Below are 90,983 nucleotides of genomic sequence, written 5' to 3'. Positions count from 1 at the left end.
GGCCGGCAACCAGCCCGTCGATGCTCGACCGGCTTTCCGCCAGCTTGGCGAGGTCGTCTTCAAGCGCCTTGGACAGGATCGAGCGGTCCTGGATGAGCTTCTCGGCATGGCTGTTTACAAGACCGTTGACGCTGCCGAGATCGGCTTCCAGCGCCTGCGCAAACTGCGCGCGATTGTCGGTCAGCTGCTGGGACTGGTCGGCGACGACACTCTTGATGGTGTTGAGGTCTGCTTCCAGCGCACGTCTGAGGATGTCGCGGCCTTCGGCCAGTTTCTCGACTTGGCCGGCAACCAGCCCGTCGATGCTCGACCGGCTTTCCGCCAGCTTGGCGAGGTCGTCTTCAAGCGCCTTGGACAGGGTCGAGCGGTCTTCCGCCAGTTTTTCGGACTGGCCTGCTATGACGTCATTGATCGTATTGAGATCGGATTCCAGCGCGCGCTTGAGGATGTCGCGGCCCTCTGCCAGCTTCTCGACCTGGCCGGTAACCAGACCATCGATGCTCGACCGGCTTTCGGCCAGTTTGGCGAGGTCGTCTTCGAGCGCCTTCGACAGGATTGAACGGTCCTCGGCGAGCCTGTTCATGTGATCGGAGATAAGGCCATTCACGCTCTGCAGGTCGGTTTCCAACGCCTTGGAGAGCTGACCACGGTCTTCCGCCAGCTTTTCGGACTGGCCTGATATGACGTCCTTGATCGTGTTGAGATCGGATTCCAGCGCGCGCTTGAGGATATCGCGGCCTTCGGCCAGTTTCTCGACCTGACCGGCGACCAGCCCGTCGATGCTCGATCGGCTTTCCGCCAATTTGGCGAGGTCTGCCTCGAGCGTCTGCGAAAGCAGGCTGCGATCGTCGGCGAGCCTGCCCGAATGGTTCTCGATCAAGCCTCGGATGTCGGACAGGTCGCCTTCAAGCGAGCGCGAAAGCAGGCTGCGGTCTTCCGCCAGTTTGGCGGAATGGCCCTCGATAAGATCCTTGATGCCGACAATGTCGGTTTCCAACGCCTTGGCGAGTATGGCGCGACCTTCGGCGATCTTCTCGACCTGACCGGCGACCAGTCCGTCGATGCTGGCGCGACTGTCGGCCAGCTTGCCGAGATCGGCCTCGAGGGCGCGTGAAAGAATGCTGCGGCCCTCGGCGAGCTTGCCAACATGGCCGGCAACCATTTCGTCAATGATCGTACGGGCTTGTACAAGTTTTCCGGAGTCTTCGTTCAATGCTTGTGAAAGCCTGTTGCGGCCCTCTTCGAGCCTTTCGAGATGGCTGCCGAGCGAAGCATCGATGGCGGCGCTTGACTCGTTGACCTTGCGCAGATCCTCTTCGAGGGCGCGCGAGATCAGGTTGCGGCCTTCGGCAAGCTTCTGCACCTGGTCGGTGACGGCCGCGTCGATGCCGGCGCGGCTTTCGGCGAATTTCGCAAGATCGGCCTGCATTGCCGCCGCCATGCGTTCGCGGCTTTCGGAAAGCTTGCGGCTGTGGTTCTCGACGGCTTCTTCGATGCCGACGCGGGCATCGGCAAGCCGCTGGATGTCGGCGTCGAAGGAGCGCGACACCACATGACGGGCCGCTTCCATGCGCCCGGCGAAATCGCCTGCGCGTGCTTCGAGCATGGACGAAGTCGACGAGACAATATCGGCCATGTCGGCGCCGATCTGGGTCTTGCCCTGATCGATCATCGCCGACAGCGTCTCCTTGCTCTCCTGGAAGGTATGGGCGATTTCGCGCGCGCGCTCGACCAGCGTCTCGTTGATCTGGCGTGCGCGGGCCTCGAGCGCGGCGTTGAGCTTCTGGGTGCCGGTGTCGAGCGCTTCGGCGCGGGTCTGGAATTCACTGATCAGCGCCTGGCCGCGTTCGGCCAGCGTCCGCTCGATGCCGTCAAGGCTGGCTTCAAATTCGGAGTTGAGCGTGCGCGCGGCGCCGCCGAGCAGCGATACCATGCCGGAGGTCCGATCGTCGAGCAGATCGGTCAGCGACCGGGTGAGGCCGTCGGTCGTGTCCGTCAGCTTGGCGATGCGTGTATCGAGAAGGCTGGCGAAGGCTTCGCCGGAGGTCGACAGCCGGTCCGTGATCGACTCGAGCCGGCCTTCCACCGAATCGAAGATCGACAACGAGCTTTGGTTGATCCTGTCGATCAGCGTGTCGCCGGAATTGGTGATGGTCATCGACAGGTTGGTCGAGGCGTTGAGAATGCTGTCGCGAATGATGTCGCTGGCAGCCCCGATTTCGTCCTTCAGCGTCTCATGCGCGCCGGTGATCGAGGCGCGCACGCGTTCGGCGTGAGTGACCACCGCTTCGCGCTCGCTGCCCAGCCCGTCGACAAGCGAGCGGATGCGCGATTCATTCTCCGAGTAGGAGCGTTCGATCTGGTTCACCTCGCTGTGGACCAGGGTTTCGAGCTCGACGGCACGCGCAAGCGTGCGCTCGATGCCTTCACCCATGGCCGCCACCTCGCGGCGGACGGCTTGCCCGATCATCATGACGCGATCCTGGGCAATATTTTCCGGCTCGGTCAAGCGGAAGGCCACTTCCGTCATCGACTGAGCCGCGATGCGCATTTCCTGCGCGCGGCGGATCATGGCTGCAAACGCCCAGAACAGGAGGACGGGCAGGATCGCAGCGATCGCCAGGCCGATCAGTTCGGGACGGGCGAAGAACTGGCCGGGCGTGCGGATTTGCCAGATGCCTGGTCCAAACAGCAGGTTGGCCAATGCACCGGCGCCCGCGATCCAGGCAAGCGAAACGAGCGCCACGATCCAGTAGATCGTGTTCGAGGCACGCCGATTGAGGGTGTGCAGCAGCGTTTTGTAGTCTTTTTGACGCGGGTCATTGGCTGGCGTGAAACCGGCCGGCTGGCCATTGCGCGTTTCCAAAGAGCGCAGTTCAGCCGGCTTGGCCATTGCCGCGGGCTTTGCTTTCTGGTCCTGGTTGGCAGGCTCCGTCTGTAGGCTCCAGTTGGCGGGCTCGGCATTCTGTCCCTGGTCGGCGATAGGCTCGGCATTCTGGCTCTGGTCGGCGACAGGTTCGGCATTCTGGTTACGGCCTTCGCGGGCCAACTCGTCGGCAGCCTGCGATATCTGCGCTTCCAGATCTTCCATCGACGCTGCGATGTCGAGGTCGCCGCCGGCATCGCCGCTCAGATCGATATCAAGTGCTTTTTCGAGTTCCCTGGCTACGTCGTTGTCGAGCGTTCTTGTCGTCGATGTTTTCTTCGCCATGCCTTCGCTACCCTGTACAAGCTGCCGCGGGACTTATTGATTCTGCTTGTCGTGTCCCACGCAAGAGGCTGAAAATGGACCTGTCGTATCGTAATGACACACCGGGGTAAAGAAAACATGCATTCGGCGCGATACGTAAAACTTTAAATATAAGGTTAACAGAACTGTGATTCCGGCGCCGTTATCGCAACATTTTTCCGGGCCAATCATTAACCCGTCGTCCACAGGATGGGCCTATTTTTTGCGGCTGGAAGAACGGAGTTGCAGATTCATGCGTGGCGAAAACGGCATTGCCTTCTCGATGCCCGGCGGCGACGTGTCGGGAACGGCCGGGTCGCGGCCGGTGGACCTGGCGCATCTGGCGCGCCAGACGATGGGCGACCGCAGCCTCGAGCAGGAGGTGCTGGCGCTGTTCGTACAGCAGGCGCTGTCGGTTCGCGACAGGATCGTCGACGCCGATGTGAGGCAAAGACTGCTTCTGGCGCACGGGCTGAAAGGTTCGGCGCGCGGCGTCGGCGCCTTCGCTATTGCCGATTGCGCCAGCGCGATCGAACTTCAACCTGAAGATATCAATACCCTCAAGCGGCTTGGCGCCCTGATCGAAGAAGTCCGCGATTTCGTCGCCGCCATCAGCCGTTAAACCGATTTCCGAAAAAAACGGCATAGAGCGCCGCTTTCGCGCGGCAGTTGACTTGTCTGCCGGAGTGATTATCTCGGCTGGGACTCCCTTCAGGTGACAAATGACCAAGCTGACCTTCATCGCCCATGACGGCACACATTTTGACGTGGATGCCGAAAACGGCTCGACCGTCATGGAGAACGCGATCCGCAACGCTGTGCCGGGGATCGAGGCCGAATGTGGTGGCGCCTGCGCCTGCGCGACCTGCCACGTCTATGTCGACGAGGCATGGACGGCGGAAGTCGGCGAGCCGGAAGCGATGGAGGAGGACATGCTGGACTTCGCCTACGACGTCCAGCCGAACTCACGGCTTTCCTGTCAGATCAAGGTGCGCGACGCTCTCGACGGGCTGGTTGTGCGCGTGCCCGCCCGCCAAGGCTGAAGCGTGAAGGCTGAAGCGCTAGATATAGCCGATTTTTCCGGCTCCGGCTTGGCAGCGGGCCAATGGTCATGCAGTGTCGCGCCGTTCTCTACAGCGCCGCGCGTTCTCTCGGACGCGCAAAGGACGCTGTAGCACCGTGATTTGGCGCATGATCCCCAGCAAAAATCGATTTCGATTTTTGCGGTCGTGCGCATCGAAGGCGCATTCATGACCGATATCACCAAGACGGACGTATTGATTGTCGGGACGGGGCCTGTCGGCCTGTTCGCCGTGTTCGAACTCGGCCTCTTCGACATGAAATGCCATCTGATCGACATACTCGATCGGCCCGGCGGGCAATGCGCCGAACTCTATCCGGAAAAGCCGATCTACGACATTCCCGGCTGGCAATCGATTTCGGCGCAGGGCCTGGTCGACAGACTGCTTGAGCAGATCGCGCCGTTCAAGCCCGACTTCACCTTCAACCGCATGGTCTCAAGCCTCGAAAAGCTCGAGGACGGCAGCTTTCGCGTGATCACCGACGAGAACGAGGTGTTTGAAGCCAAGGTTGTGGTTATCGCCGCCGGCGGCGGCTCGTTCCAGCCGAAGCGGCCGCCGATCCCGGGCATCGAGCTTTATGAGGGCAAGAGCGTCTTCTACTCGGTTCGCCGGATGGAGGAATTTCGCGGCCACGACCTCATCATCGTCGGTGGCGGCGATTCGGCGCTCGACTGGACGCTGAACCTGCAGCCTGTGGCCAAGAGCGTGACGCTGGTCCACCGCCGGCCGGAGTTTCGCGCGGCGCCCGACAGCGTCAACAAGATGTACGCCATGCAGGAGATGAAGGAACTGGATTTCCAGGTCGGGCAGGTGACGGGATTGTCCGGCGCCGACGGCCAGCTTTCCTCCGCGACCATCAAAGGCCCCAGCGGCGATATCGAGGTGCCGTGCACGCGGATGCTGCCGTTCTTTGGCCTGACCATGAAGCTCGGACCGATCGCCGAGTGGGGGCTCAATCTTCATGAGAACATGATCCCGGTCGACACCGAGAAATTCCAGACGTCGGTACCGGGCATCTTCGCCGTCGGCGACATCAACTGGTACCCCGGCAAGCTGAAGCTGATCCTGTCGGGCTTCCATGAGGTCGCCCTGATGGCGCAGGCAGCCAAGCGCATCGTCAGCCCCGGCGAGCGCATCGTATTCCAGTATACGACGTCGTCGACCAGCTTACAGAAGAAGCTCGGCGTCGCCGGCTGACGCCCACTCTTACTCCACGAGAATCGATCTTATCATCTGGCCTGAGCTAACCCGGCAGCCGGCCGTTCTCGATGCGCTCCATGCGATAGCGCAGCAGCCGCAGGATACGGCTTTCGAAATTGATTGTCTCGACGCGATCGAATTGCATCTGGGCCTGGTCGTGCTTGGCAAGAATAGCGGCGGCGACTTCCGCGGCCTTGGCCTTGGCCTCCTGGCAAGTCTTCTGCGGATAGGTCGCCTTCAGCGCATCCTCGAGGTCGCGGGCATGGTTCTTGGCGATCTCGACATGGCGGTCCTCATGGCGCTTGATGTCGGCGGACAATGTATCCCAAAACAGCCTTACGCCCGCATCAGCCTTGCGCGAGCGGCGCCACTCGGGAAGGATCACCTTGACCTTGAGGGTGACGTCGGCGTCAGCAATCGCGCAGGAATTCGATTTTTCCGCATAGCTGACGCGGGTGGTGAACGCCATCTGCGTGGCGCCTGGATGCCGCATCCCGGTGCTTTTCACCTGAGGTCCAAGTTTCGTAAGCTGGGATCCGATATCATCGAGCGTTCTGCCGCCGATGCTGAAGTAGCTATATGTCTTTACCAAACTCGCCGTGCCCGCCGGCAAGGCAGAAAAAGCGAGCATCAGGGCGCAAAGCAGTGATCGTTTCATCATGTTGCCTCTTTGCCTACCATGCGCTACGGCCGCTGCCGGCGCAACGGAATTGATCTTTGGCGGATCACACATGATTGATGGACAATGACGACACGGCGATGGCAACTGGCGCATGGGCGTCATCTCGACCTTGGCGGCAAGGCGGTGATCGTCGGTATCCTCAATGTCACGCCGGACAGTTTTTCCGACGGGGGACTGTTCGTTGCGCCCGAACAGGCGATGGCCCAGGCCCGCCGGATGGTGGAAGAGGGCGCCTCCGTCATTGACGTCGGTGGAGAATCGACACGTCCCGGCGCATCTCCGGTAGCCGTCGAGGAAGAGCAGGCCCGCGTGCTGCCTGTCATCGAGGCGCTCGCCAGGCTTGGCAAGGCGCTGATTTCGGTCGACACCTATCGCGAGGACACTGCCCGGCTTGCCGTCGCTGCCGGCGCCCATATCGTCAACGATGTCTGGGGCCTGCAGCGCGAACCGGGCGTCGCGCGGGTCGCTGCCGAGACCGGCGCCGGGCTGGTCATCATGCACACCGGACGTGACAGGCAAAAACTGCCCGACGTGATCGAGGATCAGTTTTCCTTCCTCAGCAAGTCACTGGAAATCGCCCGGCGAAGCGGCGTTGCCGACGACCAAATCGTGCTCGATCCGGGCTTTGGCTTCGCCAAGGAAACAGCGGAGGAAAATCTCGACCTGATGGCACGGTTTTCCGAACTCGATGCCTTGGGCTTTCCACTGATGGCGGGTACGTCGCGAAAGCGCTTCATCGGCGCCGTCACCGGCCGCGACGCCTCGGCCAGGGGTGCCGGAACGGCGGCGACGAGCGTCATACTGAGGCTCAAGGGCGCGCAGCTTTTTCGCGTCCACGATGTCGCAATCAATGTGGATGCGCTGGCGCTTGCCGATGCTATGCTGGCGCGTGAAACCACCGCATAGGCTCGAAAATCAAAATCGATTTCCGGCAGGATGCGTCGATTTAAGCGTTAGAGCGTAGTTTGTGCGTCCAACTGGACGCACCTCGCTCTAATCGAGCGGGACGCTGAGCGATGTATGTCATACGCATGAAGAACTGCGCTTTCTTCGCCCGGCACGGCGTGCTGGATGAGGAGGAGACGCTCGGCCAGCGCTTCTATGTCGACGCCGCGCTCACCGTCGAACCCGGCCGCGCGCTGGTCGACGATTCCATCGAGGATACCGTCCACTATGGTGTCGCCTTCGGGGTGATCGAAAAGATCATAACCGGGGAGAGGCGTTTTCTGATAGAAGCGCTGGCGCTGGAGGTGGCCCGGGCGCTGACGGCCCGGTTTCCCCAGATCAAAAAAGCCGAGATTACCGTGCGCAAGCCGAACGCTCCGGTGCCCGGTGTGCTCGATCATGTCGAGGTGACCGTTGTCTGGCCCGAATAATACTGTCTACCTCAGCCTTGGCGGCAATCTCGGCGACCCGGCAAGGTCGATGGGCGCGGCGCTGCGCATGCTGGACGCCGACGAGAACGCGCGCGTCGTTGTCGTCTCCTCGCTTTACCGCACGCCGCCCTGGGGCAAGCTCGACCAGCCGGATTTTCTCAATGCGGCTGCCGAAATTTCGACTGTGCTCGCACCACATGCTTTGCTCGATCTCTGCCTCGATGTAGAGCGCAGGCTGAAGCGGGTGCGCGAGGAGCGCTGGGGTCCACGCCTGATCGACATCGACATTCTGGTGTTCGGCGATCGGATTATCCACGAAACCGGGCTGGAAGTGCCACATCCGCGCATGCTGGAGCGCGCTTTCGTTCTGGCGCCGCTGGCCGAGATCGCGCCTGACCTCACCGTCGACGGCAGAAGCGTGGCGGAGCGGCTTGCCGCTCTCGACAGCGCCGGCATCGAGCAATTGCCGTCCGGCCGGGATTGGTGGCTGACCTAAACGGCGTGTTTTCAAATGGAACCGCTGCGCTGCTCTATCTCTTTGTTTACGCATTGGATTTAACCGAAAGCCGCTTCGCACCTTTCGCTCCGATGCACTGAGCTCAGCCGGAAAATCCGCCGCCGTCGAGGAACACCTGTTCCTCCGGCGTCGTCTCGCGGCCAAGCATCCTGTTTCGATGCGGAAAGCGGCCGAAGCGCTGAATGATCTCCAGGTGCTCGACCGCATATTTCAGATAAGATTGGGCTTTGGCGGTAGTGAGGTCCACTGATTTGAGCTGGTCGGCGAGATGCTCCGAATGCTCATAAGGCAGATAGAGGAAGACGCGCAGCTCTTCGTCGAGCGCCAGATCCTGGCCGGCGGCGATCGCCTTCTCGGCAAAATGCCTTGCCAGCGGGTCGGTCGCATACATATGGCCGGTGCCGCGAAAGCAGTTTCGCGGGAACTGGTCGAGCAGGATCATCAGCGCCAGTGAGCCTTCGGCATGCTTCGACCAGTCGTCGCATTCACGCCGCGCGGCAGCGTAGTGCAGGTCGAGAAACCGATTGCGGAACTCCGCGTCGAAGGCGTCATTCTTCTCGAACCATGCGTCTTCCCCAGCGTCACGCCAGAATTTGGTGACGGAGAGCGCGCGCTCGTCCAGTTCGATCATCTGTTTGCTCCAGGTGTTAAATCCGCAGGCTCGGATTTATGCAGAACGCCGGCGGTTTCTTCATTGAGCGCCTGACCGGCGTGGCGTGGCTGGCTGAGCGGTGTCGGAATCGGCGTGCCGATATTGCCCTTGAGGAAGCGCGCTCCGGCGCGAACGCCTTCGGCGAGCTGCAGCTCGAAGCGGGCGGCATCGCGGTAGCGGACGTCCTCGATCACCTCGGCGACTTCCTCCGGGTCGACGCCCAGCGCTTCCAGCGTGGAGCCGCCGAAGACAAGCGCTGATTCGAAGGTTTCGCGAATCTGGAAATCGACGTCGGCACGTATCAACTGGAGTGCGGTTCCGCGGTCGAAAGCGCGTGCCAGCACGGTCAGCAGGGGAAACTCCGCCTTGATGAGCTTTGCGATGCGGACCGCGACATCGGGTTTGTCGACGCAGATCAACACGGCGCGCGCGCGGCCAGCGCCTGCGGCACGCAGAATGTCCAGCCGCGTGCCGTCGCCATAATAGACCTTGAAACCGAAATCGGCCGCCGCCTGGATCATCTCGACCTCATTGTCGATGATCGACACATCGATCCCGCGCAACAGCAGCGGCTGGCTGGCGATCTGGCCGAAGCGGCCGAAGCCGATGATCAGCACGCTGCCGGTAAGGCCATCGGCGATGTCGACGCCTTCGAGCGACTGCTCGTCGCGCGGCGTCAGATACCGCAATGCCAGAATGGCCAGCGGTGTCAGCACCATGGAGATGATGACGATCGCCGTCAGGGTCGCGTTAGCCTGGCTGTCGATGATGCCGACCGCCGCGGCTGCGGAATAGAGAACGAAGGCGAATTCGCCGCCTTGCGCCATGAAGACGGCACGCTCGAGCGCTTCCCGGTGACCGGTCTTGAGGATGCGGGCGACGAGATAGATGCCGATCGCCTTTATCACCATGTAGGCGACGACGTAGATGACGACAATCCGCCAGTTCTCGATGACCACATGCAGGTCGAGCGACATGCCGACAGCGAGGAAGAACAGCCCGAGCAGCACACCGCGGAACGGTTCGACATCGGCCTCGAGCTGATGGCGGAAGGTGGATTCCGACAACAGCACGCCGGCCAGGAAAGCGCCCATCGCCATCGACAGGCCGCTGAGCTGCATGGCAAGCGCCGACCCCAGAACCACCAGAAGGGCGGCTGCGGTCATCACTTCGCGGGCGCGGGCGTCCGCCAGGATGCGAAAGAACGGGTTGAGCAGATAGCGCCCGGCCAGCACCAGCCCGACGATGGCGGCAAGGCCGATGCCCACCTCCATCAGCCGCTGCGTCAAGCTCATATCGGCGCCGCCCGGCGCTAGGAAGGCGATCAGGGCCAGCAGCGGCACAATCGCCAGGTCCTCGAGCAGCAGGATGGAGACAATGCGCTGGCCTTTGGGCGCGGCGATCTCACCGCGCTCCTCCAGAAGCTGCATGACGATCGCCGTCGAGGTCAGCACGAAGCCGGCGCCGGCGACGAAGGATTGCGAGACCGGAAAACCTCCCGCCAGTCCGACGCCGGTCAGCAACAGCGCGCACACGCCGACCTGCAATGCCCCAAGGCCAAAGATCTCTCGCCTGAGTCCCCACAGCCGCGACGGTTGCATCTCCAGCCCGATGATGAACAGGAACATGACGACGCCGAGCTCGGCGACGTGAAGAATCGCTTCCGATTCGGAAAAGATGCCGATGCCGAACGGGCCGATGACCACGCCGGCCGCCAGATAGCCGAGAATGGAGCCAAGCCCCACGCGCTTGAAGATCGGTACGGCGACAACACCTGCGGCGAGCAGCGCCACCACGTGGATCAGATCGCTGCCCGCTGCTTCTGCCGCCATGCCTGCCGTTCCGTTCTCTCTAGGGGCCGCCGCACGTGCTGCGGCATCGAGCGGCCAAGATAGGGGCTTCGGCTGAAATCGAACAGTCCGAATCCGGAAACTGGTGCAGCAGCGTTGCAGGCGCGCTCCACAGCTTTATGCACCCGCTGCGTTGAATGTTGCAGCAATCGGGCGCTAAGGACGCGCGGCTTTGGCCGTGAAGGGCGGACGACGATCAAGTCGGCCGCCTTTTTTGAGGGAGACGACTGACATGTAGATTTTTTTGCTTGTTGCCGTTGGCATCGCGGCACTCGCCGGATCGGCCTGCTCGAAGGCGCCGGACTGCACGACCGAAATGCTGTCCAAGAAAGCTCAGGACATGACTGCAGCCCTTCAGGAGGCCGTTACCAAGGATCCGGCCAAGGCAGCCGACCTCACCGCCAAGGTCCAGGCGGTCATAACCAAGTATCAGGGCACGACGACGGCGGACGAGGCCTGCAAGGCCTATGACGAGTTGATCACCGCCATCAAGGGCTGTGCATCGATCGGAGTTTTGGAGAAAGCGGTGGCGGTGGCTGCCGCTTTTTTGCAACTAGAGTAGAGCGCCGCCTATCGGACGTGCAAAAGGTCGCTCAGTTCGGGGCTATGGAGCCGACTTCGACCGTATCGACGCGCTTCAGCTTCATGCCAATGACCGGCACTAATTGCTGGTCGACGCGCACCGCAACCGTCACCGTCATCGAATTGTCGTTGGGGACAAGAGCCTGCATGACGCCGCGCAACTGGTTGCGGTTGATGGTGAAGACGACCTTGTTGGCGCTGACCACGTTGCCGCCGATAATGTCGAGGCCGGAACCGGCAGCACCGCCCATGAAGCTGCCCTTGTAGCCCTCGCGGCCTTTGTGCTGGATCGTCGCCGACATCTGCTGGGTGAACATGCCGACCCGGCAGCCGCCGTCGAGCGACATGCCGATCTTGCCGTCTGGTGTCGAACCGGTGAAATTGCAGGTGAATTTCGTGCCCTTGTATTTGCCGGCGACGATTTCCCCCGGGCCGACCCATTCGCCTTCCACCGATTGAAAGAACTTCTTGTCCCGTTCTGCTGCAAAGGTCTTTTCGGCCATGCCGGCAGTTGTTGAAACCGCGACCGCCATTGGCAGGACGCTAGACAAGATCACGCTTTTCATCGACGACACCCGGCAACAAAGAGACTGTTTGGAACCCGTCCGACCATGAACAAGATTGGTTAATGCTTCGTCACCGCTAGCGCATGGCTCCGAAAATCGGAAGCGATTTGCGCTGGGATCATGCGCGAATCAAAGTGCTTCAGCGTCCTTTTCGCGCCCACTAGACGTGCGGCGCTGGAGATAGTTGTCAATTGTCGGAAGCCGATGTTTCCTTGTGCTTTTTCGTTGCAAACGATGTCAGCGCGGACAGGAAATCACCCATGCCGGGGCGTCTCGTGGCGCTGAAGGGCAGGGGCCTTGCGGTCTCCATGGCAGCAATGCCGATGCGCGCCGTCATCATGCCGTTGACGACACCTTCGCCAAGCTTGGCCGAGAGCCGAGCAGCGAGGCCATGGCCGACGATCTGCTGAACGAAACTGTCGCCGACGGCAATCGAGCCGGTCACCGCCAGATGAGCGAGAACGCTGCGCGCCAGCCGGAAGAACCCCAGCGTGCCCGGCCGGCCGCCATAAAGTTCCGACAGCCGGCGAATCAGCCGGCCCGCTTCGAACACGACATAGGCGACGTCGACCAGAGCGCGAGGGCTGACCGCCGTCACCAGCGACACACGCTTTGCCGCTTCGAGGATCATCACCTTGGCGCGCGCATCGAGGGGGCCGAGGATTTCGGTCTCGGCCAGGCGCACCAGATTGCCACCGTCGATGATCTCGTCGCGCAAGTCTGCCAACGCACGTCTGCCGGCCGCGGTTTCGGGTTTGGCCGCGACAAAGGCCGAGAGTTCGTCGACCACGGCGCGAGCGGCCTTCGGATCGTCGCGGGCAATGGCGTCGAGTGCCCGCTTCTGTAGCTTTTCGACCTCGGCGAGGCGGGCGATCGCCAGGAATTCGCGGACGAGGATGACCAGAAGCGCCAGCACCGCGATCACGGCCATCCCGGCGGCAAGCCAGCCCAGCCATTCGGCACGTGCGAACAGATCGCGAATCAGCTGATCGGTCCAAAGGCCGAGGGCCAGCGAAACCAGAACGCCCAATGCGCCGAACAACAAGCCACCTGATATCGAACGCTTACGCGGCGCGGTCGCCGGCGGCGGTTCGGCGGCGATAATATCTGGCTCGTCGAAAACGTCGATTTCCGCCGGAGTGACGACGGCAAGATCAGCCTTCGCGGCGCGTGGCCTTCTGGCCGATGGAGCGTCGGGCTGCCGCAAGGCTGCCCGTTCTTTTGGCGCGGCTTCCGGCTCGATGCGAAAAGCCGCCGGCTTGCGGGGCGCGGTCATGCCAGACGATCTCCGATCAGGAACTGCAGGGCGCGGTCGAGCCTGATATGCGGCAGCGACAGCGTGACGCCTTCAGCCGTGCTTTCGAGCTTTGGCGGGCGAAAGCGCACGAAGCGGATTGCCGGGTCATCATTACTTTGTCGACGGTCTGGACTTTGCCGATGGTCTGGGCTCTGCCGATTGTCTGGCCCAGAGACTTCGAACACCGTGTCAATTTTCTCTGGTAAGTCACCGGGAAATATGGCTGTTTCGGTTCTTCCATCAAATGTTTCGCCGTTGATCTTTTCACCTTTCAACGGTGTGCCAATGATGACCGGCAACGTCTCACGGCCTTGCTTGACCGTGCCTTCCCGGGTCGCGCGCACCGCCGCCAGGGCAACTACGTCGACATCGGCGCCGGTGAAATTCGCCCGCGCCACGGCACGGTCGGCGAGCCGCCGCACGATCGCCTGCAGCCGGTCGTGGCTTTCGTGGTGCAGATGGTCCGCCTTCGTCGCCGCTACCAATATGCGGTCGATGCGTCTTGAAAAAAAGTCGGTCAGGAAATTGCCGCGGCCGGGGCGGAAACATGCGAGGATTTCGGTCACAGCACGTTCGAGATCGGCCATGGCGCCGGGGCCCGCGTTCAAGGCCTGCAGGGCGTCTATCACCACGATCTGACGGTCGAGGCGCGTGATGTGCTCCCGGAAGAACGGCTTTACGACATATGTCTTGTAGGCCTCGTAGCGCCGCTCCATCATCGCCTGAAGCGACCCGGAACGCGCCCGCCGCTCACTCAGGCCCGGCAAGGGCGCGAAGGTCAGTGCCGGCGAGCCCTCAAGATCGCCGGGCATCAGGAAACGGCCGGGTGGCAGGGTTGAAAGCGCCCGCTCGTCGAGCTTGCATGCCTTGAGATAAGCGGCGAAGCTGTCGGCGAGGCGGCGCGCCGTCATCTCGTCGGCGTCCGCATTCGGATCGACCGTTGCCGAGAGCGCGCGCCATTCCTGTGAAAGGTCGACGCGCACCGGCAGCACGGCCATCTCGAAGGCTTCGCGTGAGAAATCAGCGTAGGATTTGCCGAGCAGCGGCAGGTCGAGCAGCCATTCGCCGGGATAGTCGACGATATCGAGCGACAATCTGCCCGATGAAAACATGCGGCTCCAGCCGGAGGCCGATTCATATTCGATGGTGAGCCTCAGCTCGGAAATGGCACGTGTCGAATCCGGCCACAGGCGGTCGTTGACCAGGGCCGCTACGTGATCCTCGTACTGGAATCGCGGTACGGCGTCATCCGGTTGCTCTTCGAGGAAGGCACGGGCGATGCGTCCCGATTTCTGCGCCGCGAACAGCGGCAAGCGCCCGCCATGGATCAGATTGTGGACAAAGGCTGAGATGAACACTGTCTTGCCTGCGCGGGAAAGGCCAGTGACACCCAGCCGCAGCGATGGCGAAAAAAGCCCGGTAGCGCGCCCCGACAGCGTATCCAGGGCAATCTTCGCCTCGTCGGTGAAAGTGGTCAGCGATGATGCCAAAATGCGTCTCTCGGGGCTTCGGTACGACCCGATATAGACGCTGCCGCCTAGTGTGGCGAATCCGAAATTCGCAGTACCTTGGAGCAGCGCAGTGAGCGAATTTCGGATTCTAAGCCACACCAGCAAATCATTGAATTCGCGCATGAACCCGAACCATAGGTTCGGAAAAGATCATGCGCAAAATTGAGTTCTACAGCGTCCTTTGCGCGTCCAGGAGGACGCGCGGCGCTGTAGTATGCTTTTGGATTTGAAGTTCCTGAACGCTGATGCCATTGAAGTGGCAGGAACTTCAAATCCACCACGCTAGGTTGAAATGGCGTCAGAGATCGGCCGGCGTCACGAAGGCTTCGAGATAGCCGGTGCCTTGCGCGGCATTGGCAAGACTGCCTGGAAAACGGACGACCGCAAGGCCGGAGGCCGGGAAGCCGTGGTTCAGAATTCCCCTCGCAGCCTCGTCGCCATCGCCCGAAAGCGCGATAGTAAGATCTTCCGTCATCGGGTTGTGGCCGATGACGAGCAGCGAGCCTGGCCCGCCATTGCCGCGGATGATCGAGAGATAACTGGCGGCGTCCTCGCTATAGAGCGTGTCCAAGAACAGGACCCGGCCTGTATCGGTGTGGCCGGCCAGGCCTTCCAGCGTCTGGCGCGCTCGCTTTGCGTTGGAGCAAAGGGTGAGGTCCGGAATGTAGCTGCGGGCCCGCATGGCCGCACCCATGGTTTCGGCGTCGGCGAGGCCGGATGCGTCGAGCGGACGGTCGAAATCGCGCATGCCGGGCAGGGCCCATCCGGCCTTGGCATGCCTCAACAGGTAAAGCTTGCTCACCGGCCCTCGCTTGTGCCAAACACCGAAACTCGTCAAAAGGCGCTGCAGGATTAGCCATGAGAACGGCCTTATGCACAATGGCCGGCACCTTTCAAACCCAACAAATCATACGCGAATTCGGTCGTGCCCTTCATGCGAATGATGCGGCCAATACCGTTTTGCCCGACATTAACAATTGCGTGAAACTGTCGTCGATTACGCTTGTGCAGCATTCGGTCCGCGAATATATAGGCGCCAAAATTGGGGCTGTTTGGGTGAGTCGAATGAACGACATCGTTACTGCCGATTACGTACCCTCCGAAGACGAGCCGTTCATGAACGAACGGCAGAAATCCTACTTTCGCCTGAAGCTCGTCACCTGGAAGAACGACATACTGCGCGAAGCGCGCGAAACTCTCGAAATCCTGCAGCAGGAAAACGCCAACCATCCCGATCTCGCTGATCGCGCCTCTTCGGAAACTGACCGCGCCATCGAACTTCGCGCCCGCGATCGCCAGCGAAAACTCATTTCAAAAATTGATTCCGCGCTTCAGCGCATTGATGAAGGCACTTACGGCTATTGTGAGGAAACCGGCGAGCCCATCGCGCTGAAGCGGCTCGATGCGCGTCCGATCGCGACCTTGTCGATCGAGGCGCAGGAGCGCCACGAGCGCCGCGAGAAGGTCTACCGCGACGACTGAAGCACAGGCGGAGCGCCTAAAAAGCAGCCGATAGCGAATTTTGTCATGGCCGGTCTCCGGACATTTTTTGTTAGCTGTTCGCTGCCCCGGTTTCTGGCCGGTTATCTTTTCTGGCTGGAAAGCTCGCCGAGAAGCTTCGTCATCTCGTCATCGAGAGACGACGGTGCCTTTGCCGCCGGCTTGCTCTCCGGCTTGGTGGGGTGCGGGTCATCAAACGAGACCTCGAGCTCCCTCATCAGCGTATCGTCAATAGAATCCTGCTTTGGCGGGGAATCCTGTCTTGCCGGCGATGGCGCCTGTCGAAAGGCAGTGGCGTTCGTCGATCCGTAGGCGGGCAGCGGCGTGACGGTCGCCGATTGATGACTTTGCGCTGCTGGCTTCGGCGCTGGCGCCGTCTGATGGGGCCGGACAGGCGCCGGGGCCGCGCTTACCGGCTGCGGAGGCGGTGCTTGCGTCATTGGCGCAGGAGCCGGTTGAGGCGCGCGCGGCCGCGGTGCCGGCTGATGGCCGCCGCTATCTCCGGTCAGTGCAGGACGGCGCAGCGCCGACAGCCGGATGTCGCGTTCGACGACGACATCGGTTGGGCCTCCGATCAACAGCAGGTGCTCGATGTCGTCGCGGCGCACCAGCACCAACCGGCGGTGACTGTCGACAGCGGTGGCGTCCATGACGGCCAGGCGCGTCTTGCGGTTCCTGCCACCGGCAACGAATGTTCCAAAGGTCAGATTGCGGACCAGCTTGATGATGAGGAGAATAATGGCCAGAAGGACAAGCGCGACCAGCGTCCACAGGATTTCCGCGGCATAAGGACCCAAAACGCTATCCAGCCCTTGCATTAGTGCCCCCGTATCGGCTTTCGAAGAAAAGTGACACTAGACTGTTGCGGCACGCCCCTGCAAGTTGCCTTTCGCGCTTCTTGAACAGCTTGAAACGCCAATCTGGTGGATTTGAAGTTCCTGCGAATTGAGTGCGTCAGCGTTCCCACTTCAAATCCACCACACTGGATTTTCAGCAAGTTGCTGATGTGATGAATCCGAAATTCGCTCCGCGTTGCACCAAGGTGATGCGAATTTCGGTTTCACCACACCAGGCGCAGAACGGGCGTCATTTTTAGCGGACATTTGCCGCCAAGGCCTTTTCCGGACCCTGAGAATGTGATTCAACCGGGCAGGGGCAAGTACCGGATTTCATGAGCAGGGGGCATATGGCCAAGGAAGCGCGCGGCGATTTCTATCCGGTACCGATCGTCGACCAGAACACGCGACCGGGTGCGGTCACCCGGCTCATCGTCTTCATCGTCGTCCTGACCGGCGCTGCGATCGTCTTCGGCCTTTTCCGCGAACGTCTTGGCGATCCATTCCTGCTCGGAATGCTTGGTGTGCTGGCGATGATCGGCGTCGGCTTCCTGTTCGCCACCGCCATCGGCTTCGTGCAGATCACACCGCGCTCGACGAGTGACGAGCTATCGAAAGCGTTTGTCGATTCGATGTCGCAAGGTCTTCTGGTCACGGACACCAAGGGTCGTGTCGTCTACGCCAATCGGGCCTATGCCGACATGACGGGCGCCGCGTCCGCGGCGGATCTCAAGACGGTCGAAAGTTTGCTGTCCGACGTTCCCGAGGCCTCGGTGACCATATACCGGCTCGCCTCCGGCCTGCGCGACGGCCAGCCCGGCGACGGAGAGTTTCGGCTTGCGCAATCCATTCGACCCGGCGCCGAGCCGGGCGCGCGCTGGTACCGTGCCCGCGCCCGCGCCTTCAGCGTCCCGGGCCAGCGGCTGCCCTTGCTCGCCTGGCAACTCGCCGATATCTCGGAGGAACGGGCCGAGCAGGAGCGGTTCTTCCTCGATCTGCAGGAGGCCATCGACCATCTCGACCATGCGCCGGCCGGCTTCTTTTCGGCCGACCAGGAAGGCCGCGTCACCTATATCAACGCCACGCTGGCGGAGTGGCTGGGCATCGACCTGACGAGCTTCACGCCTGGTGCCGTTACGCTTCCGGAGATCGTCGCCGGCGACGGCATGGCGCTGGTCCGCTCAGTCAAGGCCGATCCCGGCACCACGCGCAATGCGGTCATCGATCTCGATCTGACGACGGTGAAAGGCGAGGCGCTGCCCGTGCGTTTCATGCATAGGGTCTCAGCCAGCCGCGAGGGTGTCAACGGTCCGACGCGCACCATCGTGCTCAACCGGACGCAAGGTGAGGACGCTTCCGCCGATCTTCGCGCCTCGGAGATCCGCTTCACCCGCTTCTTCAATTCGACGCCGATGGCAATAGCGGCGGTCGACAACAGCGGGCGCATCTTGCGCACCAACGCGCCTTTCCTGTCGCTGTTTTCCTCCGTCGTCGACGGGGACGCGGTCGATCGGCGCGTGCGGCTGGACACGGTGATCCATGAGCGCGACCGGCCCGCCTTTGCCGCGGCGTTCGAAAAAGCGCGACAAAGGCAGGCCGACATCGAACCGATCGATACGCTGCTGCCCGGCAATGAAGAACGGCACATGCGCTTTTACGTCAACGCGGTTGCCGACGGCACCGGCGAGGGCGCCGAAGAATCGGCTATCGTCTATGCCGTCGAGACCACCGAGCAGAAGGCGCTCGAGGGCCAGATGGCGCAAAGCCAGAAGATGCAGGCGGTCGGCCAGCTTGCCGGCGGCATCGCACACGACTTCAACAACGTCCTGACCGCCATCATCATGGCGTCGGACCTTTTGTTGACCAACCACCGCCCGTCGGACCCGTCCTTCCCCGACATCATGAACATCAAGCAGAACGCCAACCGGGCGGCTTCGCTGGTGAGGCAGCTTCTGGCCTTCTCGCGCAAGCAGACGCTGCGGCCGGAGGTGCTCAACCTGACCGACGTGCTTGCCGACCTGCGGATGCTGCTGGCCCGCCTGGTCGGAAGCGACATCAAGCTGAAGGTCGATCATGGCCGCGATCTGTGGCCGGTGAAGGTCGACATCGGGCAGTTCGAGCAGGTGGTGGTCAATCTGGCGGTCAATGCGCGCGATGCGATGCCGGCTGGCGGCGACCTCACCGTGCGCACCCGGAACGTGACGACAGAAGAGAGCAAAAGCCTACCCTACCGCGAACTTGCGCCGGCCGATTACGTGGTGGTCGAAGTCGAAGACACCGGCAGCGGCATCGCCCCCGAAGTCCTCAAGAAGATTTTCGAACCCTTCTTCACCACCAAGGAGGTCGGCAAGGGCACCGGCCTCGGCCTGTCCATGGTCTACGGCATCATCAAGCAGACAGGCGGCTTCATCTTCTGCGATTCCGAGGTCGGCAAGGGATCGGTGTTCCGCATTTTCCTGCCGCGCTACATTGCTGAGGCGAGAAAGGCAGGCGAGCCCGGCGAGGCACCGGTCGCACCGGCAAAGATCGCCGACGCAGCCAAGGATCTGTCGGGCTCGGCCACGGTGCTGCTCGTCGAGGACGAGGATGCCGTGCGCATGGGCGGCATGCGGGCGCTGACGTCGCGCGGCTACACCGTCCACGAAGCGTCCTCGGGCGTCGAGGCGCTGGAAGTCTTCGAGGCGCTCGGCGGCAAGGTCGACATTGTCGTTTCCGACGTGGTGATGCCTGAGATGGATGGGCCGACCCTGCTTGGCGAACTGCGCAAGCGGCAACCCGACATCAAATTCGTCTTCGTTTCCGGTTACGCCGAGGATGCGTTCGCCAAGAACCTGCCGGCAGACGCGCATTTCGGTTTCCTGCCGAAGCCGTTTTCGCTCAAGCAACTGGCCACAATCGTCAAGGATGTGCTGGAATCTTAGGGCATACTAATTCTCGCACTTGCGAAATGGCGTGAGACTGCCATGATTATGGCGAAACGGGCGGCGGGTTTTGGGGGAGCATACCGTGACGCCGCACAACGAGGCAGGCAAGGGTGATTATGCCGCAACAGTGCTGTTGCCGGGCGATCCGCAGCGTGCCGAATGGATGGCGGAAACCTTTCTGGAGGCGCCGCGCTGCGTCAACCGTCGAAGGGAGGCCCTCGGTTTTACCGGCCTGTTTCGCGGTAAGCCCGTCAGCATCCAGTCCACCGGCATCGGCGTCTCGTCATTCCTGATCTACGCGCATGAATTGCTGGACTTCCATGGCGTGAGGACACTGATCCGCACCGGCACCTGTGGCGCCCTGACGGCGGCGGTTAAACTGCGCAGCCTAGTGATCTCGCAGTCGGTGCGGGGTGAAAGTGCAGAGAGCGGCCAAGTCTTTGGGCTCTACGGTGCTGATGCCGGCCCCGATCCGGCGCTTTATGCCCAGGCATTGACGCGGGCTGCCGAAATCGGCATCGAACATCAGGCCGGGCTGACCATCTGCAGCGATATATTCTATCATCCCCAGGGGCGCGATCGCTTCGCCGAAGCACAGGCACAGGGCGCGCTGGCCGTGGATATGGAGACCAGTGCGCTCTATCGCATTGCCGCGCACTTCGGCGCCCGGGCCCTGTCGATGCTGACTGTCGTCGACAATGTGGTGACCGGCGAGCAAACCGACTATTCCGAACGCCAGGCGCTTTTCACCGATATGACTCGCCTGGCACTCGATGTTGCGATCGAAAGTTAAGCTGCTTGCCGCTTCGGGGCCGTGTGTTCCTCGATGCCCGGCCGATGGCCACGCAGATAGAGAGCACAGGTCGTGCGCAGCATCGAGGCGAAGTTCGGAATCTGGCCATTGATCTCGATAGCCTCGTCATAGAGCTTCGAGATGAATTTCGGGGTCGTCAGACCCTGGCTGTCGGCGATCTCGTCGAGCAATGCCCAGAACGTCGCCTCGAGTTGGATGCTCGTCGAGTGCCCGTCGATGCGGATCGATCGATTGATCTGCCGGTAGCCCTCCGGATCCTGCCCGGCAAAAACTCTGCACATCGTTACCTCCCGTTCTTATTGGTCTTGGCCATTCTTGTTGATTTTAGGCGCAATCTGCAGCGATTCGCGCCTTTGAGCAGTGCCTATCGTGGCAAATTATCTTCAGCTGGAAAGCGGAAAACAGCAATCGGACTTTCGTCCTTAAAAGCGCGTCGCGTTTGAATGGATTCATGCGACGCGCTTTTAGGCCTCGTTCTTATGCATGTCGTTATCGCAAAACCGCTGCGCACTTTTGCGCGACATGCATTAGCGGTTTGCCACCCCGTCGTTAGATTAGCGCGTGGTAATCGGCTGCCACCACCTCTGCCGCAACCCGCGCATAATCACGCCGACGCGCATAAGGCGCTGCTGCGACGGAGTGTCATTTGGCGAAGACGATCCACACCATGATCCGGGTTCTGGACGAGGCCCGGTCCATCGACTTCTACCGGAAAGCCTTTGGGCTGGACGTCGCTGAACGGCTCGATTTCGAAACCTTCACGCTCGTCTATCTGAGCAATGCCGAGGCGGAGTTCGAGGTCGAGCTCACCGTCAACAAGGGCCGCCAGGAGCCTTACGCGCTCGGCGACGGCTACGGCCATCTCGCGGTTTCGGTCGCCGATCTGGACAGCGAACATGACCGGCTCGGCGCGCTTGGCCTCGGCCCGAAGAAGATCGTCGAGTTCAACCGCGACGGAGCGCTCCTCGCGCGCTTCTTCTTCATCGAGGATCCCGACGGCTACAAGATCGAGGTCCTGCAGCGTCAGGGCCGGTTCAAATAGGAGACATTACGGCCGCGCCGGCCAGCGCGGCGCCAGCCAGGGCACCTTCGGGTGCAGATAGCAAGCAAGGGAGGAACAAATGGTCACGATTTATGAGAGCAAGCCGGCCCATGAAAAGAAGCCCGGCCTATCGCGCCGCGAGCTTCTGAAGCGCGGCGGTGTCGGCGCGTTGCTGGTCATTTCAGGCAGTGCCGTCATCAGCCCGGAACATGCCTGGGGTCTCGAAACATCCGCGCTCAAGCCCGAAACCATGGCGACCCTGATTCACATGGCGCGCGACATCTACCCGCACGATCAAGTGCCTGACAAATATTACGCAATCGCCGTCAAGGCCCATGATGAGCAGGCCGGGAAAGACCCCACCCACAAAGATCTGATCGAAAAGGGAATTGCCGATCTCGACGTGAAGTCGGGCAAGGGCGGCTACACCGGTCTCGGCTGGGAGGAGCAGCGCATTACGGTGCTGAGAGAGATCGAGGACACGCCGTTCTTCCAGGCAGTCCGCGGCGGGCTTGTCGTCGGCCTCTACAACCAGAAGGAGGTCTGGCCGATCTTCGGCTACGAGGGCGAGTCCTACTCCAAGGGCGGCTACATGGCGCGCGGGTTCGACGACATCGAGTGGCTCTGAGCCCCATCGTCCCAAACCGTACACAACAGACATCACGGGAGGAATCCATGGCAGCACCATTTGATCTCAAGAACGATGGCGTGGTCGTCATCATCGGCTCGGGCGCCGGCGGCGGCACGCTCGGCAACGAACTCGCCCAGAAGGGCATCGATGTCGTCATCCTGGAAGCGGGCGCCCGCCACGAATATGAGGATTTCATCAACGACGAGTGGGATTCATTCGCCCAGCTCGCCTGGACGGACAAGCGCACGACCTCGGGAGACTGGCGGGTGGCGAAGGATTTCCCCAATCTGCCGGCTTGGATCGTCAAGGCGGTCGGCGGCTCGACCACGCACTGGGCGGGCGCCTCGCTGCGCTTTCAGGAGCATGAATTCAGAACGCTTTCGACCTACGGAAAACTGGAAGGCGCGAACCTGCTCGATTGGCCGATCACGCTTGCCGAGCTGGAGCCCTACTACGCAAAGGCCGAAGACAGACTAGGCGTGACGCTCACCAACAACATCCCGGGCCTTCCTGGCAACAACAACTTCAAGGTGATGAAGGCCGGCGCCGACAAGCTCGGCTACAAGGAGTGCCACACCGGCCGGATGGCAATCAATTCCGAGCCACGCGACGACCGCAATGCCTGCCAGCAGACCGGCTTCTGCTTCCAAGGCTGCAAATGGGGCGCCAAATGGTCGACGCTCTACAGCGAAATTCCCAAGGGCGAGGCGACCGGCCATCTCGAGGTCAGGCCAAACGCCATGGCGATCAAGATCAACCACGATCCCAGCGGCAAGGTGACCGGCGTCGTTTATGCCGACAAGGACGGCAAACTTCAGGAACAGAAGGCCCGCATCGTCGCCGTCGCGGGAAATTCGATCGAGAGCCCGCGGCTGCTGCTCAATTCGGCATCGAGCCAGTTTCCCGACGGCCTTGCCAATTCGTCGGGGCAGGTCGGCAAGAACTACATGCGCCACACCACGGGCTCGGTCTACGGCATCTTCGACAAGCCGGTGCATATGTATCGCGGCACCACCATGGCCGGTATCATCCGCGACGAAGCCCGCAACGATTCCTCGCGCGGCTTCGTCGGCGGCTACGAGTTAGAGACGCTGTCGCTCGGCCTGCCGTTCATGGCCGCCTTCCTTAATCCCGGCGGCTGGGGGCGTTCCTTCACCACGGCGCTCGACCACTACGACCATATGGCCGGCATGTGGATCGTCGGCGAGGACATGCCGCGCGAGGAAAACCGCATCACGCTGCATGCCGATATCAAGGACGAGCACGGCATGCCGGTGGCGGACGTCCATTTCGACGACCATGCCAACGACACGGCGATGCGCAACCACGCCTACACGCAGGGCTCGGCGCTCTACGCGGCGGTCGGGGCGACGCGGACCTTCCCGACGCCACCCTATCCGTCGACCCATAATCTCGGCACCAACCGGATGAGCGAGAAGGCGACCGACGGCGTCGTCAACAAGCATGGCCAGGCGCACGACATCAAGAACCTGTTCGTGTCGGATGGCAGCCAGTTCACCACCGGCGGCGCTGAAAATCCGACATTGACGATCGTGTCGCTGGCGATCCGTCAGGCTGACTATATCGCCGAACAGATGTCGGCCAAGAGCATTTAGCCATACCCTCCCGACTTGCCTGCTGGCGCGGAACCTCGCAAGGTTTGGCGCCTCTTCCTGTCGGCTGTTCAACGCTTTGTGCAGGTCGAGGCGGTGAAGGCGCCGTCAGGCTGCTTCATGATGATGTCGAAGGACGGGCTGGTTTGACCGTCCAGGGTGGCTTGCGTGAGCGAGATCGAGTTGCCGCCGGTCGTATAGCCGCCCAACGGGCCCAACCAGGTGATCTCGCCGTTTGCATCCATCTGATAGTTGTAGCCCTGCCGGGCGGTTCCGAAGGTCACCGGGCCGCTATAGACATTCCCCTTGATGGTGATGTCGCCAAGGCTGAGGAACATGCCAAGCAGATAGACTTCGCAGTGATAGGTGCCGTCCGGCAATTTGCCGTCGGTGAAGTCGGCGCGTGCGCCGCCGGTGGCCGCAACCAGAAGCATGGTGCTGAAAATACAAGAAATCCTGGAGGCCATGACGTCGCTCTTTTGAAGATCGAACTTGCCCCATTTTCCTGCTGCGGTGCAACGGTTCGCCGTCTTTGATTTGGTTCTGCTCAAAATTGGCGCATTAATTCGCGAGTGATCAAGAATTAGGCGAGAGCGGGGGAGTTTTTTCCAGGCAGAGCACCGGCGGCGGCGCTTATCTTTGGCGGCTAATATATTAACCGGCTGATAGGGCTGGGAAATCCAAGCCCACTTAATTTTGCTCCCGCGGTTGGCACAGCCGTTGCATGGTCTGTTTGCGATGCGATCAACCAGCTAGGGAGTTTGAAATATGAGGGGCAGTTTCTCGACAATAACAAAAATGCTTTCGGCAGGCGCGGTTACGGCCGGCCTGCTGATGAGCGTCCCGGCCAGGGCGGCTGACGATACGATCAAGGTGGGTATTCTTCACTCGCTGTCGGGTACCATGGCGATTTCGGAGACGACGCTGAAGGACGCCATGCTGATGCTCATCGAAGAGCAGAATGCAAAGGGCGGCCTGCTCGGCAAGAAACTCGAAGCGGTCGTCGTCGATCCGGCTTCGAACTGGCCGCTGTTCGCCGAAAAGGCGCGCGAGCTGATCTCCAAGGACAAGGTCGCGGCGGTGTTCGGTTGCTGGACCTCGGTGTCGCGCAAGTCGGTGCTGCCGGTGTTCAGCGAGCTCGACAACATCCTGTTCTACCCCGTCCAGTATGAGGGCGAGGAGAGCGAGCGCAACGTGTTCTACACCGGTGCGGCGCCGAACCAGCAGGCAATTCCGGCCGTCGACTATCTGATGAGCGAGGACGGCGGTTCGGTGAAACGCTGGGTGCTTGAAGGCACCGACTACGTTTATCCGCGCACCACCAACAAGATCCTCGAAGCCTATCTGAAAGCCAAGGGCGTCGCCGCCGAAGACATCTTGGTCAACTACACGCCGTTCGGCTTCTCCGATTGGCAGACCGAGGTCTCGGCGATCAAGAAGTTCGGCTCGGCCGGCAAGAAGACCGCCGTCGTCTCGACCGTCAATGGCGACGCCAACGTGCCGTTCTACAAGGAACTCGGCAATCAGGGCATCAAGGCCGAGGACATCCCGGTCATGGCCTTCTCGGTCGGCGAGGAAGAGCTTGCCGGTCTCGACACCGCGCCGCTCGTCGGCCATCTCGCCGCCTGGAACTATTTCCAGAGCATCGATACGCCCGAGAACGCGAAGTTCATTGCCGACTGGCACAAGTTCATCAAGAACGACAAGCGCACCACCAACGACCCGATGGAAGCCCACTATGTCGGCTTCAACATGTGGGTGAAGGCGGTTGAGAAGGCCGGCACCACCGATCCTGACAAGGTCATCGACGCCGTGATCGGCGTCTCGGTGCCGAACCTGACCGGTGGTTATTCGACCATGATGCCGAACCATCACATCACCAAGCCGGTGCTGATCGGCGAAATCCAGGCCGACGGCCAGTTCGAGACCGTCTCGCAGACGCCTGGCCTGGTGATGGGTGACGAGTGGTCCGACTATCTGGCTGATTCGAAGGACCTGATCTCCGATTGGCGCGCGCCTCTGTCCTGCGGCAACTTCAATGTTGCAACCGGCAAGTGTGGCGGCAAGGGAACCAACTGATCCTCCCGGGTCTGACGGTCGTGGATTTCTCCACGACCTAGACCGCGACGCGTCCGGGCGAGCTCCTCCTCTCCTCCAGCCCACCCGGACGCGAAGTTCAACCTTTCAAGAGTCGCCAGAAATCGATGATCTTTACCCGCGCGATCGGCCTGACGCTGCTGCTCCTCCTCCTCCTGGGGATGCTGTCGCCGTCGAACGCTGCCGAAGCGGATCTGCGCGCCATCATTGCCAAATTTGCCACTGCCTCGAATTTTTCGGCCACCGAAGCTGTCGTGCGCGAGCTCGCGGCCACCGGTGACACTGCCGTCGAACGTCCGCTTGGCGCGCTTGCGGAGGGCGATCTTTACGTTCGCAAGGCCGATTCGCTGGTTTTCATCGGTAAGGAAGGCGGCGGCAGCGTTGCGCTGCTCGACCCGCTGAGCGGGGAAAAGTCCGGCGAGGCGGCCAAGGGCGAGATCACCAAGATCAAGGTCAACAATACGCTGCGCCGCGCCATCCGCGATGCTCTGGGCACACTGACGCTCGGCGCGAAAGATCCGGCTGCGCGCATTGCTGCCGCCGACACCATGTTCAAGACACCCGATGCCACAAACATCGAGCCACTCGATGCCGCGATCACCAGCGAGAGTGTGGCAAGCGTCAAAGCGCTGCTCGAACAGGCCCGCGCCGCATCGGTTCTGGTGTCGGACAGGCCGGAGGCCGACAAACTCGCGGCGACCGCCCTGATCGGCGCGCGCGGCGATCGCAACGCACTGTCCCTGCTCACCGCCGTCGAGGCCAATTCCGAAGGCGCGGTCAAGGACGCGGCGACGGCGGCGATCGCCAACATCAATTCGACGCTGGCGCTGTGGGATGCGGGCCAGAACATCTGGTACGGCATCTCGCTCGGATCGGTGCTGCTGCTGGCGGCGATCGGTCTCGCCATCACCTTCGGCGTCATGGGGGTCATCAACATGGCGCATGGCGAAATGGTGATGCTCGGCGCCTACACGACCTTTGTCGTGCAGGAGGTGATCCGAAACTCCTTTCCCGGCCTGTTCGACTGGTCGCTGGTCATCGCACTGCCGCTCGCCTTCTCGGTCGCGGCGCTCGTCGGCCTTGTCATCGAGCGGGGCGTGATCCGTTTCCTTTACGGCCGGCCGCTGGAGACGCTGCTGGCGACATGGGGCGTCTCGCTGATCCTGCAGCAGGCCGTGCGCACCATCTTCGGGCCGACGAACCAGGAGGTCGGCAACCCGTCATGGATGTCGGGTTCGTTCGATATCGGCCAGCTCGCCGTGACCTGGAACCGGCTCTGGATACTGGTATTCGCGCTCGGCGTGTTCGCGGTGCTGCTTTATGTGATGAAGCGCACGCCCTGGGGCCTGCAGATGCGCGCCGTCACCGCCAACCGCCGCATGGCCGCTTCGATGGGCATCAGGACACCATGGGTCGACGCGCTGACCTTTGCATTGGGGTCCGGCATTGCAGGCATTGCCGGTGTCGCGCTCAGCCAGATCGACAATGTCTCGCCCAATCTCGGCCGCGGCTACATCATCGACAGCTTCATGGTCGTCGTCTTCGGCGGCGTCGGCAATCTCTGGGGCACGCTGGTCGGCGCCTTCTCGCTCGGTATCGTCAACAAATTCCTTGAACCCTATGCCGGGGCAGTCCTCGGCAAGATTGTCGTGCTGGTCCTCATCATCCTGTTCATCCAGAAGCGCCCGCGCGGCCTTTTCGCGCTGAAGGGCAGGTCGGTGGAAGCATGATCACGGGACGCTTCTTCGCCGCCGGCGCCGATCGCCGCATCGCGATCACGATCTTCATCCTTTTGGCGGTCGCCTTCATCGTGCCGCTGCTCAATCTTGCGGTCTCGCCGACGAGTGCGTTCTACGTGCCGTCCTATGTCGTCGCGCTCACCGGCAAGTATTTCTGCTACGCGCTGCTCGCTTTGGCGCTCGATCTCGTCTGGGGCTATTGCGGCATCCTTTCGCTCGGCCACGGCGCCTTCTTCGCGCTCGGCGGCTATGCGATGGGCATGTATCTGATGCGCCAGATCGGTTCGCGCGGCGTCTACGGCAATCCGCTGCTGCCGGACTTCATGGTGTTCCTGAACTACGGGGAATTGCCGTGGTTCTGGTACGGTTTCGACCAGTTCTGGTTTGCCGCGATCATGGTGCTTGCGGTGCCCGGCCTGCTCGCCTTCGTCTTCGGCTGGTTCGCCTTCCGCAGCCGCGTCACCGGCGTCTACCTGTCGATCATCACCCAGGCGATGACCTATGCGCTGCTGCTTGCGTTTTTCCGCAACGACATGGGTTTCGGCGGCAACAACGGCCTGACCGATTTCAAGGATATTCTCGGCTACAACGTGCAGGCGGATGCGACACGCTCGGCATTGTTCGCGGCCAGCGCCGCCACGCTGGCGCTCGCCGTCTTCGTCACCTGGGCAATCGTCGGTTCCAAATACGGCAAGCTGCTGATGGCGGTGCGCGACGCTGAGAGCCGCACCCGCTTTCTCGGCTGGCGCGCGGAGAACGTCAAACTGTTCGCCTTCACCGTGTCGGCTGTCATGGCCGGCATTGCCGGCGCGCTCTACGTGCCGCAGGTCGGCATCATCAATCCAGGCGAGTTCGAGCCGTCCAATTCGATCGAGGTCGTGGTGTGGGTGGCCGTAGGCGGGCGCGGCACCATCGTCGGGCCGATCATCGGCGCGCTTGTGGTCAATGCCGGCAAATCCTGGTTCACCGGCGTGCTGCCCGAGTTCTGGCTGTTTGCGCTGGGCGGACTGTTCGTCGCCGTCACGCTGTTCCTGCCCAAGGGCATTGTCGGCATGTGGGATTCCTGGCGCGGCAATGCCAAGGCGCTGCGTGCGGCCTCGATTGCCGAGGAAGCCGGCACCGATCAGGATGCCCCGGCGCCGCCGAAGATCGTTCGCAGTGCCGCGAGGACGCCCGGCGACTGGTCCGCGTCCGGCCCCGAACCGCAGCCGGCGGAGTGAGCGATGTCGAAGAGCAACACCATCCTCTATCTCGACGGCGTCTCGGTTTCCTTCGACGGCTTTCGCGCCATCAACAATCTGTCGCTGGTGCTCGACAAGGGCGAGATGCGGGCAATCATCGGTCCCAACGGCGCCGGCAAGACCACGATGATGGACATCGTCACCGGCAAGACGCGTCCCGACGCGGGCGAGGTCTACTTCGACGGCCAGGTCGACCTGACCAAACATGACGAGGCCGAAATCGCCATGATGGGCATCGGCAGGAAATTCCAGAAGCCGACCGTCTTCGAAAGCCACACGATCGAGGAGAACCTGGTGCTGGCGCTGAAGGGCCCACGCTCAATCTTCCCGGCGCTACTCCATCGCCGCTCGGCCGCGGAGGCGCGGCAGATCGACGATATCCTCGGCATCACCCGGCTGGGCGACAAGCGCGATGAACTCGCCGCCAATCTCAGCCACGGACAGAAGCAATGGCTCGAGATCGGCATGCTGCTGGCGCAGGATCCGAAGCTGCTGCTGGTCGACGAACCTGTCGCCGGCATGACCGACGCCGAGACCGAGGAGACCGCGCGGCTGCTCAAGGATATTGCGCGCGACCACTCAGTCATCGTCGTCGAGCACGACATGCATTTCGTGCGCGAGCTCGGCGTCAAGGTCACCTGCCTGCACGAAGGTTCGGTCCTGTCCGAAGGCTCGCTCGATTTCGTTTCGGCCGACGAGCGTGTCGTTGAAGTCTATCTGGGGAGATAATCATGGTCTGGCGCGTTCCGTTCCATCATTTCGACCTTTCGTTCTTCAGGCGTTGGGGAAGGCGCTGACCATGCTCGAAGTCTCCAACGCCACGCTGCACTACGGCGCCGCCCAGGCGCTGCGTGGCGTCTCGCTGAAGGCCGGCGCGGGCAAGATCACCTGCGTGCTCGGCCGCAACGGCGTCGGCAAAACCAGTTTGATGAGATCGATCGTCGGCCACCACCGGCTGACGAGCGGAAGCGTTGCCTTCGAGGGGAAGGCGCTCGACCGGAGCGCGGCGTATGATCGCGCCCGGTCGGGCATCGCATTCGTGCCGCAGGGCAGGGAGATCTTCCCGCTGCTCACGGTGCGGGAAAACCTCGAATCGGGCTTTGCGCCATTGAGGCGCGCCGACCGCAACATTCCCGGCCATGTCTTCGAATTGTTCCCGGTGCTGAAGCAGATGCTCCGCCGCCGGGGCGGTGACCTTTCCGGCGGCCAGCAGCAGCAGCTTGCCATCGGCAGGGCACTGGTGATGCGGCCGAAACTGCTGGTGCTCGACGAGCCGACCGAGGGCATCCAGCCGTCGATCATCAAAGATATCGGCCGCGCCATCCGCTATCTGCGCGACCAGGCCGGCATAGCCGTGCTGCTGGTCGAACAGTATCTCGATTTCTGCCGGGAACTGGCAGACGAGGTCAACATCATGGACCGCGGGCAGATCGTCCACACCGGCCCGGCCGAGGATCTCGACCGGGCGGATGTTCGCAAGTTCCTGACCGTTTAATCGCAGACCCTCGAGATTAGCCGAACCATCTCTCCCCTCGTCATCCTGCGGCGAAGCAAGGAGCGAAGCGACGCGGCGCAGAGCCCAGGATCCATGCCGTGACATCCGCCGAAGAGTGCAGCGGTCAAGAATAGAAGCCGTTCTCCCCCCACCCTGGATTCTGCACTGTGGCGATGCTCTGAAGTTACGGCGTTGGGTCTTCGCTCCGCTTCGCGTCACTGCACCCAAGGATGACGAAATCACGAAAGCCGCTCAGTCTTTCCTGAACGCCTCTGGCGCGCCGAGGATTGCATGCTAGGCTTTACTTGGCCTTGTTGAGTCGGCCGCTTTCCGTATCAGTCTCGTTGACGGATCAAGGTGAGGCGTGGGCTCAGCCGGCACGTTCTGTGCAAGCAACCCCTTCCTGCGATCCGATTTTTGTTCGATGCATTTGGAGCACTTGGGCCAGGGACGCCGATGGAACGTTACGTCGAGGACTACCAGAAACGACGGCTCACCGAGCGCGTCGACATCATGACCGCTATCAATGTTCTGAAATCGCAAGGATACGACCACGACGAGCTGATCGCAGAGATCACCAAGGTCTTCTACGTCGATCTCGATACCTACAACGAGGTCGTGATGGCGGCGTGAGGGCTGACGGAAGGGGCGGATGCGCTATACCGCCACGCGGCTAACTTGCGCGTCGGAAGGTCGAGGCCGCGACGCGGTTGCGACCGCCACGCTTGGCGGCATAGAGCGCCTTGTCGGCGGCGCTGAGCACCTTGTCAAAGCTCATGCCGTCCTTGCTGCCGAAAGCGTATCCGGCGCTGATCGTACATGTCAGGGGACGGGTTTCGGTCTCGATGACACGCGCGGCGAAGGAGGTGCGTATACGCTCGGCGGTGAACTCCACCGCTTCGGGCAGGGTGCGCTTCAGAACCAGCGCGAATTCCTCTCCGCCCATGCGCGCGGCGACATCGGTCGGGCGAAGGTTCTCGACCAGGTCCTCGGCGAACACTCTCAACACCTGATCGCCCGTGGCGTGCCCGAACTCGTCGTTGATGACCTTGAAGCCGTCGAGGTCGAACATGACCACCGCCGTGAAAGCCCCGATCGGGGCGCCGCCATTGAGATCGAACAGCGCGCGGCGATTGAGCAGGCCGGTCAGCGGATCGGTCAGCGCGTTCAGACGGTGATATCGGGCCAGACGGCCCTGGTTGAGTGCCAGCGAAAGGGCGCCGATGCCGGTCATGCTGGCGATGACGACGACGAGGCTCAGATCCTCGGCCCAGTTGCTGGGCGCATGTCCGAGGACAAGCTTCCCATCCCATGCAAGAGCCATGGCGCACAGCACAAAGGAAATGCCGGTGGCCGAGTAGAGCACGGTAAGGCCGATGATCGGGACAGGAGTTTCAGCGCGCCCGACCCAGTACTGATAGGCCGTTGAAAACAGAATCAGGGCGGCAAGGAAATTTTCGAATATGAAGCCGAGCCCGTCATATCCGAGCGCCATCGGCGGCAGCGCCAGGGCAAGCGAGATGCAGCTGCCGAGCACCGTCAGCGGGATCGGCGACTGGCCTGACCTGAACTGGTAGGCGGCGCCCAGCATGGTCGAGAACCCAACCAGGAGCAAGGCGAAGGTCGCGATACCGAGGATGCGTCCGGGCGTCTCGATATAGTCCTCGTATATGAATACGTCGCCGACGACCAACAACGCGCTGATCGACCATGTCAGCAGAAACTTTTCAGTTCGCGCGGTTAGCCAGATGCCGAACAACGTCAGGCTCAGGCAGGCGGCGGAAAAACCGACAGCTAGCAGAAGTGAGTGGTAGTCGAGCGACATGCCCTAACCCGCGGCTGCCCCAGCTCCGCGAATTCATGCAGCAAGGAGGTATCGATAAGGTTACGACGGCTGTGAAGATGCCATGATTCGACGTTGTCAGCCGGTGACGCGCTTCATCAGCGCCATGGCGCCGAACGGCGCGCGGACCTTGCCCTCGGTGATGAAGTAGACGAACACATCGCGCGGTTTGACCGGTGCGTCGGTTGGCGGATCGGTGCGCGGCAGGTCGGCCGGCGCCTTGCCTTCCGCCCAGGTTTTTGCCCGTGCCGCCCATTCGTCGAGCGCCTTTGGCGTGTAGCAGTCGGGATTATCATCGCTGCCGGTCTGCAACCGGACATAGATGAAATCGCCGGTGATGTCGGCGATCCCAGGATATTTGGCGTGGTCGGCGTAGACGATCGCCACCTTGTATTTGCGCGCCAGGGCAGCGAATTCCGGCACGACGAAGCTGTCGTTGCGCACCTCCACCGCATGGCGCAGCGCAACGCCGTCCTGCTTTTCAGGCAAAAGCTTGAGGAAGGCCTCGAAATCGTCCGGATCGAACTTTTTGGTCGGCGCGAACTGCCACAGGATCGGCCCGAGCTTGTCGCCGAGTGCGGCGACGCCCGACCCCAGGAAGCGCATCATCGATTCACCGGCCTCGCCGAGCACGCGGCGGTTGGTGACGAAGCGGTTGCCTTTCAGCGAATAGACAAAACCGTCCGGCGCCTCGTTAGCCCATTTGACGAAGGTCGGCTCCTTGAAACTCGAATAATAGGTGCCGTTGACCTCGATGCTCGCCACCTGCCGGGTAGCGTAGTGCAGCTGTTTCGCCTTGGACAGCTTGTCCGGATAGAACGACGCGTCCCATGGCTCGAAGGTCCAGCCGCCCATGCCGGCGCGAATTGTTCCTGATTGAGTCACTGTCGTCCTCCCGTTTGCTGAAAAGGATCAGGCGATGGCCGTTGTCTGGGTGGCTTTAGCCATGTCGACGACCGTCGATCCTGGCCGGTATGGATTGGGCCGACGACCCGTTTCGTGAAAGCCATAGGCTTTGTAGAGCGCGATGTTTCGTTCCATCCTGGCGTTGGTGTAGAGCCGCACCTCGGGCAAATGCCACAGGCGCGTCTGTTCGTCCGCCCACTTGCGCAGTGCGATGCCGAAACCCTTGCCCTGGAAAGCAGGGCCGACGGCGACGGAGAAGATCATCGTGTGGTTTGGGTGCCGCTCGAGGACAATCAGTCCGGCCGGCTCGCCGCTGCTTTCCAGCAGCCGGACCTCGCCGCGTTCGATCCGCGGCGCATAGTCCTCGGTGACCGGGATCGGCGGCGCGCCCAGCAAGGCCGTGTAGGGCGCATAGGCGGCTTCGGTCAGCCGGACGATTGTGGCGAGATCCTCAGCAAGCGCTCTTCTGATCTTCATTTGAAGGTTCTTCCAAACGCCAGCCAGTCCTCACTCACTCCGCCGCTTCGCGCTTGCCTCCGGGCCGCCGCTCCAGCAATTCGCGCAGGAACTGGCCGGTGTAGCTGCGCTTCTCGCGGACGATGTCCTCCGGCGTGCCTGACGCCACCAGCTCGCCGCCGCCGTCGCCACCCTCGGGACCGAGGTCGAGCACCCAGTCGGCGGTTTTTATGACCTCGAGATTGTGCTCGATGACGACCACCGTGTTGCCCTGGTCGACCAGCTCGTGCAGCACTTCCAAGAGCTTGGCGACGTCGTGGAAATGCAGGCCGGTGGTCGGCTCGTCGAGGATGTAGAGCGTCTTGCCGGTCGCCTTGCGCGACAGTTCCTTGGCGAGCTTGATGCGCTGCGCCTCGCCGCCCGACAGCGTCGTCGCCTGCTGGCCGACATGGATGTAGCCGAGGCCGACCTGTTTCAGCGTCTCCAGCTTGTCGCGCACGCCGGGCACGGCGGCGAAGAAATCGACGCCCTCCTCGACCGTCATGTCGAGCACGTCGGCAATCGACTTGCCCTTAAACAGGACGTCGAGCGTTTCGCGGTTGTAGCGCTTGCCATGGCAGACGTCGCAGGTGACATAGACGTCGGGCAGGAAGTGCATCTCGATCTTGATGACACCGTCGCCCTGGCAGGCCTCGCAGCGGCCGCCCTTGACGTTGAACGAGAAGCGGCCCGGCTGATAGCCGCGCGCCTTGGATTCCGGCAAGCCGGCGAACCAGTCGCGGATCGGCGTAAAGGCGCCGGTATAGGTGGCGGGATTGGAACGCGGCGTCCGTCCGATCGGCGACTGGTCGATATCGATGACCTTGTCGAGAAATTCGAGGCCCTCGATGCGGTCATGATCGGCCGGATGCTCGCGCGAGCCCATGATGCGGCGCGACGCTGCTTTGAACAACGTCTCGATCAGGAAGGTCGACTTGCCGCCGCCGGAGACGCCGGTGACGGCGGTGAAGGTGCCGAGCGGGATTTCGGCGGTAACGTTCTTCAGATTGTTGCCACGCGCGCCGACGATCTTCAGGCGCCGGTTCTTCTTGGCCTCGCGCCGCACGGCCGGCGTCGCCACTTCGAGCTCGCCTGACAGATATTTGCCGGTGATCGAGGCGGGGCTCGCCATGATCTGCTGCGGCGTTCCCTGCGCGATGATGTGGCCGCCATGGATGCCGGCGGCCGGGCCGATATCAACGACATAGTCGGCATGCAGGATGGCGTCCTCGTCATGCTCGACGACGATCACCGTGTTGCCGATGTCGCGCAGATGCTTCAGCGTGTCGAGCAGGCGCGCGTTGTCGCGCTGATGCAGGCCGATCGACGGCTCGTCCAGCACATAGAGCACGCCGGTGAGGCCGGAGCCGATCTGCGAGGCCAGGCGAATGCGCTGGCTCTCGCCGCCCGACAGCGTGCCGGAATTGCGCGACAGCGTCAGGTAGTCGAGCCCGACATCGTTCAGGAAGCGCAGCCGCTCACGGATCTCCTTGAGCACGCGCACCGCGATCTCGTTCTGCTTGTCGCTGAGCGAAGCGGGCAGGGCGGTGAACCATTGGTCGGCCTTGCGGATCGACAGCTCGGTGACCTCGCCGATATGCTTGCCGGCGATCTTCACCGCAAGCGCTTCCGGCTTCAGCCGGTAGCCGCGGCAGGCCGGGCAAGGCGTGGCCGACATGAAGCGCTCGATCTCCTCGCGCATCCAGGCCGATTCGGTTTCCTTCCAGCGCCGCTCGAGATTGGGAATGACCCCCTCGAAGGTTTTCGTCGTCTTGTAGGAGCGCAGGCCGTCATCATACTGGAAAGTGACCTCGCGCTCGCCGGTGCCATGCAGGATGGCTTGCTTTGCCTCTTCGGTCAGGTCCCGGAACTTGTCGCCGAGCTTGAAGCCATAGGCCTTGCCCAGCGCCTCCAGCGTCTGCACGTAATAGGGGGAGGTCGATTTCGCCCATGGGCTGACGGCGCCCGCACGCAGGGACAAATTGTCGTCGGGCACGATCAGACTGGCGTCGATGGCGCGCTGGCTGCCGAGGCCGTCGCAGGTCGGGCAGGCGCCGAACGGGTTGTTGAAGGAGAACAGCCGCGGCTCGATCTCAGGAATGGTGAAGCCGGACACCGGGCAGGCGAACTTTTCCGAGAACAGAATACGTTCGTGCGTCTCGTTCTTCGACTTGTTGACCGAATCCTCGCCGGTCTGGCTGGCGTCGAGCGGCCGGTCGGCGAATTCGGCCACCGCCAGCCCGTCGGCGAGCTTCAGCGCGGTCTCGATGGAATCGGCAAGCCGCGTCGCCAGATCGCCGCGCACCACGATGCGGTCGACGACGACGTCGAGATCATGCTTGTATTTCTTGTCCAGCGCCGGCACGTCGGCGATTTCGTAAAAGACACCATCGACCTTCACGCGCTGAAAACCCTTTTTCTGCAGTTCCAGCAGTTCCTTGCGGTATTCGCCTTTGCGCCCTCGCACCATCGGCGCCAGGATGAACAGACGAGTGCCTTCCTCGACCGCCAACACGCGGTCGACCATCTGCGACACCGTCTGGCTCTCGATCGGCAGGCCGGTGGCCGGCGAATAAGGGATGCCGACGCGCGCGAACAGCAGCCGCATATAGTCGTAGATCTCGGTGACGGTCCCGACCGTCGAGCGTGGGTTCTTCGAAGTGGTCTTCTGCTCGATTGAGATGGCCGGCGACAGGCCGTCGATCTGGTCGACGTCAGGCTTCTGCATCATTTCGAGGAATTGCCGCGCATAGGCCGACAGGCTCTCGACATAGCGGCGCTGGCCTTCGGCATAGATGGTGTCGAAGGCGAGCGACGACTTGCCGGACCCCGACAGGCCGGTCATGACGATCAGGCTGTCACGCGGCAAGTCGAGATCGACATTCTTCAGATTGTGTTCGCGCGCCCCGCGAATGGAAAGATATTTATGGTCGGCCATCGCCGGTCGCCGCCTCAGATCTGGAATCTCATGGGATGGCGGGTTGTCCCGACCATCCCCTATGTAGGTAATTTCGTCACCTTTTCGAGAGACGCCACAACTCTCGACCAGAGCCTTTAACCGTCTTTCGCGCGGGCGAGCAAGCGGAAAGAACAAAGGCCGAACACGCTCCTGACAAAAGCGCCCAGGTAATCCACGGCCGACGCCGGGCTGCTCAAAACGGATGCAAATTTCGGATTCGCCACACAAGCGATCACATTTTTTGTAATCGGCTATCCAACGGTTGACGTCTCAGCCTCTGAGAGTCAGACTCCAAACGTCAACCGAAGCCGGCCGTCTTTTGATGGCCTCGCCACCCAAGGTGGCCTGCGAGACGCCGCGGGCTTTTGCGATATGTGCTTCGGACGACACCGGTCGCAATGGACAGAAAAGGAGAGCAGAGGAATGACTCCACCGGACAGTCCCTTGAGGCTCCACGTGTCGCTGGAGCCGCGGCAGGCATAAGTGCCAGGTCCAGGCGTTTGCGCCGCCCGACAAACCGTGATCTGCCGATCCCCATTAAAATCAGAGACTACTAGTCGGATCGTCGGCTGAACGCCGCGAAGCATCCGAAATCAAAGGCCGGCAGTGTACTCCCGGCAAGTTTGGATTTTAGATCCAAAAAAAGCCCCGACCGTTTGCGGAAGCAGCGGCGGGGCTGTTCATTTCAGATGGCCGCAGCGCACGAGTGCCTTGAGATTTGTGGCAACGATGAAGGCCGATGGACCTGTCCTACCGCCGGGGGGCATTGATCGTGCCGGCGCCGACATCGAAGGTTATGCTGCCGGAAATCCTGACATCGGTATCGCCGATCTTGAACTGGCCGTTGCTGGGCACGGCGTCGTCGGGTTCGGGAGCCGGCCTGGCGACGCGATAGTCGCCGGCCACGCCTGGCAGCGTGCCTTCGTGGGGCGGCGTTGAATTGTCTTCGGCGAGCGCTGCGCCGGAGGTCATGGCCGCGACGGCGATGCCGATGATCAGTCGGTTCAAGCAAGTGCGTGAAATCCTAGACATCGGCGGACTGTATCGCCGCACACTGGCCGAAGCCAGACCGGTGGCGATCAAACTTGCCGAACGGCTTGGCTGTTATCGCTCATGGCGTTCGGCCACCCCTTTCACGCCGCCTGTTTGCGCGTGTCAAAAACATGGTCGACAAGCCCCCAGGTCTTTGCCTCCTCGGCGGTCATGAAATGGTCGCGGTCGAGCGTGCGTTCGACCTCTTCGAAGGTGCGACCGCAGTGGTGCGCGTAAAGCTCGGTCATGCGCCGCTTGGTCCTGAGGATGCCTTCGGCGTGGCGCTGGATGTCGGAGGCCTGGCCCTGGAACCCGCCTGACGGCTGGTGCAGCAGGATGCTGGTGTTGGGCAGCGCGATGCGCCGGCCCGGCGTGCCCGCCATCAGCAGGAAAGAGGCCATCGAGGCGGCAAAGCCCATGCAGACGGTCGATACCGGACTGCGTATATACTGCATCGTGTCGTAGATGGCGAAACCGCTGGTCACCACGCCGCCCGGCGAGTTGATGTAGAGCGAAATCTCCTTGTCGGGATTGTCGGATTCCAGCGACAGAAGCTGGGCACAGACCAGCGCCGACACATTGTCATCGATCGGACCGTTGATGAAGACGATGGCTCGCGCAGCAGCCGCGAAAAAATGTCGAAGGCGCGTTCGCCGCGGCTCGACTGCTCGATCACCATCGGCACCAGGTTGGCAAAACCGCTCATCGCTTTTTTCCGTTGTGTCGTTCAGGCCGCGCGCAGGGAGAGGCGAGGCGTGTTTGCGGCTATGATCTGTCTGGGGCTGTGTGCGTTGAGCGAAACCCGGCAACCGGCGCCTGCAACCGCAGGCGTAGCTACCCGCGCAAATCCATCGTGGACGATGCGCAGATGCGTGCCGCCCGACAGGGTGCGGTCGAGCGTGAAGGTGACAATGCTATCCATTGGGTTGTCCAGCGGGCTGGTGAGCGGATCCGCTGTGTTGCCAGGCGCCGGCCGCTCCCGCCAGGAATAACGCAGCAGGCGTTCGGGCTCGGCGTCGAGGATTTCGCACTCGATCTGACTATCAGCCTTAGCAAAGGCAAAGCGGCCGCCGATCTCCGGCTTGATGTCGTTCGGCATCATCCAGGCTGCAAGCAGGTCCGGCACCGTCAGCGCCCGCCACACTTTTTCCGGCGGCTCTGGAAGCTCGCACTCAAACTCGATCGAATCTGCCGCCATGTCTGAATGCTGTTTTGCCGTCATTGGTCCATATCCTTCAAAACCGCCTTGAGTCTTTCGATACGCTCGGGCCAGAACGCGCGGTAGCGCTCGATCCAACCGAGCAGCGGGTCGAGCCCTTGCGGATCGGCGCGATAATAAGCGTTGCGGCCGCCTCGCCGCTCGGCCACCAGGCCGGCGCCGCGCAGCACTGCGAGATGCTGCGAGACGGCCGGTTGCGACACGGTCATGCCGCTGCGCAGTTCCGATACGGTCATCTCGCCGGCGGCGAGCCGTTCGTAAACGGCGCGGCGCGTCGGGTCGGAAAGCGCACGAAAAATCTCTGCTTCGATCATGGCAGAAGCATAAGTCGACACTTATTGGTTTGGCAAGCGGTGTTTTAGGCTGGCGGTGTTTTAGGCAGGCGCTTTTTACAGGCTCGTTAGAAGCCAGCGTCTCACCATCTCGGGGGACCCGTCGAACGTCGCCTCGAAAATTGGTGACGCGAGCACGGCATGAATATGAAGCGTTTCGGAGCCGGCGTTTCGGAAGCCATGTTTCCTGTGCGCGGGAACAACCTTCGATCCTGGCGGCCAGATTTCGTGGAATTTCCAGGCCCAAGATACTACTTGTTGCTGACATTCCTTGACAGTAGGGATTGATGAGACTAGAACGAAAAGAGAACAAAAACCTTGTGGGAAAAGGCAGCCACGGCAGGCGGGGATTGTCCGCAGTCTATAAGGTGAGCGACAGAAATTTTGTTTCGGATGAGCGTGGAGAAGTATCATGGCGGGTAGCGTCAACAAGGTCATTCTGGTGGGCAATCTCGGGGCGGATCCGGAAATCCGCCGTTTGAATTCGGGTGAGCCGGTCGTCAATATCCGCGTCGCCACTTCGGAAAGCTGGCGCGACAAGACTTCCGGCGAGCGCAAGGAGAAGACCGAGTGGCACAATGTCGTCATCTTCAACGAGCAGCTCGCCAAGGTCGCCGAGCAGTATCTGAAGAAGGGTGCGAAGGTTTATGTCGAGGGCCAGTTGCAGACGCGCAAATGGCAGGACCAGACCGGCAATGACCGCTACACGACCGAAATCGTGCTGCAGAAATTCCGTGGCGAGCTGCAGATGCTCGACGCACGCGGGCAGGGCGAGGGCGGTCAGGTCGGCAGCTATGCCGGTGGCGGCAGCAGCCGCGGTTCCGATTTCGGCCAGTCCGGCCCGGGCGAGAGTTTCAATCGCGGCGTCGGTGGCGGCAACAAGGGTGGCGGCGGTTCGTCGCGCGAACTAGACGACGAAATTCCGTTCTGATCGCTCGGAGCGAGCGGCTCTGCGCGAGCTGACAACGCCACTATTTGAGGCCACGCATTGGCGTCCCGAAAATCTGTCTTGGATTTTCGGGACGTTGTGCGTTTGAGTAGTGCGCGGTGAAAGGACGTATCAGATGAAAGCACGGGTCAAATGGGTCGAGGAGCGCACTTTCGTCGGCGAGTCCGGCAGCGGTCACAAGGTGGTACTGGGGACTGCGTTCGGACCGGAAGGCAAGACGCCGGGGCCGAGCCCGATGGAGCTGGTGCTGCTCGGCACTGGCGGCTGCTCGGCCTATGATGTGGTCCACATCCTCGAAAAGGGGCGCGAGGCGGTCGAAGACTGCGTGGTCGAACTCGACGCCGACCGGGCGGAGATGGAACCCAGGGTGTTCACCCGCATCCATATGCATTTCATCATCAAGGGCCGCGCGCTCTCGCCCGACAAGGTGAAACGGGCGATCGATCTTTCGATCGAAAAATACTGCTCAGCGACCGCGATGATGGCCAAGACCGCCACCGTCACGCATGATTTCGAGGTTGTGGATACAGCGGCGAAGTAACCGAATAATAAGGGCTGAATATTTAGACTTTCCCGTGGCGTCGTCATTTTTGCAGTCCGGAGTTTATGTTTAATGTCGCTGACCAGTCTGGCGAAGTTTGTATTCGGACGTTCAGCGGAGAGAAAAAGTAAAAAATCGCTCTATCGACTGTTGGTCGCCGAAATAATTTTGCGGACGATACGGCATGGCCCGCAAGATGAAAAAGGGAATTACGTCGAAGCTAAGAGTACGGAAGTGAAGGAACTGTACCGCGCGGGACGTGTTTTCAGTCACAACCTCATATCGGTTTACGAGCAAGCGTCCGGATTGCTCTGGACGCTGGGAGTCGCCGAACCGGTGAGGCTGGTGAAGGGGCAATGGCACTCTGGATACGATGATCGTAGTTTTCCAGCATTCTTCAGGCTTCGTCATGATATTCGGCGCAGCACCAACATCGCCGCAACCTATTCGGAATATTCGTTTCCGTCATTGAACTATGTCCTACGAACCTATCTCGACCTCGTGTGGGAAAGCGAACATTGGCGTTCTCAGATAGAACCTATCATTGACGCCCTGGAGGCCAGAGTCGACCTTGAGCATATACAGGTACTAGCTAATTCATCCAGCACCGCCCGGTCACTGCCTGTCGTCCTTGTGAAACAAGCACCAGCCATTGCACAGCTACTCGCGCGATTGGGGTATCTCGAACGCAAACAAGGTTTTCCAGGTTGGACCGAAACCGCACGGCCGGCTCTTGGCGGCAATTGGTTTGACCTGCAGGGCGGGCCGGTTGAATCCGAGAATGGCCGGCCTATGCCCCGGCTTCGGGTCGTGGACTCATAAACCCGACGCCAGAGCCGGATGGCCGCGAGCTTAACGAAGACGAGGAAGTTAGCGGCGTGTTTCTCATCCGGTTGAAGAACAGTTCGCCCTGGTTTCGGTGGCGATAGGTACGGGCTGAAGCAGATTGGACCACGCCGGTGCCGACGGGGCGGGATGTTCGCCCAGCCTCCACGTGAACTCACGAAATGTTCGTATCTCGGTCGCGTCGTAAGCCTTGTCGGCGAGAACCATCCCGCCGCGCGGTAAGCTTTCAAGCAGAGCGCGTGCGACCAGGCTATCGCGCTGCTGACCGCCGGTGATTGAGACGTGGAGCGGTAGGCCATTCGCGTCGACCACGGCGTGGATTTTGGTCGTCAGCCCTCCGCGGGAGCGTCCAAGGTCTTCGCCGGAGCCATTCTGATCCTAAGGGGCGATTGGGCAAAGGGCATGGGCAGTCAATGAAACGGGCTAGCCGGTCATCGTTCATCGACTGATACAACCCTAAACTAAACGCGTTGTTGTTCGTCGGTTCAGGGAGCCGCCATTAACGCCTTGACGCCGTCGGCGACGAACTGCACGGCGAGTGCCGCCAGAATGACGCCGAGCAGCCGTGTCAGGATCGAGCGGCCGGTCTGGCCGAGGATACGGTCGATGCGCTCGGCCAGCACGAACACCAGGTAAGTGATCACAAGGCAGATCGCGATGATGCCGACAAGGGCTGCCTGCGCGCCAAAACCTGGAAAAGCGCCGGACAGCAGGACGGTCGCCGAAATCGCGCCCGGACCGGCGATCAGCGGGATCGCCAGCGGAAAGGCGGCGATGTTGTGGATCATGTCCTTGGTGATGGCGACATCGCCGATCTTCTCCTTGCGGTCCTGCCGGCGCTCGAACACCATTTCGAAGGCGATGAAGAACAGCAGGAACCCGCCGGCGACGCGGAACGCCGGCAGCGTGATGCCGAACACCGACAGGATCGATGCGCCGGCGATTGCGAACAGCGCCATCACCAGGAACGCGATGATCGAGGCGCGCACGGAAACCTGGTTGCGCTCCTCGCGGTTCATGCCGCGCGTCACGGCGAGGAAGAGCGGCGCCAGCCCAGGCGGGTCGATGGTCACGAGAATGGTGACGAAGGCGTTGAACAGGCTGTCGAAGCTCGGCATCTCTGACCCTCCCCGCCGGGCCGTGCCCGAGACCCTGCATTGGTAGAGCAAAGCGGCGTCAGGGGAAACCGTGCAGGTCAGGTGCTGGCGACGCGCCGCGCCAGGAACTCGACTTCGAGCCGCCACGTCGCGCCGTCGTCCTGCGAGCGTTCGCCCAGCCAGCGGAACGAATTTTCGGTGATGCGGGAAAAGCTCCAGCGTACCGAGGCGCCGGTGCCGTCAGCGCCTTGCTGGACGATGGTGTCGCCCTCGGCGTGGCCGAGCTGGCGGCTGTAATACTGGGTGCGCGGATCGCTCCAGAAGATGTGCCAGGCGTCGACGCCGGGGTCATAGACGCGCAGTGTCGTGCCATAGAAAGTCCATTTGCCGAGGGAACTCTGTGCGCCAGTGTTCCGCGCGGGCAGGATCCATACGTCCTGGATCGCGCGGCCTTCGAGCACCCAGCCGAAATGCACCTCGCCGCGCCCGGTCAGCACCTGGCCGTCTTCGAGATGACGCGTGGCGTCGAATGTCCAGGCGCCGACGAAGCGGCCGTAAAGATCCAGTTTCTCGGCAAGGTTCGCGGCTGGCCCGTCGCTATGCAAGGCTTCGGCAAAGGAGGATGAATTGAACATGGTTGTGGTCTCTTCTTGTCAGGAGCCCCATCTTGTCAGGAGAATGGGATGAATACGCCGCGCCAGGCTTCTTGCGCTTGGGAAAAATTGCTATGTTTCGGCCATGACGACGAGCGTGCATACACTGGCGTCCGGAAAAGGCTGGCAGGTGTCGGACGTGGTCTGCACTGCCGGCGTCGCTGATCGCCCGTTCGAGGAAGAGCATCGCAACTTCTGCGTCGCCGTGGTGACCAATGGCACATTCCGCTACCGCGCACGCCAGGGCACGGCGATGCTGACGCCGGGCGCGCTTCTGCTCGGCAACCCTGGCACTTGCTACGAGTGTGGGCACGAGCATGGCGCCGGCGACCGCTGCCTCTCCTATCATTTCAGCCCGGCCTATATGGAACAGATCGTCGCCGACACGCCGGGCACGAAGAAGCTGGCCTTCGAGACGCCGCGGCTGCCGCCGTTACCGGCGCTGGCACCGCTGCTGGCCGAGGCGGAAGCCGCACGCGAGATGGCCGACATCGAGGCGTTCGAGGAACTCGCTTTGCGCATTGCCGGCGCAGCCGTTGCCTCCGGCGTCACGCCTGCTGCCCGGGTGCCGAGCCGCCGTGACCAGAAACGTGTCGCGGAGGCGGTGCGGCGCATTGAGCTGGATGCCGACCGGCCGGTCTCGCTTGCCGAGCTTGCAAGCGAGACGGCGACTAGCCCCTACCATTTCCTGCGCACCTTCCGACACGTCGCGGGCATGGCGCCCTACCAGTTCCTGCTGAAAACCCGGCTGCACAGGGCAGCGGTGCGGCTGCGCATGTCGGACGAGCCAATCTCGACGATCGCCTTCGAGGCCGGGTTCAACGATTTGTCGACCTTCAACCGTCGTTTCCGGCGCGTGATGGGGGTGGCGCCCGGCGCCTATCGGCTCCAGCGGCGAGGCGATAAAGCGCTGAACGCATCTGCCGTTACGGCTTTGTGAAGCAAAATTGGCCTGACAATGAGCTTTGCCGCGACAGCCACGAAAAAGCGCCTCGGCCATATCGTCGCAATCAGTGATATCCTTTTGAAATCACCACAAAAATCGCCACTGGAAAACTGCCGCGGACATTGGAGTTTCGACCCGGCTTCCTATATAAGCACCGAGTGATTCCCGATTAGATTGTGACCTGATTTGACCGACCAGAAGACACCGCGCGGCGCCGACGGCGGCCCGACCGGCATCGAGCCGATATCCATCATCGAGGAGATGCAGCGCTCCTACCTCGATTACGCCATGAGCGTGATCGTCAGCCGTGCGCTGCCCGACGTGCGAGACGGGCTGAAGCCGGTGCATCGCCGCATCCTCTATGCCGCGCATGAGAGCGGCTACCACTGGAATCGCAAATATGTGAAGTCGGCGCGCCCGGTCGCCGACGTGATGGGCAAATACCATCCGCATGGCGACGCCTCGATCTACGACGCCTTGGTGCGCATGGCGCAGGATTGGTCGCTGCGCGTGCCGCTGATCGACGGGCAGGGCAATTTCGGCTCGATCGACGGTGATCCGCCGGCGGCGATGCGTTACACCGAATCGCGCCTGACCAAGGTCGCGCATGAGTTGCTGGAAGACATCGACAAGGACACCGTCGATTTCCAGGACACTTATGATGCGTCCGGCAGTGAACCGAAAGTCCTGCCGGCGCGCTTTCCAAATCTGTTGGTCAACGGCTCCGGCGGTATCGCCGTCGGCATGGCCACCAACATCCCGCCGCACAATCTGGGCGAGGTCTGCAACGGCGCCATCGCCCTCATCGACAATCCGGCGATCGATCTGCCGGCGCTGATGGAGATCATTCCGGGGCCGGATTTCCCGACCGGCGGCATCGTGCTCGGCCGCTCCGGCATCTACAGCGCCTATTCGACCGGCCGCGGTTCCATCGTCATGCGCGGGCGCGTCAACGTCGAGGCGCGTGGCAACGACCGTGAATCGATCGTCATCACCGAGGTTCCCTACCAGGTGAACAAGTCGTCGATGATCGAGAAGATGGCCGAGCTTGTGCGCGACAAGCGCATCGAGGGCATTTCCGACATTCGCGACGAGAGCGACCGCCAGGGCTACCGCGTCGTCATCGAACTGAAGCGCGATGCGGTCGCCGACGTCATCCTCAACCAGCTCTACCGGTTTACGCCGCTGCAGACGTCGTTCGGCGCCAATATGGTGGCGCTGAACGGCGGCAAGCCGGAATTGCTGACGCTGACCGACATGCTGAAGGCGTTCGTCGCCTTCCGCGAGGACGTGATCAGCCGGCGCACGAAATTCCTGCTGCGCAAGGCGCGCGACCGCGCCCATGTGCTGGTTGGTCTTGCCATTGCCGTTGCCAATATCGACGAGGTCATCAAGCTGATCCGCAGCGCCCCGGACCCGCAAACGGCGCGCGAGCAGTTGATGGAGCGGCGCTGGCCCTCGGGCGACGTCGAATCGCTGATCCTGCTGATCGACGATCCGCGCCACCGCATCAATGAGGACGGCACCTACAATCTGTCCGAGGAACAGGCCCGCGCCATCCTCGAACTGCGCCTGCAGCGGCTGACCGCGCTCGGCCGCGACGAAATCGCCGACGAGTTGAACACGATAGGCGACGAGATCAAGGATTACCTGGACATCCTGTCGTCCCGAGCCCGCATTCAGCAGATCGTCAAGGACGAGCTTGCCGCCGTGCGCGACGAGTTCGGCACGCCGCGCCGCACCGAACTCTCAGAGGGCGGGGCTGATATGGAAGACGAGGACCTGATCCAGCGCGAGGACATGGTCGTGACGGTCAGCCATTCCGGCTACATCAAGCGTGTGCCGCTGTCGCTCTACCGGGCACAGCGCCGCGGCGGCAAGGGCCGCTCCGGCATGTCGACCAAGGAAGAGGATTTCGTCACCCGGCTGTTCGTCGCCAACACCCACACGCCGGTGCTGTTCTTCTCCTCGCGTGGCATCGTCTACAAGGAAAAGGTCTGGCGCCTGCCGATCGGCAATCCGCAGTCGCGCGGCAAGGCGCTGATCAACATGCTGCCGCTGGAGCAGGGCGAACGCATCACCACCATCATGCCGCTGCCCGAGGACGAGACCAGCTGGGGCGAGCTCGACGTGATGTTCGCCACGACGCGCGGCACGGTGCGCCGCAACAAGCTGTCGGACTTCGTCCAGGTCAACCGCAACGGCAAGATCGCCATGAAGCTGGAAGAGGAAGGCGACGAGATTCTCGGCGTCGAGACCTGCACCGATAATGACGACGTGCTTCTGACCGCAAGCTCCGGCCAGTGCATCCGCTTCTCGGTCAGCGACGTGCGCGTCTTCCAGAGCCGCAACTCGGTCGGCGTGCGCGGCATCGCCATGGCTGCCACCGACCGGGTGATCTCGATGGCGGTGATCGAACATGTCGAGGCGCCGCCGGCCGAGCGCGCCGCCTATCTCAAGCGGGTGGCGGCCGAAAGGCGGCTCGCCGCCGGCATTGCGGCGGGCGAGGACGAAGATATCCAGCTCACCAATGAGGAGGTCGGCGAGGAGACGGAGCTTTCCGACGAGCGCTACGAATTCCTCAAGGAACACGAGCAGTTCGTGCTGACGGTGACGGAATATGGCTACGGCAAGCGTTCGTCTTCCTATGATTTCCGCCTCACAGGGCGCGGCGGCAAGGGCATCCGCGCCACCGATGTGTCGAAAGTGGCTGAGATCGGCCGCCTGGTGGCGACTTTCCCGGTAGGCAACGACGATCAGATCATGCTTGTCTCGGACGGCGGCACCGTCATCCGCGTGCCGGTCAACGGCATTCGTTTCGCCAGCCGCGCCACCAAGGGCGTGACCATCTTCAACACGGCTGACGGCGAGAAGGTCGTTTCGGTGGAGCGGATAACGGAACCGCAATCAGACGAGGAAGCCGAAGAGAGCGTCGACGGCGACGCAACTCTGGATATCGGTACTGAAGGCGCTGGCCCGGAGAACAACGCCGACTAAGCCTTGATTGGGGTGTGCCGGCCCGTGGGTCCGGCGCCGTCAACAAGGTCCGGCGCCGTCAACAAAAAGCGGCCGGTTCAGAAGTGGCGATAAGGCTTGCGGATACCGAAGCCTTCGAACCGTTTGGTATTGACCTTGGCGCGGACACGCCCTGCTTCCTGATGCAGCCCGAATACAGTGGCTATCAGCATGGCGACGGTCATTGCGGCGGCGAGCATGTAGATCAGCATGTGCGTGTTCTCCTGCACCTAGCAACGATTAAATGGGGTTTTGGTTTCATCTTCTGAAGCTGCAACCTAGTGAACGCTGCGTGAAGCCTTCGTGATCGGCCCATTCATTGGTCGTTCATCTCGGCCAAAAGGTTCACTCAAAGCGCATCGCGATTAACGTGGCTCAGCCGATGCGCTTCGAGTCCCTTTCTGGGTGCATGTCGTTGTCCCAAAGCCGCCGCGCACCCCCTCGGGTCAGGCCCCGGGTCAGGCCCGAGGGCATGCTTTTGCGGCGACATGCATTGGCGGCTCGCTGATCGGATTGCCTTTGCGAGAGAGGCTCGCTAGAAGCACCCTGCCATGACAGAACGCATCGCCCTTTATGCCGGCTCCTTCGACCCGCCGACCAACGGCCATCTCGACGTGCTGAAGGCGTCGCTGGCCGTGGCGGACACCGTCTATGCGGCGATAGGCACTCATCCCGGCAAGAAGCCGCTGTTTTCCTTCGAAGAACGGGTCGGCCTCATCGAAGCAGCGACGAAGGCCGAATTCGGCCGCGACGGCGCGCGCATCAAGGTTGTCGCTTTCGACGGGCTGGTCATCGACGCAGCCAGGAAGCAGGGCGCCTCGATCATGATCCGCGGCCTGCGCGACGGCACCGATCTCGACTACGAGATGCAGATGGCCGGCATGAACGAGACCATGGCGCCGGAACTGCAGACGGTTTTTCTGCCCGCCAGCCCTTCGGTGCGAACCATTACCGCCACACTTGTCCGTCAGATAGCCTCGATGGGAGGCGACATTCGCCCCTTCGTTCCGACGGCTGTGGCCGGCGCACTTACCGCCAAATTTGCGAAATAATGCGTGTCGCCCCAACGTGGAACCCGGTTTTGGGACAACGACATGCATGAAACAAAGGTTTTCGGAGAAATATCCATGCAGCTCAAAAGGCTCGCCACCTGCTTTGTCGTTGTTTTCGGTCTTCTGGCTGCGTCTGTTTCGGCGTTCGCCGCCGATCCGGAAAACACCATGATCATCACTCTGAAGGGCGGCGACGTGACCATCGCGCTCAGGCCCGATCTCGCGCCGAAGCACGTCGAGCAGATCAAGAAGCTGGTGCGTCAGGGCGCTTACGACAACGTCGCTTTCCACCGCGTCATCGACGGCTTCATGGCGCAGACCGGCGACGTGAAGTTCGGCAACATGAAGAACGGCTTCAACGCCGATGCTGTCGGTACCGGCGGTTCCGATCTTCCCGACCTGCCGGCCGAATTCTCGACGTCCGAGCGCTACGAGCGCGGCGTGGTCGGCATGGCCCGCTCGCAGGACCCGGATTCCGCCAATTCGCAGTTCTTCATCATGTTCGCGCCGGCGCCGCCGCTCGATGGCCAGTACACCATCGTCGGTAATGTCGAGAAAGGCATGGAATTGGTGGACCAGATAAAGAAAGGCGACGAGGCGCAGAACGGGGTCGTCACCGGTCCCGATCGCATGATCAAGGTGCGCATCGCCGCCGACGGCAAGTAAACCCATTTGTTTCAAAGGATATTCTGACATGGCCGAGATCAAGGACCGCGAGAACGCGCTCATCATGGAAACGACCAAGGGCAAGGTCGTCATCGAACTGTTTCCCGATCTGGCACCCGGCCATGTCGGCCGTATCAAGGAACTGGCGCGCGAAGGCGCTTATGACGGCGTGGTGTTCCACCGCGTCATCGACGGCTTCATGGCGCAGACCGGGGACGTGAAATTCGGCAATTCCAGCAAGCCCTCTTTCGCACCGTCGCGCGCCGGCACCGGCGGCTCCGACAAGCCCGACCTGAAGGCGGAGTTCTCCAACGCCAATCACGGCCGCGGCACCTGCTCGATGGCACGCTCGCAGAACCCGAACTCGGCCAACTCGCAGTTCTTCATCTGCTTCGACGATGCCGCCTTCCTCAACCGCCAATACACGGTCTGGGGCCAGGTCATCGAAGGCATGGACAATGTCGACAAGATCAAGCGCGGCGAGCCGGTGCCGGATCCTGACAAGATCGTGTCGCTGAAGGTGGCGGCCGACGTAAAATGACCTACCGAGCTGTCGCGGCGATCACTCTGATGCTTGTCGCGGCGGCTACTCCGGCGCTGGCGACAGAATCGATTGTTTGCAGCGCTGAGGGCGACGCGGCATCGATCGACGTCCTGATGGGGCACACTGCCGTCATCGCGGTTGCGCGCGTATGGCTTGATGCCGGCGGCAGGAACTGGACCACCGACGGTCAGCCGGGTTCGACGAAAGTCATCGTCGGACAGGCATTCGAGGACGACCAGCAGATGGCGATCGACCTCACCGATGAGGGCATCAGCTCGATCGTAGCCAAATTGCGACTGGTCAAGGCCAGCGAACAGTCCAATTTCGCAATGGGCGGCACGCTGAGCATCGACGGTGTTGGCGCCTGGGCGGTGACCTGCCCGGAATTTTGAGGCGGGGTTTTCTTGCGCGTCGATCTATTCGACTTTGATCTGCCGGAGGAGCGCATCGCGCTTCGACCGGCGGAACCGCGCGACAGCGCCAAAATGCTGGTTGTCAGGCCGGGTGAGGGACTTGAGGACCGGACGGTGCGCGAGCTGCCGTCCCTGCTCGAGACCGGTGACGTGCTGGTCTTCAACGATACCAAGGTCATCCCGGCGCAGCTGAAAGGCATCAGGCGGCGCGGCGAAGCAGCGGCGCAGGTTGAAGCCACGCTGCACATGCGAGTGGCTCCCGACCGCTGGCTGGCTTTCATGCGGCCGGGCAAGCGCATCGCCGTTGGCGACCGCATCCATTTCGGCCATGACGCCAATTCCTGCTTTCTCGGCCAGCTCGATGCCACGGTGATCGAGAAGGGCGAGGCCGGCGAGGCTTTGCTCGGTTTTGACCTGTCAGGTCCGTTTCTCGATGAGGCGCTACACGCCGTCGGCCACATTCCGCTGCCGCCTTACATCGCTTCGAAGCGCGACGACGACGAACGTGACCGCAGCGACTACCAGACCATCTATGCCAGGGAGGAGGGTGCTGTGGCGGCACCCACTGCCGGCCTGCATTTCACGCCCGAGCTTTTCGCCGCTCTCGATGCCAAGGGCGTCGAGCGGCGCTTCGTCACCCTGCATGTCGGCGCCGGCACGTTCCTGCCGGTGAAAGTCGACGACACCGCCGATCACAAGATGCATGCCGAAATCGGTTCGGTCAGCCCGGAAACCGCCGCGGCGCTCAACGCAGCGAAGGCGCGCGACGGACGCATCATCGCCGTCGGCACGACGTCGCTGCGCCTGCTGGAGAGCGCCACGCGGGAGGACGGCACATTGGCCGGATGGTCGGGTCCGACCGACATCTTCATCACACCCGGTTACCGTTTCAAGGCCGCCGACATGCTGATGACCAATTTCCATCTGCCGCGTTCGACGCTGTTCATGCTGGTTTCGGCGTTTTGCGGTCTGGAAACGATGCGTGCGGCCTATGCGCATGCCATCGAGACCCGCTACAGGTTCTACTCCTACGGAGATGCAAGCCTTCTGTTCAAAGAGGAGAACGATGGACGCGCGCCCGGTATAGAACAAGGAATTCAATGACTAAGGCGTTCACCTTCGAGGTGCTGGCGACCGACGGCAAAGCGCGGCGCGGCTCCATCACCATGCCGCGCGGAGAAGTCCGCACGCCGGCCTTCATGCCGGTCGGCACCGGCGGCACGGTCAAGACCATGTATATGGACCAGGTGCGCGGTGTCGGCTCGGACATCATCCTGGGCAACACCTATCATCTGATGCTGCGGCCCGGCGCCGAACGTGTGGCGCGGCTTGGCGGCCTGCATGAATTCGCCCGCTGGCCGCATCCGATCCTGACCGACAGCGGCGGCTTCCAGGTGATGTCGCTGTCGAAGCTTAGGAAACTGACCGAAAACGGCGTCACCTTCCGCTCGCATATCGACGGCGCCGCCCATGAGATGTCGCCCGAGCGCTCGATCGAGATCCAAGGGCTGCTCGATTCCGACATCCAGATGCAGCTCGACGAGTGCACCGCGCTGCCGGCCATGGAGAAGGAGATCGAGCGGGCCATGGAGCTGTCGCTGCGCTGGGCCGAGCGTTGCAAGACGGCGTTCGGCGACCAGCCGGGCAAGGCGATGTTTGGCATCGTCCAGGGCGGCGACATACCGGCCCTGCGGCTGCGCTCGGCGCAGGCGCTGAAAGCGATGGACCTCAAGGGCTATGCGATCGGCGGGCTGGCGGTCGGCGAGCCGCAAGCGGTGATGCTCGAAATGCTCGACATCACCTGCCCGGAACTGCCCGCCGACAGGCCGCGTTATCTGATGGGTGTCGGCACGCCCGACGACATGTTGAAATCGGTGGCGCGCGGCATCGACATGTTCGATTGCGTGATGCCGACGCGCGCCGGCCGCCATGGCCTCGCCTACACTCGGCGCGGCAAGGTCAATCTGCGCAACGCCCGCCATGCCGACGATCCGCGTCCGCTGGACGAGCAAAGCGACTGCCCGGCCGCCAGAGATTATTCACGCGCCTATCTGCATCATCTGGTCCGCTCGCAAGAGGCGCTGGGGGCGATGCTTCTGACCTGGAACAATCTTTCCTACTACCAGAGGCTGATGCAGGACATTCGTGCCGCCATCGACGCCGGCGCCTTCGAGGCGCGGGCGGCGGAAATTTCCGAGGGCTGGGCTAGGGGCGATATCCCGGCGATGTGATCGAGCGCTCAGGTGCTCAGCGAAGTGCCGCGCGCAGGTTGCAGCCAGTGATGCGGGAACTGCCGTCGGGTAATCCTTGCCGTCCGGCTCGACGATCAGCGGGCGCGAACATTTCGGCGATTGGCTGCACTTAAGCCGGGTTCCGCCTGAGCGCCGTCCTGATGCTTGAAAGCCGGGCGGCAGTCTGCCACAAGGGCCGATATGCGTGCAAGCTTGAGCAGGACCGGGCAATGAAGGCATTTTTCGTGCAGATAAAGTGCGATCTGGGCAAGTCCTATGACGTTGCCGGCGCGTTGGCCGATGCCGAGATCGCCTCGGAAATCTACTCGACAGCCGGCGACTACGATCTGCTCGCCAAATTCTATGTCGACGACGAGGAAGACATCGGCCATTTCGTCAACGAGAAGGTGCAGATTCTTCCAGGTATCAAGGACACGTTTACAGTCGTCACCTTCCGCGCGTTCTGAGCGGCGCCGGCCGCCTGCCCGGGCACGAGGCAAAGCCTGACCCAGCCATATCGGCGATGCCCTAATTTTAGGCAGGTCGCGACATACTGATCGCCAGCATCCTCCAAATCACCGATTGCGCTTGATTTTCTCGCGTGACGCCAGTGAAATGGCCTCACAGGGGAGTATGCGATTGGCAGCGTTCGACGAAATGCTTCCGGAAATCTCCGGATTGAGAAAACCGTATTCGGCTTACGACCGCTGGCTGAAGGAGCAGGATCCGGCCAGGCTTAGCGAGAAGATGCAGGACGCCGAACGCGTCTTTCGCAAGACCGGTATCACCTTTGCCGTCTATGGCGAGCAGGAAGCCTCCGAACGCCTTATTCCCTTCGATATCGTCCCGCGCATCATTTCCGGCAATGAATGGCGACGGCTGACGCAGGGCATCGAGCAGCGCGTCCAGGCGCTGAACGCGTTTCTCGACGATATCTACCACCGCCAGGAGATCTTGCGCGCCGGGCGCGTCCCCAAGGAATTGATCGCCAAGAACGAGGCGTTCCTGCCGGAGATGATCGGGGTACGGCCGCCGGCCGGCGTCTACACCCATATCATCGGCGTCGATATCGTTCGCATCAGCGAGAACGAGTTCTATGTGCTGGAGGACAATGCGCGCACGCCGTCCGGCGTCTCCTACATGCTGGAGAACCGCGAGACGATGATGCAGCTCTTCCCAGAGCTGTTCCAGCAGATCAAGGTGCGGCCAGTGGAAAACTATCCGCAGCTCTTGCGCCAGTCGCTGGCAGCGGTGCGACCGCTGAGCACCAAGGGTGCGCCGACCATTGCCGTGCTGACGCCGGGCAGCTTCAACTCAGCCTATTTCGAACATGCCTTCCTTGCCGACCAGATGGGCGTGCAGCTTGTCGAGGGGCAGGATCTGCGCGTCGTCGATGGCCACGTCGCGATGCGTACGACCGAAGGCTACAAGCAGATCGACGTGCTTTATCGAAGGGTGGACGATTCTTTCCTCGATCCGTTGACCTTCCGTCCGGACTCAGCACTTGGCGTGCCGGGCATCATGGATGTCTACCGCGCCGGCAACATCACCATCGCCAATGCGCCGGGAACCGGCATCGCCGACGACAAGGCGATCTATTCCTACATGCCCGAGATCGTCGAATTCTACACCGGCCGCAAGGCAATCCTCGGCAACATCCCGACTTGGCGCTGCTCGGAGCCGGACAGCCTGAAATACGTGCTCGAACATATCGACGAGTTGGTGGTGAAGGAGGTGCACGGCTCCGGCGGCTACGGCATGCTGGTCGGGCCGGCGGCGACCAAGAAGGAATGCGAGGACTTTTCCAAAAAACTCGCGGCAAAACCGTCGAACTACATCGCCCAGCCGACGCTGGCGCTGTCGACCTGTCCGATCCTGACCGACAAGGGGCTGGCGCCGCGCCATGTCGATCTCAGGCCCTACGTGCTGGTGTCCGACCGCATCCAGATCGTGCCGGGCGGGCTGACGCGCGTGGCGCTGAAGGAGGGCTCGCTGGTGGTCAATTCGTCTCAGGGCGGCGGCACCAAGGATACGTGGGTGCTGGATGATTAGTGAATAGTGAATAGTGAATAGTGAATAGTGAATAGTGAGTAGTCAGTAGTCAGTAGTCAGTAGTCAGTAGTAAGTATTCAGTAGTCAGCAGTCGACAGCAGAGGAAAGCACAATGTCATATTCCGTCGAAATCCAAACATTCACTATTCACTACTCACCACTCACTACTCACTAGCCCCGAAGGGCCGCTTTCCATGCTTCTCGGCCGCACCGCCAACGGGCTCTACTGGATGAACCGCTACATCGAGCGGGCGGAAAACATGGCGCGGCTGGTCGATGCCGGGCTGCGCATGGCGCTGACTCGTACCCAGAACGCCTCCGAAGAGTGGAACTCGGTGCTGCTCAGCGCCGGTTCGGACGCTGCCTTCACGCAGAAATACCAGGATTACACCGCCGCCAACGTCGCGGATTTCCTGCTGCGCGACACATCGAACCCGTCGAGCACGATGGCGTCGATCGAGACGGCCCGCAACAATGCCCGCATGGTCCGCACCGCGCTGACACGGGAAACCTGGGAAAGCATCAACGAAGCTTGGATGTCGCTTAAGCGGATGCTGGCCAGGCCGATCGACGAACGCGACCTGCCCAGCGTGCTCGACGCGATCAAGCGCGAAACGGCGCTGATCCGCGGCTCGTTCTACGGCACCATGCTGCGCAACGAGATATTCGATTTCTCGCAGCTCGGCACCTATGTCGAACGCGCCGACAACACGGCACGCATCCTGGACGTGAAATATTACGTGCTGTTGCCGTCGATCTCGTGGGTCGGCTCGACGCTCGACAACTACCAGTGGGAATCGATCCTGCGTTCGGTGTCGGCGCACCGCTCCTACCGCTGGGTCTACGAGGCAGACTACAAGCCGAGCAACATCGCCGACTATCTGATCCTCAACGTTCGCATGCCGCGCTCGCTGACCTTCTGCTACCGTTTCCTGACGGAGCACCTCAGGTTCCTGGGCGACGATTATGGCGAGCGCCATGCCTGTCATGCGACAGCCGGCAAGACCCAGGCCATGCTGACGGCCGGCTCGATCAAGGACATATTCGACGCCGGCCTGCATGAATTCCTGGCCAACTTCATTCGCGACAATACCAGGCTCGGCGACGAGATCGCGCAGGACTACAGGTTCCATTGAGCATGATCCCGGAAAGTGGAAGCCGGTTTTCGGAAAAGATCATGCTTAGAGGACAAGAACAATGCGGCTGAAGATCACCCACCGGACCGAGTATCGCTACGATGCGCCGGTGCATTATCTATTGCAGCGGTTGCGGCTGCTTCCTGTCAGCGGACCGACGCAGACCGTTCTGTCCTGGACGCTGACGATCGAAGGGGCGCGCGAGGAAGTGCGCTTCACCGACCATTTCGGCAACGACACGCGGCTTTTGAGCGTCGAAGGTGACCGCGATTTCATCACCGTCGAGGCATCAGGCGAGGTGGTGACACGCAACACATCCGGCGTCTCCGGGCCGCATCAGGGATTCGCGCCGCTCTGGCTGTTTGGCCATGAAACCCCGTTGACCACGGTCGGCAGCGGCATTCGCGAACTCGCGGCCTCGGTCGGCGAGGGGACCGATATCGAAAGATTGCACCGGCTGATGGCCGTGATCGGCGAGCGCGTCGCCTATACGCCGGGCACCACCAATGCGGCGACGCTGGCCGAGGACGCGCTGGCGCTCAAGACCGGCGTCTGCCAGGACCACAGCCACATCTTTGCCGCCGCCGCACGCGCCATGGGCTTTCCGGCCCGCTACGTCAGCGGCTATTTGATGATGGATGCGGCGGTCGAGCAGGCGGCTAGCCATGCCTGGGCCGAGGCGCATGTTGCGGGCCTTGGCTGGGTCGCGTTCGACGTCGCCAACGGCATTTCGCCCGACGAACGCTATGTAAAAGTGGCGACCGGCCGTGATTACCGCGACGCCACGCCCGTATCAGGGATTCGGCTGGGACAAGCGGAAGAACAGCTTGCGGTCGTCGTCACCGTGGAGCAGTAATCCACGGCAAGATTGCCGCCAAAGAGATTCGATGACCTATTGCGTCGGCCTGAAGATCGATCGTGGGCTCGTGTTCATGTCTGACACGCGTACCAATGCCGGCATGGATTCAATCTCGACCTTCAAGAAGATGCATGTCTGGGAGGAGCCGGGCGAGCGCGTCATCGTGCTGATGTCGGCCGGCAATCTGGCGACGACGCAGGCCGTCGTCAGTTTGCTCGACGAACGCACCAAGGCGGTGGCCGATCGCCACGCCACGCTGCTCGAAACGCCTTCTATGTACCAGACGGTACGGATGGTCGGCGACACCGTCAAGGAAGTCATCGCCAGTTCGTCGCCGGCGGGCGAGAAGGCCGATTCCTATTTCAATGCCTCCTTTATCCTCGGGGGCCAGATCAAGGGCAGCGCGCCGCGGCTGTTCATGATCTATCCGGAAGGCAATTTCATCGAATCCACCGACGACACGCCGTTTTTCCAGATCGGCGAGACCAAATACGGCAAGCCGATCATCATCCGCGCCTATGAAAAGACGATGAGTTTCGCCGAGACGGTGAAACTGCTGCTGGTGTCGTTCGACTCGACGCTGAAATCGAACCTGTCGGTGGGTCTGCCGCTCGACCTGCTGTTCTATGAAAAGGACGCCTTCAAGGTCAGCCTGAAGAAGCGGATAGCCCAGGACGATCAATACTACCGCACCATCTCGGACGGCTGGTCGAATGCACTGAAGGCTGCTTTTGCGAGCCTGCCCGATTTTCCCGAATGAAAGCCTCCGTTTTTCGTGCTCTTTGATTGCTGGGCTCGATGCGACGGAGAGGAAAATGAATAGCAACGAATTCCGGGAATGGTCGCTGTACGCGGCCGAATGGGGTGCCGACTACAGAAGCACACTTCGCGAAAGGCCGGTGCGGCCGCTTGTCGAACCGGGCGAAATCTTTAGAAGCATCGATGTCTCGCCGCCGGAAAAAGGCGAAACGATGCAGGCAATCTTCGCCGACTTCGAGCAAAAAATCCTGCCGGGCATGACGCATTGGCAGCATCCGCGCTTCTTCGCCTACTTCCCGGCCAATGCCGCACCAGCTTCCGTGGTGGCCGAATATCTGGTCTCGGTGATGGCCGCGCAATGCATGCTCTGGCAGACCTCGCCGGCAGCGACCGAACTCGAGACGCGCGTCGTCGACTGGATGCGTCAGGCGCTTGGCCTGCCGGAAGGGTTTTCCGGCGTCATGCAGGATTCGGCATCGTCGGCGACGCTTGCCGCCGTGCTGACTATGCGCGAGCGCGCGCTCAACTGGCAGGGCAACAAGAAGGGCCTGCAAGGCCAGCCGATATTGCGCGTCTATTCTTCCGACCAGGTCCATACTTCCATCGACCGGGCAATCTGGGTATCGGGCATCGGCGAGGACAATCTCGTGCGCATTCCGGTTGCCGGTCGCCTTCGCGCCATGGATGTCACAGCCCTCGAAGCGGCGATCGTCGCCGACCGGGATGCCGGCATGCTGCCGGCCGGCATCATCGCTTGTGTCGGCGGCACCAGCACCGGCGGCACCGATGACATCGCCGGCGTCGCCGCCGTGGCAAAGCGGTACGGGCTCTATCTGCATGTCGATGCCGCCTGGGCCGGATCGGCGATGATATGTCCGGAATACCGGCATTTCTGGGCGGGCGTGGAGGAGGCGGATTCCATCGTCTTCAACCCACACAAATGGCTGGGCGCGCAGTTCGACTGCTCGATGCAGTTCATCCGCCGACCGGAAGACCTGGTGCGGACGCTCGCCATCAAGCCGGATTACCTGAAGACGCATGGACGCGACGGCATCATCAACTATTCCGAATGGTCAGTGCCGCTCGGGCGGAGCTTTCGCGCACTGAAACTGTGGTTCCTGCTGCGCGCACACGGGCTGGAAAATCTGCGGACCATGATCCGCAGCCATGTCGCCTGGAGCGAAGGTCTTGCCGCCCGGCTGGCCAGGGAACCGGATTTCGAGATCGTCACGGAACCGATGCTGTCGCTGTTTTCGTTCCGGCATCTGGCCGCGGCCGGCATCGATTCGGACGAACACAATCTGCGACTGGTCAATGCGATCAACGACGATGGCCGCATCTACCTGACGCAGACACGGGTGGACGGGCAGATCGCGATCCGCTTTCAGGTCGGTCAGTTCGAGACGACGGCGGCGGATGTCGACACCGCTTTCGAGGTCATCACCGAAATCGCCCGCGGGCTGGCCTGAAATTGGTCGGCAAAGTGGCGTCGAGGTTTGTCTTTGGACGCATGTAATTTCGTTAGCCGGCTCATACCTTTTCATCACTTTCGTTTTCCGCTATAGACAAGAAAAACGAAAACGGGAGGTCCCCAATGTATCTGTCGCCGCGTCATTCCGAAATCGTCCAGATGGCCAAGGACAATGGCCGCGTGCTGGTCGACGACCTGGCGACGCATTTCAACGTGACGCCGCAGACCATTCGCAAGGACCTTAACGATTTGTGCGACCAGCGGCTGCTATCGCGCGTTCATGGCGGGGCGCTGTTCCCATCCGGCATCGAGAACATGGAATATGAGGCACGGCGCAAGATCGCCGCCGATGAGAAGGAGGCGATCGGCCGCGCAGCAGCCAGGCTGATCCCGGACAATGCCTCGCTGTTCATCAATATTGGCACCACGACGGAGTCGGTCAGCAAGGCGCTCCTTGATCACAGCGGCCTGATGGTCATCACCAATAACATCAATGTTGCCAACAGGATGCGCATATATCCTTCGATCGAAGTGGTGATCGCCGGCGGCGTCGTGCGCGGCTCAGACGGTGGCGTGGTCGGCGAGGCGGCGGTTGATTTCATCAGGCAGTTCAAGGTCGACTACGCGGTGATCGGCGCCTCGGCGATCGACCATGACGGCGCGCTGCTCGATTTCGATTTTCGTGAAGTGAAGGTGGCGCAGGCGATCATCGCCAATGCCCGGCATGTCATCCTCGTTTCCGACCAGACCAAGTTCGAACGGACAGCGCCGGTCCGCATCGGCCATCTGTCGCAGGTCAACACTTTCATCACCGACCGCTGCGACATCCCGTCGGTGCGCAAGATCTGCCAGGAGGCAGAGGTTCAACTGATCGAAACGTCGCTCTCCTAGTGGGTGCCGTTGCGGCAATTGTCGCCGTTTATATTTCGTTTGACATTCGTTCTCATTTCGAAATAATCCCATCACGGTTTCGTAAAAACCTAAAAATGCTGCAATGCGAAATCCGGGAGGACTATTGTGAGCGCACCCCCGATCCATGACATCTTCGTCATCGGTGGCGGTATCAACGGCTGCGGCATCGCCCGCGATGCGGTTGGGCGCGGCTTCTCGGTCTTCCTTGCCGAAATGAACGATCTGGCCAGCGGCACGTCCTCCGGCTCGACCAAACTGATCCATGGCGGCTTGCGCTATCTTGAATTCTACGAATTCCGCCTGGTGCGCGAAGCGCTGATGGAACGCGAAATTCTCTGGAAGAACGCGCCGCACATCATCTGGCCGATGCGCTTCGTGCTGCCCTATGTCAAGGGCCTGCGCCCGGCCTGGCTGATCAGGCTCGGGCTTTTCCTCTACGACCACATTGGCGGGCGCAAATTGCTGCCGGCGACCAAGACGCTGGACATGGCAAAGGACCCAGCCGGCAAGCCGCTGAAGCCGTTGTTCCGCAAGGCCTTCGAATATTCCGACGGCTGGGTCAACGATGCGCGGCTGGTGGCGTTGAACGCCCGCGACGCCGCCGATCGCGGCGCAACGATCCGAACCCGCACGAAAGTCGTCGGCGCACGCCGTGAAGGCGAGCTTTGGACGGTCAGCCTGGAAAACACGCAGACCGGCGACACCGAGGAGGTCAAGGCGCGGCTTTTGGTCAACGCCGCCGGCCCATGGGTCGACCACGTGCTGTCGGCTGCGGTCAGCTTGAACGACGTGCACAATGTCCGGCTGGTACAGGGCAGCCATATCGTCATCAGCAAGAAATTCGACGATCCGCGCGCCTATTTCTTTCAGAACAAGGATGGCCGCATCATCTTTGCCATCCCCTACGAGGAAGAGTTCACGCTGATCGGCACCACCGACCAGGACTTTTCCGGCGACCCGCATGACGTGAAGATCAGCGACGCCGAGATCGATTACCTCTGTGCTGCGGCGAGCGAATATTTCGCGCAACCGGTCAAGCGTTCGGACATCGTCTGGACCTATTCCGCCGTGCGCCCGCTTTATGACGACGGCGCCTCGAAGGCGCAGGAAGCGACCCGCGATTATGTGCTGAAGACCGACGGCGGCGATGGCGCGGCGCCGATCATCAACACCTTCGGCGGCAAGATCACCACCTATCGCCGGCTGTCGGAATCGATGCTCGAGAAAATCGAGGGTTTTCTCGGCAAGCGCGGCAAGCCGTGGACGGCAAACGCGCCGCTGCCGGGCGGCGATTTCCCGGCCAGCGGCTTCGACGCCGAAGTGGCGAAACTGAAGACGGCCTATCCGTTCCTCGATGCGCGTCTGGCGCGCCGCCTGACCCGGCTTTACGGGACTCGCGCAAGGATGCTGCTGGGCCTCGCCAGGTCGAATGCCGACCTTGGCCGCAACTTTGGCGCCGATCTCTACGAGGCCGAGGTGCGCTACCTCGTTCAAAATGAATGGGCGATGACGGCCGAAGATGTATTGTGGCGCAGGACCAAGCGCGGCCTGCATCTGAGCCGCGAGCAGGCGGCAGCGCTCGACGAATTCATGCGCGGGATAAGCCGGCGCCATGTCGCGGCTGCCGAATAGTGATGCAGAAAGCCTGGGAGGAGGCATCATGCTGGAACTGAGAAACGTGACGAAGACGATCGGCGCGACGGAGCATATACGCGACGTGTCGCTGACGCTCCAGCACGGCTCACTCAACGTCCTTCTCGGACCGACGCTTTCCGGCAAGACCAGCCTGATGCGGCTGATGGCCGGCCTTGATGTGCCGACATCCGGTTCGGTCTGGTTCGATGGCAAGGATGTCACCGGCATCCCGGTGCAGAAGCGCAACGTCGCCATGGTCTACCAGCAGTTCATCAACTATCCGGCGATGACCGTTTACGAGAACATCGCCTCGCCGCTGAGGGTGGCCGGGACCGAGCGGGCAAAGATCGACAAGGAGGTGCGCGATGCCGCAGCCCTTCTCAAGCTGACGCCCTTCCTCGACCGCACACCGCTCAGCCTCTCCGGCGGCCAGCAGCAGCGCACCGCGCTGGCGCGCGCCATCGTCAAGAACGCCAGCCTGGTGCTGCTCGACGAGCCGCTCGCCAATCTCGACTACAAGCTACGCGAGGAGCTGCGTGCGGAATTGCCGAAAATCTTCGCGGCGACCGGCACCATCTTCGTCTACGCCACGACGGAGCCGCATGAAGCCTTGCTGCTCGGCGGCAACACGGCGACGCTTTCCGAAGGCCGCATCACCCAGTTCGGCCCGACGATCGACGTCTTCCGCAGGCCGAACGACCTCGTCACGGCCAAGACATTCGCCGATCCGCCGCTCAACACGATCGTGCTGAAGAAGAGCGGTTCGAGCTTCCTTCTTGATGGTGGGGTGAACCTCCCGGTGCCGGCTGAACTCGCCGGTATTGCCGATACGAGTTACACGATCGGCTTCCAGCCCCACCATCTCTCTCTTGCCCGGCCGAGCCCGTCGGCGGTTCCGGTGAAAGCCAAGGTCTCGGTGACCGAGATCACCGGTTCTGAAAGCTTTGTGCATCTCGACTTCGCCGATGTCCGCTGGGTGATGCTGGAGCACGGCATCCTGGTGTTCGAGCCGGACCAGACCATCGAGGTGTTCATCGATCCGCGGCACATCATGGTTTTCGACGCGAACGGCCGCTCGGCCGCGCCGCCACAGATGCTGGCGGCTTGAGGGAGGAGGGCACATGGCGCGCATAGACTGCAACCATATCCGCCACGCCTACGGGCCGCATCCGAAGTCGGACAAGGACTATGCGCTGAAGGAGGTGCATCACGCCTTCGAGGACGGCGGCGCCTATGCGCTGCTGGGGCCGTCGGGCTGCGGCAAGACCACGCTGCTCAACATTATTTCCGGCCTGTTGTATCCGTCGCATGGCGAGCTTCTGTTCGACGGCAAGGACGTGACCAATCTGTCGACGCAGGAGCGCAATATCGCGCAGGTGTTCCAGTTCCCGGTCATCTACGACACCATGACCGTCTACGACAATCTGGCCTTCCCGCTGCGCAATCGCGGCGTTCCGGAACCCGACGTCGACCGCAAGGTGCGTGAAACGCTGGAAATGACGGGGTTGGCCGATATGGCTAAGAGAAAGGCGAGGGGGCTGACCGCCGACCAGAAGCAGAAGATCTCGCTCGGGCGCGGGCTGGTGCGCTCAGATGTCAACGCGATCCTGTTCGACGAGCCGCTGACCGTCATCGACCCGCATATGAAGTGGGTGCTGCGCTCGCAACTGAAACAGCTGCACAGGCGCTTCGGTTTCACCATGGTCTATGTCACGCACGACCAGACCGAAGCGCTCACCTTCGCCGAAAACGTCGTCGTCATGTATGAGGGCGAGATCGTGCAGATCGGCTCTCCAGCCGAACTGTTCGAGCGGCCCAAGCATACATTCGTCGGCTATTTCATCGGCTCGCCGGGCATGAACGTCATGCCGGTCGCGGTCGAAGGCAGGAACGCGCGGCTCGGCAGCCAGACGATCGAATTGCCGGGCGCGCCCAAGGCTGGAATCACAGGCGCGATCGAACTCGGCATCCGCCCCGAATATGTCAGGCTTGGCGCCAGCGGCATGCCGGTTTCAATCCGGAAGGTCGAGGATATCGGTCGCCACAAGGTGGTGCGCGCCAGTTTCGAAGGCCGCGACATCGCGGCGATCGTCGGCGAGGACGAGGACATTCCCGCCGATCCGAAGATCGCTTTCGACCCGGCAGGAATCAATATCTATGCCGATTCCTGGCGCGTCGAGATGGGAGGCTGAGCATGGATAAGACCTGGAACAACAAGGCTTGGTTCATGGTGCTGCCGGTGCTGGTGCTGGTGGCGTTCAACGCAATCATCCCGCTGATGACGGTGGTCAACTATTCAGTTCAGGAGACGTTCGGAAACAACCTGTTCTTCTTTGAAGGCGTTAAGTGGTTCCAGGAAGTCCTTAATTCGCCGCGCTTCCACGCATCGCTCCTGCGCCAGTTCGCCTTCACCGGGTTAATCCTGCTGATCGAGGTGCCGCTAGGCGTGGCGGTGGCGCTTGCCATGCCGCGTTCCGGCCCATGGGTCGCGGTCTGCCTGGTGTTGATGTCGCTGCCGTTGCTGATCCCATGGAACGTCGTCGGCGCCATGTGGAACATCTTTGCGCTGCCGGACATCGGGCTGCTCGGCTATGTTATCAACGCGATGGGCATCAGCTACAATTTCACCAGCCAGCCGCTGTCGGCGTGGTTCACCGTCGTCCTGATGGACGTATGGCATTGGACCTCGCTAGTGGTGCTGCTTGCCTATGCAGGCCTCGTCTCGATACCCGACGCCTACTATCAGGCTGCAAAGATTGACGGTGCATCACGCTGGTCGGTGTTCCGCTTTATCCAACTGCCCAAGATGAAGCGCGTGCTGACCATTGCCATGCTGCTGCGGTTCATGGATTCCTTCATGGTCTACACTGAACCGTTCGTACTGACAGGCGGGGGACCGGGCAATGCCACGACCTTCCTGTCGATCGATCTTGTCAAGGCAGCGCTCGGCGAATTCAACCTCGGAATCGCGGCGGCCATGAGCATCATCTACTTCCTGATGACGCTGCTGGTGTCGTGGCTCTTCTACACCCTGATGACCCAATCCGAAGCGGAGAGCTGAGATGACATCGGTGAAGGAAGGCCTTGGGGATAAAAGGAGCGACGTTTTGATGCGAGAGCAGACAACGCCGCCACCGGCGTCGAATGCGGCGGGTCTCCGGTCGGCGAGCGTAATGAGCGGACGCGGCCGGGAGGCGCGCTTCCTTTGGCTCGTGCCGACGGTCTACATCATCTTCCTGATGCTGCCGATCTACTGGCTGCTCAACATGTCGTTCAAGACTACGAACGAAATCCTCGGCGGCTTCTCATTGTGGCCACGCAGTTTCACGGTGGCGAGCTATGTCGAGATCCTCACCAACCCCGTTTGGTACAATGGCTACATCAGCTCCATCAGCTATGTATTTATCAACACTGCGATTTCGGTCAGCGTGGCGCTGCCCGCTGCCTATGCCTTCTCGCGCTACCGCTTCCTTGGGGACAAGCACCTGTTCTTCTGGCTGCTGACCAACCGCATGGCGCCGCCGGCGGTTTTCGCGCTGCCGTTTTACCAGCTCTACTCGGCCATCAATCTCTTCGACACGCCATGGGCCGTTGCGCTGGCGCACTGCCTGTTCAACATACCGCTCGCAGTGTGGATTCTCGAAGGCTTCATGTCCGGCGTGCCGAAAGAGATCGACGAGACGGCCTTCATAGACGGCTATTCCTGGCCGCGGTTCTTCGTGAAGATATTCATGCCGCTGATCGCTTCCGGCATCGGTGTCACGGCGTTCTTCTGCTTCATGTTCTCTTGGGTCGAGCTGTTGCTCGCCAAGACGCTGACGTCTGTCGCCGCGAAGCCGATCGCCGCCGTGATGACCCGGACGGCGAGCACATCGGGCTACGAACTCGGATTGCTCGCGGCCGCTGGCGTGCTCACCATCGTTCCGGGCGCGATCGTCATCTGGTTCGTCCGGAACTATATCGCCAAGGGGTTTGCGCTCGGCCGCGTCTAGCGGCGGCGCAGGGAAGGAGTAAAGACGATGGATCTGTCATGGATGGCCTGGACTTGGCAGACCGCCACCTTCTTCGGCGTGATCCTGCTTCTTCTGGTCGGGATGACCGCGTGGGAGTGGGCCAGTCCTGGCGGAGCGCCGCGCCATGGCATTCTCGGCCTCGATACTACGCGTGGCGACCGACTGTTCATTTCGCTGCTAGGCAGCGCCTACATCCATCTCGCTTGGCTGGGTCTTGTCGGACCCAACCTGTGGTGGGCACTCGCCCTCTCGATCGTCTACGCCATCGGCGTTTTTCGATTCGTCTAGGGGGAGAAACTGTTGGAGCGGCCGCACAACGACCGCTCCGATCGCACTTGAAACCGAAATGGGAGGAACCTCATGCGACGTCACCTACTAACATCGACAACGGCACTAGTCCTGCTGCTCGGGGCCAGTCAGGCCTATGCAGGCATGGACGAAGCCAAGACATTCCTTGACACGGAAATCAATGGTCTTTCGACCCTTGATCGCTCGGCTCAGGAAGCCGAAATGCAATGGTTTGTCGATGCTGCGAAACCCTTCGCCGGCATGGAAGTCAACGTGCTGTCGGAAGGTATCCCGACACACACCTATGAATCGACCGTGCTCACCAAGGCGTTCGAGGCGATCACCGGCATCAAGGTCAACCACCAGATCCTCGGCGAGGGCGAAGTCGTCCAGGCCGTGCAGACCCAGATGCAGACCAACCGCAACCTCTATGACGCTTATGTCAACGACAGCGACCTGATCGGCACCCATTCGCGGCTGCAGCTTGCCGTGAATCTCACCGATTTCATGGCCGGCGAAGGCAAGGATGTCACCCTTCCGACGCTCGATCTCGAAGACTTCATTGGCATCAAGTTCACGACCGGCCCGGACGGCAAGCTCTACCAGCTCCCGGACCAGCAGTTCGCCAACCTCTACTGGTTCCGCAAGGACTGGTTCGACAAGCCGGAACTCAAGGAAAAGTTCAAGGCCAAGTATGGCTACGATCTCGGCGTCCCGGTGAACTGGTCCGCCTACGAGGATATCGCCGAATTCTTCTCCAAGGACGTGAAGGAAATCGACGGCGTGCAGGTCTTCGGACACATGGACTACGGCAAGCGCGCACCCGATCTCGGTTGGCGCATGACTGACGCGTGGCTGTCCATGGCCGGCACCGGCAGCCCCGGCGAGCCGAATGGCATCCCGATCGACGAATGGGGCATTCGCATGGAGGCGGGCACCTGCAATCCGGTCGGCGCGAGCGTTTCGCGCGGTGGCGAGGCGAATGGTCCGGCGTCGGTCTATGCCATCGCAAAGTGGGACGAGTGGCTGCGCAACTTTGCGCCTCCCGGAGCAGCGAGCTATGATTTCTACCAGTCGCTGCCCGCGCTGAGCCAAGGCAACGTGGCCCAGCAGATCTTCTGGTACACGGCTTTCCTCGCCGACATGGTGAAGCCCAAGTCGGAAGGCAACAACACGGTCGATGATCAGGGCAATTTGTTGTGGCGCATGGCCCCGTCGCCGCACGGCCCGTACTGGAAGGAAGGGCAGAAGATCGGCTATCAGGACGTGGGCTCTTGGACGATCCTGAAATCGACCCCGGCCGATCGTGCCAAGGCCGCCTGGCTTTATGCGCAGTTCGTCGTGTCGAAGACCGTGTCTTTGAAGAAGTCCCATGTCGGGCTCACTCTGATCCGCGATTCCGACATTCGGCATCAGTCGTTTACCGACCGTGCGCCCAAACTCGGCGGCTGGGTGGAGTTCTACCGCTCTCCAGACCGGGTCGCCTGGTCGCCGACCGGCATCAACGTGCCCGACTACCCGAAGCTCGCCCAGATCTGGTGGCAGCAGATCGGCGACGTGAACTCCGGGGCGTTCACGCCGCAACAGGCGATGGATCGCCTCGCTGAGGAAATGGACATCACGATGGCCCGCATGCAGGCCGCCGACGAGTCCGCTAAGGTCTATGGCGGCTGTGGTCCGCGACTCAACGAGCCGAAAGATCCGGCCGAATGGTTGGGCAAGCCGAACGGTCCTAAGGCCAAACTCGAGAACGAGAAGCCGAAAGGCGAGACCATCGTCTATGAGGAACTGATCAAGCGCTGGACCACCCAGTAGGCTTGCCGAACCGCCAAAGCGGAAAGAGACCACAGGGAGGCGGCGCGAGCCGTCTCCCTTCGTTGTAACTGAGGGGTAGACAGCATGACCGGATACATCTTGTCGATCGACCAGGGCACCACGTCCAGCCGCGCCATCGTGTTCGACGGGTCCATGAAACTCGTGGGCAGCGGACAAAAGGAGTTTGCCCAGCACTATCCGGCCTCCGGCTGGGTCGAGCACGATCCAGAGGAAATCTGGGACACGGTCGTTTCGACCTGCAAGGCAGCCTTGGCTGCTGCCAGGCGAAGGGCCGCCGACATCTCGGCAATCGGCATCACCAATCAGCGCGAGACCGTCGTCATCTGGGACCGGGCGACCGGCAAACCGATCCACAACGCGATTGTCTGGCAGGACCGCCGCACTGCACCGCTGTGCCAGAAATTGAAGAAGCAGGGGCTGGAGAAGAAGTTTACCAGAAAGACCGGCCTGCTGCTCGATCCCTATTTCTCCGGCACCAAGATCGCCTGGATGCTGGACAAGGTGAAGGGCGCCAGGAAACGCGCCGAGAAGGGCGAATTGCTGGCCGGCACCATCGACAGCTTTCTGATCTGGCGGCTGACCGGCGGCAAGGTTCACGCCACCGATGCCACCAACGCCTCGCGCACGCTGGTCTACAACATCGAAAATAATGCTTGGGACGACGAGCTGCTGGCCATTCTCGGCATACCGGCAAGAATACTACCACAGGTGAAGGATTGCGCCGATGATTATGGAATCACGGAAAAAAATCTCTTTGGTTCGGAGATAAAAATCCTCGGCGTGGCTGGCGACCAGCACGCGGCGGCTATCGGCCAAGCCTGTTTCGAGCCGGGCATGATGAAGTCTACCTATGGCACCGGCTGTTTCGCGCTGCTCAACACCGGCAGCGACCTGGTGCGCTCGAAGAATCGGTTGTTGACAACCATTGCCTACAGGCTGAACGGCAAGACCACCTATGCGCTGGAAGGGTCGATCTTCATCGCGGGTGCTGCCGTACAGTGGCTGCGCGACGGCATCAAGGTGATCGGCAAGGCCGAGCAGAGCGGCGTGCTGGCGGCGAGCGCCGACCCGACTCAAGAAGTGTATCTGGTGCCGGCCTTCGTCGGACTTGGCGCGCCGCATTGGGACGCCGAGGCGCGCGGCGCGATCTTCGGGCTGACCCGCAATTCGGGTCCGGCCGAATTTGCCCGTGCCGCGCTCGAATCCGTGGCGTTTCAGACCCGTGACCTGCTCGATGCCATGCGCAAGGACTGGAAGGGCGCGTCAGCGAAGACCGTTCTCAGGGTCGATGGCGGCATGGTGGCGTCGGACTGGACGATGCAGCGGCTTGCCGACATCCTCGATGCGCCGGTCGACCGCCCAACCATTTTGGAGACGACGGCGCTCGGCGCGGCTTGGCTGGCCGGTTCGAAGGCCGGCGTCTGGCCGAAGACAAGGGAATTCGCCAAGAGCTGGGCGCTCGAACGGAGATTCAAGCCGGATATGGGAGCTTCGGTCCGTTCCGCAAAGCTGGCGGGTTGGCGCGATGCTGTGCGCCGGACGCTGAGCATGCTGTAAGTTCGCGCACCGAAAAGCCTGCGCCGTTGTCGGCGCAGGCTCAACTACCTTTATTCAACTCTGCCCTGGGTTTATCAATAGGGCGAGATGCACTGCCGGCGGGGGCCGTAGTAAGGCTGGTACGTGTTGTCATAGGCCCGGTAAGATCTGTAGCGGTTGTAGCACCACTGCACGTGGGCATCGCCTCGATAGACGCGGCGGTACTGGTTGTTGACGATCGCGCCGGTGATCAGCGCCCCAGTAGCGAAGGCAGCCAGCGGGAACCAGTAGTCGCCGTAACGGCGATAGCCGGGACGATAGTAGCGATAGCCGCGATAGCCGCGCCAATACCTGAAATCGTCGTCGCGGGCGAAACGACGAAAATCGCGACGGGAAAAATCACGGCGGAAATCGCGGCGGGAGAAATCCCGCTTCCTCCGCCATTCATACTGAACGTTCTGTACATCCGACGAGACGTTCTGACCCAGCGGCACGTAGATGGGCTGGGCGTTGACGGGCACGATTTGTGCTACAGCGAATGACGCTGACAGCGCGGTCGCCAGCAAGCCCGACATGATCCTGTTCATGATCTTCTCCTTGAAAGCGTCGTCCCTTGTAGCGACAAAAACGGGCAGGGTTGCGCAATTGTTCCGCGAAAAATAGCAAGCTGCTGATTTGTAACGCGTCTCGGTTTTGTGCGAGACAGCAACTCCGACCTTGTCGAGACGTTTTGCGAGGCGCCATGAGACCGCGAAAAGCCCGGCTTACGTGCCCACTTTTTCCGGTTGACCGCTCGAGGCACTCTCCCTATGTTCCGCGCAATTTCGAGGGCGGCATTCTGAGCCCGCGGGAGCGCGTAGCTCAGCCGGTAGAGCAACTGACTTTTAATCAGTAGGTCCAGGGTTCGAATCCCTGCGCGCTCACCATTGTTTCATATGAAAAGTCAATTATTTAGGCTGATCCGGTGGAGCATAGCCAGAGCCTATGACACTGCGAAACGCTCACGGCGCACCTGTTCCGGCGTCAGATGGCTGCCGACCGCAAGACGATAGCACAGCAGCGTTCTCCTACCCGCCCGCCCCGTCGCCCACCATTGTATTGGTAAGCGCCTCATAGCATCGGGGCAGGTTTTCCCAATAATCGTGCGCTGAGACATCCGGAAAACTCCGATCACACCAGCGAGACCTTCCCGCCGGCGTGACGCTCCAGCCGGCCGGCGAGGTCGAGTTCCAACAGCACCATGAAAACCTGGGCGGGATGCAGGCCGGTGTGGCGGATGATTTCGTCGACCGCCACCGGCGTCGGGCCAAGAGCTTCGACGACGCGGGCGCGGTCGCCCTCGCCGGGTGGCGGTGTTGCCGAAAAGTCGGGCGGCTCTTCGAAGGGTGCTGTCCTTGGCACCAGCGCGCCGACCAGCGGCGCGATCGCACCGGTAATGTCCGATGCATCGGTGACCAGGGTGGCGCCGTCCTTGAGCAAGGCGTTGGCGCCGGCGGCGCGCGGATCGAGTGGCGAGCCGGGGACGGCGAAGACCAGTCGGCCCATCTCGCCTGCAAGCCTGGCGCTGATCAGCGAGCCGGAGCGTTGCGCGGCCTCGACCACGACCAGCCCCAATGCTGCACCGGCGACAAGGCGGTTGCGGCGCGGAAAATCCTGGGCGCGCGGCTGCCAGCCGAATGGCATTTCCGAAATGATGGCGCCGCCGCGCTCGGCAATCTCGTTGCACAGCCCGGCATTCTCGGGCGGGTAGGGCAGGTCGAGGCCGCCGGCCAGCACGCCGATCGTGCCTGACGCAAGGCTGCCCTGATGTGCTGCCGTGTCGATGCCGCGCGCCAGGCCGGAGACGATGCCGTAGCCGTCGCGGCCGAGTTCGGCGGCGAGCGTCCGCGCCATCTTGATCCCGGCCAGCGAGGCGTTGCGGGCGCCGACGATAGCAACCGCCGGCAGCCGGAACACCGCACCTTCGCCCTTGACCGCGAGCAGCGGCGGCGGATGGTCCATGCTTTTCATCAGCGGCGGATAGTCGGCCTCGCCGATGCCGACGAAGCGGGCCCCAGCCCGCCGGGCGGTCTCCAGTTCCGCCTCGGCCTCGGCCATCGACGGGATGCGGACGCTCTTTCTGGCGCCGCCCGAAATCATCAGCTCGGGCAACATCTCGAGCGCCGTCTCGGCCGAGCCGAAGCGGTTGATCAGGTCGCGAAAGGTGGCCGGGCCGACATTCGGTGTGCGGATCAAACGAAGCCAGCTCAACCGCTGCCGGTCGCTGAGTCGCGGCCCGGCGGCGCGCTGGCTCACTCCCTGGCCCCGATCTTGCTCTCGGTGCCGGCCAGCAGCCGCGCAATGTTGGCCCGGTGTTTTATGAAGACGATCAGGCTCATCAGCACGAAGAGCCCGGCAATCTCAGGCGTGCTGAGGACATAGAGCGCGATCGGCACGACAACTGCTGCCGTGAGCGCCGCCAGCGAGGAATAGCGGAACAGGAAAGCAGCGGCGAGCCAGACGACGGCGAAGATCAGCGCCACCTGCCAGGCAAGGGCGGTCAGCACGCCGAGATAGGTGGCGACACCCTTGCCGCCCTTGAAGCCGAGCCAGACCGGAAAGAGATGGCCGAAAAAAGCGCCGAGGCCGGCCCAAGGCCCGAGTTCCGCTGCAAAGCGACCAGCGATCAGCACAGCCGCCGTGCCTTTCAGCGCGTCGAGCAGCAGCGTGGCGGCGGCCAGGCCCTTGTTGCCGGTGCGCAGTACATTGGTGGCGCCGATATTGCCGGAGCCTATATTGCGGACGTCGCCAAGACCGGCGGCGCGGGTGATCAGGAGCCCGAACGGGATCGAGCCGAGCAGATAACCGAACACCAGCGCCAAGACGATGCCGTAAGCCATTGTTCCCCCAGATATGCCCTAAAGCGCGTCGCGTTTTGACCGGCCTCATGCGACGCGCTTTAGGTTGCTGTTTTATGCATGTCGTTATCGCAAAACCGCTGCACACTTTTGCGCGACATGCATTAGGCTGAAAACACTGTGCGGCCCGCCACCATCGTTTGCAAGACCTTGCCCTGCAGCCGCGCGCCTTCGAAACAGGTGTTTTTCGAGCGCGAACGGGTGCCGCTTTCGCTGACGATCCATGGCTCGTCGAGATCGACCAACGCAAGATCGGCGACCGCACCCGGCTTCAGCGTGCCGCCGGGCAGGCCGAACAGTCTTGCCGGCGCCGTGGACAATGTCTCAACCAATCTAAGCAGCGTCACGTCGTCATTGTGATAGAGCCGCAGCGCCGCACCCAGCAGCGTTTCCAGTCCGATGGCACCGGCCGCGGCGTCGGCGAAGGGCAGGCGCTTGGTGTCGACGTCCTGCGGGTCGTGCGAGGATACGATGAGGTCGATCGTGCCGTCCTTGACCGCCTCGATCATCGCCATCCGGTCTTCCTCGGCGCGCAGCGGCGGTGTCAGCCGGAAGAAGGTGCGGTATTCGCCGACATCGTTCTCATTGAGCGACAGATTGTGGATCGAGACGCCTGCTGTGACATTCGCGCTGTCGGCTTTCGCCCGCGTTACCGCGTTTGCCGCCATGGCCGTCGAGATCTTGGCCGCGTGATAGGCGCCGCCGGTCAGCCGCGCCAGCGCAAGGTCGCGCTCCAGCGGAATGGACTCGGCCTCGCGCGGAATGCCGGCAAGGCCGAGCCAGCTGGCATAGAGGCCTTCATTCATGACGCCTGACGAGGCGAGGTCGGGGTCTTGGGTTTCATGAGCGATCACGCCGCCGAAATCGCGCGCATAGGTCAGCGCGCGGCGCATTACCAGTGCGCTTGATATGGTGTGCCGCCCGTCGGTGAAGGCGACCGCGCCGGCCTCGCGCAGCAGCCCGAATTCGGTCATCTCGCGGCCTTCGAGGCCCTTGGTGATCGCAGCCGCCGGAAAGATGTTGACGATGGCCGTGTCCTTGGCGGTGCGCAGCACGAATTCGACGAGCGCGACATTGTCGATCACCGGGTCGGTGTCGGGCATCATGACGATGGAAGTGACGCCGCCGGCGGCCGCCGCCACGCTGGCCGAAGCGATGGTTTCGCGGTGCTCACCGCCCGGTTCGCCGATGAAGACGCGCGCATCGATCAGACCGGGGATAACAGCCTTGCCGGCGCAGTCGATGACGACGGCATCTTGCGGAGCGCCCTGGTTCAATGCCGCCTTGCCGGCAGCGACGATCCTGCGGCCCTCGACAATGACCGTGCCGACCTCGTCGATGCCGCGCGACGGATCGACGATGCGCGCCCGGCTGAAGACCGTTGTGTTCATGCGCCGCGGCCCTCGAGGTTGCGGTCCTCACGATTGCGGCGGGGGTCGAGCAGGGCTTCCATCACCGCCATGCGCACGGCAACACCCATCTCCACCTGTTCCTGGATGACGCTCTGCGGACCGTCGGCGATTTCCGAGGCGATCTCGACGCCGCGGTTCATCGGGCCGGGATGCATGACCAGAGCGCCGTCCTTGGCCGCCTTCAGCTTCTCGGCATCGAGGCCGAAATAGTGGAAATATTCGCGCACCGAAGGCACGAAAGCGCCTTCCATGCGCTCGCGCTGCAGCCGCAGCATCATCACCACATCCGCGTCCTTGAGCCCTTCGGCCATCGAACGGGTGACGATCACGCCCATTTTCTCGATGCCGGCAGGCAGAAGCGTCGACGGCGCCACGACGCGGACCTGGGCGCCGAGCGCATTGAGAAGCATGATGTTGGAACGCGCCACGCGCGAATGCAGGATGTCGCCGCAGACCGCCACGATCAGCTTCGACAGCGGGCCCCTGGCGCGGCGGATGGTCAGCGCGTCGAGCAGCGCCTGCGTCGGGTGCTCATGGGCGCCGTCACCGGCATTGATCACCGAGCAGCCGACCTTTTGCGCCAGCAGTGCGGCGGCACCCGCCGACTGGTGGCGGATGATCAATATGTCCGGCCGCATGGCGTTCAGCGTCATCGCCGTGTCGATCAGCGTCTCGCCCTTCTTCACCGAAGAACTGGCCACCGACATGTTCATGACGTCGGCACCGAGCCGTTTTCCGGCCAGCTCGAACGACGACTGCGTGCGGGTCGAGGCTTCGTAGAAGAGGTTGATCTGGGTGCGGCCGCGCAGCGTCGAGGTCTTCTTCTCCGACTGCCGCGAGATCGCGACCGCCCGGTCCGCCCTGTCCAGCAAAAGCTCGATGTCGGCGGGGGAAAGATCGCGGATGCCCAGAAGATGGCGGTGGGGATAGAGTGGCAGGGACGAAGCGTCGGTCATCTCAAGGCGCTGCTATAGGGTGGAGGACCTTTGGCTGCAAGCACCAGCTTTGGATTGCGGCCTTTCTCCCCGGTATTTTCGTCGCGCGGGTTGCGCGGCTTGGGCTATAAACCGCCGATGGCTTCGGATTCGTGGCCTTGTGATGATGATGATAAGGACAATGCGTGACCGACGACGTGACGAACCAGCCGCCGCCGCTGGCAGGCGGCAACGCCTGGCGGGGCGATCCGTTGCTGATCCAGCTTGCCGAGCGTTTTTCCGATCCGGTGCGCAAGGATCTCGACGGGCTCGGCCGTTTCGTGCTGACGCACGAGGCGCAGGAGCTGGCCCGCCTTGCCAATGTCGAGACGCCGAAGCTCAGGACCCATGACCGGCAGGGCCGGCGCATCGATCTGGTCGAGTTCCATCCAGCCTATCACGCGTTGATGCGCCGGTCGGTGGCGAACGGGCTGCATTCGTCGGTCTGGGAAAATGGCGATGCCGAGATCGGCCGCCGTCATCAGGTGCGCGCCGCCCGGTTCTACCTGACGGCCGAGCTCGAAACCGGGCATCTCTGCCCCATCACCATGACCAGCGCATCGCTGGCAGCGCTGATGGCAAGCCCGAAGCTTTTTCGCGAATGGGCGCCGCGTGTGACGACACGCAAATACGACCAGGGCCAAAAGCCGCCGGTCGAAAAGGCCGGGCTGACGCTGGGCATGGGCATGACCGAGAAGCAGGGCGGCACCGACGTCCGCGCCAACGTCACCAGGGCCGAGCGCGCCGGCAGCAGCTTCTATCGCCTGACCGGCCACAAATGGTTCATGTCGGCGCCGATGTCGGATGCGTTCCTGGTGCTTGGACAGGCGCCGGAAGGGCTTTCGTGCTTTCTCGTTCCCCGCATTCTCGGCGATGGGTCGGGTAACGGCTTCCGCTTCCAGCGGCTGAAGGACAAGCTCGGCAACCGCTCCAACGCGTCGTCCGAGGTGGAGTTCGTCAACGCCATCGGCGAGATGGTCGGCGAGCCAGGGGCGGGTGTCAAGACGATCATGGACATGGTGACGCTGACCCGGCTCGACTGCGCGATCGCCTCGTCGGCGATCATGCGTGCCGGGCTGGCCGAGGCCGTCCACCACACCCGTCACCGCCAGGTGTTTGGAACCAATCTGATCGAGCAGCCGCTGATGCAGCGCGTGCTGGCCGACATGGCGCTCGACGTCGCTGCGGCCACCGCGCTGTCGTTCCGGCTGGCGCGCTCCTTCGACGAGGCGGCCAGCGACCGCGGCGAGGCGGCCTTCGCGCGCGCCATGACGCCGGTCGTCAAATACTGGGTCTGCAAGATCGCACCACCGCTGCTCTACGAGGCGATGGAATGCCTCGGCGGCAATGGCTATGTCGAGGAGGCGCCGCTCGCCCGCTACTATCGCGAAGCTCCGGTCAACTCGATCTGGGAGGGATCCGGCAATGTCATGGCGCTCGACGTGCTGCGCGTGCTGGGGCGTGCACCGGGCCTGTTCGAGGAGGTGCTGGCCGGCATCGATCGCGATCTCGGCGCCGGCGGACGCGGCACCGTCGGTGTGCTCAAGGCTGCAATGCAGGTCGCGGCAACCGACGAGGGCTCGGCCCGCCTGCTCACCGAGCAACTGGCGCTGTCGGCGGCAGCGGCGGAGCTTCGCAGGCTGGGGGCAGGGCGGATCGCCGACGCCTTCGTCGAGACGCGCCTCGCCGGCCAGTGGCGCAACACTTATGGCATGCTCGATTCACGCCATGATGCGCGTATGATCATCGATACGCTCTATCCGCCGGTCACCTGAGAAGAGACTTGGGAGGGTTTCTCGTCGTCTGTCGCGCCGCTGTGGATGACCGTTAACCTTAACAAATGGTTTCCATTGCGATGGCGGGCGGCAAAGCCCACTGTCCTGTTTACGGAAGCAGGAACGCCATGCGGCATATATTAAGCTCCTTTCTGGCCTTGCACTGGGCGGTCGTTTTCGCCCTGCTGGCGTTCATCTGCATCGACGGGAATCGCGGTGTTGCGGCAGCGCTTGGCGTGCTCGGCGTCGTCCTCCAGAACACCAGCTTCGTCGACCTCGAAAAGGCCGTCGTCGTGGCAGCGCTTGCCGTAGCGCTGCTGGTCGTCGCGGTGCTCTTCTGCTGGGCTTTTGTCGAGACTCTGTTTAGCGACCCGACAAATCCGGACGCCACCGACAGCGTCGTGCGGGTCGCCTTCATCTCCGCCTCCGGCGTACTGTCGCTGATTGTCGTCGGCGGCGCCGCGCAAGGCATCAACGGGCTATTCATGGCTATCGCGGTGCAACTGGCGGCACTGCTGGCTTCCTATGTCGCCATGCTCGCAGAGCGGCGGTCGGCCCTTGCCGCAACGGTTCCGGGCACCGGTGAAGTCCGTGCCGCCGCGCATGTGATGGCGAAGGCGGCGGCGCACAACTCGGTGCTCTCGCGCATTTCCGGCCGGCCGGACGCAAGCTTCGGGCCGGACACAAACTTCGGGCCGGACACAAACTTGAGGGATCGCCGCTGATGCGCACCTTGTTCGCGCTATGGGCGGCCCCGCTCGCCCTGTTCTGGGGCTGGTTCTTCCTGTCGCTCAACGATATCAATTTCGGCTACGTCATGCTGAGCCGCCAATTGCATGACCTCGTCTTCCAGCTCTATGGGGAAATGCTTGGCATCGATCCGGCGCTCATTCCCGGCATGGTGGCAAAGGCCTGCATCCTCGACAGTCTGCTGCTCATGGCGTTTTGGGCGTTCCGCCGCCGCCGGGTGATCGGTGGCTGGATCAGGATAATGCTCGACCGCTACTTCGACCAGGCACCGACGCCGAGCGCCTGAAGCCGGTCGAGAACGCCCTGCAGAATAAAGGCCGCCGCGGCGGAATCGATCTTGCCGGCGCGTTTGCGGCGCGAAAAATCCATCTCGATCAACGTCCGCTCAGCCGCCACCGTCGACAGTCGCTCGTCCCACAAAACGAAGGGCAGGTCGGTCACAGCAGCCATGTTGCGGGCGAAGGCGCGGGATTTCTGGGCGCGCGGGCCTTCCGACCCGTCCATGTTGACCGGCAGACCGAGCACCACGGCCCCGACGTTCTCTTTCTGCAGCAAGCCGAGCAGCACAGCTGCATCCAGCGAGAATTTCCTGCGCATGATGACGGGACGCGGGTGGGCGAAGGCAAAGCCCCGGTCGGAAACCGCGACGCCAATGGTCTTGTCGCCGAGGTCGAGCCCGGCCAGCGTCTTGCCGCCGCTGAGCCGCGCCGGCAGCTCTTCGATGGTGATGATGCTCAACGGCTTTCCTTCGACTGCTGCCCGCAAAGGACGCTGCGGGACTTTAATTTCACTGCCGGCGTTCTATCCTTTGGCAAAGCAAAAATCGAGGAAGGCATTCATGAAACTGACCTGGTACGGACATTCCGCATTTCGCATCGAAACCACCGACGCGAAAGTCCTCATCGATCCCTATCTGATCGGCAATCCGTCATGGAAGGGCGGCTGGGAAGAGCCGGCGGAAGGGGTGACGCATGTCCTTTTGACCCACGGCCATAGCGATCACATCAGCGGTGCGCTTGAAGTGCTTGGGAAAAGCGGCGCCATGCTGGTCGCCAATTTCGAGGTCTGCATGTACCTGGTCGGCAAGGGCGCCAGCGACAAGAAGATCAATCCCGGCAATATCGGCGGCACCGTCGATTGCGGCGGTTTCACCACCACCTTCGTCCAGGCGCTGCATTCATCGTCATTCCCAGGTGACAATGGCCAGAACACTTATCTCGGCAATCCAGGCGGTCTCGTCCTGCATTTTCCGGAGGACAAGACACTCTATCACATGGGCGACACCGACATCTTTTCCGACATGGCGCTGATCAACGAATTACATGAGCCGAAGATCGGCATCGTGCCGGTCGGCGACCGCTTCACCATGGGTGGCGCAGTGGCAGCCCTTGCCTGCCGGCGCTTCTTTCAGTTCGAGACCGTCATCCCCAGTCACTTCGGCACGTTCCCGATCATCGACCAGACCGCCGACAAGTTCGTCGCGGGGTTGCAGGGATCCGGCGTGAAGGTGGCGTTGCCGGAGATCGGCGGGACGATCACCTTGTAGAGGATGCCAAAGCCGGCAGCTATTTCCTCTGCGACGGCGTGGCCCTGCCTTGGACCTTCTGGGCCGGTTCTCGGCACGATGCATGTTGCGCGGCACGCGCCGCGCCGCTATAGCGCGGACTGGTTTTCCCGAGGCACAAACAAATATGTCCGTTGATGTCAAGACTGTGAAGCGCGTCGCGCATCTCGCCCGTATTGCGGTGAGCGAGGAGGATGCCGAGCGCATGACCGGCGAGTTGAACGCCATTCTGGGCTTTGTCGAGCAATTGAACGAGGTCGACGTTTCCGGCGTCGAGCCGATGACTTCAGTTATCCCAATGGAGATGAAGAAGCGCCCGGACGTCGTCACCGACGGCAGCAAGGCGGCCGACATCGTCGCCAACGCACCGGCCACCGAAGAGAATTTCTTCCTCGTTCCGAAGGTCGTGGAGTAGCGGGCCGATGGCAATCGAGATCGCCATCGAGACGCCGCTGCAGGACGACGTGCGCGGGCTGGTTAAGGAACTCAACGACACGCTGCTGGAACTGACGCCGCCGGAGCACTGCTTCCACATGACCGTCGAACAGATGGCCGACAATGACACAACCGTCTTCATCGCTCGCGACACCGGCCTTGCCATCGGCTGCGGCGCGCTGAAGCGCCACGATGGCGCCGTCGGCGAGGTCAAGCGCATATACGCGCGGCCTTCGCATCGTGGACGGAAGATCGGCGCCAGGATCGTCGAGCGGATCGAAGCGTTGGCGCGCAATGAAGGGCTGAAGCGTTTGGTGCTGGAAACCGGCGACCGCCATCCGGCTGCGTGGACCGTCTATGAACGCGCCGGATTTTCGCGCTGCGGCCCGGTGCTGGACTACCCTGATACCGAGTGGTCGGTGTTTTACGAAAAGAGCCTTGCTTGATGAGCGACCTGACCCACCTTACGATTTCGCAGGCCCGCGCCATGCTGCGCACCAAGGAAATCACCGCAACCGAGATCACCGAAGCCTATCTTCAGGCGATCGAGCGGGCCAATCCGGCGCTCAACGCCTATGTCGTCGTTACCGATGACAAGGCGCGCGACATGGCCAAGGACTCGGACGCGAAGCTGGCGAAGGGCGAGGGCGGGTCGCTCGAAGGCATTCCGCTCGGGATAAAGGACCTGTTCGGCACCGAAGGCATTCACACCCAGGCCTGCAGCCATGTGCTGGACGGGTTCAAGCCGCACTACGAATCGACCGTCACCGCCAATTTGTGGGCCGACGGCGCCGTCATGCTCGGCAAGCTCAACATGGACGAGTTCGCCATGGGCTCCTCCAACGAGACCTCCTACTACGGCCCTGTCGTCAATCCGTGGAGGCGTTCGCGCCTCGACACGGTGGTGATGCCGACCACGCATCAGGGCGATGGCGGTTTTGTCTCGGCCGGCGGCACCCGGACTGCGCGTACGCTCGACAATGCCCAGCTTGTGCCGGGCGGCTCGTCGGGTGGCTCGGCCTCCGCCGTTTCGGCGCTCCTGTGTGCCGGCGCCACCGCCACCGACACCGGCGGGTCGATCCGCCAGCCCGCCGCCTTCACCGGCACCGTCGGCATCAAGCCGACCTACGGCCGCTGCTCGCGCTGGGGTATTGTCGCCTTTGCTTCGTCGCTCGACCAGGCCGGACCGATCGCCCGCGATGTGCGTGACGCCGCGATTCTCTTGAAATCCATGGCCTCGGTCGATCCGAAGGACACCACCTCGGTCGACCGGCCGGTGCCGGATTACGAGGCGGCGATCGGCAAGCCGATCAAGGGCATGAAGGTCGGGATCCCCAGGGAATACCGCGTCGACGGCATGCCTGAGGAGATTGAGGCGCTGTGGCAGAAAGGCATTGCCTGGCTGAAAGATGCCGGTGCTGAGATCGTCGACATTTCGCTTCCGCATACCAAATATGCGCTACCCGCCTATTACATCGTCGCGCCCGCCGAAGCCTCATCAAACCTCGCCCGCTATGACGGCGTCCGCTACGGGCTGCGCGTGCCGGGCAAGGACATCGTTGACATGTATGAAAAGACCCGCGCCGCCGGCTTCGGCCGCGAGGTCAAGCGCCGCATCATGATCGGCACCTATGTCCTCTCCGCCGGCTACTACGATGCCTACTATCTGCAGGCGCAGAAAGTGCGGAATCTCATCAAGCGGGATTTCGAAAATGCATTCGCGGCGGGCGTTGATGTCATCCTGACACCGGCAACGCCATCGGCGGCCTTCGGCATCGCCGACGAAGACATGGCCGCCGACCCGGTCAAGATGTACCTCAATGACATCTTCACGGTGACGGTGAACATGGCTGGACTGCCGGGCATCGCCGTGCCCGCAGGGCTAGACGCCAAGGGCCTGCCGCTCGGCCTGCAGCTCATCGGCCGGCCCTTCGACGAGGAAACTTTGTTCCAGACCGCCCATGTGATCGAGCAGGCGGCGGGTACGTTCCAGCCGGAAAAGTGGTGGTAGTGTCGTCTCCCAGCTGAGGGTGAGGGATGTTCTACTATCTTTCCAAGGTATTTTGGCTCCTCGTCCAGCCGTTGAATCTGGCGATCATCCTGCTGCTGGTTGCGTTGCTTGCTGCCTTGGTCGGGCGTAAAAAGCTGTTTGCCACCGGCAGCTGGCTGGCCTTTCTCATCCTCGCCCTCTCGACCTGGACCTCGCTCGGCGCGCTGATGCTCAACCCGCTCGAAGAGCGGTTTCCGCGCCCGCCGCTGCCGGAAAAGGTCGATGGCATCGTCGTGCTCGGCGGCGGCATGGAGGGCGCCATCAATTTCGTGCGTGGCGGCTATGAACTGAGTGCAAGCGGCGATCGGATGCTCGCGGCGGCCGTGCTGGCACGGCATTTTCCGACAGCGAAAGTCGTCATCTCAGGCGGCACCATCGCAATGATCGGCGAAGGCGAGGGCGATGCAGAGACGGCGCCGCGTCTGTTCGCCGCGCTTGGCGTGACGGCCGATCGGCTGATCCTCGAGAAAAAATCCCGCAACACCTACGAGAACGCCGTCTTCACCCGGCAACTTGTCACCCCGAAACCGGGCGAGACCTGGCTGCTGGTGACCTCGGCCTTCCACATGCCGCGCGCCAAGGCGCTGTTCGACAAGGCCGGCTTTGCCACCGTTCCTTGGCCGGTCGATTACCGCACCTCCGGCAAGGAAGGCATCGGCATGTTCCGCGACGATCCCTTCGGTTCGCTGCAAACCGCCAGCACGGCGGTCCGCGAATGGATCGGGCTCGTCGCCTACTGGCTGTCGGGCCGCATCGATCGGCTTTTCCCCGGACCGGGTGTTGGTTCGGGCGGCTGACCGATCACGGCTTGCCGCGCCGCCGAGAAGAACTGGCGACGCACCAGAACCGCCAGCAACAGCAGCGTCGACAGTACGAACACCGTTGGGTCGACGAACCAGCCGAGATAGCCGATCGAGAAGAAGACGCCGCGCATGCCGGAATTGAAATGTTTTCCGGCCAGCATGTTCATGCGCGCCGCCCGCCATACCGCGGTTTCGCTGACCGGGTTGCGTGAAGCCTTGCCGTGCCGGATCGGCACCGCACCGATCAGGATCGAGCAATAGTTGAACAGCCGGTAGGCCCAGCCGAACTTGAAAAAGGAATAGGCAAGGATCAGCACCAATCCGAACACCTTCATCTGAAAGGCGGAGCGGGATGATGTCGCGCCGAGGGGCAGATCGCTCAGCATCGAAACAACCTGATCGGAGGCGCCGAGCAGGGCAAAACAGCCGCCGATCGCAATCAGCGAACTGGAGGCGAAGAAGGCGGTTCCCTGTTGAAGACCTGCCATAATGGCGGTGTCGACGATGCGGATCTCGCGTTCGGCCATGGTCCGCATCCAGGCTTCGCGCTGGACGTTCATCGCTGTCGTCAGCGACATGCGGCTGACCAGCTTCCCGTCGGAGGCGAGCGTATGCAGCACCCATACGAAAAGGAAGAAGGCCAGCGCCACGAGGTCGGCCGTCGACAAATGAAAGGAATCGCCCATGCGACCCTTTTACCACAAGCGGTGGCCCCGCTTCGATGGCGGAACGCAACGATGTCGCTGCCGGAGCAAACAAGGTCGGCAGGTGCAGCGCCGCGATCTTCGAAAGAGCGGAAACATCACAGGAATTCCTATATGTAAATTCCAATAGGAGAGAGCGGCGCGTGTTCCTTTCGGTTTTCGACCTGTTCAAGATCGGCATTGGACCATCGAGTTCGCACACGATGGGGCCGATGACGGCTGCGCGGCGTTTTCTCGACGAGGTCGCGGGAGATGACTGGCCACGCCCGGCCGGCGCCAAGGTCGACCGCCTCGCTGCCAGCCTGCACGGCTCGCTTGCCTATACCGGCATCGGCCATGGTTCCGACCGTGCCGTCGTGCTCGGCCTTGCCGGCCAGATGCCGCAGACGGTGGACCCCGATCAAGCGGACAGCATCGTCGACCGTATTGCCGCCGACAAGCGGATTTCGCCGCCCGGCCATCCCTCCTATCGCTTCGACCCGGCAACGGACCTGGTGCTGGACCGCAAGACGCCGCTTTCCGGCCACGCCAACGGCATGGCCTTCTCCGCCTATGATGCCGACGATCGCCTGCTGCTCAAGCGCATCTATTATTCGATCGGCGGCGGCTTCGTGGTTTCCGAGGAAGAACTGCAGCGGATGAAGGTGAAGGGCTCGGTGACGACGGAAGGCAAGAAGGTTCCATACCCCTTCAAGAACGCCGTCGAGATGCTGTCGATGGCGGCAAAAAGCGGTCTTTCCATCGCCGACATGAAGCGCGTCAACGAAGAGACGCAGATGCCGCGCGAGGAACTCGACGCCGGCCTCGACGGCATCTGGAGCGCCATGAACAGCTGCATCGAGCGTGGCCTGTCGCAGGACGGCATCATGCCGGGTGGATTGAAGGTGCGCCGACGCGCGCGGCGATTGCATGACAAGCTGCAGGAGCAGTGGCAGCAGAACCGGCCCAATCCGCTGCTCGCCAACGACTGGCTGTCGATCTATGCCATGGCGGTGAACGAGGAGAACGCCGCCGGCGGGCGCGTCGTCACCGCGCCGACCAATGGTGCTGCAGGCACGCTGCCCGCGGTGCTGCGCTACTGGCTGCATTTCCATCCCGAGGCCGACCAGCCAAGCATCCGCGATTTCCTGCTGACCGCGGCGGCGATCGGCGGCATCATCAAGACCAACGCTTCGATCTCAGGCGCCGAGGTCGGCTGCCAGGGCGAGGTCGGTTCGGCCTCGGCGATGGCGGCAGCGGGGCTGTGCGCCGTCATGGGCGGCACGCCCGAGCAGGTCGAGAACGCCGCCGAGATCGCACTTGAACATCATCTCGGCATGACCTGCGATCCGGTCGGTGGGCTGGTGCAGGTGCCTTGCATTGAGCGCAACGCGCTCGGCGCCGTCAAGGCGGTGACCGCTGCTTCGCTGGCCATCAAGGGCGACGGCGTTCATTTCGTGCCGCTCGATGCCGCAATCGAGACCATGCGCCAGACCGGGCTCGACATGAACGAGAAATACAAGGAAACCAGCCTCGGCGGACTGGCCGTCAATATCGTGGAATGCTGACCCAGACTCGGTACTGCGAACACTGGCACTGTGGAGAAAGTCGACCCGACCGTTGACGCCTTCGCACGCCGGACTAAACCTTAATCCATGTCTCTCAATCTCATAAAGCTCTGTGTCGGCTGCGACAGCGTCGAGGACCTCGAAGGGTGGATCGCCTTCCGCCTCGACGAACGGCGGCGCGCCGGTGAACCGGTCGAGCACTACCACACCACCCGCATGATGCCGACGCGCGGCGCCGAGGTTACCGATGGCGGTTCCCTCTACTGGGTGATCAAGGGCAATGTGCAATGCCGCCAGTTGATCACGGAGATCCGTCCTTTCACCGATGACGACGGCATCGGCCGCTGTCATCTGATGCTCGATCCCGCGGTCGTGCGCACCGAATGGCAGCCGCGCCGCGCCTTTCAAGGCTGGCGCTACCTGAAACCGTCGGACGCACCGGCCGATCTCGGCAAGGGTAAAGCGGGACTGGTCGAGATGCCGCCGAAACTCAGGCGCGCGCTTGCCGATCTCGGCCTTCTCTAGGAAGGCCCCCCAAAATTCAAAGCTGCCGTGACCGCTGGCCCTCCAGTCGCCTCATGCTGGGCTTGCAAGCTGTGCGACAACGCCACATCTTGAATGTCATGAGCGACAAGAAGCAGCCCGTGCCCGCAAAGGCCAATCCTGCGCCGGTCGAGTTCCAATCGAGCACCGGCGAGATCGACGCCTTTATCCGTCAGGCGAGGACGCTCGCTGCGTCCGCGACCGGTTCAGGCAGGCTGATCCTTTCCCTCGACGCGACGATGAGCCGCCAGCCGACCTGGGATCTCGCCTGTGCGCTGCAGGGCGAGATGTTCGACGCCGTCGGCAAGGCCGGGGCGCTCAAGGTCCAACTGGTTTATTTTCGTGGTCTTGGCGAGTGCCGCTCATCCGCTTTCGTCACCGATACGGACGCGCTGAAGCAGCTGATGACGCGGATCGAATGCCGCAGCGGCCATACCCAGATCGGCAAGGTGCTCGCCCATGCGCTGAAACAGACGGCGGCGGCCAAGGTCAACGCGCTGGTCTATATCGGCGATGCGATGGAAGAAAATATAGACGACCTGGCCGAAAAGGCCGGCAGCCTCGGCCTGCACGGCGTTCCTGTCTTCGTCTTTCAGGAGGGCCACGATGCCGAGGCGGAAAAGGCATTCAAGGAAATTGCGCGGCTGTCCAAAGGGGCTTGGTTTCGATTTGATCGGCGGGCGGCCGCAACCTTGGCCAGCCTGCTTTCGGCGGTCGCCGTGTTTGCAACCGGCGGGCTAAAGGCACTGGAGGCCAGGGGGAGGCCGGAAGACCGGCTGATGATCGAGCATCTGCGAGGCGGCAGGAAATAATGGGCGCGATTATCGCATTCGTGGCGTTGCTTTTGGGGCTGCTCGGCGTGGCCACGGTATTTCTCCGCGCCGACCCCGCGAAACTCGCAAGCGGGATGAGGACGCTTGGCCCCGTCCTGCTGGCGCTGATCGGCGTCGCCGTGCTTCTGGTCGGACGCGAAGGCATCGGCGGCTTGATCCTGTCGACGGCGCTCGCCTGGTATGGCTCGATGCGGATGAAGCGGCCGACGGCGAAACTGGAGCCGGGCAAGCATTCGACGGTGCGCACCGCGGCACTCGAAATGGAGCTTGATCACGATACCGGCAGTCTGGAGGGGCTCGTGCTCGCCGGCCGCCATGAAGGCAAGATGCTTGGCACGATGAGCCTTGCGGAATTGCAGCAGCTTTATCGCGAACTCCCCGGCGACCCGGAGAGCCGCCAGTTGCTAGAGACGTATCTTGACGGCAGATTTCCCATCTGGCGCAAAGACGCTGAGGCGAATGGTGGCGACGGGCTGGGTGTTTCGCCAGGTTCGGGCGCCATGACTAAGGAGGAGGCCTACAAGATCCTTGGTCTTGAAGCGGGGGCCGCCGCGGCGGATGTCCGCAAGGCGCACCGCCGCCTGATGCAGCGCTTGCACCCCGATATCGGCGGCACTTCTTTTCTGGCGGCGCGGATCAATGAAGCCAAGGACGTCTTGCTCTCCGATCACAACTAGTCTCCTTCGACGCAGAATTTTTCCGGGAGATGTTTTCGACGCCGTCTATTGCTGGACGGCGTAGCACGCGATTTTCTTTTTCTTCAGGGCGTTGCAGGCTTTCCAGGCGGCAGTCTTCGAACCAAAGCCGAACCGGGCGCGGTAGTAGGTGACGCCGTCCTTTTCGAAGGCGACGGTGAAACCTGTGGCATGGGCGAGGATCGAAGGCGCCTGCTTGCTCGTCTCGTCCAGGAGAGCCTGGGCTTCGGATTGTTTTGGCGAAGAGGCGACCTGGACTGCCCAACCGGACGGCACCGATGCGGTGTTGACGGGATCGACCGCCGCCGGTTCGGCGTAGGCAGCTGCGACCCGTGCCGTCGCCACATCGTCCGCCGTGGCCGCGGCCACTGTGTTGACCTTCTTGGTCTGAGAGACTGGCCTGGTCTGGGCGACGGGGCTGGTTTCTTCAACGGCGGGCTCGGTTTCCTCAACTAGCGAGGCAATGGCATCGCCGTCCGGGGCATCGTCGTCCGGCCTGCTGTCCGGCGTCGGCGCATCGCGCTTGGGCAGGAACACTTTTGCCAGCGCGGTGATGGGATTGCCGCCGCTGGCCTTGGCGATCAGCATGCCGCTGCCGCGCGAGGATGCCTTCGGCATGTAGGTGTTGATCAATGCGGCCATCTGGTTGTCGCGGCTGCCGCCGGATTTCCCGCCTATGATCACTGCGACGATGCGGCGATCGCCGTCGTCGACCGAGGAAACGAGATTGTAGCCGGAGGCGCGGGTGTAACCGGTCTTGATACCGTCGACGCCCTTGATGCGCCCAAGCAGGCGGTTATGGCCGTTGATGCGCTTGCGGCCGTAGAGAAAGGAACGCTGCGAGAAATAGCCGTAATACTGCGGAAAATGCTCCCGCAGCGCGATGCCGAGCACCGCCATGTCGCGCGCGGTCGTGAATTGACCGGGATTTGGCAAGCCGTGGGCGTTGCGGAAAACGGTCCCCTTCATGCCCAGCGCCCGCGCCTTGGCTGTCATCATGTGGGCGAAATTGGCTTCATTGCCACCAAGAAGCTCGCCGAGCGCCGTTGCCGAGTCGTTTGCCGACTTGGTCACCATCGATAGGATCGCGGTCTCGACCGTGATCGCGCCGCCCCGTCTGACGCCGAGTTTCGTTGGCGGTTCAGCAGCAGCATTGGCCGAGAAGACGACCCGGGAGTTCTTGCTGACCTTGCCGTTCGCCATGGCCTCGAAGGCCAGGTAAAGCGTCATCATCTTGGTGAGCGAGGCCGGGTAGCGCCGACCATCGGCATTCGAAGAATAAAGCACCTTGCCGGTCTTGGCATCGATGACGATGGCCGCTGACCTCGCCGCCATCGACGAAGCAGCGTCGGCAACGACGAATGTCATCGCCAAAGCGAGGATCATGATCGTTTTCAAAGAGGACGAGGATTTGGAGAGAATGCCCGACAACGCCTGACGCACCGATGGTTCCTTTGAATTTTTTGTTGCTGGAGGCGGCAAAGGTCCTGCCTCACTTCAAGCAAGCTATCGCGGTCAGCGTTACCAATCCGTTTATGGTAACCACCGTGTTCACCATTTTCCTCGGGCTTGAGCTTCTCTTTATTCGAATTTTAGCCATTGCCGGTGGCTGGGCCTGTATGCCGCGCCGGTCGGCTGGAACCGCGCTCGGTGAAACATTGACTTTTTGTGCAGTGCACAATATATAACTTGCATTGCACAACGCGGCCCCGGACAGGGCGCGTCTCCGTTCAACGGCAACTGTCAAGGGAGCGTGAAATGACCCAGACCTATGAAGATTTCAGCAAATACGGCAAGGAGTTTGCCGACACCGGCTTGAAGAGCTTCGCATCCCTTTCCAAGGGTGCGCAGGCCATCGCCACCGAGGCGGGCGAGTACACCAAGAAAAGCTTCGAGGCCGGCAGCGCAGCAGCCGAGAAACTTTTGTCGGCCAAGTCGCTGGAGAAGGCGATCGAGATCCAGTCCGATTTTGCCAAGCAATCGTACGAAGCCTTCGTCACCGAAGCGACCAAGATCGGCGATCTCTATGCCGAACTCGCCAAAGAGGCCTACAAGCCGTTCGAATCAATGGTCGCAAAAGCGAAATAATCTCGCTATAATGTGAAGATGGCCCTCGGGCCTGCAAGACAGACCCGGTCGCGAACGCGCGGCCGGGTTTTTTCATGGCAATTTGAAAAGAGGGCTCTGCTGCCTTCACGATTTCGAAAAATCGGTCAAGTTTGGCCACCTAGCCATATTGTCAGCTAAACAGAAGGGCTTAAAATCGTCCATCGAAGACCTACATGTCGAACTCATATGGGGATTCGAAAAGGCAGGGCTACGTGACGATTGGTTTGACTGCCACGAGAGATGTAGTGCGGATGCAAAACGGCAGCGACGGCAATGAGGCCGGTCGCGGCACGGCCGTCATCACGCGCACCAAGACCAAGATCAAGAAGCCTAGCCTTTATCGGGTCCTCATTCTCAACGACGACTACACGCCCATGGAATTCGTGGTTCACGTGCTGGAGCGTTTTTTCCAGAAGGACCGTGAAGCCGCCACCCGCATCATGCTCCATGTTCACAATCATGGAGTGGGCGAGTGCGGGGTCTATACATTCGAGGTGGCCGAGACCAAAGTGTCTCAGGTCATGGATTTCGCCCGACAGAATCAGCATCCGCTGCAATGCGTGATGGAGAAGAAGTGAGGTAACATGCCGGCTTTCTCCCAAGGCCTGGAAAAGGCGCTTCACCAGGCGCTGACGCTCGCCAATGAGCGGCACCACGAATACGCAACCCTTGAACATTTGCTGCTCGCCCTTATCGACGACACCGAGGCGGCCGCGGTCATGCGCGCCTGCAACGTCGATCTCGACGAGTTGAAGCATACGGTTCTCACCTATATCGACACCGAGCTCGACAATCTCGTCACCGGCTACGACGAGGATTCCAAGCCGACGGCCGGTTTCCAGCGCGTCATCCAGCGTGCGGTGATCCATGTTCAGTCGTCCGGCCGCGAGGAAGTCTCCGGCGCCAACGTGCTCGTTGCCATCTTCGCCGAGCGCGAGAGCCATGCCGCCTATTTCCTGCAGGAACAGCAGATGACCCGCTATGACGCGGTCAACTACATCTCGCATGGCATCGCCAAGCGTCCCGGCGCATCCGAGACGCGGTCGCCGCGCGGCGCCGACGACGAGCAGGGCGGCCAGAGCGGCGCCGAGCCGCAAGAGGACGGCGGCAAGAAAAAGCAGCAGCAGGACGCGCTGACCGCCTATTGCGTCAATCTGAACAACAAGGCCAAGGCCGGCAAGATCGATCCGCTGATCGGCCGCGAGTCCGAGATCAACCGCACCATCCAGGTGCTGTGCCGCCGCTCCAAGAACAATCCGCTCTATGTCGGCGACCCCGGCGTCGGCAAGACGGCGATCGCCGAAGGCCTTGCCAAGCGCATCGTCGAGGGCGACGTGCCGGAAGTGCTGCACAACGCCACCATCTTCGCGCTTGATATGGGAACATTGCTGGCCGGCACCCGCTATCGCGGCGATTTCGAGGAGCGGCTGAAGCAGGTCGTCAAGGAACTCGAGGATTATCCGGGCGCGGTTCTGTTCATCGACGAGATCCACACGGTGATCGGGGCAGGGGCGACGTCGGGCGGCGCCATGGATGCGTCGAACCTGTTGAAGCCGGCGCTGTCGTCCGGAACGATCCGCTGCATCGGCTCGACCACCTACAAGGAGTTCCGCCAGTTCTTCGAGAAGGACCGCGCCTTGGTGCGGCGCTTCCAGAAGATCGACGTCAACGAGCCGACCATCGAAGACGCCATCGAGATCATGAAGGGCCTGAAGCCGTATTTCGAGGAGTTCCACAAGGTTCGCTACACAGCTGAGGCAATCAAGGCTTCGGTCGAACTGTCGGCGCGCTACATCAACGACCGCAAGCTGCCGGACAAGGCGATCGACGTGATCGACGAGACCGGCGCTTCGCAGATGCTGGTGCCGGAGGCCAAGCGCAAGAAGACCATCGGCATCAAGGAGATCGAAGCGACGATCGCCACCATCGCCCGCATTCCGCCGAAGACGGTTTCCGCCGACGACGAGAAGGTGCTGGCCGGTCTCGACGTCGAGCTGAAGCGCGTCGTCTACGGTCAGGACACCGCGATCACGGCGTTGACCTCGGCGATCAAGCTGGCGCGGGCCGGCCTGCGCGAACCGGAGAAGCCGATCGGCTCCTATCTATTCTCGGGACCGACCGGCGTCGGCAAGACCGAAGTGGCAAAGCAGCTCGCCGCCTCGCTCGGTGTCGAGCTGATCCGCTTCGACATGTCCGAATATATGGAACGCCACACCGTCTCGCGGCTGATCGGCGCGCCTCCCGGCTATGTCGGCTTCGACCAGGGCGGCCTGCTGACCGACGGCGTCGACCAGCATCCGCATTGCGTGCTGTTGCTGGACGAGGTCGAGAAGGCGCATCCGGACCTGTTCAACATCCTGTTGCAGGTCATGGACCACGGCAAGCTGACCGACCACAACGGCAAGCAGATCGACTTCCGCAATGTCATCCTGATCATGACCACCAACGCGGGCGCCTCGGATGCGCAGCGCGCGGCGATCGGTTTCGGCTCGACCAAGCGCGAAGGCGACGATGTCGAGGCGATCAACCGGCTGTTCACGCCGGAGTTCCGCAACCGTCTCGATGCGATCATCCCGTTCGGCTCGCTGCCGATTCCGGTCATCCACCAGGTGGTGCAGAAGTTTGTCATGCAGCTTGAGGCCCAGCTCTCCGAGCGTGGCGTCACCTTCGACCTGTCGCAGGAGGCGATCGCCTGGCTGGCCGAGAAGGGCTATGACGAGCGCATGGGAGCACGGCCGCTCGGCCGCGTCATCCAGGAGCACATCAAGAAGCCGCTGGCCGACGAGGTGCTGTTCGGCAAGCTCAAGAAGGGCGGCACGGTGCGCGTCACCGTCGAGCAGAAGGAGACCGGCGAGACTGGCCTGAAGCTCGAGTCGCTCGCCGACGAGGCGCCGGTCAAGCCGAAGAAGGAAGAACCGGACGACACGCCGAAACCCAAGAAAGCTGCCATCAAGAAGCCCGTCCCGAAAAAGGCGATCGCGCAGAAGACGGAGCCTAAGGGCAAGGATGGCGGCAAGCGCAGCCTGGTGCCGCAACTGCCCCGCAAGGGGTGATGGTCTGAAAACTAGAAAAGCCCCGGAAACGGGGCTTTTTTTGTTAGATGGTCGTCCGTGAAGAACGCGGAACGCTTTGATTTAATTTAAGATTTTCGCCTGAATTTGGGTTTCGTTTTGCCGGAAA

91 protein-coding genes, 1 tRNA gene and 2 pseudogenes are annotated in these 90,983 nt (G+C 62.0%); 62 read left to right on the top strand and 32 right to left on the bottom strand.

Going from position 1 to position 90,983, the window contains the following annotated elements; genetic code table 11:
• Positions 1–3,211, bottom strand: a 3,211-nt coding sequence (locus AC0L3L_RS23135) for a coiled-coil domain-containing protein (RefSeq protein ID WP_473639194.1), incomplete at its 3' end; no start/stop codon positions are given.
• 271 nt (positions 3,212–3,482) lie between these two features.
• Here AC0L3L_RS23135 and AC0L3L_RS23130 point away from each other — a divergent pair.
• The 3 genes from AC0L3L_RS23130 to AC0L3L_RS23120 all read left to right on the top strand — a co-directional run bounded on the left by AC0L3L_RS23130 (position 3,483) and on the right by AC0L3L_RS23120 (position 5,508).
• The gene (locus AC0L3L_RS23130; RefSeq protein ID WP_473487093.1) at positions 3,483–3,851 is read left to right on the top strand and encodes an Hpt domain-containing protein; all 369 of its coding nucleotides are present in this window, start codon (positions 3,483–3,485) and stop codon (positions 3,849–3,851) included.
• Between the two features lie 100 nt (positions 3,852–3,951).
• Positions 3,952–4,272: a 2Fe-2S iron-sulfur cluster-binding protein gene (locus AC0L3L_RS23125; RefSeq protein ID WP_006334837.1), complete on the top strand. Its 321-nt coding sequence runs from the start codon at positions 3,952–3,954 to the stop codon at positions 4,270–4,272.
• A gap of 207 nt (positions 4,273–4,479) precedes the next feature.
• Positions 4,480–5,508 carry an NAD(P)/FAD-dependent oxidoreductase gene (locus AC0L3L_RS23120; protein ID WP_473487092.1) on the top strand — a complete coding sequence of 343 codons (1,029 nt, stop codon included), beginning with the start codon at positions 4,480–4,482 and terminating at the stop codon, positions 5,506–5,508.
• 46 nt (positions 5,509–5,554) lie between these two features.
• Here AC0L3L_RS23120 and AC0L3L_RS23115 read toward each other — a convergent pair whose 3' ends face one another.
• Positions 5,555–6,172, bottom strand: coding sequence for a DUF922 domain-containing Zn-dependent protease (locus AC0L3L_RS23115; RefSeq protein ID WP_123145937.1), 618 nt, complete (start codon positions 6,170–6,172; stop codon positions 5,555–5,557).
• Between the two features lie 84 nt (positions 6,173–6,256).
• On the opposite strand from AC0L3L_RS23115, the gene folP reads away from it, so the two are divergent.
• The 3 genes from folP (at position 6,257) to folK (ending at position 8,065) form a co-directional block, all read left to right on the top strand.
• Positions 6,257–7,099, top strand: a complete 843-nt coding sequence (folP, locus tag AC0L3L_RS23110) for a dihydropteroate synthase (RefSeq protein ID WP_473487091.1) — start codon at positions 6,257–6,259, stop codon at positions 7,097–7,099.
• Positions 7,100–7,209: 110 nt separating this feature from the next.
• The gene (folB, locus tag AC0L3L_RS23105) at positions 7,210–7,569 is read left to right on the top strand and encodes a dihydroneopterin aldolase (RefSeq protein ID WP_123145775.1); all 360 of its coding nucleotides are present in this window, start codon (positions 7,210–7,212) and stop codon (positions 7,567–7,569) included.
• Complete coding sequence (gene folK / locus AC0L3L_RS23100) at positions 7,553–8,065, top strand: 2-amino-4-hydroxy-6-hydroxymethyldihydropteridine diphosphokinase (RefSeq protein WP_473487090.1); 513 nt, start codon at positions 7,553–7,555, stop codon at positions 8,063–8,065. Before folB ends, folK begins: the two co-directional genes overlap by 17 nt.
• A gap of 103 nt (positions 8,066–8,168) precedes the next feature.
• Here folK and AC0L3L_RS23095 read toward each other — a convergent pair whose 3' ends face one another.
• From AC0L3L_RS23095 to AC0L3L_RS23085, 3 genes are all read right to left on the bottom strand, one after another.
• On the bottom strand, positions 8,169–8,717 hold the full coding sequence (locus tag AC0L3L_RS23095; RefSeq protein WP_473639193.1) for a DUF924 family protein: 549 nt from the start codon (positions 8,715–8,717) through the stop codon (positions 8,169–8,171).
• A complete protein-coding gene (locus AC0L3L_RS23090) occupies positions 8,714–10,570 on the bottom strand; it encodes a monovalent cation:proton antiporter-2 (CPA2) family protein (RefSeq protein WP_473639192.1) in 1,857 nt (618 codons plus the stop codon). Before AC0L3L_RS23090 ends, AC0L3L_RS23095 begins: the two co-directional genes overlap by 4 nt.
• Positions 10,571–10,744: 174 nt before the next feature.
• Positions 10,745–10,915 carry a hypothetical protein gene (locus tag AC0L3L_RS23085; protein WP_473487087.1) on the bottom strand — a complete coding sequence of 57 codons (171 nt, stop codon included), beginning with the start codon at positions 10,913–10,915 and terminating at the stop codon, positions 10,745–10,747.
• A gap of 13 nt (positions 10,916–10,928) precedes the next feature.
• Between AC0L3L_RS23085 and AC0L3L_RS23080 the strand changes: the two genes are divergently transcribed.
• The gene (locus tag AC0L3L_RS23080) at positions 10,929–11,150 is read left to right on the top strand and encodes a hypothetical protein (RefSeq protein WP_473639191.1); all 222 of its coding nucleotides are present in this window, start codon (positions 10,929–10,931) and stop codon (positions 11,148–11,150) included.
• Positions 11,151–11,181: 31 nt separating this feature from the next.
• On the opposite strand, the gene AC0L3L_RS23075 is transcribed toward AC0L3L_RS23080, so the two are convergent.
• The 4 genes from AC0L3L_RS23075 to AC0L3L_RS23060 form a co-directional block, all read right to left on the bottom strand.
• Positions 11,182–11,736 carry a hypothetical protein gene (locus tag AC0L3L_RS23075; protein ID WP_473639190.1) on the bottom strand — a complete coding sequence of 185 codons (555 nt, stop codon included), beginning with the start codon at positions 11,734–11,736 and terminating at the stop codon, positions 11,182–11,184.
• 187 nt (positions 11,737–11,923) lie between these two features.
• The gene (locus AC0L3L_RS23070; RefSeq protein WP_473487084.1) at positions 11,924–13,012 is read right to left on the bottom strand and encodes a YcjF family protein; all 1,089 of its coding nucleotides are present in this window, start codon (positions 13,010–13,012) and stop codon (positions 11,924–11,926) included.
• On the bottom strand, positions 13,009–14,523 hold the full coding sequence (locus AC0L3L_RS23065; protein WP_473487083.1) for a YcjX family GTP-binding protein: 1,515 nt from the start codon (positions 14,521–14,523) through the stop codon (positions 13,009–13,011). The genes AC0L3L_RS23070 and AC0L3L_RS23065 overlap by 4 nt, the downstream gene beginning before the upstream one ends.
• 319 nt (positions 14,524–14,842) lie before the next feature.
• Positions 14,843–15,346: a SixA phosphatase family protein gene (locus tag AC0L3L_RS23060; protein ID WP_123145940.1), complete on the bottom strand. Its 504-nt coding sequence runs from the start codon at positions 15,344–15,346 to the stop codon at positions 14,843–14,845.
• Between the two features lie 263 nt (positions 15,347–15,609).
• Between AC0L3L_RS23060 and dksA the strand changes: the two genes are divergently transcribed.
• Positions 15,610–16,026, top strand: a complete 417-nt coding sequence (gene dksA, locus AC0L3L_RS23055) for an RNA polymerase-binding protein DksA (RefSeq protein ID WP_006202025.1) — start codon at positions 15,610–15,612, stop codon at positions 16,024–16,026.
• A 101-nt stretch (positions 16,027–16,127) separates the two neighbouring features.
• Here the strand turns inward: dksA and AC0L3L_RS23050 are convergent, their stop codons facing one another.
• On the bottom strand, positions 16,128–16,862 hold the full coding sequence (locus AC0L3L_RS23050; RefSeq protein ID WP_473639189.1) for a hypothetical protein: 735 nt from the start codon (positions 16,860–16,862) through the stop codon (positions 16,128–16,130).
• 368 nt (positions 16,863–17,230) lie between these two features.
• Here AC0L3L_RS23050 and cckA point away from each other — a divergent pair, with 368 nt between their 5' ends.
• Both cckA and AC0L3L_RS23040 read left to right on the top strand, forming a co-directional pair.
• Positions 17,231–19,801, top strand: a complete 2,571-nt coding sequence (cckA, locus tag AC0L3L_RS23045) for a cell cycle histidine kinase CckA (protein ID WP_123145782.1) — start codon at positions 17,231–17,233, stop codon at positions 19,799–19,801.
• 85 nt (positions 19,802–19,886) lie between these two features.
• Positions 19,887–20,597: a purine-nucleoside phosphorylase gene (locus AC0L3L_RS23040; protein ID WP_473487080.1), complete on the top strand. Its 711-nt coding sequence runs from the start codon at positions 19,887–19,889 to the stop codon at positions 20,595–20,597.
• On the opposite strand, the gene AC0L3L_RS23035 is transcribed toward AC0L3L_RS23040, so the two are convergent.
• The gene (locus AC0L3L_RS23035) at positions 20,594–20,899 is read right to left on the bottom strand and encodes a ribbon-helix-helix domain-containing protein (RefSeq protein WP_077384009.1); all 306 of its coding nucleotides are present in this window, start codon (positions 20,897–20,899) and stop codon (positions 20,594–20,596) included. The two genes, AC0L3L_RS23040 and AC0L3L_RS23035, sit on opposite strands and share 4 nt — an antisense overlap.
• Before the next feature lie 365 nt (positions 20,900–21,264).
• Here AC0L3L_RS23035 and AC0L3L_RS23030 point away from each other — a divergent pair, with 365 nt between their 5' ends.
• The 3 genes from AC0L3L_RS23030 (at position 21,265) to AC0L3L_RS23020 (ending at position 23,907) form a co-directional block, all read left to right on the top strand.
• Complete coding sequence (locus tag AC0L3L_RS23030) at positions 21,265–21,660, top strand: VOC family protein (protein WP_473639188.1); 396 nt, start codon at positions 21,265–21,267, stop codon at positions 21,658–21,660.
• 79 nt (positions 21,661–21,739) lie between these two features.
• Complete coding sequence (locus AC0L3L_RS23025) at positions 21,740–22,288, top strand: gluconate 2-dehydrogenase subunit 3 family protein (RefSeq protein WP_473487078.1); 549 nt, start codon at positions 21,740–21,742, stop codon at positions 22,286–22,288.
• 47 nt (positions 22,289–22,335) lie between these two features.
• The gene (locus AC0L3L_RS23020) at positions 22,336–23,907 is read left to right on the top strand and encodes a GMC family oxidoreductase (RefSeq protein ID WP_473639187.1); all 1,572 of its coding nucleotides are present in this window, start codon (positions 22,336–22,338) and stop codon (positions 23,905–23,907) included.
• A gap of 68 nt (positions 23,908–23,975) precedes the next feature.
• Here the strand turns inward: AC0L3L_RS23020 and AC0L3L_RS23015 are convergent, their stop codons facing one another.
• On the bottom strand, positions 23,976–24,371 hold the full coding sequence (locus AC0L3L_RS23015; protein ID WP_123145941.1) for a hypothetical protein: 396 nt from the start codon (positions 24,369–24,371) through the stop codon (positions 23,976–23,978).
• A gap of 301 nt (positions 24,372–24,672) precedes the next feature.
• Here AC0L3L_RS23015 and urtA point away from each other — a divergent pair, with 301 nt between their 5' ends.
• The 6 genes from urtA to AC0L3L_RS22985 all read left to right on the top strand — a co-directional run bounded on the left by urtA (position 24,673) and on the right by AC0L3L_RS22985 (position 31,109).
• Complete coding sequence (gene urtA, locus AC0L3L_RS23010; protein ID WP_473487076.1) at positions 24,673–25,983, top strand: urea ABC transporter substrate-binding protein; 1,311 nt, start codon at positions 24,673–24,675, stop codon at positions 25,981–25,983.
• Positions 25,984–26,108: 125 nt separating this feature from the next.
• Entirely contained in the window at positions 26,109–27,731 is a 1,623-nt protein-coding gene (urtB, locus tag AC0L3L_RS23005; protein WP_473639186.1) for an urea ABC transporter permease subunit UrtB, read from the top strand.
• Positions 27,728–28,960 carry an urea ABC transporter permease subunit UrtC gene (urtC, locus tag AC0L3L_RS23000; protein WP_473487074.1) on the top strand — a complete coding sequence of 411 codons (1,233 nt, stop codon included), beginning with the start codon at positions 27,728–27,730 and terminating at the stop codon, positions 28,958–28,960. Before urtB ends, urtC begins: the two co-directional genes overlap by 4 nt.
• 3 nt (positions 28,961–28,963) lie before the next feature.
• A complete protein-coding gene (urtD, locus tag AC0L3L_RS22995) occupies positions 28,964–29,710 on the top strand; it encodes an urea ABC transporter ATP-binding protein UrtD (RefSeq protein ID WP_473487073.1) in 747 nt (248 codons plus the stop codon).
• Between the two features lie 70 nt (positions 29,711–29,780).
• Positions 29,781–30,476: an urea ABC transporter ATP-binding subunit UrtE gene (gene urtE / locus AC0L3L_RS22990; RefSeq protein WP_473639185.1), complete on the top strand. Its 696-nt coding sequence runs from the start codon at positions 29,781–29,783 to the stop codon at positions 30,474–30,476.
• Between the two features lie 456 nt (positions 30,477–30,932).
• Complete coding sequence (locus tag AC0L3L_RS22985; RefSeq protein ID WP_473487071.1) at positions 30,933–31,109, top strand: hypothetical protein; 177 nt, start codon at positions 30,933–30,935, stop codon at positions 31,107–31,109.
• A 40-nt stretch (positions 31,110–31,149) separates the two neighbouring features.
• Here AC0L3L_RS22985 and AC0L3L_RS22980 read toward each other — a convergent pair whose 3' ends face one another.
• The 8 genes and pseudogenes from AC0L3L_RS22980 to AC0L3L_RS22945 all read right to left on the bottom strand — a co-directional run bounded on the left by AC0L3L_RS22980 (position 31,150) and on the right by AC0L3L_RS22945 (position 39,244).
• Positions 31,150–32,301, bottom strand: coding sequence for a GGDEF domain-containing protein (locus AC0L3L_RS22980; protein WP_473639184.1), 1,152 nt, complete (start codon positions 32,299–32,301; stop codon positions 31,150–31,152).
• Positions 32,302–32,397: 96 nt separating this feature from the next.
• Positions 32,398–33,204 (bottom strand): DUF72 domain-containing protein, encoded by an 807-nt coding sequence (locus AC0L3L_RS22975; RefSeq protein WP_473526801.1) that lies wholly within the window; start codon positions 33,202–33,204, stop codon positions 32,398–32,400.
• 27 nt (positions 33,205–33,231) lie between these two features.
• Positions 33,232–33,702 (bottom strand): GNAT family N-acetyltransferase, encoded by a 471-nt coding sequence (locus AC0L3L_RS22970; RefSeq protein ID WP_473639183.1) that lies wholly within the window; start codon positions 33,700–33,702, stop codon positions 33,232–33,234.
• Between the two features lie 34 nt (positions 33,703–33,736).
• The gene (gene uvrA / locus AC0L3L_RS22965) at positions 33,737–36,658 is read right to left on the bottom strand and encodes an excinuclease ABC subunit UvrA (protein WP_473487067.1); all 2,922 of its coding nucleotides are present in this window, start codon (positions 36,656–36,658) and stop codon (positions 33,737–33,739) included.
• 771 nt (positions 36,659–37,429) lie between these two features.
• Positions 37,430–37,687 (bottom strand): hypothetical protein, encoded by a 258-nt coding sequence (locus AC0L3L_RS22960; RefSeq protein WP_473487066.1) that lies wholly within the window; start codon positions 37,685–37,687, stop codon positions 37,430–37,432.
• A gap of 125 nt (positions 37,688–37,812) precedes the next feature.
• Positions 37,813–38,417 (bottom strand): annotated as a pseudogene (locus AC0L3L_RS22955) (ATP-dependent Clp protease proteolytic subunit).
• A gap of 21 nt (positions 38,418–38,438) precedes the next feature.
• The gene (locus tag AC0L3L_RS22950; protein WP_473526799.1) at positions 38,439–38,933 is read right to left on the bottom strand and encodes an SRPBCC family protein; all 495 of its coding nucleotides are present in this window, start codon (positions 38,931–38,933) and stop codon (positions 38,439–38,441) included.
• Positions 38,930–39,244 (bottom strand): ArsR/SmtB family transcription factor, encoded by a 315-nt coding sequence (locus tag AC0L3L_RS22945; protein WP_473639182.1) that lies wholly within the window; start codon positions 39,242–39,244, stop codon positions 38,930–38,932. Before AC0L3L_RS22945 ends, AC0L3L_RS22950 begins: the two co-directional genes overlap by 4 nt.
• 430 nt (positions 39,245–39,674) lie before the next feature.
• Here AC0L3L_RS22945 and AC0L3L_RS22940 point away from each other — a divergent pair, with 430 nt between their 5' ends.
• From AC0L3L_RS22940 to AC0L3L_RS22930, 3 genes are all read left to right on the top strand, one after another.
• Complete coding sequence (locus AC0L3L_RS22940; RefSeq protein WP_473487061.1) at positions 39,675–40,193, top strand: single-stranded DNA-binding protein; 519 nt, start codon at positions 39,675–39,677, stop codon at positions 40,191–40,193.
• A 133-nt stretch (positions 40,194–40,326) separates the two neighbouring features.
• On the top strand, positions 40,327–40,752 hold the full coding sequence (locus AC0L3L_RS22935; RefSeq protein ID WP_473639181.1) for an OsmC family protein: 426 nt from the start codon (positions 40,327–40,329) through the stop codon (positions 40,750–40,752).
• A 72-nt stretch (positions 40,753–40,824) separates the two neighbouring features.
• Entirely contained in the window at positions 40,825–41,574 is a 750-nt protein-coding gene (locus AC0L3L_RS22930) for a hypothetical protein (RefSeq protein WP_473639180.1), read from the top strand.
• Positions 41,575–41,637: 63 nt separating this feature from the next.
• Here the strand turns inward: AC0L3L_RS22930 and AC0L3L_RS22925 are convergent.
• The 3 genes and pseudogenes from AC0L3L_RS22925 to AC0L3L_RS22915 form a co-directional block, all read right to left on the bottom strand.
• Positions 41,638–41,937, bottom strand: a pseudogene (locus tag AC0L3L_RS22925) (transposase); the annotation flags it as partial.
• A gap of 146 nt (positions 41,938–42,083) precedes the next feature.
• The gene (locus AC0L3L_RS22920; RefSeq protein WP_473487058.1) at positions 42,084–42,716 is read right to left on the bottom strand and encodes a MarC family protein; all 633 of its coding nucleotides are present in this window, start codon (positions 42,714–42,716) and stop codon (positions 42,084–42,086) included.
• Between the two features lie 77 nt (positions 42,717–42,793).
• Positions 42,794–43,330 carry a hypothetical protein gene (locus tag AC0L3L_RS22915; RefSeq protein ID WP_473487057.1) on the bottom strand — a complete coding sequence of 179 codons (537 nt, stop codon included), beginning with the start codon at positions 43,328–43,330 and terminating at the stop codon, positions 42,794–42,796.
• 103 nt (positions 43,331–43,433) lie between these two features.
• Between AC0L3L_RS22915 and AC0L3L_RS22910 the strand changes: the two genes are divergently transcribed.
• Positions 43,434–44,288, top strand: coding sequence for an AraC family transcriptional regulator (locus AC0L3L_RS22910; RefSeq protein ID WP_473487056.1), 855 nt, complete (start codon positions 43,434–43,436; stop codon positions 44,286–44,288).
• A 192-nt stretch (positions 44,289–44,480) separates the two neighbouring features.
• The gene (gene gyrA, locus AC0L3L_RS22905; RefSeq protein WP_473487055.1) at positions 44,481–47,291 is read left to right on the top strand and encodes a DNA gyrase subunit A; all 2,811 of its coding nucleotides are present in this window, start codon (positions 44,481–44,483) and stop codon (positions 47,289–47,291) included.
• Positions 47,292–47,368: 77 nt separating this feature from the next.
• Here the strand turns inward: gyrA and AC0L3L_RS22900 are convergent, their stop codons facing one another.
• Positions 47,369–47,521, bottom strand: a complete 153-nt coding sequence (locus tag AC0L3L_RS22900) for a hypothetical protein (protein ID WP_473526795.1) — start codon at positions 47,519–47,521, stop codon at positions 47,369–47,371.
• Positions 47,522–47,860: 339 nt separating this feature from the next.
• On the opposite strand from AC0L3L_RS22900, the gene coaD reads away from it, so the two are divergent.
• From coaD to glpK, 21 genes are all read left to right on the top strand, one after another.
• Positions 47,861–48,361, top strand: coding sequence for a pantetheine-phosphate adenylyltransferase (gene coaD / locus AC0L3L_RS22895; protein WP_473526794.1), 501 nt, complete (start codon positions 47,861–47,863; stop codon positions 48,359–48,361).
• A gap of 75 nt (positions 48,362–48,436) precedes the next feature.
• The gene (locus tag AC0L3L_RS22890; RefSeq protein WP_473526793.1) at positions 48,437–49,027 is read left to right on the top strand and encodes a peptidylprolyl isomerase; all 591 of its coding nucleotides are present in this window, start codon (positions 48,437–48,439) and stop codon (positions 49,025–49,027) included.
• A 28-nt stretch (positions 49,028–49,055) separates the two neighbouring features.
• Positions 49,056–49,568, top strand: a complete 513-nt coding sequence (locus AC0L3L_RS22885; protein WP_023801171.1) for a peptidylprolyl isomerase — start codon at positions 49,056–49,058, stop codon at positions 49,566–49,568.
• Positions 49,565–49,963, top strand: coding sequence for a hypothetical protein (locus AC0L3L_RS22880; protein WP_473487051.1), 399 nt, complete (start codon positions 49,565–49,567; stop codon positions 49,961–49,963). The genes AC0L3L_RS22885 and AC0L3L_RS22880 overlap by 4 nt, the downstream gene beginning before the upstream one ends.
• Before the next feature lie 12 nt (positions 49,964–49,975).
• Positions 49,976–51,088, top strand: a complete 1,113-nt coding sequence (gene queA, locus AC0L3L_RS22875; RefSeq protein ID WP_473487050.1) for a tRNA preQ1(34) S-adenosylmethionine ribosyltransferase-isomerase QueA — start codon at positions 49,976–49,978, stop codon at positions 51,086–51,088.
• Positions 51,085–52,215 carry a tRNA guanosine(34) transglycosylase Tgt gene (gene tgt / locus AC0L3L_RS22870; RefSeq protein ID WP_473639179.1) on the top strand — a complete coding sequence of 377 codons (1,131 nt, stop codon included), beginning with the start codon at positions 51,085–51,087 and terminating at the stop codon, positions 52,213–52,215. Before queA ends, tgt begins: the two co-directional genes overlap by 4 nt.
• A gap of 230 nt (positions 52,216–52,445) precedes the next feature.
• Positions 52,446–52,682, top strand: coding sequence for an Lrp/AsnC ligand binding domain-containing protein (locus tag AC0L3L_RS22865; protein WP_095492825.1), 237 nt, complete (start codon positions 52,446–52,448; stop codon positions 52,680–52,682).
• 172 nt (positions 52,683–52,854) lie between these two features.
• On the top strand, positions 52,855–54,267 hold the full coding sequence (locus AC0L3L_RS22860; RefSeq protein ID WP_473487048.1) for a circularly permuted type 2 ATP-grasp protein: 1,413 nt from the start codon (positions 52,855–52,857) through the stop codon (positions 54,265–54,267).
• 194 nt (positions 54,268–54,461) lie between these two features.
• Positions 54,462–55,403 (top strand): alpha-E domain-containing protein, encoded by a 942-nt coding sequence (locus tag AC0L3L_RS22855; protein WP_473639178.1) that lies wholly within the window; start codon positions 54,462–54,464, stop codon positions 55,401–55,403.
• Between the two features lie 61 nt (positions 55,404–55,464).
• A complete protein-coding gene (locus AC0L3L_RS22850; RefSeq protein WP_473639177.1) occupies positions 55,465–56,259 on the top strand; it encodes a transglutaminase family protein in 795 nt (264 codons plus the stop codon).
• A 31-nt stretch (positions 56,260–56,290) separates the two neighbouring features.
• Complete coding sequence (locus tag AC0L3L_RS22845) at positions 56,291–57,022, top strand: proteasome-type protease (protein WP_095492829.1); 732 nt, start codon at positions 56,291–56,293, stop codon at positions 57,020–57,022.
• A 55-nt stretch (positions 57,023–57,077) separates the two neighbouring features.
• A complete protein-coding gene (locus tag AC0L3L_RS22840; protein ID WP_473487045.1) occupies positions 57,078–58,490 on the top strand; it encodes a pyridoxal phosphate-dependent decarboxylase family protein in 1,413 nt (470 codons plus the stop codon).
• Positions 58,491–58,615: 125 nt separating this feature from the next.
• On the top strand, positions 58,616–59,383 hold the full coding sequence (locus AC0L3L_RS22835) for a DeoR/GlpR family DNA-binding transcription regulator (protein ID WP_473487044.1): 768 nt from the start codon (positions 58,616–58,618) through the stop codon (positions 59,381–59,383).
• Positions 59,384–59,509: 126 nt separating this feature from the next.
• The gene (gene glpD, locus AC0L3L_RS22830; protein ID WP_473639176.1) at positions 59,510–61,036 is read left to right on the top strand and encodes a glycerol-3-phosphate dehydrogenase; all 1,527 of its coding nucleotides are present in this window, start codon (positions 59,510–59,512) and stop codon (positions 61,034–61,036) included.
• Positions 61,037–61,064: 28 nt separating this feature from the next.
• On the top strand, positions 61,065–62,147 hold the full coding sequence (locus tag AC0L3L_RS22825) for an ABC transporter ATP-binding protein (protein WP_473639175.1): 1,083 nt from the start codon (positions 61,065–61,067) through the stop codon (positions 62,145–62,147).
• A gap of 13 nt (positions 62,148–62,160) precedes the next feature.
• The gene (locus AC0L3L_RS22820) at positions 62,161–63,231 is read left to right on the top strand and encodes an ABC transporter ATP-binding protein (protein ID WP_473547340.1); all 1,071 of its coding nucleotides are present in this window, start codon (positions 62,161–62,163) and stop codon (positions 63,229–63,231) included.
• Positions 63,232–63,233: 2 nt separating this feature from the next.
• Positions 63,234–64,100 carry a carbohydrate ABC transporter permease gene (locus AC0L3L_RS22815; RefSeq protein ID WP_473487040.1) on the top strand — a complete coding sequence of 289 codons (867 nt, stop codon included), beginning with the start codon at positions 63,234–63,236 and terminating at the stop codon, positions 64,098–64,100.
• 112 nt (positions 64,101–64,212) lie between these two features.
• Positions 64,213–65,031 (top strand): carbohydrate ABC transporter permease, encoded by an 819-nt coding sequence (locus AC0L3L_RS22810; protein ID WP_065007668.1) that lies wholly within the window; start codon positions 64,213–64,215, stop codon positions 65,029–65,031.
• A 27-nt stretch (positions 65,032–65,058) separates the two neighbouring features.
• Complete coding sequence (locus AC0L3L_RS22805; RefSeq protein WP_473487039.1) at positions 65,059–65,340, top strand: DUF2160 domain-containing protein; 282 nt, start codon at positions 65,059–65,061, stop codon at positions 65,338–65,340.
• Between the two features lie 72 nt (positions 65,341–65,412).
• Positions 65,413–67,155 (top strand): ABC transporter substrate-binding protein, encoded by a 1,743-nt coding sequence (locus AC0L3L_RS22800; protein ID WP_254025941.1) that lies wholly within the window; start codon positions 65,413–65,415, stop codon positions 67,153–67,155.
• A gap of 84 nt (positions 67,156–67,239) precedes the next feature.
• Positions 67,240–68,733: a glycerol kinase GlpK gene (gene glpK / locus AC0L3L_RS22795; protein WP_473639174.1), complete on the top strand. Its 1,494-nt coding sequence runs from the start codon at positions 67,240–67,242 to the stop codon at positions 68,731–68,733.
• A gap of 74 nt (positions 68,734–68,807) precedes the next feature.
• Here the strand turns inward: glpK and AC0L3L_RS22790 are convergent, their stop codons facing one another.
• Positions 68,808–69,299, bottom strand: coding sequence for a BA14K family protein (locus AC0L3L_RS22790; protein WP_473487037.1), 492 nt, complete (start codon positions 69,297–69,299; stop codon positions 68,808–68,810).
• A gap of 263 nt (positions 69,300–69,562) precedes the next feature.
• Here AC0L3L_RS22790 and AC0L3L_RS22785 point away from each other — a divergent pair.
• Positions 69,563–69,638, top strand: a tRNA-Lys gene (locus tag AC0L3L_RS22785).
• Positions 69,639–69,882: 244 nt separating this feature from the next.
• On the opposite strand, the gene dprA is transcribed toward AC0L3L_RS22785, so the two are convergent.
• From dprA to AC0L3L_RS22765, 4 genes are all read right to left on the bottom strand, one after another.
• Positions 69,883–71,007, bottom strand: coding sequence for a DNA-processing protein DprA (dprA, locus tag AC0L3L_RS22780; RefSeq protein ID WP_473487036.1), 1,125 nt, complete (start codon positions 71,005–71,007; stop codon positions 69,883–69,885).
• Positions 71,004–71,591: a glycerol-3-phosphate 1-O-acyltransferase PlsY gene (gene plsY, locus AC0L3L_RS22775; protein ID WP_473639173.1), complete on the bottom strand. Its 588-nt coding sequence runs from the start codon at positions 71,589–71,591 to the stop codon at positions 71,004–71,006. The genes dprA and plsY overlap by 4 nt, the downstream gene beginning before the upstream one ends.
• Before the next feature lie 122 nt (positions 71,592–71,713).
• Positions 71,714–73,000 carry a dihydroorotase gene (locus AC0L3L_RS22770; protein ID WP_473639172.1) on the bottom strand — a complete coding sequence of 429 codons (1,287 nt, stop codon included), beginning with the start codon at positions 72,998–73,000 and terminating at the stop codon, positions 71,714–71,716.
• A complete protein-coding gene (locus AC0L3L_RS22765) occupies positions 72,997–73,977 on the bottom strand; it encodes an aspartate carbamoyltransferase catalytic subunit (RefSeq protein WP_123145822.1) in 981 nt (326 codons plus the stop codon). The genes AC0L3L_RS22770 and AC0L3L_RS22765 overlap by 4 nt, the downstream gene beginning before the upstream one ends.
• A 164-nt stretch (positions 73,978–74,141) precedes the next feature.
• Between AC0L3L_RS22765 and AC0L3L_RS22760 the strand changes: the two genes are divergently transcribed.
• From AC0L3L_RS22760 to AC0L3L_RS22750, 3 genes are all read left to right on the top strand, one after another.
• Positions 74,142–75,770, top strand: coding sequence for a DNA alkylation response protein (locus tag AC0L3L_RS22760; RefSeq protein WP_473487033.1), 1,629 nt, complete (start codon positions 74,142–74,144; stop codon positions 75,768–75,770).
• Positions 75,771–75,898: 128 nt separating this feature from the next.
• Entirely contained in the window at positions 75,899–76,495 is a 597-nt protein-coding gene (locus tag AC0L3L_RS22755; protein ID WP_473639171.1) for a hypothetical protein, read from the top strand.
• Positions 76,495–76,806 (top strand): DUF6105 family protein, encoded by a 312-nt coding sequence (locus tag AC0L3L_RS22750; RefSeq protein ID WP_123145824.1) that lies wholly within the window; start codon positions 76,495–76,497, stop codon positions 76,804–76,806. The genes AC0L3L_RS22755 and AC0L3L_RS22750 overlap by 1 nt, the downstream gene beginning before the upstream one ends.
• On the opposite strand, the gene ruvX is transcribed toward AC0L3L_RS22750, so the two are convergent.
• Complete coding sequence (ruvX, locus tag AC0L3L_RS22745) at positions 76,773–77,258, bottom strand: Holliday junction resolvase RuvX (protein ID WP_123145825.1); 486 nt, start codon at positions 77,256–77,258, stop codon at positions 76,773–76,775. The two genes, AC0L3L_RS22750 and ruvX, sit on opposite strands and share 34 nt — an antisense overlap.
• Before the next feature lie 100 nt (positions 77,259–77,358).
• Here ruvX and AC0L3L_RS22740 point away from each other — a divergent pair, with 100 nt between their 5' ends.
• From AC0L3L_RS22740 to AC0L3L_RS22720, 5 genes are all read left to right on the top strand, one after another.
• Positions 77,359–78,066 carry a metal-dependent hydrolase gene (locus AC0L3L_RS22740; RefSeq protein ID WP_473487031.1) on the top strand — a complete coding sequence of 236 codons (708 nt, stop codon included), beginning with the start codon at positions 77,359–77,361 and terminating at the stop codon, positions 78,064–78,066.
• 145 nt (positions 78,067–78,211) lie between these two features.
• Positions 78,212–78,499 (top strand): Asp-tRNA(Asn)/Glu-tRNA(Gln) amidotransferase subunit GatC, encoded by a 288-nt coding sequence (gene gatC / locus AC0L3L_RS22735; protein WP_473487030.1) that lies wholly within the window; start codon positions 78,212–78,214, stop codon positions 78,497–78,499.
• Positions 78,500–78,506: 7 nt separating this feature from the next.
• A complete protein-coding gene (locus tag AC0L3L_RS22730) occupies positions 78,507–78,965 on the top strand; it encodes a GNAT family N-acetyltransferase (protein WP_473639170.1) in 459 nt (152 codons plus the stop codon).
• Positions 78,965–80,530 carry an amidase gene (locus AC0L3L_RS22725; protein WP_473487028.1) on the top strand — a complete coding sequence of 522 codons (1,566 nt, stop codon included), beginning with the start codon at positions 78,965–78,967 and terminating at the stop codon, positions 80,528–80,530. Before AC0L3L_RS22730 ends, AC0L3L_RS22725 begins: the two co-directional genes overlap by 1 nt.
• 26 nt (positions 80,531–80,556) lie before the next feature.
• Entirely contained in the window at positions 80,557–81,366 is an 810-nt protein-coding gene (locus AC0L3L_RS22720; protein WP_473639169.1) for a YdcF family protein, read from the top strand.
• Here AC0L3L_RS22720 and AC0L3L_RS22715 read toward each other — a convergent pair.
• Positions 81,303–82,058 (bottom strand): DUF599 domain-containing protein, encoded by a 756-nt coding sequence (locus tag AC0L3L_RS22715; protein ID WP_473487026.1) that lies wholly within the window; start codon positions 82,056–82,058, stop codon positions 81,303–81,305. The two genes, AC0L3L_RS22720 and AC0L3L_RS22715, sit on opposite strands and share 64 nt — an antisense overlap.
• Before the next feature lie 161 nt (positions 82,059–82,219).
• Between AC0L3L_RS22715 and AC0L3L_RS22710 the strand changes: the two genes are divergently transcribed.
• From AC0L3L_RS22710 to AC0L3L_RS22695, 4 genes are all read left to right on the top strand, one after another.
• On the top strand, positions 82,220–83,623 hold the full coding sequence (locus tag AC0L3L_RS22710; protein WP_473639168.1) for an L-serine ammonia-lyase: 1,404 nt from the start codon (positions 82,220–82,222) through the stop codon (positions 83,621–83,623).
• Positions 83,624–83,710: 87 nt separating this feature from the next.
• Positions 83,711–84,148, top strand: a complete 438-nt coding sequence (locus tag AC0L3L_RS22705; protein ID WP_473639167.1) for a DUF1489 family protein — start codon at positions 83,711–83,713, stop codon at positions 84,146–84,148.
• A 98-nt stretch (positions 84,149–84,246) separates the two neighbouring features.
• Positions 84,247–84,978, top strand: coding sequence for a vWA domain-containing protein (locus AC0L3L_RS22700; RefSeq protein ID WP_473487023.1), 732 nt, complete (start codon positions 84,247–84,249; stop codon positions 84,976–84,978).
• Positions 84,978–85,676 carry a DnaJ domain-containing protein gene (locus tag AC0L3L_RS22695; protein ID WP_473639166.1) on the top strand — a complete coding sequence of 233 codons (699 nt, stop codon included), beginning with the start codon at positions 84,978–84,980 and terminating at the stop codon, positions 85,674–85,676. Before AC0L3L_RS22700 ends, AC0L3L_RS22695 begins: the two co-directional genes overlap by 1 nt.
• A gap of 45 nt (positions 85,677–85,721) precedes the next feature.
• Here the strand turns inward: AC0L3L_RS22695 and AC0L3L_RS22690 are convergent, their stop codons facing one another.
• Positions 85,722–87,137 carry a D-alanyl-D-alanine carboxypeptidase gene (locus AC0L3L_RS22690; protein ID WP_473639165.1) on the bottom strand — a complete coding sequence of 472 codons (1,416 nt, stop codon included), beginning with the start codon at positions 87,135–87,137 and terminating at the stop codon, positions 85,722–85,724.
• Between the two features lie 2 nt (positions 87,138–87,139).
• Between AC0L3L_RS22690 and AC0L3L_RS22685 the strand changes: the two genes are divergently transcribed.
• The 4 genes from AC0L3L_RS22685 (at position 87,140) to clpA (ending at position 90,856) form a co-directional block, all read left to right on the top strand.
• Entirely contained in the window at positions 87,140–87,382 is a 243-nt protein-coding gene (locus AC0L3L_RS22685) for a hypothetical protein (RefSeq protein ID WP_473487020.1), read from the top strand.
• A gap of 70 nt (positions 87,383–87,452) precedes the next feature.
• Positions 87,453–87,782: a phasin family protein gene (locus tag AC0L3L_RS22680; RefSeq protein ID WP_123145836.1), complete on the top strand. Its 330-nt coding sequence runs from the start codon at positions 87,453–87,455 to the stop codon at positions 87,780–87,782.
• A gap of 272 nt (positions 87,783–88,054) precedes the next feature.
• On the top strand, positions 88,055–88,381 hold the full coding sequence (gene clpS, locus AC0L3L_RS22675; RefSeq protein ID WP_165848388.1) for an ATP-dependent Clp protease adapter ClpS: 327 nt from the start codon (positions 88,055–88,057) through the stop codon (positions 88,379–88,381).
• Between the two features lie 6 nt (positions 88,382–88,387).
• The gene (clpA, locus tag AC0L3L_RS22670; protein ID WP_473639164.1) at positions 88,388–90,856 is read left to right on the top strand and encodes an ATP-dependent Clp protease ATP-binding subunit ClpA; all 2,469 of its coding nucleotides are present in this window, start codon (positions 88,388–88,390) and stop codon (positions 90,854–90,856) included.
• Positions 90,857–90,983 lie beyond the last annotated feature (127 nt).

This window comes from Mesorhizobium sp. WSM4849, assembly GCF_055811385.1.
Note: the sequence above shows the minus strand (reverse complement) of the source record. Positions and strands in the feature narration are given on the sequence as shown.

What these genes read in the sequence shown, in the direction of transcription:
- AC0L3L_RS23130 (WP_473487093.1), top strand. Translation starts at nt 3,483, where the DNA reads ATGCGTGGCGAAAACGGCATTGCCTTCTCGATGCCCGGCGGCGACGTG.
- AC0L3L_RS23125 (WP_006334837.1), top strand. Translation starts at nt 3,952, where the DNA reads ATGACCAAGCTGACCTTCATCGCCCATGACGGCACACATTTTGACGTG.
- AC0L3L_RS23120 (WP_473487092.1), top strand. Translation starts at nt 4,480, where the DNA reads ATGACCGATATCACCAAGACGGACGTATTGATTGTCGGGACGGGGCCT.
- AC0L3L_RS23115 (WP_123145937.1), bottom strand. Translation starts at nt 6,172, where the DNA reads ATGATGAAACGATCACTGCTTTGCGCCCTGATGCTCGCTTTTTCTGCC.
- folP (WP_473487091.1), top strand. Translation starts at nt 6,257, where the DNA reads ATGACGACACGGCGATGGCAACTGGCGCATGGGCGTCATCTCGACCTT.
- folB (WP_123145775.1), top strand. Translation starts at nt 7,210, where the DNA reads ATGTATGTCATACGCATGAAGAACTGCGCTTTCTTCGCCCGGCACGGC.
- AC0L3L_RS23095 (WP_473639193.1), bottom strand. Translation starts at nt 8,717, where the DNA reads ATGATCGAACTGGACGAGCGCGCGCTCTCCGTCACCAAATTCTGGCGT.
- AC0L3L_RS23090 (WP_473639192.1), bottom strand. Translation starts at nt 10,570, where the DNA reads ATGGCGGCAGAAGCAGCGGGCAGCGATCTGATCCACGTGGTGGCGCTG.
- AC0L3L_RS23080 (WP_473639191.1), top strand. Translation starts at nt 10,929, where the DNA reads ATGACTGCAGCCCTTCAGGAGGCCGTTACCAAGGATCCGGCCAAGGCA.
- AC0L3L_RS23075 (WP_473639190.1), bottom strand. Translation starts at nt 11,736, where the DNA reads ATGAAAAGCGTGATCTTGTCTAGCGTCCTGCCAATGGCGGTCGCGGTT.
- AC0L3L_RS23070 (WP_473487084.1), bottom strand. Translation starts at nt 13,012, where the DNA reads ATGACCGCGCCCCGCAAGCCGGCGGCTTTTCGCATCGAGCCGGAAGCC.
- dksA (WP_006202025.1), top strand. Translation starts at nt 15,610, where the DNA reads ATGAACGACATCGTTACTGCCGATTACGTACCCTCCGAAGACGAGCCG.
- AC0L3L_RS23050 (WP_473639189.1), bottom strand. Translation starts at nt 16,862, where the DNA reads ATGCAAGGGCTGGATAGCGTTTTGGGTCCTTATGCCGCGGAAATCCTG.
- cckA (WP_123145782.1), top strand. Translation starts at nt 17,231, where the DNA reads ATGGCCAAGGAAGCGCGCGGCGATTTCTATCCGGTACCGATCGTCGAC.
- AC0L3L_RS23035 (WP_077384009.1), bottom strand. Translation starts at nt 20,899, where the DNA reads ATGTGCAGAGTTTTTGCCGGGCAGGATCCGGAGGGCTACCGGCAGATC.
- AC0L3L_RS23025 (WP_473487078.1), top strand. Translation starts at nt 21,740, where the DNA reads ATGGTCACGATTTATGAGAGCAAGCCGGCCCATGAAAAGAAGCCCGGC.
- AC0L3L_RS23020 (WP_473639187.1), top strand. Translation starts at nt 22,336, where the DNA reads ATGGCAGCACCATTTGATCTCAAGAACGATGGCGTGGTCGTCATCATC.
- AC0L3L_RS23015 (WP_123145941.1), bottom strand. Translation starts at nt 24,371, where the DNA reads ATGGCCTCCAGGATTTCTTGTATTTTCAGCACCATGCTTCTGGTTGCG.
- urtA (WP_473487076.1), top strand. Translation starts at nt 24,673, where the DNA reads ATGAGGGGCAGTTTCTCGACAATAACAAAAATGCTTTCGGCAGGCGCG.
- urtB (WP_473639186.1), top strand. Translation starts at nt 26,109, where the DNA reads ATGATCTTTACCCGCGCGATCGGCCTGACGCTGCTGCTCCTCCTCCTC.
- urtC (WP_473487074.1), top strand. Translation starts at nt 27,728, where the DNA reads ATGATCACGGGACGCTTCTTCGCCGCCGGCGCCGATCGCCGCATCGCG.
- urtD (WP_473487073.1), top strand. Translation starts at nt 28,964, where the DNA reads ATGTCGAAGAGCAACACCATCCTCTATCTCGACGGCGTCTCGGTTTCC.
- urtE (WP_473639185.1), top strand. Translation starts at nt 29,781, where the DNA reads ATGCTCGAAGTCTCCAACGCCACGCTGCACTACGGCGCCGCCCAGGCG.
- AC0L3L_RS22985 (WP_473487071.1), top strand. Translation starts at nt 30,933, where the DNA reads ATGGAACGTTACGTCGAGGACTACCAGAAACGACGGCTCACCGAGCGC.
- AC0L3L_RS22980 (WP_473639184.1), bottom strand. Translation starts at nt 32,301, where the DNA reads ATGTCGCTCGACTACCACTCACTTCTGCTAGCTGTCGGTTTTTCCGCC.
- AC0L3L_RS22970 (WP_473639183.1), bottom strand. Translation starts at nt 33,702, where the DNA reads ATGAAGATCAGAAGAGCGCTTGCTGAGGATCTCGCCACAATCGTCCGG.
- uvrA (WP_473487067.1), bottom strand. Translation starts at nt 36,658, where the DNA reads ATGGCCGACCATAAATATCTTTCCATTCGCGGGGCGCGCGAACACAAT.
- AC0L3L_RS22950 (WP_473526799.1), bottom strand. Translation starts at nt 38,933, where the DNA reads ATGACGGCAAAACAGCATTCAGACATGGCGGCAGATTCGATCGAGTTT.
- AC0L3L_RS22945 (WP_473639182.1), bottom strand. Translation starts at nt 39,244, where the DNA reads ATGATCGAAGCAGAGATTTTTCGTGCGCTTTCCGACCCGACGCGCCGC.
- AC0L3L_RS22940 (WP_473487061.1), top strand. Translation starts at nt 39,675, where the DNA reads ATGGCGGGTAGCGTCAACAAGGTCATTCTGGTGGGCAATCTCGGGGCG.
- AC0L3L_RS22935 (WP_473639181.1), top strand. Translation starts at nt 40,327, where the DNA reads ATGAAAGCACGGGTCAAATGGGTCGAGGAGCGCACTTTCGTCGGCGAG.
- AC0L3L_RS22930 (WP_473639180.1), top strand. Translation starts at nt 40,825, where the DNA reads ATGTCGCTGACCAGTCTGGCGAAGTTTGTATTCGGACGTTCAGCGGAG.
- AC0L3L_RS22920 (WP_473487058.1), bottom strand. Translation starts at nt 42,716, where the DNA reads ATGCCGAGCTTCGACAGCCTGTTCAACGCCTTCGTCACCATTCTCGTG.
- AC0L3L_RS22915 (WP_473487057.1), bottom strand. Translation starts at nt 43,330, where the DNA reads ATGTTCAATTCATCCTCCTTTGCCGAAGCCTTGCATAGCGACGGGCCA.
- AC0L3L_RS22910 (WP_473487056.1), top strand. Translation starts at nt 43,434, where the DNA reads ATGACGACGAGCGTGCATACACTGGCGTCCGGAAAAGGCTGGCAGGTG.
- AC0L3L_RS22900 (WP_473526795.1), bottom strand. Translation starts at nt 47,521, where the DNA reads ATGCTGATCTACATGCTCGCCGCCGCAATGACCGTCGCCATGCTGATA.
- coaD (WP_473526794.1), top strand. Translation starts at nt 47,861, where the DNA reads ATGACAGAACGCATCGCCCTTTATGCCGGCTCCTTCGACCCGCCGACC.
- AC0L3L_RS22890 (WP_473526793.1), top strand. Translation starts at nt 48,437, where the DNA reads ATGCAGCTCAAAAGGCTCGCCACCTGCTTTGTCGTTGTTTTCGGTCTT.
- AC0L3L_RS22885 (WP_023801171.1), top strand. Translation starts at nt 49,056, where the DNA reads ATGGCCGAGATCAAGGACCGCGAGAACGCGCTCATCATGGAAACGACC.
- AC0L3L_RS22880 (WP_473487051.1), top strand. Translation starts at nt 49,565, where the DNA reads ATGACCTACCGAGCTGTCGCGGCGATCACTCTGATGCTTGTCGCGGCG.
- tgt (WP_473639179.1), top strand. Translation starts at nt 51,085, where the DNA reads ATGACTAAGGCGTTCACCTTCGAGGTGCTGGCGACCGACGGCAAAGCG.
- AC0L3L_RS22865 (WP_095492825.1), top strand. Translation starts at nt 52,446, where the DNA reads ATGAAGGCATTTTTCGTGCAGATAAAGTGCGATCTGGGCAAGTCCTAT.
- AC0L3L_RS22855 (WP_473639178.1), top strand. Translation starts at nt 54,462, where the DNA reads ATGCTTCTCGGCCGCACCGCCAACGGGCTCTACTGGATGAACCGCTAC.
- AC0L3L_RS22850 (WP_473639177.1), top strand. Translation starts at nt 55,465, where the DNA reads ATGCGGCTGAAGATCACCCACCGGACCGAGTATCGCTACGATGCGCCG.
- AC0L3L_RS22845 (WP_095492829.1), top strand. Translation starts at nt 56,291, where the DNA reads ATGACCTATTGCGTCGGCCTGAAGATCGATCGTGGGCTCGTGTTCATG.
- AC0L3L_RS22840 (WP_473487045.1), top strand. Translation starts at nt 57,078, where the DNA reads ATGAATAGCAACGAATTCCGGGAATGGTCGCTGTACGCGGCCGAATGG.
- AC0L3L_RS22835 (WP_473487044.1), top strand. Translation starts at nt 58,616, where the DNA reads ATGTATCTGTCGCCGCGTCATTCCGAAATCGTCCAGATGGCCAAGGAC.
- AC0L3L_RS22825 (WP_473639175.1), top strand. Translation starts at nt 61,065, where the DNA reads ATGCTGGAACTGAGAAACGTGACGAAGACGATCGGCGCGACGGAGCAT.
- AC0L3L_RS22820 (WP_473547340.1), top strand. Translation starts at nt 62,161, where the DNA reads ATGGCGCGCATAGACTGCAACCATATCCGCCACGCCTACGGGCCGCAT.
- AC0L3L_RS22815 (WP_473487040.1), top strand. Translation starts at nt 63,234, where the DNA reads ATGGATAAGACCTGGAACAACAAGGCTTGGTTCATGGTGCTGCCGGTG.
- AC0L3L_RS22810 (WP_065007668.1), top strand. Translation starts at nt 64,213, where the DNA reads ATGAGCGGACGCGGCCGGGAGGCGCGCTTCCTTTGGCTCGTGCCGACG.
- AC0L3L_RS22805 (WP_473487039.1), top strand. Translation starts at nt 65,059, where the DNA reads ATGGATCTGTCATGGATGGCCTGGACTTGGCAGACCGCCACCTTCTTC.
- AC0L3L_RS22800 (WP_254025941.1), top strand. Translation starts at nt 65,413, where the DNA reads ATGCGACGTCACCTACTAACATCGACAACGGCACTAGTCCTGCTGCTC.
- glpK (WP_473639174.1), top strand. Translation starts at nt 67,240, where the DNA reads ATGACCGGATACATCTTGTCGATCGACCAGGGCACCACGTCCAGCCGC.
- AC0L3L_RS22790 (WP_473487037.1), bottom strand. Translation starts at nt 69,299, where the DNA reads ATGAACAGGATCATGTCGGGCTTGCTGGCGACCGCGCTGTCAGCGTCA.
- plsY (WP_473639173.1), bottom strand. Translation starts at nt 71,591, where the DNA reads ATGGCTTACGGCATCGTCTTGGCGCTGGTGTTCGGTTATCTGCTCGGC.
- AC0L3L_RS22770 (WP_473639172.1), bottom strand. Translation starts at nt 73,000, where the DNA reads ATGAACACAACGGTCTTCAGCCGGGCGCGCATCGTCGATCCGTCGCGC.
- AC0L3L_RS22765 (WP_123145822.1), bottom strand. Translation starts at nt 73,977, where the DNA reads ATGACCGACGCTTCGTCCCTGCCACTCTATCCCCACCGCCATCTTCTG.
- AC0L3L_RS22755 (WP_473639171.1), top strand. Translation starts at nt 75,899, where the DNA reads ATGCGGCATATATTAAGCTCCTTTCTGGCCTTGCACTGGGCGGTCGTT.
- AC0L3L_RS22750 (WP_123145824.1), top strand. Translation starts at nt 76,495, where the DNA reads ATGCGCACCTTGTTCGCGCTATGGGCGGCCCCGCTCGCCCTGTTCTGG.
- AC0L3L_RS22740 (WP_473487031.1), top strand. Translation starts at nt 77,359, where the DNA reads ATGAAACTGACCTGGTACGGACATTCCGCATTTCGCATCGAAACCACC.
- gatC (WP_473487030.1), top strand. Translation starts at nt 78,212, where the DNA reads ATGTCCGTTGATGTCAAGACTGTGAAGCGCGTCGCGCATCTCGCCCGT.
- AC0L3L_RS22730 (WP_473639170.1), top strand. Translation starts at nt 78,507, where the DNA reads ATGGCAATCGAGATCGCCATCGAGACGCCGCTGCAGGACGACGTGCGC.
- AC0L3L_RS22725 (WP_473487028.1), top strand. Translation starts at nt 78,965, where the DNA reads ATGAGCGACCTGACCCACCTTACGATTTCGCAGGCCCGCGCCATGCTG.
- AC0L3L_RS22720 (WP_473639169.1), top strand. Translation starts at nt 80,557, where the DNA reads ATGTTCTACTATCTTTCCAAGGTATTTTGGCTCCTCGTCCAGCCGTTG.
- AC0L3L_RS22715 (WP_473487026.1), bottom strand. Translation starts at nt 82,058, where the DNA reads ATGGGCGATTCCTTTCATTTGTCGACGGCCGACCTCGTGGCGCTGGCC.
- AC0L3L_RS22705 (WP_473639167.1), top strand. Translation starts at nt 83,711, where the DNA reads ATGTCTCTCAATCTCATAAAGCTCTGTGTCGGCTGCGACAGCGTCGAG.
- AC0L3L_RS22700 (WP_473487023.1), top strand. Translation starts at nt 84,247, where the DNA reads ATGAGCGACAAGAAGCAGCCCGTGCCCGCAAAGGCCAATCCTGCGCCG.
- AC0L3L_RS22695 (WP_473639166.1), top strand. Translation starts at nt 84,978, where the DNA reads ATGGGCGCGATTATCGCATTCGTGGCGTTGCTTTTGGGGCTGCTCGGC.
- AC0L3L_RS22685 (WP_473487020.1), top strand. Translation starts at nt 87,140, where the DNA reads ATGGTTCCTTTGAATTTTTTGTTGCTGGAGGCGGCAAAGGTCCTGCCT.
- AC0L3L_RS22680 (WP_123145836.1), top strand. Translation starts at nt 87,453, where the DNA reads ATGACCCAGACCTATGAAGATTTCAGCAAATACGGCAAGGAGTTTGCC.
- clpS (WP_165848388.1), top strand. Translation starts at nt 88,055, where the DNA reads ATGCAAAACGGCAGCGACGGCAATGAGGCCGGTCGCGGCACGGCCGTC.
- clpA (WP_473639164.1), top strand. Translation starts at nt 88,388, where the DNA reads ATGCCGGCTTTCTCCCAAGGCCTGGAAAAGGCGCTTCACCAGGCGCTG.